Genomic DNA, 115,343 nt, shown 5'->3' on the forward strand with positions numbered 1-115,343 from the left:
GACCCGGAAGAACAGTTGAAGAAGGACGAGCAGATTATAAAAGATTTCGTTGCCGCGAATAATCTGCAGGAAGTTGAGCGCGAAGAAAATGGCATCTACTATATCATAACAGAGCCAGGAACAGGTACAGCAACCTACACGGCAAACACTAAGGTTAAAGTTAAGTATACCGGAAGGCTCTTGAGCGGCACTGTATTTGACTCCGGGACAACAGAATTTACGTTAGGCAGAGTGATTGCCGGATGGCAATTAGGGGTGCCTTTGATCCAGAAGGGTGGAAAAATACGATTACTGGTTCCTTCGGGATATGCATACGGGCCTTATCAGAATGGACCTATTCCTGCAAACTCCGTGCTTGATTTTGACATAGAACTGTTGGACGTAACAAATTAATAAACAGCACGAATGAAAGTAATTACATATAAATTGTCTTTGGTCATGTTTCTTTTAGTCGCTGTAACGGCTGGCTGTAAAAAGGAGTATGATAACATTGAAGTAGAAGACGAAAAGAATATTCAGGAATATATTCAGAAAAACGGTCTTAATATGCAGGTCTATGACACCACAGGTATCTATTACCAGGTGACAAAGATGGGGACCGGCAGTCCGATTGACTACACCCAGCAGCTGCCGGTCGTGTATACTGTAAAGTCGCTTGATGGCGTATACTCATCCCAGGACACGATCCTCAATCATTATGCGAATTACTTTGGATATTATTCTCCAGCCAGTTTGCGCGATCTGATGAAGGACGTGCTGAAGAACCAGGGTGGATCTATACGGATTATACTTCCATCGCGTAAGGCTTACGGAAGAGGAGGGAATACCAGTCTTGGGATTCCGGGGAATGCTTCTCTTGACTTTACCGTGTCTATCCTGGAAAAAAGTAAGCTGCCCGCGTATGAGGATCAAATGATAAAGAAATATCTGGGTACAGATCTTCCGAATTATACTAAATCGGAAGACGGGATCTATTACAAAATAAGCGAAGCGGGGACGGGGAAGGAGATTCGGACGGATTCTACAGTAACTGTGAACTATTCGGGTTCTTTTATGAACGGTACCGTTTTTGATTCTTACGAGGGATATTCGTCGCAGGTCGACGGATTTATCAACGCCTGGAAAAAGATTTTGCCTTTGCTTAAGGAAGGCGGGTCGGTGAAATTCGTGACGCCATCGTCTTCTGCTTATGGTCTGCAAGGCTCAAGCTCCATTCCGGCCTTCTCTCCGCTTGGTTTCGATGTAAAGGTTACGAAGGTAGGTCAATAGAGGATTACGAATATCATTAAAAATCAAAAAGGGCAGCGGATGGGAATATCTCCGATGCCCTTTTTTGGTGTCCTATGAATTAATATAACGGCCTTGTTACAATTTTATTTTATAGATCTGAAATCCTGATTGCTTTCGATGGTAAGCAGCGATTCATAAATCAACCGGATTACATTGTCCACATCCTCTTTATGAACCATTTCTACTGTGGTATGCATATAGCGTAACGGCAGAGAAATTAAAGCCGACACGACACCGCCGTTTGAATAGGCAAAGGCATCTGTATCGGTCCCAGTCCATCTCGAAGAAGCCTGCCGTTGAAAAGGGATACTATGTTTTTCGGCAACCGAAATAAGCAGCTTATTGAAATTCGTTTGAACCGATGGTGCATACGAAAGAACTGGTCCCTTGCCACATGCAAGATCCCCTTGTGTAACCTTATTGATCATCGGGGTTTGCGTATCGTGGGTTACGTCGGTTACAATGGCTAGATTCGGCTTAATTCTGTTTGCTATCATTTCAGCGCCGCGAAGTCCAACTTCTTCCTGGACAGCGTTCACTATATACAACCCAAAGGGAAGATGTTTTTTGTTTTCCTTAAGCAAGCGTGCAACTTCGGCGATCATGAAACCACCCACCCTGTTATCGAGGGCGCGGCCAACATAGTAGCGGTCGTTAAGCACCATGAATTCATCTTCGTACGTAATCACACATCCTACATGTATTCCCAGAGCTTCAACCTCTTCCTGCGAGGTACAGCCGCAATCCAGGAAAATATTCTTTAGTGTGGGAGCCTCTTCTTTTTCTCCATTCCGCGTATGTATTGCGGGCCAGCCGAATACCGCTTTAACGATTCCTTTATCGGTGTGAATATTAACTCTTTTAGAAGGCGCAATCTGGTGATCTGATCCACCGTTGCGGATTACGTAGATAAGCCCATCTTTAGTAATATAGTTTACAAACCAGGAAATCTCATCGGCATGGGCTTCTATTACTACCTTAAATTCAGCTTCGGGGTTGATGATACCAACCGCCGTTCCATAGCTGTCAACCTGATGTGTGTCGACATATGGCTTGATATAGTCGAGCCACAGGCGTTGCCCTTCCCACTCGAAACCGGTAGGCGAAGGATTGTTAATGTAGCTCTGTAAAAATTGAAGTGATTTTTCGGTTACAACAGGAATATGTTTTTGATTTTCTTCGTTGTTGGTGCTCATGTATTATTCTCCTTTAAATGCAAATATAGAAATAGCTATTGGCTATTGGGAGTTTGCGGCAGGCATAAAAAAGTTTATTGCGGTTTTCCTGCAGCACGCAATTAGCAGTCGATGCTTAGTGGGTGAAATAGGGGTATCTTACTTCGGTAAGGTACAAACCGCAAGCGGGCACGGAAGAACCGGCATTCGAACGATTTTTGCTTTCAATGATATCATGAATATCTGCAGGCTTCAGTAGGCCTTTACCCACCATCATAAGTGATCCAACGATTGCCCTGACCATATTTCTCAGAAAGCGGTCGGCAGAAATATGAAAAACAAGGCCATCGGCAGTGTTCACCCATTCGGCCCTCGATATCTTGCAGTTATTCGTAAATACCTGGGTGTTCGACTTGCTGAAACAACTGAAATCAGTATACTCCAGTAAGATTGCCGCTGCTTCATTCATGGGATCTATGTCGGGCATGTCCCTTAACAGCCACGAAAGGTTTTGCTTAAAAGGATCTTTTTGAAAGTGAATATGGTATTCGTAAGAACGGAGGGTCGCATCAAAACGAGCATGCGCGTCGGGAGCCATGTTCAATAGTTGCTTTACAGCGATTTGAGGCGGAAGCAGGGAATTGAGGCGACTAAGAAAAACCGGGTTTCCTGACAGATCAGGCCTTGGATTACTCAGGTCAAAATGAGCGTAAAATTGCTTCGCATGAACTCCGGTGTCTGTCCTGCCGCAACCAACCGTTTCGATCTCCTCCCGCAATATCGTAGAAAGAGCCTTGTCTAACACCTCCTGCACTGTAATGGCGTTTGGTTGTACCTGCCAGCCATGGAAACCGGTGCCGTTGTATGACAGTTCTGCAAAAAGCCTGGTTTTATCACTCACGCTTCAAAATTAGTGATATGAAACAAATTATCGCTCCCTCAAACACTTTTATATATTTGTAGTGTTAAAAAATCACTATGCTACAAAGAATTCAAACCCTCTGGCTGTTTTTATCAACAACAATGATTTTTGCGTTGTTCCTGTTTCCTTTTTTACAAATATTGAGCGCCAATGGCACCGCGAAGGCAATAAAAGTTACCGGCGTGTATGAGAACATAGGGGGACAGGTTGTGCAGAGCGACGGTTTTATTGGCCTGACGATAGCGACGGTATTGCTGGGACTCCTTCCATTTGTAGTGATTTTCTTCTATGCCGACCGAAAGAAACAGATAAAGCTGTGTTATCTTACGATTGTATTGATCATTGGATTTAGCTTCTGGCTTGCTCAAACAGCTAAAGGTATAATAGGGGATATGACTATTGAGCTTCAGAATTACGGTATCGGAGTAATTTTACCGTGCTTAGCGATATTTTTTATTGTTTTGGCACTCAGGGGAATCAGACGCGATGAAAAATTGATCAAGTCTGCGGATCGTTTGAGATAGATACATGCTCCGCTTCATTTAGTTGTTGCAACTGGTATTTTTAAATATAATTTTGTATCTTTGTAAAATACCGGCAATACAGTCGGTTTTTTATTGTTATCATGAACCCATTTAGTACTCTGGGTATCCGTCATGATATTGTTAATGCCATAACTGATCTGGGATTTGAAAATCCCACGCCAATCCAGGAACAATCAATCCCGGTTTTACTTACAGGCAGCAACGATTTTGTCGGATTAGCCCAAACCGGCACAGGGAAGACCGCCGCTTTTGGACTTCCTTTGTTAGAATTAATCGATTTTACAAAAAACTACCCCCAGGCACTTATTTTGTGCCCAACCCGTGAATTATGTTTGCAGATCGCCAGTGATCTGAACAACTACGCAAAGAACCTGAGCGATGTTCATATTGTTGCCGTTTATGGCGGTGCCAGTATCTCTGATCAGCTGAGGCAGATCAAACGCGGAGTGCAGATTGTGGTGGCAACACCAGGCAGGATGCTCGATATTATCAACCGCAAGGCTATTAATTTTTCTGAAGTAAGCTATGTAGTGCTCGATGAAGCAGATGAGATGCTGAACATGGGCTTCCAGGAGGATATTGATACTATCCTTTCTACTACTCCGGATGAAAAAAAGACATGGTTGTTTTCGGCAACTATGCCTTCTGAAGTACGCCGGATAGCTAAAAAATATATGACTGATCCTGTAGAGCTTACCATGGGTAAACAGAATACAGGGAATGTTAATATTGATCACGAGTATTATGTAATACGTGCCCGTGATAAGTATGCCGCATTTAAGCGTATTGTTGATTTCAATCCTGAAATCTTCGGTATTGTTTTTTGCCGTACAAAAATAGAAACGCAGGAAATCGCTGAAGCCCTCATTAAAGATGGTTATAACGCCGATTCATTGCATGGGGATCTTTCTCAGCAGCAGCGCGACAAGGTGATGAAGCGTTACCGCGACAGAAACCTTCAGTTGCTGATTGCAACGGACGTTGCTGCCCGTGGAATTGATGTTAATGACGTTACCCACGTTATCAACTATTCGCTCCCCGACGAGCTTGAGAACTATACCCACAGAAGCGGTCGTACTGCCCGTGCAGGGAAGTCTGGTGTTTCCATTTCCTTAATTAACAGCAAAGAACTGGGTAAGATCAGGCAGATAGAACGTGCTATAGGTAAGAAGTTTACCAAAGTGGAGGTTCCTGGAGGCTTTGATGTATGCGAAAAGCAGTTGTTTGCTTTGGTACACCGGGTTCACCAGGTGGAAGTTAACGAGAGCCAGATGGAGTCGTACATCCCCCGCATTATGGACGAATTCAAGGAGATGGATAAGGAGGAAATAATTAAGCGCTTTGCTTCGCTTGAATTTAACCGTTTCCTTGATTATTATAAAAATGCTCCCGATCTGAATGCGCCGGTTGGTGATGAACGTGGTGAGCGGACAGAACGCTTTAGCCGTACATCTTCGAGAGGCGACTATACCCGTTTGTTCATTAATCTTGGTTCAGTTGACGAATTTACCCGCGGCGATATGCTTGGGTTTATTTGCAACAACGCTAAGATCAACGGAAAATCTATTGGAAAGATCGATCTTAAAGGCGTATATACCTTCTTTGAGGTGGAAAATTCTGTAGCTGAGCAGGTTCAGGATAATTTTAAATCAGTGGATTTTAATGGTCGTAAGGTTAGAATAGAGTTGGCTGGAGAGCGTGATGGCGGAAGTCGTGAGAGATTTAGCGGAAGTGGCAGGCGTGAAGGCGGAAGCCGGGAACGCAGCAGCGGAGGCTATCGTGATTATTCAGGTGCCAGACGTGACGACCGTCGCGGAGGTGGCTCCGGCAGCAGGCCGGGCGGCGACCGCGAAAGGCGTAAACGCTGGTAAGAAAAAGCTTTCAGCTGTCAGAGAGCAGCATTCAGCTTTGTCATAGCATAAAAAAAACGGGTTATCAGATTGATGCCCGTTTTTTTATGACTCTTTATTACCCATATACATTAATCATTGTCCATGTATACCCGTCTTCCCATTTCATCTTCGTAGAACTGCCTGTCGTACATATCCAGAAATACAGGCTCTCCATTTGGGCCTTTAACATGGAAAAGGCGGTCCTTGATCTGATTGCCGTAATCCCTTAAACGATTTCCGACATCTTTAGCAGAATTCATTAATCCATCCGCCAATCTGGTGCCATCTTTTCTTTTATACATAAGAGCTACTATTGTAGCAGCTGCGGCTCCGGCAGTAACGCCCCAAACTATCATTTTCTTCATAGTGTTCTTTTTTAGAAGAACAACGTAAATGACAGGATGTTTTGAAGCGCTTAGGAAAGCTGATCGGCCAGTAATTTCATTTCAATTTGTGGCGAATGCTTTTCGTAAAGAATTGCGTAAACAGCCCTGCATATGGGCATATTTACTTTATAGGTTTTGTTTATCTGATGAAGAGAGTTTGATGCATAATAGCCTTCGGCGATCATGTTCATTTCAAGCTGTGCCGACTTAACCGTGTAGCCTTTACCGATCATATTGCCGAACATCCTGTTTCTGCTGAATTGAGAATAGGCCGTAACAAGCAGGTCTCCCAGATAAGCAGATTCCTTAATGTCGCGATCTATTGGATGTACAGCATCTACAAAGCGGAGGATTTCCCTTATTGCGTTGGATATTAATACTGATTGAAAATTATCTCCATAGCCCACCCCGTTACAGATTCCGCTGGCTACAGCATAAATATTCTTAAGCACAGCGGCGTACTCGGTGCCATATATGTCGTCAGACACGTTTGTTTTAATATAGCGGGTATTTATTAGTCCGGCAAATCGGGCAGCCAGCTGCGGGTCGGCAGAGGCAATTGTCAGGTATGACAGTTTCTCCAGTGCGACTTCTTCAGCATGGCACGGACCACTTAATACAACAATATCACTCAGCGGAATATTATACATTTTATGCATAAACTCGCCGATGATCATGTTGTCTTCTGGAACGAAGCCTTTGATTGCAGAGATGATTTTTTTCCCTTTAAAACTTTCGGCGCTCACTCCTGCAAGTACTTCTTTTAAAAAGGCTGCCGGTACATTCAATAATACCATGTTTGCCTCTGCCAACACAGCATTCAAGTCGCTGCTTATATGCTGCGCCGGAACTTTGATCTCAACAGAGCTGAGGTAGTTTGGATTATGGCGGTATCGCCGGAGGTGCTCAATAGAATCGGTGTTTCGCATCCACCAGAAGATTTCTTTATGCTCCCGGTTGTCAGACAGCATTTTAATGTTTGCCGTAGCCCAGCTGCCTCCTCCAATAACTGCTATTCGTGTGTCCTGATCCATAAATAAAAAAGTCCCGATAGATTTGCCGGGACAAGTTTAAGGAATACTTATGAAATATCAGCTATGAGATATGAGTATCGAGATATGAGATTTTAGATATGAGACTTGAAGCATTAAGAGCCTTGCACTCATATCTCAAATCTCAATACTCACATCTATCTATCACTTTTTATCTCCTTCAAAAAGCTTTTCTTTGCTTACTTTCTCAACTAGGGAACCGTCTTTAAGCGTCTTTGAAATAGCGGTGAACGGCCCGGAAACTATCTCCTCGCCGCCCTTAAGGCCTGACAGAACCTGAATGTAAACGTCGTTTTGAATGCCGGTAGTTACAAAAACCTGTTTTACCGTGCCATCTTTCTGGTAGATGAATACGCATTCTTTTACCACAGGCTTTTCAGTCGTCTTCTTTTCCTCAGAGGGGCCTTTATCGGTTTTTGGTTCGTCTTTTATTTCATCCCGTGTGGTAACCGACTGAATCGGTACCGCAAGGCCAGTCGTCTTCTCCGTTTGAATATCTACGGTGGCAGACAGGCCTGGACGGAAAGGGGATTCATTTTTAGCGCCTGCTTTCAGAAGTGCAGTATATGACTCGGGCAGGATCCTTACCTTCACACTGAAATTGGTTACCTGATCGGCACTTGTCCCCACAACATTCGCAGAGCTTGCTATTTCAGTAACTGTTCCCTGGAACTTCTTTCCCTGGAAGGCATCGACCTCAATTTCTGCCAGGTCACCAAGCGATACTCTGTTAATGTCATTTTCATTTACATCCACATTTACTTCCATGGTATTGAGGTTGGAAATACGCATGATTTCGGTACCAGCCATTTGTGCTGTTCCAACCACTCGCTCACCGAGCTCGACCGACAGTTTTGAAACTACGCCATCAACAGGAGAATATATTGTAGTGCGGGCAAGGTTATCAGATGCTTCTTTCACAACCGCTTGAGATTGTTCTACACCATATCTTGCGCCGATGATATTTTGCCGCAAAGATTCGAGATTAGCCTTGGCGCTTAGGTACTGCGCCTGCGCAGCATCATATTCAGAGGCCGACAAAACCTTCTTTTTGAAGAGTTCGGCGCTTCTTTTATAACTTGCTTCTGTGTTTTTGAAATTGGCTTCCGCTTGTTTTAATTGCTGCTGAGAAGAAGCAAGAGTAGCTCTTTGGGTATTCAGGGAAGCAACAGCACGGTTATAACCTGACTGAAGTATGTCGGGGCGTACCTTACATAACAACTGCCCTTTTTTTACTACGTCTCCTTCCTTTACGTTGAGTACTACGATCTCTCCTGAGACTTCGGAGCTCAGCTTTACTTCGACTTCGGGCTGTACTTTTCCGCTGGCAGATACTGTTTCCGTTATCGCTCTTTTTTGCACTTTTTCGGTAGCAACCTGAATTTTATTGCCTTTGCCAAACCATCCTAATTTACTGCCGGCAATAGCGATAACAAGCAATATAACTGCTCCGATAATCACATATTTAAGGGTGTTTTTTTTCTTTGCCATTTTGAGTGGGTATTCTTTTTAAAAGGTTAAAGGATTGCCAAGATAAAAATCAATGATCTTATTTCTGAATATGAGATTGTAGCGGGCCTGTATCAGGTTGAATTCTTTCTGATTCAGATCTGTTTGTGCCTGGTTAAAGTCGAGTGAGTTTACCAGCCCTACGCCATATCGTTGCTGGATTGCATTAAACGCATCTTTGGACGATTGATAAGCGCTGTTTGCGGAGTTGTAACTACTCTCTGCCGCACGCAGATCGGTTACGGCCTGGTATATAATCTTATTGAAGTTATTACGTGCCAGTTGCTCAGATACTTGTGCGTTCTGATAGCTGATCTTCGCACGACGCAAACCGATTCTTGACGATAGCCCATTAAAAATAGGGATGCTTAAAGTAAAGCCGACACTCTGATATAGGTTCTCATTTAACTGATCTGTGAACTTTGTTTTTTCTATAACGCTGATATATCCAGGAGTTAATACCTTTTGTCCCGTACCATTCACAAAGCCTATGGTGTCATTTCTTCCAGTTAAAACTCTGTCAGTTACTTTAGTCCTGTTGCTCGAGTATCCCGATCCTATATTTCCCTGGAATGTTAGTCTTGGATATAAAGCAGATCTTGCGACATCTACAGCTTTTTGGGAGGCCAAAGTGCGATACTTGGCGAGAACGATGTCTGGGTAATTTTCCACAGCATCTGCATAAATGTCGGAAGCAGTAGTTTTATTAATCTGTCCAAGTTGGTTGACAACTGGCTTTACCACTTCGAAACGGTTTCCTGGATCCCGTTCCATTAGCTGAGCAAGGTTTAAATAAGATATATCCAGCTGATTTTGGGCGTTTGTTACGTTAAGTTCAGCAGTAGCCGCCTGAGCTTTGGCTTGTGAAAGATCAGCGAGCGTTTTACTACCTACATCAAACTGCTTTTGCTCACGGTCAAGTTGTAGCCGCGCCAATTCAAGTTGTTGTTGTGCGGCGGTCAGCAGATCCTGATTGTTGAGTATCTGAAGGTATGTAGTAACTACGGTAAGTGCAAGATCGTTCTGAATCTTTTTTGTATTGCTTTTATCCGCTTCAAGCTGGTACTTATATTGAGAAACCTGATGCCATAACCTGAAGCCTTGAAATATTGGGAGCCCGGCTGTTATACTTCCGTTCGCAGAGGTAGTCTGCTCGTTGACGTATTCGTATGTAAGTGGATCAACATTCTGCCCGAAATTGAAATTCAAATTACTTCCTGCATTTAGTGTAGGGTAAAAGAAAAGCTTCGATTCTTTCAAATTCTCTCCCGACAGCGCTTCATTTAACTTCGACTGCTTTATCTGAAGGTTGTTCTGCAGTGTTAAGTCTACGGCCTGCTGAAGCGTTATTTTTTCCTGTGAGTTTGCTGTGAAGCCTGAAAATACCAGCAGGAAAACTGCCGCTAAAATCATTGACTCGGTCCTTAAGCTCTGTTTAAAGATCATTCTCCTAAAGTAATTATTTGTACTATTGTATGCAGTATTTAATTCCAATTTTATGTATCTCATTAAAACCCCTTTCTGGCTAAGATGTATTTATCCGACCCTTACCTGGAGGAAATTAAATGATACAAAAACCATCTATATAACGTTTGACGACGGTCCGATACCGAATGTTACACCGTTTGTACTTAAAACTTTAAAGGAGTATAATGCCAAAGCCACGTTTTTCTGCATTGGCGATAACGTGAGGAAACATCCCGACATATTCAGGCAGGTTGCAGATGCCGGGCATTCTATCGGGAACCATACTTTTAATCATCTTAGAGGCTGGGATACTGAAGATCAGGCCTACCTCGATAATTTTATTAAATGTAATGAACTGACTCAAACAAAGCTCTTCAGGCCTCCTCACGGAAGAATTAAGTTTTCGCAGATAGCACGGCTCAGATCGGTATTTCCCGACCTCCAGATTATCATGTGGGACGTTTTAAGCGGTGATTTCGACCGCGGCCTCAGTCCGGAGAAGTGCCTGAAAAACGTTCTGTCGACTGTGAAGCCCGGTTCTATAATCGTTTTTCACGATAGCCTTAAAGCATTCGACAGGCTTGAGTATACACTGCCCCGCGCTTTAAAGGCCTGGCAGGAAGAGGGGTACCGCTTTGGCCAGCTATGATGGAACACCATTAAGTATTATTGTTTAGACTTTTTCTAAATAAAAATTGATGAAAGTGATTACCGTCACTTTTTAGCATTTTTTGTAATTTCGCAAGAACTATAACTCTCATGCAGAGTTGACTTATAACTAACATGAATAAAAATCAGAAGTAATGGCATTTGATATAGAAATGATACAAAAGGTTTACAACAACCTTGCCGGTCGGATAGACGCTGCAAAGAGAGTTGTTGGAAAACCGTTAACACTCACTGAAAAGATCCTGTATTCGCACTTATGGAATGGAGATGCTGATGAATCCTACAAGCGTGGCACTTCGTATGTTGATTTCGCTCCGGATCGTGTTGCCATGCAGGACGCTACCGCTCAAATGGCCCTTCTTCAGTTCATGCAGGCGGGGAGGCCGCAGGTCGCCGTACCTTCTACAGTGCATTGTGATCACCTCATACAAGCTAAAATAGGCGCCACCGAGGATTTGGAAACCGCAAACACCACGAATAAAGAGGTGTACGACTTCCTTTCTTCAGTTTGTAATAAATATGGTCTGGGATTCTGGAAACCAGGAGCCGGTATCATCCACCAGGTAGTGCTTGAGAATTATGCATTTCCGGGAGGAATGATGATTGGAACTGACTCGCATACTCCTAATGCAGGTGGTTTGGGGATGATTGCCATAGGGGTCGGCGGTGCCGATGCCTGCGATGTAATGGCCGGTTTTGCATGGGAACTGAAGTTTCCGAAGCTTATCGGTGTAAAGCTCACAGGTAAAATGTCGGGGTGGACTGCCCCTAAAGATGTGATTCTGAAGGTGGCAGGTGTACTGACAGTAAAAGGTGGTACCGGATGTATTGTTGAATATTTTGGGGAAGGCACCCGTTCGATGTCGGCTACTGGTAAGGCTACCATTTGTAACATGGGGGCTGAGATAGGCGCTACTACATCTATCTTTGGGTATGATGAAAAGGCTGAAGCTTATCTGCGTGGTACCGGCCGGGCTGATATTGCCGACCTGGCAAATGAAGTTCGCGAACATCTTACAGGAGACGATGAAGTATATGCTAATCCTGAACAATATTTTGATCAGGTAATTGAAATAAATCTTTCGGAGCTGGAACCGCATGTTAACGGTCCTTTTACTCCCGATCTGGCATGGCCTATATCTAAATTCGCAGAAGCAGTAAGAGAGCATAACTGGCCCGCGAAACTGGAAGTCGGATTAATCGGATCATGTACGAATTCTTCTTACGAGGATATCACCAGAGCGGCCTCTATCGCTCAGCAGGCTGTAGATAAGCATCTTGTAGCAAAGTCAGAATATACTGTAACGCCAGGATCTGAACTGGTACGTTATACTGTAGAGCGCGACGGTTATCTTGATACATTTGATAAGATAGGCGGTGTAGTGCTTGCCAATGCATGTGGCCCATGTATCGGGCAGTGGGCACGTCATACCGACGACCCTACCCGCAAGAATTCTATCATTACATCCTTCAACCGCAACTTTGCAAAACGTAATGATGGTAATCCAAATACTCATGCCTTTGTTGCGTCTCCCGAAATCGTTACGGCCCTGGCTATTGCCGGCGACCTTACCTTCAATCCGCTTACCGATACATTAATCAATGAGAGGGGCGAGCAGGTGAAGCTGGATGAACCAACAGGATTAGAGATGCCTGAAAAAGGATATGCTGTAGAGGATGCAGGATATCAGTCGCCTGCCGAAGATGGAAGCGGTGTTCAGGTTTTGGTAGATGAAAAATCGAGCCGCTTACAGCTTCTTGATCCATTCCCTGCGTGGGAAGGAACAGACCTTCACGGACTTCGTCTTTTAATAAAGGCAAAGGGTAAATGTACTACCGACCATATTTCTATGGCAGGGCCGTGGCTGAAGTTCCGCGGGCACCTGGATAATATTTCAAACAACATGCTGATTGGGGCTATTAATTATTTTAATGACAGCACCGATCACGTTAAGAATCAGCTCACAGGCGAATACGGACCTGTACCTGCTACGCAGCGCGCTTATAAAGCTGCCGGGATAGGTACTGTGGTTGTCGGCGATGAGAACTATGGTGAAGGCTCGTCCCGCGAACATGCAGCCATGGAGCCTCGTCATCTCGGAGTAAGAGTCATACTGGTGAAGTCATTTGCCCGTATTCACGAAACAAACCTGAAAAAGCAGGGTATGCTGGGTATAACATTTGCAGATCCTAACGATTATAACAAGGTTCAGGAGGATGATTCTATTGACATCGTGGGTCTTACCTCGTTCGCTCCCGGCAAGCAGTTAACAGTTGTGCTGAACCATAAGGATGGTAGCGTCGACTCGTTCCCTGTGAACCATACTTATAACGAACAGCAGATCGAGTGGTTCAAAGCAGGCGCTGCCCTCAATCTTATCAGGATGAAACAGCAAGCTTGATAGTACCATTTTAATAATAAAAAAGGCCGGAGTCAATTGATCCCGGCCTTTTTTATTAATTGACACTTAAACTATTAGTGTGTAACGCCTAATTCTTCGGCCATAGCGGCACCAATTTCGGCAGGCGATTCAACTACCCTGATACCGCACTCTCTCATTATACGCATTTTCGCGGCTGCGGTATCATCAGCGCCGCCTACAATAGCACCAGCATGTCCCATGCGGCGACCTGCAGGAGCAGTTTGTCCGGCGATAAAGCCTACCACCGGTTTCGTTCCGTTCTCTTTGATCCACAGTGCAGCTTCTGCTTCCATTCCACCGCCGATTTCGCCGATCATTACAATTCCTTCTGTCTCGGGGTCGTTCATCAGCAATTTAACTGCTTCTACGGTTGGTGTACCAATAATAGGGTCGCCACCAATTCCAATAGCTGTAGTGATGCCTAGTCCCGCTTTTACCACCTGGTCAACAGCTTCATAAGTCAGGGTTCCTGATTTGGAAACAATACCTACAGTTCCCTTTTTGAAGATAAAGCCAGGCATGATACCTATTTTTGCTTCATCTGCTGTAATAATACCAGGGCAGTTAGGGCCGATAAGCCTGCAATCCTTGTCTTTAATGTACTCCTTAACCATGATCATATCTTTGGTAGGAATGCCCTCGGTAATGCAGACGATTACCTTAATACCAGCTTCCGCAGCTTCCATAATGGCGTCTCCGGCGAAGGCAGGAGGAACGAAGATGATGGAAACGTCGGCGCCTGTTTTGTCTACCGCTTCTTTCACAGTATTAAATACAGGTTTTTCAAGATGGGTTTGGCCTCCTTTTCCGGGAGTGACTCCTCCAACAACGTCGGTCCCATACTCAATCATTTGAGTAGCATGATAGGTCCCTTCATTCCCGGTAAAGCCCTGAACAATAACTTTTGAATTTTTATTTACTAATACACTCATTGAACGGAATTTAAGATGTACAAAACTATAAGAATAGGCCTAAACCACAAACCTTTTTATCACCCGAAGGTCGTTTTTTCTATGCCTGATGAATTAAATTGCAGGTCGAACAGACGCTTGTAGTAACCATTATGCTGCAGCAATTGTTGGTGCGATCCCATCTCCTTTATTTCGCCCTGGTCGAGTACAATAATCTTATCTGCGTTTTGAATGGTAGAGAGCCTGTGTGCGATGACGATAGACGTCCTGCCTTTCATCAGCTTTTGGAGTGTTTGCTGGATAAGCAGCTCTGTTTCTGTATCAACAGAAGAGGTTGCTTCATCCAGTACCAGGATCTTTGGATTATATACCAGCGCTCTTATAAATGAGATGAGCTGAGCCTGACCCGCTGACAAGGTAGCGCCCCGTTCCATTACATTATAATCAAAGCCCTCCGGCAAACGGTTTATAAAATCGGCAGCCCCCGCTTCAGTAGCAGCCTTTATCAGCTGATCTCTTGAAATAGCCGGATTGTTCAGCGTAATATTGTTGGCAATAGAATCCGAAAACAGGAAGACATCCTGTATGACGGTTGCAATCTGTGAACGCAGATAGCCCAGCTCATAGTCCCGGATATCGAGTCCGTCTATTTTCACACTTCCCTTTCCGATCTCATAAAACCTGTTCAGTATATTGATGACAGACGATTTACCCGCACCTGTAGCACCAACGAGCGCAAGCGTCTGTCCGGGTTCTACCGTGAAACTTATGTCTTTTAAGACCCAGTTGTTTTCATTGTAAGCAAACCAAACGTTTTCAAAAGAAATGGCGCCGTCCAGTTTGCCGGTTGCGAAGCTGCCTGAGTTTTCTTCTTCGTCATGTGTGTCAAGAATGGTAAAGACCCGGTCGGCACCCACCATTCCCATCTGTAGCGTGTTGAACTTGTCGGCAAGTTCGCGGATCGGCCTGAACATCATGTTAATGTACATAATAAAGGCGATAATTACCCCGGGCGAAGTATCGTGGTCTATGATCGATTTCGAACCATACCACACAAGCAGGCCCAGTGAGAGTGCTGAAATGATTTCGACTACGGGAAAGAAGATAGAGTAATACCAGTTAGACCTGATATTAGCATCACGGTGCTTGGCGTTGATCTGCTTAAATTTATGCATCTCCTGATTTTCCCGTGCAAAATACTGGGTGATGTTCATTCCGGTAATATGCTCCTGGAGGAAGGTATTGAGATGGCCCACCTGTGATCTTACTTCCTGAAAAGCCGATTTGATGGCCTCCTTGAATACATAGCTGGCGAACACCAGCAAGGGCATTGGTAGTAAGACAATTAAAGTCAGTTGCCAGTCGATATACAGCATGACTGCCAGAAGGGTAATCAGCTGTAATATGTCCCCTGCTATTACAATCAGCCCTTCAGAAAATATGTCGGCAATAGTCTCGAGGTCAGATACTGTGCGTGTGATTAATTGCCCGATTGGTGTTTTGTCGAAGAACCGGAGCTTTAAAGTGCTTATGTGATTAAAAACATTGATCCGAAGGTCCCTGATGGTTGATTGACCGAGCTTGTTGGTAAGGAACGTGTGATAATATTGAATAACAGCCTGGAGAACGAGCAGGAAAAGCATTAACAAGGTCATGCTTGTAAGTCCCGGTTTGTCGTCCGTTAGGATATATTTGTCGAGGGTGAACTGGATCAGCAGGGGCCGGAGGGGAGATACTATTGCGAGCGCTATAGTGAGGGTTATCGACCATGCAAAAATCCTTTTGTATGGTTTAATATAAGTAAAGATCCGCTTGAGCAGATTGATATCATAAGCCTTACCTGCGACCTTCGCCATAAATGTCGTATTCCTTTTGAGGCTGCAAAAATAGAAATATTTTAGCAGCAAGGTGTCAGATGGAGGTAACGAGCTTTAGCTAATTGATGAATAAACAATTATTTAACATTAAAAAAGCTTTAATTAAATATGCTAATTTAGCGGCTTTGAATTTGAATGTCATGCGAAGAGTCTTAATAACATTAATAGCAATTGTCTTTACCTCCAAACTTGTTTATGCCCAGGGAGAAGTTGATGAACGTTCAATGATCTTCAGAATGAACGGGTTGGAGATCAATACCAAAGATTCATCCTTTTATGCCAATTTCAGGTTCAGGATGCAAAACAGGATGGGTTTCTATACCAACGGGGGAGACGATCTTGGCATTTCTGAATGGGATGCAAGAGTAAGACGGTTAAGGCTGAGGGCCGACGGATATGTATTAAGCCCCAAGATCGGGTACAGTATCCAGCTATCCTTTTCCAGGGGCGATCAGGACATCGACAATACAGGCATTGCAAATATTGTGCGTGACGCTGTGGTGTTTTATCACTTTACCAATAATTTCTATATAGCTTTCGGACAAAATAAACTCCCTGGTAATCGTCAGCGGGTGAATTCGTCGGGGCAATTACAGTTTGCCGATCGCTCCATTGTGAACAGTACCTTTACCGTCGACCGCGATTTCGGGTTAAAAGCATATTATAACAACACCATAGGGTCGGTGCCTTTCAGAATTAAAGGCGCTATAAGTACCGGAGAAGGCAGGAGTGTTAACACGACTGATAACGGGCTCGCTTATACAGGCAGATTTGAAATACTCCCCTTCGGTGAATTCAAGAACGAAGGAGATTACTCAGAGGGAGACCTCGAACGGGAGGAAACCCCGAAGCTGGCACTTGCCGGAGGCTACAGCTATAACGCAAAGACGAACCGGACGGGCGGGCAATTAGGAAAAGAGATGTATGCATCGAGGGATATGGGTACAGCAATCTTCGATATGATCTTCAAGCTAAGAGGCTGGGCTTATGAGACTGAATATATGAAACGCACAGCAGACAATCCCCTGACTTTTAATGAAGATGGCGATGTAAGATATATCTATGCCGGCTGGGGCAATAATCATCAAATATCTTATCTGTTCAAAAATAACCTCGAAACTGCTTTCAGATACTCGGTAATTCAGCCTGAGGGCAAGACGGCATGGTATGAAAAGAGAAAAGAAGTTCTGGAAGCCGGAGTAACCAAATACCTTAGAAAACACCGGATTAAAGGACAGTTTAACCTAAGTTACAATACGGAAGATGGCCGGTGGGATTTGAAGGACAGTGACAATTACTGGGGAGCGCTTTTTCAAATAGAACTGGGTATTTAATGATAATATGATATTTTAATTATAACAATTTTGTAAAATGAGCGTTTGAACTTCGGTTTTAATCTGTTTTAATTAATTTTGTATCCGGGCAGCATACAATATGAAGAAAGTAATTGCTAAAAAAGTTATAAGCGTTCTTTTTCTCTCCATCTTCGTTAGTAAGATGGTTATTTCTGTTGCACCCCTGATTGTAGCGCACTTTGATTCCAAAACGGTAAATGCTGTAATCATGCAGCTGGAAATTGAGCATTCTAAGCCTGTTGATGGCAAAGAGTCTTGCCTGAAGGAATACCTGGCGCTGGTTTCGTACAGTTATGCAATCTTAAGTCCTGTGTGGACCTTTAATCCTTTAACTGTAAACAGGGGATATGATAAACATCACCAGCCTTTTTATCCTTCTGTACCCACTCCTCCTCCAAACGCCTGATTTCTGCCGCATCATATTGCGGCGGTCTGATCATTCACGTTAATTCTATTTCATACGATATCATACACCGGATCAGATTTCCTTATCCGGTTTCAGATTCTGTATAGTACATCATCTCATATCTAACATATATGGCAGCTAATCATTTGTCTGCATCAACAGGTTTTAAACAATATTTTTCGCCAAGAAATCTTAAGAAGGATTTTCCGGCAAGTGTGGTAGTCTTTTTAGTGGCATTGCCTCTATGTCTTGGTATCGCGCTGGCATCGGGAGCACCATTGTTTTCAGGCTTGCTCACCGGTATTATTGGTGGTATAGTTACGGCTTCTTTCAGCGGATCACAGTTAAGTGTTAGCGGTCCGGCTGCGGGACTTACAGTTATCGTACTTGGGGCAATCACATCACTTGGCGCATTTGAAACTTTTCTGCTCGCCGTGCTGATAGCCGGAGCGCTGCAGATCGTGCTGGGCTTTTTGAGGGCCGGCACCATAGGTAATTATTTCCCCTCAGCTGTAATCGAAGGAATGCTCGCTGCGATAGGGATCATCCTTATTCTTAAACAAATACCCCACGCTGTAGGCTATGACGCCGAATTTGAAGGCAGCGAAGCATTCAATATTAACGACCAAAATACCTTTTCGGCAATCAGCAACGCACTTTCGGCTGTGAGTATGGGAGCGGTTATCATTAGCATTGTTTCTCTTGCTGTTTTGATTTACTGGCCCAGGTTCAAAAAACTCAGCGGCGTTCCTGCGCCTCTTATAGTTGTGGTTTTCGGTATAATCTTTAATAAGGTATTTAGCGGATCGTCACTGGAGATAAAAAGTGAACATCTGGTAAATGTGCCGGTTGTTAATTCCTTTGGCGAGTTTACCGCTCTTTTCGTTTCACCTGATTTTTCCCAGATAACGAATCCCCAGGTATGGACCGTCGCGGCTACGATAGCGATCGTTGCCAGTCTCGAATCTTTATTGAGCCTTGAAGCGGTCGACAAGATCGATCCTATGAAGAGGGTCTCGCCAACCAACCGGGAGCTCGTTGCACAGGGCGTTGGAAATATGGTCAGCGGTTTCCTGGGTGGCCTACCCATGACAGCCGTTATCGTCCGCTCGTCGGCTAATGTAAATGCAGGCGGTAAAACAAAGGCGAGCGCGATCCTGCACGGGTTTTGGCTGATGCTCTCACTCTTGCTCATTCCGGGGCTCATCAATAGTATTCCACTGTCATGCCTTGCAGCTATCCTCCTTGTTACGGGATATAAACTTGCTAAGATTGCCCTTTTCAAGAAAATGTACAAAGAAGGATGGGCACAGTTTATTCCTTTTATCGTTACTGTTCTTGCAGTGGTTTTTACCGACCTGCTGAAAGGTGTAGCGATCGGCATGGTTGTAGGCGTTTTCTACATCCTGCGTAATAATCTCCGTAATCCTTACTTCTATACGATTGGCAGGAATGGAGATAAGAAAGTGATTACTATTAAACTTGCAGAGGAAGTTTCTTTCCTCAACAAAGCAGCGATCTCATATACATTAAATCACCTTCCTCATGAATCTGACGTTGTAATCGACGGAAGTAACTCAAGGTATATTGATCCCGATGTTCTCGAGATTATCCGCAACTTCAAGCATAGCGCCTATTCCAAAGGAATAATTGTTCAGCTGAAGAACATAAAACACAAATATGATATTCCGCAATTAAAAGACCTGATATACACTCCTGAAAAGGACAAAACACCAGTAGTAAACTCAAACAGTATAATTGAAAATTAATATGGCACGCGACAATAATTCAGCCGCTACAACGGCACAAAATACCAACGAAGTTCAAAAAAATACATACGAGCAGCTCCTCAGCGGAAACCGCCTTTTTGTGGAGCAGGAGCTGGAAAAAGATCCCGACTTCTTTAAGAAGCTGGCCTCGGGACAAAGCCCGCAGGTACTGTGGATTGGTTGCTCGGATAGCAGGGTGCCTGCAAATCAGGTTACCAACACGAAGCCGGGGGAAGTTTTCGTTCACCGCAATATTGCAAACGTCTGTGTTCATTCAGACATGAACATGCTTAGCGTGCTCGACTATTCGGTAAATGTTTTAAAGGTTAAGCATGTTATAGTTGCAGGACATTATGGTTGCGGAGGCGTTGCCGCTGCGATGAGCAGAAAGCAATTTGGATTGATTGATAATTGGCTACGGCATATCAAAGACGTTTATCGTTTGCACTCTCATGAACTTGATCTGATTACGGATCCTGCAGTAAGGGCCGACAGACTCGTGGAGTTAAATGTTATCGAACAGGTTTTTAACCTTTGCAAAACAACGATTATCCAGAATGCGTGGAAGGAGAGAACAGACCTGGAGGTGCATGGCTGGGTAGTGGATATCCGTACGGGCTTAGTGAAAGACCTTAAGGTAAGCTGCAGCAATACGGATAACCTAAGCAAGGTGTTTGCTTTGGATGCAGTCACTCCGGCTTCGTAGTGTTTTTTAATATCAAAAGAAAAGGCGGCCAGATAATGGTCGCCTTTTCTTTTGATATTACTTTTTTTTCTATGCTTCAGCATATTCCTCTATAGGAGGACATGAGCATATCAGCGTCCGGTCGCCATGTGTGTCGTTTACACGACCTACTGCAGGCCAGAATTTATGCTCAGACACATAGGGTAGAGGAAATGCTGCCTGCTGCCTGCTGTAAGGACGATCCCAGTCGTCGATCGTGACTACAGCAGCAGTATGAGGAGCTTGTTTTAAAGGATTATTCAACCTGTCAGCACTGCCATTTTCCACTTCGTTGATCTCTTCTCTTATCGAAATAAGGGCATCACAGAACCTGTCTAATTCGTGTTTAGGTTCAGATTCTGTAGGTTCAACCATCAGCGTTCCGGCAACAGGGAAAGAAACTGTCGGAGCATGGAAGCCATAATCCATTAACCGTTTCGCAATGTCAGTCACCTCAATCCCGAAATTCTTGAATGCGCGGCAGTCAAGGATCATTTCATGAGCGCACCTTCCCTGGCTTCCTGAGTAAAGCACGGGGTAATGTTTTTCAAGTCTTGATTTAATATAATTAGCATTCAGAATGGCATATCTTGTTGCATTCGTGAGTCCTTCTGCTCCCATCATTGCAATATAGGCATGAGAGATAAGAAGTATCGAAGCCGAGCCCCATGGCGCTGCTGATACTGCTGAAATCGACTTTTCTTTATGGATGTCGACTACCGCATGGGCCGGCAGATAAGGAACAAGATGTTTTGCTACGCCGATAGGACCAACTCCCGGACCGCCTCCTCCATGAGGAATGCAGAATGTTTTGTGCAGATTAAGATGGCATACATCAGCGCCAATGGTTGCGGGGCTGGTAAGGCCAACCTGTGCATTCATATTAGCACCATCCATGTACACCTGGCCACCGTTCTGGTGGATAATCTCACAGATCTCCATGATCGATTCTTCGAATACGCCATGTGTTGAAGGATAGGTAACCATCAGGCACGATAAGGTATCTTTATGTTCTTCGGCCCGAAGCTTCAGGTCGTTCACATCGATATTGCCATTTACGTCGCATTTAACAACCACGATCTTCATTCCAGCCATAGCTGCCGAAGCCGGGTTGGTGCCGTGAGCCGAGGATGGTATCAACGCTACGTTACGATGTGGTTCACCTCTGCCCGCATGATATGCCCTGATCACCATTAGTCCGGTATATTCACCCTGAGCACCTGCATTCGGCTGGAAGCTCATGGCTGCAAATCCGGTTATCTCACTGAGCCAGTTATTCAGTTCATCTATCAGCTGCATATATCCGCCGACCTGGTCGGTGGGAGCAAAAGGATGAATCTTGCTAAATTCAGGCCAGGTAACTGGTATCATTTCCGTTGTGGCATTCAGCTTCATTGTGCATGAGCCAAGCGGGATCATAGAATGACAGAGCGACAAGTCCTTTGCTTCAAGAGACTTGATATATCGAAGCATTTCGTGCTCTGAATGGTGCAGGTTGAAAACAGGATGGCTAAGGAACGCCGACTGTCTTTCAAGCGCTGCAGGTATCGTTGTGTGCAAAGTGTTCTTAAGCGAATCAATGTCCACTTCATGGATGCTTTTGCCTTTAACCTTTGCGAAAAAGCGGACGATCGTTTTAATATCTTCAATGGATGTTGTTTCATCCACTGTAACCGAAGCAATAGAGCCCTGGTAAAAGAGGTTCATCTCATTATTTAAAGCTTCGGCGTGAATAGGGCCGGCCAGTGCGCCAAGATCAAAGCGAACGGTATCAAAATATGAATCGTTCAGTTGCAGGTATCCAAGCGATTGCAGTGCATCAGAAAGGAGGATTGCAAGCCCATGGGTGCGTTTCGCTATTGCTTTTAGTCCTTCAGGACCGTGATACGCAGCATACATTCCAGCCATAATGGCCAGCAGAGCCTGCGCTGTACATATGTTTGATGTCGCTTTATCGCGCCGGATGTGTTGCTCCCTGGTCTGCAGCGCCATTCTCAGGGCGTAATTTCCTGCAGTATCAATAGTGACGCCTATAATGCGGCCTGGCATAGACCGTTTATATTCTTCTTTGGTGGCAAAGAAAGCAGCATGCGGGCCGCCAAAACCCATCGGAACACCGAACCGCTGTGTCGAACCTACCACTATATCGGCTCCCCATTCTCCCGGAGGCGATAGCAGGCACAGGCTGAGGATGTCGGCGACGACGGTCAGCTTAATTCCCTTTTCATGCGCGCGGGCAGCAAAGTCTGAGTAATTATATACCACTCCGTTTCCAGCCGGGTATTGAACAATGGCACCGAACATTGAATCAGTAAGTTCAATAGTTTCGTGGTTGCCAATTATTAGCTCAATACCGAAGGGTGCAGAGCGGGTCCTCAGGACATCAATAGTCTGAGGGAATAGTTGTTCAGAAACAAAAAAGGTATTTGCATCCTTGTTTTTCCGGAGGCTGAACTGCATGAACATGGCTTCAGCTGCAGCAGTAGCCTCATCAAGAAGAGATGCATTGGCAATCTCCATACCCGTAAGGTCAAGCACCATAGTCTGGAAGTTAAGCAGAGCCTGAAGCCTTCCCTGAGATATTTCGGCCTGGTAAGGAGTATATTGGGTATACCAGCCCGGGTTCTCAAAAATATTGCGCAGTATTACAGAGGGCGTGATCGTGTCATAATAACCCTGGCCGATAAACGACTTGAAAACTTTGTTTTTGGAAGCAAGTTGCTTCAGATTAGTCAGGTACTCAAACTCGCTCTTCGGTGCCGGAAGGTTCAATGGACGCTTGAGGCGAATCTGGGTTGGGATTGTCTGATCAATCAGTTCTTCGAGAGAAGATACCCCGGTTGTTGCAAGCATTTCAGAAGTTTCCAGGCCGTCAGGGGAGATATGTCGTGATTCAAATTTTTCTTTGAAATCAATGTTTAAATCCATGAAATTGAATATATAAAGAGATGCTGCAAAGGTAAGAATTATGTATCAAGATATTAGTATACTAGTATCAAGATGTTAGTATCAAGTATCAAGATAGTAGTATTGAGATGTTAGTGCCAGGATACTAGTGTTATGTTAAGGTAAAATGAATTGTTCTGTTCTTATAAAGAAAAGACTATCAGTTGATTATACATGAAACTTACGACTTGTTACGTATAACTTAAAACGGGTATCAGGCTATACATTATCCGGCCAGCTGGCGCAGATACATCTGTATGGTGTTTTCCAGTCCGAGGTACAACGCGTCGCAAATAAGTGCGTGGCCGATACTTACTTCAAGTAATCCGGGTACTTGCCGGGCAAAATACCTCAGGTTATGAAGATCAAGGTCATGCCCTGCGTTTAGTCCTAACCCTGCCTCCTGAGCAACTTTAGCGGCCTCCACATAAGGGGAAACTGCTGCTTCACGGTTTTTAAGATAAGCTGTGGCGTAACCTTCGGTATACAACTCGATGCGGTCCGTGCCTGTAGTAGCCGCAGCTTCGACCATTCGCGGATCGGGATCTACAAATATTGAAACTCTTATCCCCGCGTCTTTAAACACAGCAATAATATCCTTCAGATACTGCTGGTGCTGAATTGTATTCCAGCCATGATTAGAGGTGATCTGGCCTTCTGCATCGGGGACCAGTGTAACCTGCGCTGGCTTATTCGCCAGTACCAGGTCAATAAACTTCTTCTCCTGGCAATTGCCCTCGATGTTAAATTCTGTGGCAATAACACTCTTCAGATCATACACATCCTGGTAGCGTATATGTCTTTCGTCTGGCCTTGGATGTACAGTAATGCCCTGGGCTCCGAATCGTTCGCAGTCAAGCGCTGTTTTAACAAGGTCAGGATTATTCCCGCCACGTGAATTACGCAATGTGGCGATTTTATTAATATTGACAGAAAGCTTAGTCACGTTTACAAGTTGTAAGTTGTAAGTTGCAGGTTGTGAACTGTTGTTGATATATCCTGCAACACACAACTCACATCCTGCAACACAAAATATTAGTACCTGTACTGTTCCGGTTTATACGGACCTTCAGGAGATACGCCGATATATTCGGCCTGATGAGGATCAAGTACGTCGAGCTCCACGCCAATCTTAGAGAGGTGAAGACGGGCTACTTTTTCGTCAAGGTGCTTTGGAAGCGTATAAACCTTGTTTTCGTATTTGCCGGGGTTAGTCCACAACTCAATCTGTGCCAGTGTCTGGTTAGTGAAGGAGTTAGACATTACAAACGAAGGGTGGCCTGTAGCACAGCCCAGGTTCACAAGGCGACCTTCCGCAAGGATGATCACATCTTTACCTTCGATATTATACTTGTCAACCTGTGGTTTGATTTCAATCTTGGTATGTCCGTAATTTCCATTCAGCCATGCCATGTCGATCTCGTTGTCAAAGTGGCCGATGTTACAAACAATAGCTTTGTCTTTCAGGAGCTTAAAGTGATCGCCGCGAACAATGTCGCAGTTCCCTGTACAGGTAACCACAATGTCGGCTTCTTTAACTGCGTTGATCAGTTTCTTCACTTCAAAGCCTTCCATCGCTGCCTGTAATGCACAGATCGGATCTATTTCAGTTACAATTACACGAACTCCTGCGCTGCGTAATGATTCCGCTGAACCTTTACCCACGTCGCCATACCCGCAAACTACGGCTACTTTACCAGCCATCATTACGTCGGTAGCGCGGCGGATAGCGTCAACAAGCGATTCACGGCAGCCGTACTTATTATCAAATTTTGATTTAGTAACAGAGTCGTTTACATTAATGGCCGGTAAATGGAGTGTTCCGTTTTTCATGCGTTCGTAAAGACGGTGAACTCCTGTAGTTGTTTCTTCAGACAGCCCCTTGATGCCAGTGATCAGCTCGGGATATTTGTCGAACACCATATTGGTAAGGTCTCCGCCGTCATCGAGTATCATGTTCAATGGCTGACGCTCTTCTCCGAAGTACAGGGTCTGCTCAATGCACCAGTCGAACTCTTCGGCATTCATGCCTTTCCATGCATAAACAGAGATGCCGGCAGCAGCAATTGCAGCAGCGGCATGATCCTGTGTTGAGAAAATATTGCACGACGACCAGGTTACTTCTGCTCCAAGTTCTATCAGCGTTTCGATTAGCACGGCAGTCTGAATAGTCATGTGCAGGCAACCTGCAATGCGGGCACCTTTTAATGGTTTAGAAGGTCCGTACTCCGCGCGAAGCGACATTAGTCCAGGCATTTCTGCTTCTGCAAGTTCTATCTCTTTCCGTCCCCATTCTGCCAGGGAAATGTCCTTCACTTTGTAAGGAATGTATTTTGTCTCTACTGATGACATAGTTGTAAATTTAAATGTCTGCAAAAATACCTCATTGGCGGATGAATATCAAACATTTAAAGGGCTCTTCTGTAAGATGACAGAGGGTTGATTGACAAATAATTTACATCTGCATGTTTTAAGTTAAACGCTATAGCCTTACTTTTGCAAGTATTAGCTTTGAAAATTAATAATTATGTATCCGGAATATTTAGTTGCCCCGATGAGGGAAGAACTTACCCAGGTTGGTTTCGAGGAGCTTAAGACTCCAGAGGAAGTAGACTCAGCACTCAAATCAGAAGGAACTGTATTTGTTGTGGTAAATTCAGTTTGTGGTTGCGCGGCAGCAAATGCACGTCCCGCTGCAAAGATAGCTGTACAAGGTGCAAAGCATCCTGATAAACTCGTGACAGTTTTTGCTGGCATGGAAAAAGATGCAGTAGATAAGGCGAGAAGTTACATGCTTCCTTATCCTCCATCGTCACCTTCGATGGCTTTGTTTAAAGATGGTAAATTAGTTCATATGATTGAGCGTAACCAGATTGAAGGCCGCCCTGCACAGATGATTGCAGATAACCTTTCGAGCGCATTTGAGGTTTACTGCTAAGCATTTGGCAGTTTATTGAATTAATGCTTTGCATGATAAAAGATCCGGTACGATGCCGGATTTTTTTATGCCCTTATCTCCTATATGTTAAAGCTGGATCTGCGTCTTTTATTAAGACCGCTTCAATATAACACACTGATACTTAAGTGAGCCCTGCTTTTCTGTAACTTTGTTGTGGATGAAAGGGATAGCCATATTACTGTTTACGGTGTACATTTTTGGCGCCACTGATCTGCACCAGGTCTTACGGCTGCCACTTCTGGTTAGTCACTATCAGAAGCACAGGCACGAACTTCCTTCCCTCAGCATTTCTCAATTTCTGAAGATACACTATGTCGATGCCCAGCCATTCGATAAGGACTATGCCGACGATATGCGCCTTCCTTTTAAAGCGCCTAAAGATCATTGTATTTCTGTTGTTACTATATTAACAGGGCCGGTTCTTCTCCACTTACCATCAACCGAAAAGATCGTAAATACATACACCGTGGTCGAGGAGGATATACCTCCTTATGTGATAATAAGATCCATTTTCCAGCCTCCAAGAGTGTCGCCACTGCGCGCCTGAATGAATACTGAAAGAATAGCGCTGAAGCTTTCTGTAAATGCGCAGTCATAGCGGCGATAGATTTTATTTAACGATTTAGATTTATATATGTCCATTCATGTAAATATTCCCCCTGGTATTAAAGGGCTAAGCGAAGCGCAGGTAAACCGCTCGAGAGAGGAACACGGGAATAATAACCAATTTAATAAAACAAAACACCAGTGGTGGAGCGTGTTGCTCGACATGCTGAAGGAACCTATGCTTGTGCTTTTGATAGCAGTTGCCGTCCTTTATCTGATTACTGGAGAGCTGGGAGAGGCCATGTTCATGCTTGTTGCCATTGTCCTTGTCTCAGGTATTTCATTTTATCAGGATAATCGCAACCGCAAGGCGTTGGAAGCTTTGGAAAAGCTAAATGAGCCATTGAGTAAAGTAATAAGGGAAGGACAACTTGTTGAGATCCCTACTCATGATATTGTTGTTGGTGATATGTTGCTGATAGAAGAGGGCAATATCGTTAACGCAGATGGAGAAATTGTTCATAGTAATGACTTCATGGTGGACGAGTCGGCTCTGACCGGCGAATCGTACTCTGTTTACAAATCAGAAACGGGAAACGACAATAAGGTTTACAGTGGAACTGTGGTGGTATCGGGACTGGCTATATGCAAAGTAAAGAATGTAGGCTTTGGTACACGTCTTGGCAAGTTAGGCGAATCGCTGCATTCAATAAAGGAGGAAGCAACTCCTTTGCAGGTTCAGATCCGCAAGTTTGTGAGGGTTATGGCAATTGCCGGGATAGCGGTATTCCTGCTGGTATGCCTGGTAAATTTCCTTTCGGGCCAAAGTTTTACCGACAGCCTCTTGAAAGGGCTTACCCTGGCAATGTCGGTATTACCCGAAGAAATTCCGGTTGCTTTTACAACATTCATGGCTCTTGGATCCTGGCGTTTGATAAAATCAGGCATTATCGTGAAGAAGATAAGTACGGTGGAAGCTTTGGGAAGTGCCACGGTTATATGCACAGATAAAACAGGCACTATTACAGAAAGCAGTATGCGCCTGCAGGAAGTTTATGCCTTTAGTAGTCGCACCTCTTATTCTCAGGATAATGCATGGAGTAAAGAAGCTCTGGAGGTAATTAAAGTTTCTATGTGGGCCAGTGAGCCGGTGCCTTTTGATCCGATGGAGAAGACTTTACACGAAGTGTATGTACAGAATGCCGACCGGGACGAACGGCCTCAGTTCGGGATGGTTCATGAATATCCTCTGGGCGGAACACCTCCTATGATGACCCACGTTTTTGAGGACGCTGCCGGTAACAGGATCATTGCTGCTAAAGGCGCTCCCGAAGCAATTCTTGATGTGAGCCTTCAGGATAAAGAGAGCAGAAGCTCCATTGAGTCTAAAGTAGCCAGCCTGGCGGCCAGGGGATACCGGGTATTGGGTGTTGCCAGGTCGGAGTTTAAGGGAACAGACTTTCCTGAGGAGCAGCAGGCCCTGCCATTTGTATTTATTGGTCTCATTGCCTTTTACGATCCTCCTAAAGCGAATATAAACTCCGTATTTAAAGGTTTCTACGACGCAGGGATCGCCGTGAAAATGATCACCGGCGATAACGAGCTTACTTCGAAAGCCATAGCCTTACAATCAGGCCTCCGCGGTGCGGAGGAAACTATAGACGGAAAACGGTTAATGCAGCTTGACGCCGCTGAAATGCGGAAACAGGTAGGCCACCTCACTGTTTTTGCCCGCATGTTTCCTGATGCAAAGCTTAAAGCAATTACCGCCCTGAAGGAATCAGGCCACATTGTAGCAATGACCGGCGATGGTGTAAATGATGCACCGGCGTTAAAGGCATCCCATATAGGTATAGCAATGGGCCAAAGGGGAACTGAAATCGCAAAAAGCGCGGCCGCGCTGATTATTGCAGACGACGATCTTTCGAAGATGCTTGATGCTGTTGCTATGGGGAGAAAGATCTACGCGAACCTTAAAAAGGCTATACAATATATTATCTCCATTCATATACCCATTATCGGCGCTGTATCGCTTCCTCTTTTTCTGGGATGGATCTATCCGAATATCCTGACGCCGGTACATGTTATATTTCTTGAGCTTATTATGGGGCCTACCTGTTCGATAGTTTACGAGAACGAACCGATGGAGAAAAATACCATGCAACGCCCGCCCAGGCCTTTCAGTACCACATTCCTCCTGTGGCACGAAATGTCGGTCAGCGTTATCCAGGGCCTTGCAATTACAATGGGAATACTATTCGTCTATCAGCTAAACGTAAGGCTGGGAGGAGACGAAGCGAGCACACGGACCATGGTCTTCACTACGCTGATTATAGCTAATATTTTCCTGTCGCTGGTAAACCGTTCATTTTACTACCCGCTAACCAGTAGCTTTAATAACCGTAATTATTTAATGACAGCCGCATTGTCTGTAACTGTCGTTCTTCTGGTAATTATTCTGTATGTGCCTTTAGTAGCACAGTTTTTCAAAGTTATACCGCTCTCATTTGAAGCCATCTCCATTTGCCTGGCAACGGGTATGGTATCGGTGCTGTGGTTTGAACTGTGGAAATGGCTAAGAAGAATAAAAAGTAAATATTCATCTGATATTCAATTTTAATGATCATGAAAAAGATCTTGTATGTTATAATTGGCCTGTTGCTGGTTATTCAGTTCATAAGGCCGGAAGAAAATAGAGGGGAGTCTGGCGGTCCCCACGCCCTGCAGAACGTTGTCGACGTGCCTGATACAGTTCTTGCAGTTTTAAAAACGTCGTGTTATGATTGTCATAGTAATACAACCGTTTATCCCTGGTATACCAATGTCCAGCCCGTGGGGTGGTGGCTTGCCAACCACGTGAGTGAAGGGAAAAGAGAGCTTAACTTTGATGAATTTAAAACTTACCCTTCTAAGAAAGCTATTCATAAGCTGGAAGAAACTGCAGATGTGATAAAAGAAAATGAAATGCCCCTGAATAGTTATTTGCTTATCCACCGGACAGCGAAGCTTACCGAGGCACAAAAACAGATGGTCATCGACTGGGCGCAGCAGGCTCAAATGCAGGTAAAGTAACCAACGTAGATTAGAGAGGCTTATTCAGATAAAAATGGATGCCTCTCTTTATATATCTCTTGTAAGTAGTTTTTCGAGATCGCGGAAAGTAACATCCATACGGACTCTCCCTTGCTTGGCATATGCAATCTGACCTGTTTCCTCAGAAACGATTACTGCAACAGCGTCGCTCATTTCTGTTATCCCGATACCGGCTCTATGGCGCAGTCCAAACTGCGGAGGGAGCTTAATATTATCACTAACGGGTAATATACAACTGGCGCATTTGATTTTTCCTTCAGAAATCACTACAGCACCGTCGTGAAGAGGGCTGTTCTTCCTGAATATGGTTTCTATAAGACGTTTGGAAACCACAGCATCAATCGGTTCGCCGGTATTCTGATAATACTGGTCGTCAAAGTACTTGGCAAAGACGATCAAAGCGCCTGTCCGGCTGCTTTGCATAGTTTTGCAGGCATCAATTATCGGTTTAACCGAGGTGAAACTGGCCTCTTTCTCCAGCTCCTTTTTTCCTGAAAGAAGCGTTTTCCAAAGTTTATTTCTGTGCAGTGCCGCGTTCTTGCCTATAAGCAACAAAAACCGGCGGATCTCTTGTTGAAAAACAATGATGAGGGCCAGAAACCCCACGCTGACAAATCCCCCGAGTATATTGCTGAGCAGACGCATCTGAAGCTGTTCAGTAATGAGATAAACCAGGTAAATAATAATGAGGCCTAAAACTATGTTTACAGCAATAGTGCCTCTGATAAGATTATAAATGTAGTATATAATGAATGCTACCAGGATGATATCTACGATATCCAGGAAACGAAGATGGAGGAAACTAAGGTCAAACCGGTCCATACTATTTTTTATGCTGATGCTTGAAATGTGAGACAATTACGATCTCGACAAGATAGGAATTTTAGGAAGATGTCACAAAATATGAGCGCGGATCTTTCTATACAGATCCTTTGGTTCAAAAGGCTTAAGTACGAAGTCATTCATCCCCGCCTGCAGGAATCGTCCTTCTTCCGACCTCTGGACGCTTGCAGTAAGCGCGATGATCGGCAGTTTGACGAATTTATCGCCGCCAAGTTCCCTTATTGTTTTAACAGCTTCCAGTCCATTCATCACCGGCATATGTATGTCCATAAGAACAAGATCATAGTCGTTGTCTTTTACCTTTTCAACAGCTTCCTGGCCGTTTTCCGCGTAATCAATTTCTGTGAGCCATTTCCCAAGTACTTTCCCGGCAAGCAGGCGGTTCATTGCATTATCATCCACTACCAGGATACGGCCATCGATAGGTGCATCAAGGTTTATATTTGTTTCTACGGGTACTGTATTTTTATCAGCTCTCAGATATCTGATCACAAAGCTGAATATTGTTCCCTCTCCATGCGTACTCTGGACTTCAATAGTGGAATCGTGTAGCTCGATCAGCTTTTTTGTGATCGCAAGTCCCAATCCTGTACCTCCATATTTTTTTGAGGTATCTCTTTCGGCCTGCGTATACGCATCAAAGATGGCCTTTAACTTATCATCTTTTATACCAATTCCGGTGTCATGAACTTCAAACCGGATTGGAACGGAGTCTTCATCTTCAGCCTCAAGGAACAGCTTTAACATTACGGAACCACATTCGGTAAATTTAATGGCATTTCCGAGCAGATTCATAAAGATCTGGTAAAGCCTGGTAGAGTCTCCGGTTATAACTTTCGGAATGCGCGGATCTATATAGTAGTCAATTCTCAGATCTTTATCACAGGATTTAAATCTAAGGGATTCTATTGTTTGTGATACAAGCTTATAAATCTCCAGCGGCGCCGGATCCAGTGTCATGTTCCCGGTTTCTATCTTGGTGAAATCAAGAACATCATTAATGAGTGAAAGAAGATTTTGTGCGGAGAACTCCAGTATGTTTAAATTTTCTTTCTGACGTTCGAGCGGGTCCTCCTCCTTTAATATTCTGGTCAGTCCGATAACAGCGTTCAGGGGAGTGCGCATTTCGTGGCTCATGACCGACAGAAACTGCTCTTTCGACTTGCTCAGGTCAATTGCGTCCTGCCGGGTTTTAATCAGTTGCTGTTCTGCATGTTTTCTTAATGTGATGTCTACAATTATTCCAATCTGGCTTTCCAGGTGCCCGTCGGGATTGAAAAGCGGGCTATTAGATATGAACACCCAGATTGGGGCGCCGTCTTTTTTATAGACGACGATCTCTATTTCATATGGTTTTCTTTCAACTAAAGCTTGTTTTGCAGATTTAAGAACGGATAGATCGGTCTTTTCCCCGATTAGCAGGTCTCCAAAGATTCTACCCTTTATTCCTCTACCTTATAGCCAATAATTTTCTCAGCTGCTTCATTCATCCAGGATACCTCGTTCTTTGCGTTACGTATCACAACTCCGGCCGGCGATTTTTCTACGGCGATAGAAAGGTTCTGTATCTTTAGTTCTGCTTCTTTCCGGGTGGTGATATCCCTGCCGTTGACGAGCCATCTTCCGTTCATAATCACGTCAGACCATTCAAACCATCTGATGGGGCCGCCTTTCGTAATTACTCTTGTTTCGACCTGAAAGTGAGTCTTACCTAAAGATATAGCCCTGAATACTTCAGGCATTACTCTTTCCCGTTCGCCCGGCACAGAAAAATCCCATATCGTTTTTCCGAGCATCTCATCTACTGAATACCCGATAAGAAGCTGGACGGAAGTATTGATGAATTCAATTTTACCCTCGGAATCAGTGATGCAATGAATTTCATTGGAATTATTAAAGAGGTCCTGAAACTGTCGCGCCTGGTTAAGCATCTGTTGCAACTCCACGTTTTTTTTTCGCACCTCCAGATGCGACATCACTTCGTTCGACAATATCTTCAACGCATCTTTTTCCTGATCACTAAGATACCTGGGTTCATAATCCATCACACACAATGTTCCAATGTGGTAACCGCCAGCTGTGGTTATGGGTGATCCGGCGTAAAACCTGAAATGCGGGTTATTTGTCACAAAAGGATTGTCAGAGAAACGATTGTCCTTAGTGAGGTCGGAAATTTCGAGCAGCGTATCGTTTTGTATGGTATAGTTGCAGAAAGCCGAACTCCGCGAAGTCTCTTTCATGTTAAGACCTGTTTCCGACTTGATCCATTGTCTATCCTCCTCCATAAAGGATATGAAAGCAATTGGAGTTTTACATATATACGATATAAGGCGCGTTATTGAATCAAACTGAGCTTCAGCTTCAGTGTTTAATATGTTGTATTCCTGTAATGTCTTAAGCCTGTTAGCTTCGGTTATATCTGAATGAACCATTACGTTTGCAGTGTTAGAGCGGTTCTCTTTTGTACGAAACAATTAGTATTATGTTCGGGGTAAAAGAAAATAGCTGAAGAGGAGGCTTTATAGGCTGATGTCTTCAGAACTTCGCCTCAAAGATGATACCAGTTTAATGGCTTCTGTTGCTTCTTTTACATCGTGAACACGTAATAAGTCTGCGCCTTTCATCAAGGCTACGGTATTTAAAACGGTAGTGCCGTTCAAAGCCTCGTTGCTGCTGACGCCTAGTGTTTGCCAGATTGTTTTCTTACGGGATAAACCCGCCAAAACGGGCAGTCCGGTTGTTTTGAAAAGCTCCAGATTGTTCAGCAAGCGTAAGTTCTGGTCCGCCGTTTTCGCAAATCCGAAACCCGGGTCGAGAATAATGTCATGAACATTGAGGCTATTAAGAACGGCAAGTTTGCTGGAGAAATACTGCATTATTTCTTTAAACATGTCGTCATATTGAGTTAATGAAGCCATTGTAAGCGGAGTGCCCCTCATGTGCATCAGAATGTACGGAACCTGCAACCGGCCTATTGTTTCAAACATTAACGGGTCGAGCTCTCCTCCCGAAATATCATTTATAATGTCGGCTCCTTCAGCAATTGATGCCTCGGCTACCGATGCACGAAATGTGTCGATGGACAGTACAGCCCCGGGGAATTGCCCTCTTATAGCCCTTATAACAGGAAGCAAACGCGCCTGTTCTTCCCCGGGCGGGATATCAGAAGCCCCCGGGCGAGAAGAATAAGCTCCGATATCGAGAATGGCGGCTCCATCCGAAAGCATTTTTTCTGCCTTCACTAAAGCGGCAGCTACCGTTTGTGTTCTGCTATCCTGATAAAATGAATCAGGAGTGATATTCAGTATTCCCATTACTTTCGGTTCCGAAAAATCTAATAGCCTGCCTCCCGCATTAATCGTTTTCTTTTCCTGAAAAACTGTATTTTTATCGCACATAAAACACAAAATACCGGTTTATTCATCTTTTAATCAAATATTCAAAATATTTTGGGACATAATACTTCAGAGGAATTCGATTCAGTGATCAGAATATGTAAAGATCTTTTTATCAGAAAGACCAAAGACTATGGAACGGCATGGCGCATCCTTCGTTTAAGTTCTATTACCGACCAGATTTTTATTAAGGCGCAGAGGATCCGTACACTTGAAGAAAAGAAAGTATCAAAAGTAGGGGAGGATATCACTTCGGAATATATTGGAATTATCAACTATTGTATCATCGCCATGATGCAGATGGAAATGGACGAGACGCATCCCACTGATATTCCTGCCGATCAGGTCGAAGCCCTCTACGACGGCATTGTGAAGGAGACGAAAGATCTGATGTTTGCTAAAAATCACGATTATGGTGAAGCTTGGCGCGATATGCGTATCAGCTCGCTAACCGATCTGATACTAATGAAACTTTTGCGCGTAAAACAGATTGAAGATAACGAGGGCCAAACTGTGGCTTCCGAAGGTATAAAAGCAAATTATCAGGACATGCTGAATTATTCGGCTTTTGCGCTGATTAAGTTGAGTTGAGGGTTGAGGGTTGTGGGTTCAAGGTTGAAAGTTGAAAGTTTAGGGTTGAAGGTTGAGAGTTGAAGGTTCAAAGTTTAAGGTTCAAGGTTGAGAGTTGAGTGCGGGTTGAAAGTTGAAAGTTTAGGGTTGAAGGTTCAAAGTTTAAGGGTGAGAGTTGAGTATTGAAAGTTCAAAGTTGAGTGTGGGTTGAAAGTATAAAGTACATATTGGGAAAAGCATAGAAACCAGGAATTGCGGGGACGCGACTTCTGATTTTTCAAAATAAATAAAGATCATGACAGCATTACAGCGATTAAATAAAAGACCCGATTATTTGCTTTGGTTTTCGAGGATATTTGTGGGCGTACTGTTCATATTCTCAGGGTTAATTAAAGCGAATGACCCTCTTGGATTTGGCTACAAACTGCAGGAGTATTTTGAGGTGTTTCATACTACCTTTCTTAATGATTACTCTGTAGAGCTTTCTATCTTTATATGTGCTCTCGAGATGATCTTTGGAGCAGCGCTCCTGCTGGGATATAAAGCAAAGCAGATTAGCTGGGGTCTTCTTTTGCTGATTATCTTTTTTACTTTTCTAACGTTCTGGTCGGCTGCGTTTGATGTAGTAAAAACATGCGGTTGCTTTGGCGATGCTATTCCTCTTACTCCATGGCAATCTTTCGGGAAGGATCTCATTCTATTGGTATTCATCCTAGTGGTTTTCGTTAAAAGGAAAAGAATCTATCCTGTTTTCGGGGATCAAGCGATGAATGTGCTGTTGCTTATCGTAGTACTGCTTTCTTTTGGATCAGGAATTTATACCTATAATTTCCTTCCTGTAATCGACTTCCTTCCATATCATAAGGGCGCGAACCTTCCGGCGTATATGCGGGTTCCACCTGGGGCTCCACAGGATGTTTATGAGATCAACTATACGCTTAAAAATAAGAAGACCGGCGAAACGAAAAAGATGACCGATAAGGAATATCTTAAAACGGAGATCTGGAAAGACGCAAACTGGGAGATAACGGGCGAACCGGAGAATAAGCTGATTAAACTGGGATACCAGGCTAAAATCAAGGATCTCAGGATCTCGGACAGCCAGGGAACCGATTACACCAGCGAAATCATTGAGAACCCTTACTATAATCTGGTTATCGTGGCTTACGATCTGAATAAGGCGAATGAGAAAGCAATCGGCGATCTGAATGCTATAACCATTAATGCTGCCGAAAATTATAATATACGCACCGTTCTGCTCACCTCTGCTTCTGCAGAGCTGGCCGGAGAGTTCAGTAAAAAACATAACCTGATTATGGAAACTTTTTATGCGGATGCGGTTCCTCTAAAAAGTATGGTAAGAGCAAACCCGGGTTTGCTCTTGCTTAAGAATGGTGAGGTAATCGATAAATGGCATTTTCATTCGCTGCCATCTTATCAGGAACTTGAAACTCAATATTTCAGACACAACCAATAGGGCGGCAAATTAAGAATCGAATATGCTTAAAGAGTTGATGAAGTACACCGACCTTGCCGACAAAAAAATGATCGGTACTTTCAAAAAAGCAGGCGTCCGCCTGCCCGAAGCGGAAAGACTGTTCAGCCATATTTTAAACAGTCAGTATATTTGGGCTTGCAGGATCAGGGGCGAGAAGACCAATGTCGACCGCTTTGATTTACTCGATGTCAGCGAGTTTGATGATATTCAGCAGCGGAATATGGGGTACTTTTATCAGCTGCTTGAGTATGCAGATCTTTCTGCAACAGTTTCTTATTCAAACTCGCAGGGAGAGGCATTTACAGATGCTATTGAAGATATTCTTTTTCACGTGGTGAACCATTCTACTTATCACCGGGCGCAGGTTGCTACCCAGTTCAGAGTACACGGCATTAAGCCTCCAGTAACAGATTATATACACTTAAAAAGGCAGGGGGAGTTATGAGGATTTTTCTTGTGGGCTTTATGGGCTGCGGTAAAACAACATTAGGACGCAAGCTTGCTTCCAGGTTGTCAGTCCCCTTCACCGACCTCGATAAAGTGTTTGAAGAAGTTACAGGCAAAACCGTTCCTCTCTATTTTAAGGAGTTTGGGGAAGATGCGTTCAGGAAGGCTGAACGGGATGTCCTTCAAACAAGCGATTTTCCGGACGATGTGGTCATTGCAACGGGGGGAGGGGCTCCGTGTTACTACAACAATATGGATTGGATGAATGCCAATGGGTTTACCGTGTACATCTCTTTATCACCCGCGGCGCTAGCCAAAAGGTTGGAGACAGCAGACGAGGAACGCCCTGTCTTAAGAGATCATAAAGGAACAGCATTGGTAGAATTTATTGCTGAGAAGCTAAAGGAGCGCGAGCCGTTCTATAAACAGGCGCATCTTATAGCCGAAGGAATAAGTCTTTCGGCCGAAAAGCTAGCCTCAGCCATAGCCCTTCATCAGCTCAGATAAACAACGTCTTTCTCACGGTTATTGTCGTCCAGAAGAACATCAACATGTTCTTTCGTTATCGTTGCAAGCATAGTGCCAACATAGTCGGGAGATACAGGGAATATTCTGTGGCTCCTTTCAACCAACGCTACAGTTCGTAACTTTTTCAGCGGAATCTCCAGGAAAAGTCCGATACCATATGCAAGCGTTCTGCCTGTGTTGATAACATCGTCAATAACTATGACCACCTTATTTCGGCATTGGTCGATTGGCGAATCAGTAGTGGCTTCCAGGTGCGTACTGTTTTTATCAAGCGAGATCTTTATGAGGGTGATCTTAATATCCGAGATCTTTTCAAGTTCCGCTTTAAGACGACCCGCAATGACGAACCCATATTCTATAATCCCTGCAATAATAATTTCAGGTTCATTGATATTATCTTCCCAAACCTGATACGCGATACGGGTTATCTTCTGTTGGATCTGCGCGGGGGTTAATATGACTAATGGCTGGTTCATTTTATTTATAGGGATAAAATACGAAGTTAGCACCTTCGGGCACTATTACAAAAAGACACATGAAATCTTCGGGTCGTTTGAAGTGTTTGATAAAACGATCTTTCTTTTCGGGGTGAATGATCCCCTTTTCGATAAATTCTTCCAGGGTAGAGGCATGGATGCTCCAGTTGGTATTCAATTCATCTTTATCGAGAATGAGCTCTCCAAGGTCGACTTTATGCTGGTGGGCTATGAAAATCGGCCATGCTGAAAGCCCTTCTACCATAATTTCAGTAGATACTTCCCTAATCGATTCGCTGTAAAGCTCAAGGTCCTTTTCGAGACTTTTAAGAGGACTCTCTTTTTTGCCTTCCTGCCCATCTTCCGGCTGGTTCATTAAATCCTTCAGATCCATTTTGCTGTATTGAAGCCTGTTTTTATAGTTATTAAATGAGTTCCATCAGAACAACATTTTCTACATGCTGAGTGTGAGGAAACATGTCAACGGGGCGTATTCTTGATACCTTGTATTTCTCTTTCAGTATAGCAATATCCCTTGCCTGTGTAGCTGCGTTGCAGCTTACATACACTATTTTCGGCGCTTCTATTTCAAGGAGTCTTTGCACTACATCAGGATGCATCCCTGCGCGGGGAGGGTCGGTAATAATCACATCAGGCTTACCATGCCCGTTCACAAAGTCGGGTAAAAGTACGTCTTTCATATCACCTGCATAGAAGGTGGTATTTTTTATGCCGTTAAGGGACGAATTTATACGCGCATCTTCAATAGCTGAAGGCACGTATTCAATTCCGATCACTTCTTTTACATGCCGGGCAACGAAGTTTGCAATAGTGCCTGCTCCTGTATAGAGGTCGTATACCAGTTCATCCCCTTTAAACTCTGCAAACTGTCTTGTAACACTGTATAGTTCGTATGCTTGTAACGAATTAGTCTGGTAGAAGGATTTAGGTCCTATTTTAAAAGTAAGACCCTCCATTTCTTCGAGAATATAATCCCTCCCTGAAAATACTTTTACATCCTGATCAAATATCGTATCATTCTTTTTTTCATTCAGGATATAAAGAAGGGAAGTGGTTTGCGGAAATCTTTCCTGAACAAAGAGCATCGTTTTCTCCACCTCATCGGGAGTAGCATAGGCGAAAACCACTATGATCATTAGCTCGCCGGTTGTAGAGGTACGGATGATGAGGTTTCTCAGAGCGCCTTCGTGATTTCTGAGGTCATAGAACGAAATGTTATTTCTAAGGGCAAAATCCCTGATACTGTTTCTGATCTCGTTTGAAGGATCTGTTTGAAGATAGCATGTTTCAATATTCAGGATCTTATCGAAACGTAGCGGCACATGGAAGCCGAGGGCATTCATCTCTGCGTCACCATTATTCAGAATATCCTCATTGGTAAGCCAGCGTTTGTTAGAGAATGTGTATTCGAGTTTATTGCGGTAATACCTTGTTTCAAAGGATGGAAGAATAGCTTCTGTATGTGTTGTATCTATTTTTGCTATCCTTGTTAATGCATCCGTCACGCTTTTCTGCTTAAACTGCAGTTGGCCATCGTAGGTCATGTGCTGCCATTTGCATCCTCCGCAGATTCCAAAATGCGGGCAGAAGGGCTCAGTACGATATTCAGAAGGGTCTACAAGCTTGCTTACTTTAGCTTCTGCGAAGCTTTTTTTCTTGCGCAGGAGCTCGATATCTACAACGTCGCCCGGGATTGCTTTTTCAATGAAGATTACCAGGTCATCAAATTTACCTACGCCTTTGCCCTCCTCTGCAATATCTGTGACCTTAACGTTTGCAATATGTTTTATTTCCGCAGGAATCTTCTTCATAGCGGCAAAATTAAGATAATTATTGCAATCAACAGCAGCAGAAAACGCTGAACACCTTTTCCTGACCATGCTCGGACTGGCAACTTCCTGGCTTCTGTCTGAGTATTGCCTGGCTTCGGTCTGGGTACTGGATTTTTTAGAAGAACTGTAGAAGAAATCCCATACCCGCGCCGAACCCGGCCGGGATAAATTCAGAACAGTATCCTAATATATCTCCTTACGAAGGCACAGCATGTAGGCTGGCGATTATAAAAGGCGGGGAAAGACTAGAAATGGTTATTTAAAGCGCATAAGTATATTGACCCCTCCCAGGGAGAGGCGCAGGCGGCAATTGGATTATGTTAGTTAAAAAAGCGCAAAATAAACTCGATCAATCCTGTAAATGGCTTTCCAACAAAATCAAACTGCTCATCAATCCTTTTGGAGAACTCTAGTATCTCGCGACTCATGGCAATTAGGTTGTTTCTTGCTAATATACTAATAAAACAGACTAAAAACTAAAATGGTTTTTATTTTTTTAGTTGCCACGGATCCCTTTAGAGCTTATCCATAAATCTTGCTACCTGATACTTGCTACCTGATACTATTTTATTTCAGCGCAGCCTTTATGAGGTATGGAAGTATTTCTTTTTGAAAACTGACGAAATTTTTTCTTACGTCGGCATCACTCACCGATGTAAAGGCATACGAGAAAACGATGCTTTTGCTCGCCTTTATGAGGAAACGGAGACTATCGGCATAACGCTGATCATTTTTCATTATATTGGTTTCCCTGAAGGACCTGATCAGTAATTTTTCTAAGTCGTCTGAAAGTAGTTTAAGGAAGCCCTGTGAGTTGGCCGACTCGCGGATAAAATCCCAGCCGATGAACTCATTGCAGATGGTATACGTCAGGCGGCAGGTTTTGAAGATCAGCTTACTGAGGTAAGCTTCGGTATTGTTTTCGCCGTCCGAATTCCTGATCATTTCATCCACGCTGGTGCTGATGTATTTCATGAGGATGAAATGGAGAAGGATCTCTTTGCTGTCGAAATATTTATAGATGGTAGCTTTTGCTATTTTCGCCCTTTTTGCTATTTCGTTTACGCTGGTTTTATGATACCCGTATTTCCTGAAAAGTTCCGTTGCCGCCAGTACAATGCTCTCTCTTATTTTGTCGACTTCCATTTTAATTAATTACAGTATAAGAACCCGATATGAAGGATACATCGTATTGTTTTAATGCCCTGGTAGCAGGCGCTTTTGCAGGAGCTCCGTCGAGGATAGAAAACTTACCGCCGCTGCACGGATCTGTAACGGTAAAGGCTGATTCGTCGGAAATAACAGCACACCTCTTTTCAGGATTAACGGTACTGCATCTGTCGAACGCAACGTAGTTCCCGTCAGAGACCTTATAGATCATTAAACCTGCCACGCCGTGTCCCGAAACAAAATAGATTAAGTTTTCGTTTCTCCCGTTTTGATACTCAATATCGGTAAACCGATAATTAACATAAACGTCAGGAATAGCCGAATCCTCCTTGCCGCAGGACACCAGAAGGAAAAGACTGATGATCATTACTATCCTCAACCTCATATTACCTCACTTTGAAACTGTTTTAGAAAACGTACATCATTTTCGGAGAACAATCTCAGGTCTTTTATTTCATATTTTAAGTTCGTAATACGCTCAATGCCCATTCCAAACGCGAAACCTGTATACTTCTGGCTGTCGATACCGCAGTTTTCGAGCACATTAGGGTCTACCATGCCGCAACCCAGGATTTCTACCCAGCCTGAGCCTTTGCACATCGGGCAGCCCGTACCGCCGCAAATAGTACATGAAATATCCATTTCGGCAGAAGGTTCTGTAAAAGGGAAGTAGGAGGGCCTGAAGCGCACTTTTGTGCCTTCGCCATACATCTCCTGCACAAAATAGAAAAGCGTTTGTTTCAGATCTGCAAAGGAAACATTTTCATCAACATACAAACCTTCTACCTGGTGAAAGAAACAGTGAGCCCTGGCAGATATTGCTTCATTGCGGTAAACCCTGCCCGGCATGATGGCTCGGAAAGGAGGTTTGCCGTTTTCCATCATCCTTACCTGTACAGACGAGGTATGGGTACGTAAAGCGATGTCACCGTTTACCGCATCTTTGTTAATGAAGAACGTGTCCTGCATGTCTCTCGCCGGATGTTCTTCGGGGAAGTTAAGGGCCGAGAAATTATGCCAGTCATCTTCAATTTCCGGGCCTTCGGCAACTGTAAATCCAAGCTTCTTGAAAATTTCAACAATCTCTCTTCTCACAAGAGAAAGGGGATGGCGTGAGCCAAGCTCAAATCCTTCGCCCGGTAAAGAAAGGTCAAGATTCTGGTCAGCGCCCGCGTCGCCGGATTCAAACTGCTCCTTAACGATCTGGTATTTCTCTTCTGCGAGTTTTTTAAAGTCATTCAAAACCTTACCCAGTACCCGTTTTTCTTCGGGAGATACTGCTTTAAACTCGTCGAAGAGGTCTTTTATAATACCTTTAGTGCCTAAAAACTTGATCCTGAAAGCTTCTGTTTCTGCTGCCGAACGGGGTTCGAAGGCAGAGATCTCAGCGGTATACTGATTGATTTTATCCTGCATTATTCTTTAGTCCTATTTACATTCTGTCTTTTCAGGTTGGCGCCTTCTTATTTTATACTTATACTGAAGGTCAGAATGCTCTGTTTTGTTGCAAAAATATGAAAAAATGCTTATTAATTCTATTCTCTGCACGCCAGATGAAGTGAATAGCACCGCTTCGGACCCGCTTCAGAAAGGGTTCGGAGTGGTAAGCACTCACTTAGCGACCATGCTGTGTCGTGTTTTGTGCTTCTTCGATAAATACCTGAGAAGCATCGGAGCGAGCGGAAAGGTGCATCGAAGATAGCCTCATTCGGTTGAGATCCGTTTCCAATGTGTATCCGAGCGCTTCAAACGGAGAGGATTTTCGCGGATGAGAGAAAAGCTTAAGAAAAGTAAATTATGAATTTTGAAGGTGATCGGATCTTTCTTCCGTTATGCAGTTGTTAATTTGAGAGACCAGGTCGGAAAGATCAAATGGCTTTGCCATAAATGCATTACACCCATAGTCGCCGAGGGATAAAAGAACACGGGGATAGGCCGAAATGAGGATCACCGGGAGCTGAGCTGTCTTAGAATTAGTTTTGATCTGATGGCAGAGCTCTCCTCCGTTTATGCCACGCAGGAGATAATCAATTAACACTACATCGGGATTAAACTCTTCTATATCCTTAAAAATATCGTTCGATTCACCGGCAGTTTTAACATCGAAGTTTGCATATTCGAGTGCAGCCTCCAGTACTTCCAGCACAGCTTCATCGTCATCAAGAACCAGGACTTTTTTTGCCATTCTTTGAATAGATTTATTATTAATGTTGAATTCTCGAATCAGGGTAAAAAAGTTTAAGCAAATATTTCTTAAGAAGCAGGATATCATCCCGGTCTAAAAGCACACATACATTATTTCCCTCCCACCGGAAGTCAAGTCCTTCCGATTTGCCATTTATGTGGAAGCATGCGTCAAATCCGATGCATGGTTTTAAAATTGCAGGCTTCTCAGCAACGGGAATCAAAACAATATTTCCTGAAGCATGACTTACCTGATCAGGAGCTTTCTTTGAAAGGAAGTACTTGTATCCTTGCTTTTTTAGAAAATCGAGCAAGTAGGGTCTCAATAATGTTTTCATAGTATAGTATCAATAGGGTAGATTCAAATATACAAAAAAAACGCCAGATGTTATAGGTATTAATACCTAATATGTTGGATATTAATACTCTAAATACGAGCAGCTTTAACTTATGATCCCGTTTTTTATCGCAAACCTGATTAAGGCCGCTGTATTCCGGGCTCTGGTTTTTTCAATAAGGTTCTGTCTGTGTCCTTCTACTGTGCGCCTGCTGGTAAAAAGCATGTCGGCGATCTCCGAATTGGTGTAGCCTTCTGCGATTAAGGCCAGGATTTCCTTTTCTCTTTTTGAAAGAGAGCCTGCTGCTCTTATATCTTCTTCTGTGTTTTGCGGATGCTGGGGTATCCTTGCCAGTAATTTTAACGATATTTCTGAGCAGATATAGAGGTTCCCAGCCATTACATGATGAATGGCAAAGATGAGCTCCTGCTGAGATGAACTTTTTAAAAGGTATCCTGCCGCTCCGAAACTCATCGCCTTCAAAACGTAGTTCTCATGCTCGAGCATAGAGAGTATGAGAACTTTAATCGCGGGGGCAATTTCGTGTAGTTTTTCGGTTAGGCCAATTCCGTCGAGTTCAGGCATATTGACATCTGCAAGAACAACATCGGGTTTTAGACCATTTATTACTTTCTGAAGCGCTTCCTTTCCGTTCGGTACCTCATCTATAACTTGTATGTCAGATTGGTTTTCTAACAGTGACCTGAGTCCGTTTCTTACAATATTATGGTCTTCCGCTAATAGTATCTTAATCAAAGGTGTCCGGGTTTTTGTAATTCAAATATCCAAGATTAAATAATTTATAGCACCTAGTATAAATACCTGTTTTAATCAGGTTTTAATACGTGTATTGTAGTAACAAGCCCGCTTAATAGAACCAGAAATGTATGATAAAGTTTATAACCTATTAAATGTTGCCATGCCGCGAAAAGAGCACTATTTTGGAAGTCCGGGTTTTTTCTTTATAAACCGGCCGATAAACTTTTGCAGCATCTGCTTGTAGTAATCGATGTCAAATAAAGCAGAGTCGCTTGTAGCTTTGTACGTTAAAAATGCACCCAGAGGCGCTAATACTACAATAGCGATCCACATTCCAGCTACCGGAGATACAGTACCTTCTTTAGCCGATTTCTCGCCGATAGTAGAGATAATATGATAAATAAGGAAAAAGATAATAGACATAACTACAGGCAGGCCTAAACCGCCTTTGCGTATGATTGCACCGAGAGGCGCTCCAATAGAAAACAGTATCAGGCAGGATACCGATAGCGTAAATTTCCGGTTATACTCGATGATATACCGCCTTATGCTTTTCTGGTATAATTTATACTCTTCACTTCGGCTGCTGAGTGTTTCGGCGATTGAACGGGCCTCGCTTACGGCATAGCTTATTGCCGAAGTCTTGTCTTTCTCGGGAATAATTTCTGATATCCGGTTTTTGTAATTAAGGATTTTCTTCGGCTGCACCTTTGGAGCTCCGGGAACCGCCGGCACGCGGTAGGCATATATTCTGTAGGAGGGAGCCAGGTAATCCATTATTGCTTTGGTTGCACTGTCAGCCTGGGTCATTGCAGAGTCACGATAGTACTTCAACTGACGGAGGTTTAACATGGCATAGTTCGTTTTAAACAGGTTTTCGTCTGTTCTCTGCATTTTAAAGCCTGAGAGATCGAACTTTTGCTCAGTCTGCTTAAACCTGAAGCGGCGGAAACGCTGCCGGGGGTTATATCCTTTGTCACCCTGTGTTTCTTCGTATCGTACCCCATCTTTGAGAAGCAGCACGAGGGTTTGATCGTTATCAATCTTATACATCAGGCCTTCTTTGGCCATGATCGTTGAGATGTTGCCGTTTGAGCTTTGCTGATCATAGATCAAGACGTTGTGAAGCGTCCGTCCGTCGGGATCCTTCTTTTGCACCCTGATGGAGTAGCCCTGAATGCTGTTGTTGAATATGCCTTCCTCAATTAAAAATGCAGCTTTCTGGTTTCTGACGTCATAGAGGAGTGAACCCATTTTGAGGTTAGCAACAGGGAGCATATAATCGGAAAACATAAACGCGCCAACACTTAATATTGATACCAGGATTACCAGGGGCATCATGGCTTTTTGAAGAGAAATCCCTGCCGATTTTATAGCTACCAGCTCATAGTTTTCACCCAGGTTCCCGAATGTCATAATAGAGGAGAGGAGCATTGCTAAAGGCAGAGCCATAGCAACGTTTGTGGCAGAAGCATACCACAGCAGCTGAAGGATGACATACCATTCAAAGCCTTTTCCTATCAGGTCATCAATGTATTTGAATAAAAATAACATCAACAACACAAACATGACGATGAAAAAGGTCACAATGAAAGGCCTGATAAATGCCTGTATGATGAGCAGATGAACTTTCTTCACATCGCAAAAGTAGGGATTTATCTGCTTATACCCCTAATACCCGGATTAAATACTGAATTTGATTGTCCCAGATAAGTCTTCTTTCTTCGAGCGCCTCCTGGGGGGCGAAGTCGGTTATAGAGAGGGCTACGTCATTAGTAAGCTCATCCTGAAGGATCTCCATTTCGAAATAACACTGGGGCTCGTCGTCAATCCACTTAAATCGTACGAGCTTATTGTCTTTGGCAGTCAGAAGTTTCGCTTTATGTTCCTCTCCATCCCAGATAAAGGTGTATATCTGGTCTTTATACCAAACCTCATCTGCGAACCATTGCGATAGTCCGTTTGGTTCGTTTAAAAAACCAAACAAAATTTTAGGAGATGAATTAACTTCGTATTCTAGTGTAAACTTCTTTTTCTCAGACATTCGTGATTGTTATATAACGTATCGCAGTGTTTTTTTAGATTTAATTTCTAAAGAAAAGTATTTTAAACTATATTTGCAACTCAATTTTCAAAGGGGATTAAAAACCTTTAATCCGGCGGGGTAGCTCAGATGGTTAGAGCGTAGGATTCATAACCCTAAGGTCGGCAGTTCGATCCTGCTCCCCGCTACAAAAAGCAATAAAGAAGCCTTGAACCTATTTAGAAAGTTCAAGGCTTTATTGTTTTTATCCTGGTCCTGTTTTCTGTAGGCCAACTGTTCAGAGCCAAAAAGGCGGTGCTTCTTTTTTTATTTTTTAAATACTAAAAGTGGCTTATCTTTCTTTACAATATAAGTTGCAAGCTCTGCAGCTTTAACCTTACCGACGTTTTTTGCTGAATGATTTTTCCCGGCAGGAATAAAGAGTACGTCACCGGCTTTAAGTACAACAGCCTTCTCTCCATCTATCTGGTACTCCAATAGACCTTCCAGCACATAAATAACCTCTTCGCCGGGATGAGAATGCATGCCGACCGCTTTACCAGGCTCAAAGTCTATGCGTGCCTGAATTGTTTCATATCCCGGAGCCTCAATGTAGTGTTTTTGCAGGTCTGTCCGCTTCACACCTGTTTGTTGTGCGAAACCTGCTTCAGGCGAAAAAAAGGACGATAAACAAAAAACAGTAAAGGCGACTGACAGGACTTTCTTATATGCTTTCATGATTGTTTTTTAAAGGATGAATGAAATGAATTAGTTGAGGATAACGCTCCTGGTTATGCATTGATAAACTCCAGAGTGTCCTTGTTGATGGTATCAGCTTCGGTAGTGGGCATGCCGTGCGAAAATCCGGGATATATAATCAGTTTTCTGTTTTTCAAAAGCTCAGCAGCTTTCACCGCCGTAGTTTCATAAGGCACTATCTGATCGTCGTCGCCGTGCAGAACAAGTACAGGGAAATCGACGCTTTTCAGGTCTTCGGTGAAATCAGTTTCTGAGAACACCTTGATGCAATCGTACTGTGCTTTTATTCCGCCCATCATGCCTTGCCTCCACCAGTTGTCCTGAATGCCTTTTTTTACGTCTGCACCTTCACGGTTGTATCCATAAAACGGGAAGGTGATATCATGATAGAATTGTTGTCTGTTATGTTTTGTATTGTGGCGAATGTCATCGAATACAGCCAATGGCACACCCTTAGGATTATTCTCGTCCTGAATCATGTAAGGCGTAATGGCACTTATCAAAACTACTTTGGCAACGCGGCCTCTGCCATATTTAGCAGCATATCTTATGGCCTCGCCTCCACCCGTAGAATGGCCTATATGGATCACATCTTTCAGATCCAGGAATTCAACCAGTTCCGCTACATCAGCTGCATACGTATCCATATCGTTGCCTTTATAAGTTTGAGTAGATCTTCCGTGACCTCTTCTGTCATGAGCAATGACCCGAAATCCTTTATCTAAGAAAAACATCATTTGTGCATCCCAATCGTCGGAGGATAACGGCCATCCGTGATGAAAGAAAATAGGTTGTCCTGCGCCCAGATCTTTAAAATAAATTTCGGTACCATCTTTTACTGTTAACTTGTTCATGATTTTTAGTTTTAAATGTTTGTCGATGATTTGATATTACAAAGGTGCTGGTATTCTGAGTGCCCGGCAATGGATGACTTTCGCTTTGAATTGTACTTTTTGCCTCCTTTTTTAAATGAGGGGTGATCTGTGAAGATCCACGCCGCTTTTTATGCTAGAACTGCTTGCGGAAAGACACTGGAGAAACGCCAGTGTTTTTTGTAAAAAAACGAATGAAATAGGCGTCGTCTTCATAATTCAGACTATGGGCTATCTCCTTTACGGTCATATTTGTATGAGCCAGCAGGCGTTTGCTTTCCAGAATGATTCTGTCTTTGATAATGTCATTTGGAGTGCTTTTACTGAGCAATCCTATTTTCTTACTTAGGTTTTTGGGGGTAACAAACAATAGTTCGGCATAGTCGGCAACGGAATGCAGGGTTTTGTAGTGCTGTTCTACCAATTTGCTGAATCTTCTTAAAAATTGCACATCTGCCTGCTGGTCGTTTTCGGCTAAGTGGTGCTGCTGCTTCCAGATCCTGATTGATTTTAAGATAATCAATTTCAATAAGGTCCGAAGCATTTCCTCTGTACTGGCATCCTCATTCTCCATTTCCGACAGAACTTCTTTAAGTATAGCCTGAATTTCCGTGGACTGACTTTCATTGAGCGCTATAAAAGGCACTTCAAATACATTGTTGTATAGTATTCCGTCGCAGGCCACTTCCTGATCATGAATTTCCACGCAATAAAAGTCTCTGTTGAAATGGATCAATCGACCCTCGACGGTTTCGCAGGGCTTTAATACAACTTTAGGATTTATAAACAAGAGTGCGTCGGTTTCCATTGCGAATTTCTGGAAATCGACCTGGATAACGGCATTCTTCGGTATGAATAAAATTTTGATGTGTTCGTCGATTGTACTTAAGTAATTTTCTGCAAGTGTACGCTCGCTGAATACCAAATTGCCAAATTGCTTATACGAAAAATGTTTTAGCATTTGTTGCTTTCTATAGGTATGGATGGAAATTCCCTGGATGATTTCCAATGTTTTTCCGTATGCTAAAGATACGATTTCATCTTTTCTTGTAAGTAGTAAAATTCGGGGGAATATTAACGCGGTATTTTCAAAGTATTCTTTACGTCCTCATTATAGTATTCTAAGGAGATAAGTGTAATTTTGCTAGCAAATGGAAATTAAACTAAATACTATTGAGGAAGCCATTGACGAGCTGAAGGCTGGAAAGGTTATCATTGTAGTAGATGATGAAGACCGGGAGAATGAAGGTGATTTTGTTACTACAGCGCGAAATGTTACTCCCGAAGTTATCAACTTCATGGCTGCTCATGGAAGAGGGCTTATATGTGCTCCCTTAAGCGAAAGTCGTTGTGATGAACTCAGGCTTAACCTGATGGTAGGTAAAAATACCGCACTTCACGAAACAAACTTTACTGTTTCTGTGGATTTGATTGGCAATGGTTGTACAACCGGTATATCTGCGTCAGACCGTGCTAAAACTATACAAGCTTTAATTAATCCCGCGACCAGGCCTGAAGACCTGGGAAGGCCCGGGCATATATTCCCTCTTCGCGCGAAGGAGGGCGGTGTGCTGCGCCGTTCAGGACATACGGAAGCGGTAGTCGACCTGGCGAGCCTCGCTGGTATGGAGCCTGCAGGGGTGCTTGTGGAGATTATGAAAGAGGATGGCGAAATGGCGCGTCTTCCTGATCTCATGAAAATAGCCGAGAAGTTTAATCTTAAGATCATTTCTATCAAAGATCTTATTACCTATCGCCTGCAAACCGAAACGTTGATTGCTAAGGAGGTTTCTGTAACACTTCCGACAGAATGGGGTGATTTTCAGATGGTGGCTTATACTCAGCTTAATACAGGAGAACATCATCTTGCCCTGATTAAAGGGGAATGGGAGCCTGAAGAACCAGTTCTGGTGAGGGTACACAGCTCTTGTGTAACTGGTGATATTTTTGGATCCTGTCGCTGTGATTGCGGACCGCAATTACACAAGGCCATGGAGATGATAGAGAAAGAGGGGAGAGGTGTGGTTATTTATATGAACCAGGAAGGTCGCGGAATCGGACTGATCAATAAGCTGCATGCTTATAATTTACAAGAACACGGTTTTGATACCGTAGACGCAAATCTTAAGCTCGGTTTTAAAATGGACCAGAGGGATTATGGGATCGGTGCTCAGATATTGAGGAGCCTGGGTGTAACCAAGATGAGGTTAATGTCAAATAATCCTACAAAAAGAGCTGGCTTAATTGGCTACGGTCTTGAGATCGTTGATAATGTTCCGATTGAAATAAAATCTAACGTCCATAATGAAAAGTATTTAAAAACGAAACGTGACAGGATGGGGCACACAATTCAGGGGACGATTGATAATGGACAGTTGACAATTGACAGGGGACAATTGACAGGGGACAATTGAGAATTGACAATGGACAGTTGACAGTTGACAATTGTGATCAGCGTTGTTTTTTGGTGCTTTCGGTGGGTGTGGGCAGGATTGCAGAGGGAGTTCCTGTGGAGTTTGTTGGAGTAGGTGAAGGGGTGGGCAGTTGCCGCCTTCTTTCTTCCCTGCGTTTTTGTCCAATCAGGGCCCTGAGGAATTCCGAGAAGGTTTCAAAATCCTGCCGGTACACCAAACCTACAGCATTTATGTATTCCTGATCGGGATTTAAAAAGTTACGGTTGTTCAGCCTGTTGGATATCCTGGCTGTGAGACTACCATCCTTTTGCAGCAGGTAAAGCATTTCCACGTCACGCGTTACAGTATTGCCAATTATATTATAGTCATTTACATCGGCTCTTCTGTCGGTAACGCCCCCGGTAATAACCAGACGATCTTTGAGGAATCTGAAAGATGCACTTGCTTCGTTAAACGACCGGATATTGAGGTCGACAAAATTGAGGTTAAGCCATTGAGCCAATATGTTATTAAACTGATTAACAAAAAGTTCAGTTCCCGCACTAATTAATGTAGAGTTGACGGCCTGAACGTTTACTCCGCCACTATTTGGGGAGAACGACCTTCTTACGATTAAACTCAAAGCCTGGGTGTTCTTGTTGTTTACATCGTTAAAATAACTTTGAAGTTCGTCTTTTATATATGCATCTGAGGGGAAATTGATGTCGAAAGTAATGTCGGGGCGAGTCAGGTTTCCACTAAGGTTCATAATCGCTTCAGTATGAACCCGTCCCTCGTTAGCGGCCCGCCCTGCAGCCATATATAGAGGCCTGATGTCGGTCCTTAAAGAATAAACGGCCTTAAGATTAATCAGCGCATCGGCGGGGTCACCCGTCCAGCGGATGGAGCCGCCCTGGCTAAGATCGAATATTTTATTGATAAAGTCCTGGGCCGTAAGCTGAAATTTCCCACTGGAGATAAGATAATCGCCATACATTTCAAAATCACCCTGGCTGGTAATCTTAAGATTGATGGCAGCGTTTCCACGGCCATTTAATCTGCCAAGACTGGTAAATATATTTACGATAGAATTCTCATCAACGGCGAGGTCAATGTTGAGCACCAGGCCTGGAAGGAAGAAAGACTGGCTTTTAGGTGTGAACGTCGAATCCTTTGAAACGAAAGTAATGAAATCGTTCGTAGCAACCGTTTCGGAGGAATTAAGGGGGATATTAAACACCGTTCCTTCTTCGGTTTTGGCGTTAATATCAATCCTCATGTTATTGGTTGGACCTTTAAATCTGAAAACTCCGGTTGCATAGGCGGTGCCATAATAAAGAGGGTTGTCTTTAGCAGTGGTGTTCAAGGCCATAAAGTGGTTTGCGCGAATTGCAATATCAATGTTAGGATTCCCGGGATTCCGCATATCGACAGTGCCGTTGGCAGTGGCCTTATTGTTTTTCAGATCTGTTAACTCTAAATCGTTGATTTGTATGATACTGTTGCTTACAGATACTTCGTCGGTTATGCTGTAAGGGGTTTTAAGGTAATTTACTGTTAATTTCGCGTCTTTCAAACTTAGCGTTCCGTCGATCCGGGGGGCCAGTACATTTCCAGTTACATTAAGCCTGGCTGAAGCCAGTCCGCTTACGTTAGATACCAGATGCCGGATAAAAGGCTGAAAAATTACCAGTTGATTGTCCTCCATTAGCAGAGTCAGGTCCAGCGTGTTTTTTTCTGCCCCTGCGTCATAGGTCCCTTTTACATTCATAGTTTGTTCGCCATCCTTGGTAATGTCCATATTGACGTTTACCAGCTTGGTTTCGTTGTCGAGGTCGGCTACCAAGTTGAGGTCGCCGATGCTGGTATTGTTCATCGTTAATGAATCGATTTTAAGCTCCGATTCTATTTTTGGTCTTTTGGCTACCGACGACAGGATGATGTGGCCGTTCATTTCACCTGTCATAGATACACCTGCTCCTCTGGTTACGGGATTGAAAGTAGCAACTTTGAATTGTTTGAAGTCGGCTTTCAGTTTATCAAGAGGGTCGGACGAAATAACACCATCGATAGTTAATAACTGATTATCTCTGCTTAGTTCAAACTCTTGAACAAAGACCTTCCCCTTATCAAATCTGAACTTTACCTGTTCGGGTACCTTCCAGACCTCCTGGTTGATAATTATATCGGATGGGAGAATACTTAAGCGTGCTAAAGTGTCACTACCAAATTCAACCAGTGCGTTCAAGTCAAGCTGGTTTGTGGCATTTTTATCTGAAAGTTTCACGTTCAGCGCCAGGCTGTCGTTATGAAAGATGTTGGCGATGTTTATGTTTTTAATATACAGGCTGTCGGTAATATCGATCCGGTCGGCCGTAAGAAAGATGTTCAGCGCATTCCGGGAAGCAGACTCGTCAAGAATGAAGTTATTGATCCTGAGTTTTTTGTATTGAAGCAAAGGACTTGATCCGTTGAGCGCGGCGACACTATCCGCCGAAATAAAACGGCCATAAAAAACAGCTCCTTCCGGGATCTTCAGATCGGGCATAAACAGCATAGTAAAAGGAGCAAAGTCTTTTACTCTTAAATAGAAATTGAAGTTTTGCGAGCCTATCTTAATAGCGGATGTTTTTAATGACGGGATATAGCGTTTCACGATGGAGACAAAATAGGATGGCAGCGTGTTAAGGTCAATCTCACCCCGTAGGTTAGCCTCCAGTATGTCGGAGTTAACAGCGATTAAACGGTCGTTACCGGCGCCAGAGGCTGTAAGGCTGACAGCATTGACAAGCAAGGAGCTGTCGGGACTGGTAAGCCTGAGTTGGCTTAGTTCAAGGGTGCCCTCAAGATTATTTAAATTATTCCCCTTGAAGTTTGTCCTGAAATTAGCTTCAGCAACGAGTGTGTCTTTGGTGAACCCGAGCTTTCGGAGATTCGCATGACGTATGTCGGCATTGAAGTTGAATTCAGGTAGTTTTGGCCCCAAATTTATCATGCCGTCAAAGCCGAGCTTAAGATTCGGATCGTTTACTCCGATAATTCCTTTGAATATTTTGTTGCCTACGTTACCATCTACTTTGATGTTGGAGTACCTGTATCCTCTGAATTGGATATAGTCCGCCTTGAGATCAAGTTTTTCTTTCAATTGATTCAGGCGAAGGCCCTGACCCTTGATGCTGGCGCTAAGAGTAGCTCTTCCAAGATCTTTTTGTTCGAGCAACTCACCCAGATTGAAATCAATAGCTTTAATAGTCCCAGAGTATGCAGCTGCGCCGTTCAGGTTCACCCTGACATCCGGAATAATTCTGCCTAAACTTGTTTTGATTTCGCCCTTCGCCCTGAAGTTTTTTATAAAGCCTGCAAACCTGCCCTTGAAATTAACATTGCCGAGTTTTCCAGCGATAGGGGGAACAAGGCCAGACTGTCCGGATATTCCTTTTATGATTAAGTCTGCGTCTTTCTTATTCGTGAAAAGCTGCTGAACATTGAGATCCAAATAGGTTTTATTGATGTAAGGAAGTCCTTTAATATCAAAGTTTCCGCGGACGTACGTAGCCTGCCCCGCTTTAACTGAAAAATTACGGGCTTTGATATTATTAACGTAGCCACTTAAATTACCATTGACTCTGACACTGATATCCATATGGCGAAGAGCGTCAGTGAAAAAAGCAATATCTTTTGAATAAACGGTCGTGTTTTTTAAGTTGCCCCTGACGAATACCTTTTTAACAAAGTTATTGAAATCACCAAATCGTGAATACTTCATCAAAAGGTAGTTTCTGATCGTGCTATTGCCAGCCTGCAGTAATAATTTATTGAACTCCATGCTATTGCTGTCGATAACCGCATTGGTGGTTAGATTCTTTAAATAAAAGCCACTCTTTTCCCTGAAGCTCATATTCCGTATCCCTGCCTTGAAAATATGGTTTTTGGTATCGAGGTTCAGAACGGTTGTGTTGAGATTGAACAGAGAGACATCATTGAAGTTTATTCCCTTTATTGTATCGTTGCTGTTGAAGTTGCGGTATCTTAAAGCGGTATTGTTTAAAACGATCCTGTCGAAGGTAATATCGTAAGGCCTTTTAGAAGGTTTCTTTTTTGGCTTGGGTTTACCCGAGTCGAAATAGTTGATGATAAACTGCAGGTTGGTGGTTCCGTCTTTGTACTTTTTAAGGAAGAACTTTCCATTATCGAGCTGAGCCGTATTTACAGATACTTTGCGTAGGCGTATTGACAAAAGATTGAGATCGACACTGAACTTAGGAGCATATAATAAAGTATCTTTGTCGAGGTCCTGAAGGTAAAGGCCTTCCAGTACCACAGATTTAAACGGCTTGATATACAGAGAGCCAATATCTACTACCGTGTTCAGTTCTTTTGAAAGATATTTCGCGGTTCTCTTGGCAATATAGGTTTGTACAGGTTTAAACTGCAATGCAACAAAGAGGGATGCAATCAGCAGAATAATTACCGATAGCGTCCATAATGTTATTTTAAGTAGTTTTTTAATAGTTTTGCAGTTTAATTAATCACAACAATAAATAATATATCCGGTTTGGCTACAATTCTTGCTATTGAATCATCCTGCGACGAAACCTCTGCAGCTATCTGTATAGACGGTATAATGCGGTCTAATATTATCGCGACACAGGCGGTTCATCAAAAATATGGAGGGGTCGTACCGGAACTAGCCTCCAGGGCGCACCAACAAAATATTATTCCTGTCGTTCAGGAGGCTGTTGCGGCAGCAAAAATAAACAAAAAAGATATTGATGCAGTTGCTTTTACACGCGGGCCAGGTCTTTTAGGCTCGCTGCTTGTTGGTACCTCTTTTGCAAAGGCTTTTGCACTTGCAAATGATATACCTTTGGTTGAAGTAAACCACATGCAGGCCCATGTTCTGGCTCATTTTATTGATGATCCGAAACCTGCGTTTCCTTTCCTCTGTCTCACTGTTTCGGGAGGGCATACTCAAATTGTCCTGGTACGTGATTTCTTTAATATGGAAATTGTGGGTGAAACGAATGACGATGCCGCAGGAGAAGCTTTTGATAAAACAGCAAAAATTCTCGGCTTGCCCTATCCTGGCGGGCCGCTGATTGACAAATACGCCCGTGAGGGAAATCCTCTGGCATTCCCTTTTCCGGAACCACAGATTCCTGGTCTCGACTTCAGCTTCAGCGGGTTGAAAACATCTATTCTTTATTTTGTGAGGGACAGGCTAAAAGCAGATCCCGACTTTTTGAAGAATAATATGAACGACGTGTGCGCCTCTGTGCAGTACCGGATCATCACCATTTTAATTAATAAGCTGAGAAAGGCTGCAAAACAATATGGAATTAATGATATTGCCATTGCCGGCGGCGTATCGGCGAATTCAGGGCTTCGTGCTATGATGCAGGAGGCTGCAGAGAAATACAATTGGTCTGTTTTTATTCCTGCTTTTCAATATTGCACTGATAACGCTGCTATGATTGCTATTGCAGGGTATTATAAATATATGAACAAAGACTTTGCTTCACAGGATATTGCCCCTCTCGCACGAATGAACTTTTAACCTGAATTGAAATGCTGGTAACTACATTACTTTTTGTCGTTGTTTTTGCAGTCCCCTTGTTGGGCTTCTACTTTTACATTGCCCTTAAAGATAAGAATAAGCGGAAAATGATGGGGCTGTTAGTGATCATGCTCCTTTTCATTCTGGCGTCGGTGGTTGCCTATTTTGTGAACCGGGGAAAAGGCGTGTAGAACGACACAACCTGTGAGCGTAAAGAGAAAAAAAGCGGTCGTTATTGGTGCGGGTATTGCCGGCATCGCTTCAGCTATTCGTCTGAGGGCAAAAGGTTATGATGTAGACGTTTACGAGGCCAACTCTTATGCAGGTGGTAAATTATCTGAATTCGTGATTGAGGGATTCAGGTTTGATGCAGGTCCGAGTTTGTTCACGATGCCCCAGTATGTCGACGAACTTTTTCTTCTGGCTGGTAAAAAGCCCCCCGCATATTTCTCTTACCGCAAGCTTGATATTGTTTGCCGCTATTTTTATGAAGATGGAACGCGCATATCGGCCTGGGCCGATGAAGATAAATTTGCGTCTGAAATTGAAAATAAAACGGTTGATACAGCAAAGGCTATTAAGGCCTTCTTAAAGAAAAGCAGAAATATCTACGCAATTACACATCATGTTTTTCTCGAAAGATCACTTCATAAACTCGGCACCTATCTGCGCCTGCCGACGCTGATGTCATTTCTCCGGATGCCGGCTATTGATCCGTTCCGGACCATGAATGAAGCAAACAGCTCGTTTTTCAAGGACAGCAAAACTGTTCGTTTTTTTAACCGTTATGCCACATATAACGGGTCAGATCCTTACCGGGCGCCGGCCACTCTTAACATTATTCCTCATCTTGAACAACACTTTGGTGCCTGGTTTCCAGAGGGTGGAATGTACAGTATTACAAAATCTTTAGTAAAGCTTGCAGAAGACCTGGGTGTGAAATTTCATTACAACACACTTGTGCAGGAAATAATTGTTCGGGACGCACAGGCAAGGGGTGTTTTGATAAATGGCATGGTGGCGGAAGCAGATATTGTGATATCCAACATGGATGTGTGGTTTACCTATAAAAAGTTGTTAAAGGACCAGCTTCCTCCAAAACGGATATTAAAACAAGAGAGGAGCAGCTCCGCTTTAATTTTTTACTGGGGTATCCGGCATCGCTTCCCTGAACTTGACCTCCATAATATTTTCTTTAGCGAAAATTACAGGGAGGAGTTCAAAGCAATCTGGCAGGATGGGAAAATATATGAAGACCCGACTGTGTATGTAAACATCAGTTCTAAATATAACCCTGATGACGCTCCGCCGGGATGTGAAAACTGGTTTGTGATGATCAATGTGCCTTCTAATGTGGGGCAGGACTGGGATCGTTTGATTGCGGAGGCCCGAACGAATATTATTGCCAAGCTAAGCCGTAACCTAAAGATTGATGTGGAGGCGGTGATCTGTACTGAGAATATTCTTGATCCGAGAAGTATCGAGTCGCAGACTTTCTCATATTGTGGCTCTCTGTATGGTTCGGGCTCTAATAATCGTTTTTCAGCTTTTTTACGGCATCCTAATTTTACCGGCAAAATAAAGAAACTGTATTTCGCTGGAGGAAGCGTTCACCCTGGAGGCGGAATACCTCTTGCATTGCTTTCTGCTAAAATTGCAGTAAACAGCATCCGCTAAAAGCGCTTTGCCCGGCCCTGTCCAATACGGTAAATTCTCCTAAAATTTCAACACAACCCGGTTGGTAGCTGAATTTTTAATAACTTCGTGAAGTCTTTTTAGAACGATCAGAGATGCCGGAATTTTCTCATTTACACGTACATACCCAGTTTTCATTGCTCGACGGAGCGGCAGATATTTCAAAACTTTATAAGAAGGCCGCCGCAGATGGAATGAAGGCTCTTGCTATTACCGATCATGGTAACATGTTCGGTGTATTTAAGTTTGTAGCTGAAGCTGGAAAGCATAATGTGAAGCCAATTGTTGGCTGCGAATTTTATGTGGTAGACGACAGGCATAAAAAACAGTTTACTAAGGAGAACAGGGACGTTCGTTATCATCAGCTTTTTCTCGCCAAGAATGCGCAGGGATATAAGAACCTTGTGAAACTTTGCTCACTGGGGTATATGGAAGGTCTGTACAGTAAATGGCCGCGGATTGATAAGGAGCTTATACTGAAATATCATGAAGGGCTTATCGCCACCAGTTGCTGTATAGGAGCATCGGTTCCGCAGGCGATTCTGAAGAAGGGAGAAGAGGAAGCTGAGAAAGAATTTAAATGGTGGCTCGATCTGTTTGGCGATGATTACTATATTGAATTGCAGCGTCACAATATTCCTGAACAGCTGACCATTAACGAAACACTGCTGAAGTTTGCAAAAAAGCATAATGTGAAGGTGATCTGTTCAAATGATTCACATTATGTGGATCAGCAGGATGCGAACGCGCATGATATTTTGCTTTGTGTGAATACCGGCGATATGCAAAGCACGCCTATTGCAACCGACGAAGAAGGTGGGAAGGGGTATCGCTTCGGCTTTCCGAATGATCAGTTCTATTTTAAAACCCAGGCGGAAATGGCACAACTGTTTCACGATGTGCCACAATCTTTGGATAATACCAATGAGATTGTGGATAAAGTGGAGCATCTGAAGTTGAAGAGGGATATTCTTCTGCCCAACTTCCCCATACCTTCGGAGTTTAAGATACATGCTGATGATGTGCTGAACCAGTGGGAATATCTGAGACATCTGACCATGACTGGCGCGCGGCAACGATATCAGGATATTACTCCGGAAGTGCAGGAACGACTTGATTTTGAGCTGAACACGATTAAAATCATGGGCTTTGCAGGCTATTTTCTTATCGTATCTGACTTTATTAAGGCCGGCCGTGATCTGGGGGTGTTTATTGGGCCTGGTCGTGGTTCGGCTGCGGGATCTGTTGTTGCATACTGTATCGGGATCACTAATATTGACCCTATTAAATATAATCTCCTGTTTGAGCGTTTCCTTAATCCCGACAGGAAGTCGATGCCCGATATTGATACGGATTTTGATGATGAGGGCCGCCAGAAGGTAATTGACTATGTTGTAGATAAATATGGGAAAAACCAGGTAGCACAGATTGTCACCTATGGCTCTATGGCTGCGCGTACCAGCATACAGGATGTTGCCAGGGTGCTGGATGTTCCCCTGCCGGATGTTAATGCTTTAAAGAAACTGGTGCCCGATACACTCGGGATTACTCTTAAGGAAGCTTTTAACCAGGTTGACGAATTAAAAGAGATCTTAAAGGGCGATGACATCAGGGCCAAAGTATTAAGGGAAGCTGAGAAGCTGGAAGGCTCTATACGAAATACGGGCGTGCATGCTGCGGGAGTTATTATTGCTCCTGAAGACATTACCAATATTATTCCCGTTGCCACTGCAAAAGACTCCAGCTTGCTGATCACTCAGTTTGACGGAAGGGTGATTGAGGATGCAGGGGTTATTAAGATGGACTTTCTTGGTCTGAAAACACTGACCATCATCAAAGATGCCCTGCGTTTAATTAAACAGAATTATGGCGTTGAAATAGAGATAGACAATATTTCGCTCACTGACGAGAAAACGTTTGAGCTTTATCAGCACGGCGATACTAACGGGACTTTTCAGTTTGAAAGTGACGGAATGCAGATGTATCTGCGGGAGCTCAAGCCCGATAAGTTTGAGGACCTGATTGCCATGAACGCCCTTTACCGGCCGGGACCGATAGAGTATATTCCGAATTTTATTGCACGTAAGCATGGCCGGGAGCAGGTTTCATATGACCTGCCCGATATGGAGGAATACCTGGCGGATACTTACGGTATTACAGTATACCAGGAGCAGGTGATGCTTCTTTCTCAGAAGCTTGCTAACTTTACGAAAGGGGATGCCGACGTTTTGCGTAAGGCGATGGGAAAGAAGGACCGTAAAACACTCGATAAGCTAAAACCTCAGTTTATTGAGAATGCGAAAAAGAAGGGACATGATGAGAAAAAGCTGGAAAAAATATGGACCGACTGGGAAGCTTTTGCATCGTACGCATTCAATAAATCACACTCTACCTGTTATGCCTTCGTTGCCTATCAGACTGCTTACCTTAAAGCTCATTATCCTGCCGAATACATGGCAGCGGTGCTTAATAACCAGAATAATATTGAGAAGATCTCCTTTTTTATGGAGGAGAGCCGTAAGATGGGAATTCCGGTTCTTGGTCCGGACATTAACGAATCGGGACTTAGTTTTGGTGTGAACAAAAAGGGGGAGATCCGCTTTGGTATGTCTGGGGTTAAAGGTGTTGGTGAGAAAGCAGTTGAAAGTATTATTGAGGAGCGTGAAGCGAATGGACCATATGAGAATATTAATGACTTTGCACGGAGGGTAAATTCGAGAACGGTAAATAAAAAAGTATACGAGAATCTTGTTTATAGCGGGGCTTTTGATTGTTTCGGTTATCACCGAGCTCAGTTTTTCTTTAAGCCTGATAATTCTCCGTATAATGGCATAGAACGCCTGATTAAGTATAATAACGATTACCAGAACAGCTTGAACAGCTCTCAGGCTTCGCTATTTGGAGGAACCTCAGATGCAAACATACCCGAACCTCAGATGCCGGAATGTCCCGATTGGGGACTGCTTGATAAGCTGAAGTATGAAAAGGACATGATCGGCATTTACCTTACGGGCCATCCCCTGGATAATTACAAGTTTGAGCTTGATCATTTCTGCTCACATCAGATTAAGCATCTATCTCTGATCAATAAAGCGAAAAGCGGCGAGATGGTGGCGGCTGATGCGGAAGAATTTAACAAGATAAAGAATCGCGAGATCGTTATTGGGGGGCTTGTTTCGAATGCACAACACCGGACAACAAAAACAGGCAAGCCTTTTGGTTCGATGATGCTTGAGGATTATAGCGACTCTTTTGAGATCGTGATGTTTGGAGAGGAATACGTGAAACAGAAGTTGTTTTTCGCCGATGGATATTTCCTGCAGGTTAAAGGAATGATCTGTGAACGCTTCAGGCAAAAGGACAATTGGGAGTTCAAAGTTATTCAGATCACCCTGCTTTCTGACCTCAGGGATAAGATGGCACGGTGCCTTACTATTCAGTTGCCACTACATGAACTGTCAGAAAGTTTTATTACCGAAATGGATGGCATAGTGAAGGCGAATGAAGAACAAAATATCAACAGAAACTGTCAGCTTAAATTTGCAGTGTACGATTTGGAAGAAACTATCTCGATAGAGATGCCTTCTAAAAGCCTGAAAATATTTCCCAGTAATGAATTTCTTGAACAGCTGCATCTAAAGAACCTCACTTTCAAGCTCAATTAAAGAGCCCGGTATGATCGGGCAGGCGGCAGTATATTTTTTCATTTAGCTGTCACAATGTCGCAGTTGATTTGTGGTAAGGTTATTGTATATTTAACTTTGATTCTTAACCTGTAAATTATTAAAAAATGGCTATAGAAATAACAGATGCAAACTTTGAAGAAGTGGTGCTGAAATCTGACAAACCTGTATTGGTTGACTTTTGGGCTGAATGGTGCGGACCATGCCGCATGGTAGGACCTGTTGTTGAAGAATTATCTACAGAATATGCGGGTAAGGTAGTTGTGGGAAAAGTAAACGTGGATCATAATCCAGGCGTTTCCATGAAGTTCGGAATCCGAAATATTCCTGCGTTATTATTCTTTAAGAACGGAGAAATTGTAGATAAACAGATTGGTGCTGTTCCAAAATCGGTACTTTCTGATAAATTGAGCAAGCAACTCGCATAAGTTGAGAGACAGCAATTAGTATAGGCCGGCTTTTTTTAAAGCCGGTTTTTTTGTACCTTATGTTTACTACAGGAGAATAAGTTTTATGGTTGAAATGAAAGCTACTTCATTTTTCAGGGGCTTTCCTGACGGGGGATGGGAAGTGAATCTTGAGATACTGGCACGGCAGGTAGTAGAAGGGTTTATCACAGGTCTTCATAAAAGTCCTTTTCATGGTTTCTCTGTAGAATTTGCCGAACATCGTCTTTACAATAGCGGCGAGTCTGTGAAAAATATCGACTGGAAGCTGTATGGCCGCACAGATAAGCTATTTGTTAAACGCTTTGAAGAGGAAACTAATCTTCGGTGTCAGTTGGTAATTGACATCTCATCCTCCATGTATTATCCCAGCAGTGACTATAACAAATTTATCTTCTCTGCTTGTTCTGCTGCAGCATTAATGTACCTTTTTAAGAAGCAGCGCGATGCGTTTGGTTTAAGCTGTTTCTCTGATAAGCTCGAGTTCTCATCACCTGCTAAGTCTACTACAGTTCATCAGAAATATCTTTTTGCCGAACTTGAAAGAATGATGAAGCGGGACAGTCGGGGTACGAAAACAGATGTGGTTTCGGCTTTACATGAGATTGCAGAACTGTTGCACAAAAGGTCGATGGTCATAATATTCAGCGATATGCTTGAATCTGCTGTCTCTGCTGAACGGCAATCAGCCTTATTTGGAGCGCTCCAGCATCTGAAGCATAACAAACACGAAGTGATTGTATTTAACGTTCTTGACTTTAGTCACGAAGTTAAATTCGATTTTAAAAACCGGCCCTATCGTTTTACTGATGTAGAAACGGGGGAAGAAGTTAAGCTTCATCCTTTGGAGGTTAAGGAAAAATATGTCACATCGGTTGAGATTTACCGGAAAGAACTCCAACTTAAGTGTACCCAGTATCATATAGACCTGATAGATGCTGATATTTCAGCCGGCTTCTCACAGGTGTTGCAAGCCTATCTGATTAAAAGGAGCAGGATGCGTGCGTAATAGCAATAGAGATCTCTACTGTAGTTCCTTTATTTATTTCTGAATTTATTGCTACTGATATATTGTGAAAAGCCGCAATGCTTTTTACAATAGCAAGGCCCAGCCCATTGCTTTCATTGTCGGTGGAGTTTAATTTTTCAAAACGGTTGAATGCTTTTTCTATCAGGTAAGGACTCATTCCGGCTCCCTCGTCGGTGATTGAGATATTATAATAGCCATCTGAAATTTCGTCGCTTACGGTAATGCTGCCGTTTTGTTTGTTGTATTTAATCGCGTTGTTGATAATGTTGATAAATAATGTATGAATGAGCGTCTTGTTGCCATGGAAGCTAAAGTTGTGCTGAAGTGTGTTTATAAATTGAATTTCCTTTAAAGTAATTCGATCTTCCAGATCTTCCATAACATCTGCAAGGAGAGTAGGAAGCAGGATATGTTCATTTTTTTCATACTGATTATTCTCAACCTTAGAAATAAGCAGCAGACTGTTTATGATCGACTTCATCCTGTTGAGTGTTTTTAAAGAGGCCATGACTTTTGTTTCGGCAGCCTCTGAGATGTTTTCGTTTGATAAGATGTTTTCGAGCCGGCTTTTGATTACAGATACAGGAGTGAGCAGCTCGTGGGATACATTTGAGGTAAACTGCTTTTGCGTTAGAAATTGTTGTTTAAGTTTGTTCATAAGGGCATTAATGCTCTTATCGAGATGCTGAAAGTCTGTAGTTGTTGTTGGGATGCTTTCATGGTTGAAATGTAAAGGTTCGTTAACTTTATCGATCTTTTGCTCAATAATGCGGTAAAAGGGGGCGAGAAGGTAGCTTGTAAAAGCATAGTCAGTGATCAAAGTGAGTAATGCCATAAAGATCAGCGTTAAAAATGAGAAAAACAGGAACGTAGATTTTAATTGTTTTACGGCAGCCATGGTTTCTCCTATCTCAAGGCGATAGTAATCGGCGCCATATCTTAGCTGGCTTGTAAATATGAGGTAATCGCCTTTGGAACCCTCGATCTCGCGTTGCCCCACGCTGAATTTCCCGACGTGCCCTGCTTTGAAAGTCATAGGCGCGGTTTTAGTTAAAATAATATACTCTTCTTTTAGGATATTATAATCAGTAAACGTTTTTTCTGCTTCAAGCAGATCAGCAATTTCTTCGGACGATAAATTTCTGACAAGTTTTTCGCGCTTGTCAAGTATCCTGTTTTTAAGGTGGCTTAAGGATATTCTATCAAGCACGATAATAATAAGGATAGTAAGTATAGTAATAATTGCTGCTTTGACGAAAAGATTATACAGGATAAGCTTAATGTGAAGTTTCATTCCCCTAGAGATTGATTCGGTATCCTACGCTGCGAACGGTTTCCAGCCATTCTACTGTTGAATATGGTAATAGTTTCTTTCGCAGATTTTTGATATGTACGTTGATGAAGTTTGAATCGGAGTTAATTTCGAGGATATCGCCCCAGACATGTTCGGTTAAGCTTGTACGTGGAATTACTCTGTTTTTATTTAGAGTAAGATAGTATAATATTTCAAACTCCTTATTTGTCAGTGCGATCCGTTGATCGTTGAACGACAAAGTTCTGTTTTCTATGTCGAGAACAAATTCGTGTAAATTGATTTTATTTTTGCCTAACCTGTGTTTTCTTCTGGTAATGGCATGCATGCGGGCTAGAAGCTCTGAAAGGGCAAATGGTTTGGGAAGATAGTCATCTGCTCCCTCCTCCAGCCCATTTACCCGGTCGTTAATTGCATCACGGGCGGTAAGGATAATGACAGCATCGTCGCGGTCAGGCAGGTTTCTCAGCTGTTTAAGTAATTCAAAGCCATTGCCATCGGGAAGGCCCAGATCAAGAAGGATAAAATCGTAGTTGTTGACAAAGATTTTTTCCTCTGCAGATGCTTTTTTCCAGGCATGCTCTGTCAGGTAACCTTCCTTAGCGAGGAACTCAGCTATTTCCAGGGCGAGAGTCCTTTCGTCTTCTATGATCAGCACATTCATTTATTTGGTAAATCTAGACAAAAATTGATGTAATAAAACGATAGTTTAGGACATCTGTTAGAGATTATATTTGAGTAATTATCATACTTTTAGACATAGATGCTAACTTAGCATTGTAATTTTATATTTTATTTATGAGGATTCCTATTGAGAGAGTACCTGTTAAAGTTTATCCGGATTCTAAAAGGGTTATTGCCCGGTTTTTTTTTAATGGAGAAGAGCGGGCGAAAGAGATTATACAGCGGGTAATGGCAATTGATGAAGATGAGATTTTTGGAATCGTATCTCCGATATTACAGGAGTATTCAAAAAGACATCGTAATATCACAAAGCTTCTGCACCGGCACTGCAATAAGCTGAAATATTTATTCGATCAGTTGAATATTGATTATGACGAGGTAAAACCATATCGCCGTCTGTTAATAGGATCGTTCTTCACTCACGAATATTCTATTGAATCTGCAGCCTTCTTTAACCCATCTATTGTAGAAGACCCTGATCAGACCGACCTGGAAGATGGTGAAAAGCGGCTTATAATAAGCTTCAGAGCTGTGGGCGAAGGACATATCTCTTCTATTGTTTTCAGGAGAGCGTTGATAGATAAACAGAACAATATTCATGTAATTCCGGTAGGTAATTATATTGACGAAGCGGAGGTAATCCGCAATGCAAAATATAACAAGCGGCTCTTTTTCGAAAAGGCTGCGGCTTCTTTAATCGATGTAGAAGTGCTGGCTGATGTAGAGAAACGCCTGGACGACTATTTTGAGTACGCCACTCTACGAAAGTTGATCACAGAATTACAGCGTGTGGAAGAGGATGATTATAGAAAGCTGCAATATGAAAAGATGCTGTGGCTGTCGGATTCGTATTATGAAATGGTTTTTTCGCTCGACACAGATATTACAGACCGTGTGATTTTTCCGTTTTCTGAGCTTGAACGAAAAGGAATTGAGGATGCCAGATTTGTAAAGTTTATCGAAGATGATGGACGATCAATCTATTATGCTACTTACACTGCTTTTGACGGCTCTCTTATAATGCCTAAACTGCTCGAGACCAGGAATTTTTATGATTTCAAAATCCGGCCGTTATACGGAAACGGAGCGCAGAACAAAAATCTGGCTCTTTTTCCGAGGAAAATTAAGGGCAATTACGTCATGATGTCGCGTATTGACGGGTGGAATAACTATATTATGTATTCAAAAAATATCACCGTGTGGGAAAAACCTATCCTGCTACAATCACCAAAGTATAGCTGGGAGTTTGTCCAGATTGGCAACTGCGGATCTCCAATTGAAACGGAACATGGGTGGCTGGTAATAACACATGGGGTAGGCCCTATGCGACGTTACTGTCTTGGAGCAAGTTTGTTCGATCTTGAAGATCCGCAGGTGGAAATAGGTCGGCTGAAAGAGCCTTTGCTTGTTCCTAATCCCGATGAACGTGAGGGATATGTTCCGAATGTGGTGTACTCATGCGGTTCTATTATTAATAACGGGAAGCTTATAATTCCTTATGGTTTATCTGACTATTCATCTTCATTTGCGATGGTTGATTTGGAGTCACTTATTGATAAGCTGAAGAGCGATAGCAAATCCTGAATCCTTTAATTTTCCAAAACTTTTTGATAAGCCTTAATATAATCGCTTACCATTTTTTCTTTTGAGAACCGGGATGCTGCCCATTTATGGCAGGCAGACCGGTTGATCTTAGGTATTTCGTGCACCGCCTCTATTGCCTCCTCAGGAGAATTGGCCAGGAAGCCAGTTTCTTCGTGTTTGATGAGTTCTGGCATTGAGCCTTTGTTAAAGGCGATCACCGGCGTGCCGCAAAGCATAGCTTCTGCTACACTCATCCCAAACGGTTCTTTAAAATTTATAGGGTGAAGCAAGGCACTGGCATTGCCCATCAGTATGTTACGCTCTTCGGGGCCTGCTGATCCGATAAATTGGATCTGGTCGCCAAGATAAGGCTTTACATGGGTTTCGTAATAGTTACTGTCCTGAATGATTCCCGCGATAATGAGCCTTCTTTTGGTACTCATTGCTATTTGAATTGCTTCCGCTGTCCCCTTATCATGGTGTATACGTCCGAAATAGAGAAGATAGTCCTCCGGCGTATTATTGAAGGTGAATTCTGCCGTATTGATTCCGTTATATACCGTTGCCAGGTAATCGAGCTCGCGGCTCCTGTCGGCATTGCTGATCGATATATAGTGACTGGTTTTATTATACTTTTTGAATACAGGAACTATTTTATGTGAGGAGAATCCATGAATAGTAGTAATCATGGGAGGCGCTATTAATCGAGACCAGGTAAGGGGAAGGAAGTCAAAATGGTTATGAATAATATCAAAACGAGATGCTTTCTCCATAAGATTACTTATATGAAGACACTCGAGTACCTTTGCATCCTGTTCCTTGTCTTCTTCATACCCGCGCTGAGCTACGAAATCAAGCTTCGCAGTGGTTAATGAGTCTCCTGTAGCAAAAAGAGTAACATCAAAGCCAGAGCTAACCAGTCCTTCGGTAAGATTAGAGGCTATTTGTTCCCATGGGCCATAGTGCCGGGGTGGTGTTCTCCAGGCTACAGGAGCAAGTACTGCAATTCTCATTTGCGATTATTTGGCGGTATATGCGGTTCCGGCATCATTTTCGGCCGGAGGACGCTCACTAACATTTCCAGTTATTTGCTATAAACTGGCTTATGACGTTTTTCTGGTGATTTATATTCCGCAGGCATTTCGTCGAGCGCTTTCAAAACGGTGAGGTGAGAAATGAGGTAAGCAAGGGTGCTTTCCGCGCCCTGGTTCCTGTTAAGCTTACCTTTCTGAAGACCGTCGCAACATCCCCTTGTTTCCGGATCGTACAGTGGTACCCGTAACTTATTATAGCCATGGAACCACATGAAGCAAAGATTCATTTTACGAAGCATCTCGGGGTTTTGGGTTAAGTGATATGCCTGATAGTACAGGAGTACCATGCCCATGGTTTCGATTGCCTGCTGATCGAAAACCGGCACGGGCTTACCCTTATGGAGCCATCCATCATTACCCACAGGGCTAAAGCAGTTGTCTTGAAATGTTACTTTTTCAAGGAAAACCATGGATTCGAATGCGGTATTTTTCACTTCTTCATTTGCAGTGATCTCTGCCGAATGCATAAGCGCAAGCGGCAGGATCGCATTGTCGTAGGTCATTACGTCCTCAAACCACTGCCAGTTATTTTTATTGTCTTTCTTGTAAGCGCTGACAATGTAGGATGTAAGTCTGTCGAGTTCACTCATCATTCTTTCATCTGATGGATGGGCTTTGAGATAAAGTGAAATGCCTATCAAGGTGTTGGCGGCTCCCCGCAGATATTTTAAATCTTTAAAATGAGGGATTGAATGCTTGAATAGCTCCTGTCCGAACTCCCGATAGGAATTATTAGGCGCAGAATTTATAAGAAAGCCGAGTGCCCATATGGTGCGGCCAAACGAATCTTCGGATCCCTTTTCATCCAGATAGTTGCGATTAAAGCTTAAAAAGTTACGGAAGTAACCATCCTCGCGTTGCATGTAATGAATGTAACTAAGATAGACAGGAATAAGCTCAATAGGTTCTTTACTCTGAAACTGCTGATTCGCCATCAGCATCAGGATAAGTGCGCGGGCATTGTCGTCAAGGCAATATCCTTCTTTGAAGTTTGGAATGCCGTATTTTGCATGTTGCATTAGTCCGGTGTAATCAGTCATCCGCCGGATATGCAACAGGCTGAACGCTGGCAGCTCGTCGTTTTCGGGCAGGCCAATTTTCGTTTTTCTATATATCGGCTTGCTGATTGCCTGGGTAAGAAGATTGATATAGTCGCGACCGATGTTAGGCCACTTGAGGTGTTTACCGTAATGAAGAGCGTTACTTCTCAATCTGTTTATCTTCGTTTCGTTGTCAAGAAGTTCTGTAATTATTTCGGCTAACGCGTTAAAGTCTTTAAAGTTAAATAGCCTGCCTCTGTTATCATCCAGTAATTCCTGTGCATGCCAGTAGGGGGTTGAGACTACAGCTGCCCCTGCACCAATAGCATATGAAAGGGTTCCGCTTGTAATTTGCGCTTCGTTCAGATACGGAGTCACATATATATGGCAGGCTGCCAGGAATTGTATAAGCTCTTCTTCTGCTACGAACTTATTGATAAAATGCAGATGATTTCGTACGCCCAATTTTTCTGCGAGTTGCTGGAGCGATTCACGGTATTCTTCTCCTGAGCTTTTTAACACGCCCGGATGGGTGTTCCCGAGGATCACATAATTGACGTCGGGGTGCTTGTCAATAATTATGGGCAGTGCTTTTATCACCGTTTCTATTCCTTTGTTGCGGCTGAGAAGACCAAATGTAAAAAGCGTTCTTTTATCCTTAAAAGGCTCTAAAGCAGTCACAGGATTTTTGGCAGGTAGTGCCATGTCGGGAACCCCATGCTCTATTATTTTAATTTTATCTTCTGATATACCATATATGGAGGTAAGAAATTGAACGGCCCGCTTGCTCATTACGACTATGTGGGCCGAATACTTTGAAATTTCTCTTGTTATAAGCTTTTGAACATAACTGGGTTCCCGAAGTACGGTGTGAAGTACTGTAATGACCGGTATTTCAAGCCCGGCTAGAAGCGATAGTATGTATATCCCGCTTTCTCCTCCGAAGATTCCGAATTCATGTTCAACGATGCATGCGTCCGCTCCGCTCTTATTGATATACTCTGCCGCGGCCGTATAGTCCCGTTGCCTCTCCTGCCTGATGACAAACTTAACTTCAGGAGGATAATCGTATTGCTTTTTATCAGATGATTCATTTATAGCTACGACGAATGTGCTTTCTGCGGCCTTTTGATGAGGGAAGTTTGAATTAATTGCCTGGATCAAATTGTGATTGAATGTGGCAATCCCACATTGTCTGGGCAAATAAGTTGATATATAAGCTATTTTCATCCTTGGTCAAGTGTTAAGGGTAATCTGCTTTTTATTAAACCGTTTATTTCAGAGATTTGTTTTGGTTAACGGTAGGGAGCAGAAGGGTATTTGCAGGAATTGAAATCTTAAAAGGGATTTTGTTGTTAATTAAGAAACGCTTTTAAGATGAACGATAAAACAGAAGTGATTCACGGCCATGTGGTTAATCAAATTATCAATGACGACGGGATATTCCCAAATAACCCGACTTTGCCGGTAATGGTGTATAAGGGTGCTATCCAGCTTCATCCTGATGATGAGCCGGAATGTATCCTTGCATTGTTTGAGAAGAATAACTGGAAAAATGGATGGAAAAATGGTATTTATGATTATCACCATTACCACAGCAACACACATGAGGTACTTGGAATCTTTTGTGGCGTGGCGGATGTTCAATTGGGTGGTCCCGAAGGGATTTGCGTAGAGCTTAACCGGGGGGATGTGGTTGTTCTGCCGGCTGGAGTTGCTCATAAAAGCCTAAGTTCCAGCGACGATTTCCTTTGCGTGGGAGCTTACCCGGCAGGAGCTGAATATGACATTAATTATGGAGAGGAAAATGAAAGAGCAAGGGCTATTGAAAACATCAGTAAGGTAAAGGTACCTCTCTTAGACCCCGTTTATGGAGAAAGTGGCCCATTGCCTGAACATTGGAATTTTCAGCATCAAAAATAAATAAGCCTTATCTTGTAAGTTTTTTAACTGTTATGAAATTTATTATCTTTATTGCATTTTTATAATTATATAGTTGGTGAAGTTTTCGACTTTTTCAGATATTTGGTCAAAAAAAGACAAAAAAAATACCAAAAAAAAGCAAATAATCAGATAAATGAACTTTACTTTTACAAAAAATTAACTTCACCTTAATGCGTAAAAAATTACAAGATAGAGTCCTTTCTTTTACAGAAGCATTAGAAATTAAAAGAAAGGGAATGTATCCATATTTCAGGCCTATTGAGTCAGGGCAGGATACGAAGGTGTTTATAAATGGCAAGGAAGTTTTGATGTTTGGTTCTAATTCGTATCTCGGGTTAACCAGTCACCCGAAGATAAAGGAGGCATCAAAAAGAGCGATTGATAAATATGGAACAGGATGTGCGGGGTCAAGATTTCTTAATGGCACATTGGACATTCATCTTGAGCTGGAGAGACGCCTTGCTCAATATGTAGGTAAAGAGTCGTCGGTAATTTTTAGTACAGGCTTTCAGGTGAATCTGGGAGTGTTGTCGTGTATTACAAACCGGAATGATTATCTCATCCTCGACGAATATAATCATGCTTCAATTATAGATGGAAGCCGCCTGTCTTTTTCCCGTACTATAAAGTATGCGCATAACGATATGAATGACCTTAGGGCGAAGCTAAGCCTTTTGCCCGAAGATGCAGCCAAAGTAATAGCAGTAGACGGGATATTCAGTATGGAGGGTGACATTGTTAAACTTCCGGAGATTGTTGATTTGGCTAATGAATTTGGCGCTAATATATTCGTTGATGATGCTCATAGCCTGGGAGTAATAGGATTAAACGGGGCAGGAACAGCGTCGCACTTTAACCTTACAGATGAGGTGGACCTTATTATGGGAACATTCAGTAAGTCCCTTGCTTCGTTAGGTGGATTCATTGCAAGCGATGAAGCAACTATCGATTACATCAGGCATCGTGCACGTTCTTTACTTTTTAGTGCAAGTATGACGCCAGCATCAGTAGCAAGTGTACTCGCGGCGTTGGATATAATAGAGGAAGAACCATATATCATAGATAAGCTATGGGATAACACGAACTACGCCAAAAAGCTTCTTTTGGAATCTGGTTTTGATCTTGGGGCTACAGAAAGTCCGATATTGCCAATATACATCAGGGATAATGACAAAACCTTCCAGGTAACTAATTTGCTTCAGGAGTACGGTGTGTTTGTCAATCCTGTTGTTTCACCAGCAGTGCCTTCAGACTCGTCGCTGCTTCGGTTCTCACTTATGGCAACCCATACTTTTGAACAAATTGAAGAAGCGGTAGAAAAGCTTTCTATGGCTTTCAGGAAAGTGGAGGTTTTTGCCTTTAAGTAATAAAAATGAAACAGGTAAGACCGATTGATGTACATAAAGAAGTAAAGAGCTTTATAGATTTCCCCCATGATTTATATAAGAGTGATCCGAACTATGTTCCGGAGCTTTATGTAGCACAAAGAGATTTGCTTACCCCTGGTAAACATCCTTTTCATGATCATTCTAAAGTTCAGTTGTTTCTGGCGAGTGATGGAAAGGTTACTACAGGCAGAATAGCTGCGATACTGAACAACAATCATAACGCTTTCAGTAATTCGAGCGACGGCTTTTTCGGCTTTTTCGATTGTATAAACGATCAGGAAACCGCCGACATGCTTTTCGGAGCGGCTGAAAAATGGCTTAAGGAAAATGGTGCGAATACGATCATCGGGCCCGAAAACTTCTCAACTAACGAAACATTAGGGTTACTGATCGAGGGATTTGATAGTCCTCCGGTTGTTATGATGCCTTATAATGCACCTTACTACCGTCAGTTGCTGGAAAAGGCAGGCTTTAAGAAGAAAATTGACCTTCTGGCCTATGATGTACCGTATGATACGCATAATGATCGATCTGTAAAGTTGTTAGACACGCTTGAGGAAAGGTTGAGAAGAAGGAATATCGTGATTCGCAAGATCAGTATGAAGAGTTTTTGGGAGGATGCGAAGAAGGCGAGAGACGTATATAACGAGGCGTGGGGCGATAACCTGGGTTTTGTGCCCATGACGGAGAAAGAATTTCATCACATGGCGAAAGATCTAAAGATGATACTGAATCCGGATTTTTGTCTTATTGCCGAGCAGGAAGGTAAGTTTGTTGGCTTCGCTCTTGGTGTGCCGGATATTAATCAGATCCAGATCAAAATAAAAAGGGGACGACTGCTGCCTTTTGGAATTTTTAAACTTCTTACTGGGATGAAGAAAATCGACCGGTTGCGTGTGATGATTCTGGGCGTAGTTGACGGTTATCGAAAGTCGGGAATTGAGGCCTGTCTCTATGGAACTATTATAAAAAACGCGAGGAAGAACAACATTAAAGGCGCGGAATGTTCCTGGATGCTTGAGGATAACTATTTGATGAATAATGCCATCGAACAAATAAACGGTGTTGTATATAAGAAATACCGGATATTTGAGAAATCCATATGAGCTTGTTATGAGTATTAACGAAAGTTCGCCAGCCGTACTAAGGGGGTACTGATCGTTGCGTTATGGATAAGAAATAATTTATTTGAATGAAAAAGCGGGTGTTAATTACAGGAGCTTCTGGCTTTGTTGGTTTTCATCTTATTGAAAAAGCCCTGCAGCAGGAGATGGAAGTTTTTGCAGCTGTACGGCCTTCAAGTAAGGTAGAACATTTAATGTCCCTTCCGGTAAAGTTTATTACCCTTAATCTATCAGATAAGGCTGTGTTAAAGTCGCAGCTAGAAGAGAATCAGTTTGATTATATCATTCACGGAGCGGGGTTAACGAAGGCTAAAACACAGCAGGAATACGATTATGTAAACGCCTTGCTTAGCCGTAACCTCGCCGAAGCGGCAAGTACAGCAAGTATTCCCCTGAAGAAATTTGTCTTTATCAGCAGTTTGGCAGCACAGGGTCCTTTGAACGAAAGTTCAGGGATCATTGAGTCTGACGGTCCTGCACATCCGGTGACAGCGTATGGCAGAAGTAAACTGCTCGCGGAAGAATATCTGAGCCATGTGGAGTCTCTGCCACTCGTTGTTCTCCGTCCCACTGCGGTTTACGGTCCCAGGGAACAGGACATCTATATATTAATAAGTTCGATTGCCAGGGGGCTGGAGCCCTATATTGGACGGCTAGAGCAGAAGTTGAGCTTTATTTATGTCAAAGATCTTGCTGATGCTGTTGTTCTGGCACTTCAATCTGAGAAAGCAGGACCGGATGCTTATAACGTTTCTGACGGTAGGGTGTATGATAGGTATGCCCTGGCAGATATTGTAAAACGGCATCTCGGAAAGAGCACGCTGAAGTTTCATCTCCCAACTGGCATAGTGGCAGTACTGGCGTCACTTATGGAAGGAATTTACAGCTTTAGCAAGAAGACGCCCGCTCTGAACAAAGAAAAGCTAAATGAACTTAGTGCCGTGAACTGGTCGTGTAGTATCGGGAATATACAAAGAGATCTGAATTTTATTCCGGCTTACGATTTGGAGAGAGGACTAGCAGAAACACTTGACTGGTATAAAACAAATAAATGGATTTAGAAGTATTGCGTTTCAGAATAACTATAGCAGAATAAAAATTAATATTCAACAATTAATATAAACAAAAATGAAAGAATATGTAGAACCAGCTGAAGGTAAGCTGGGAATCCTGATCCCTGGATTAGGAGCTGTTGCAACTACTTTAATAGCCGGTGTTGAGGCTGTACGTAAGGGTCTTGCGCAGCCTATCGGCTCGCTTACCCAAATGGGCAGTATCCGCTTAGGAAAGAGAACAGAGAACAAGTATCCTAAAATTAAAGACTTTGTGCCTCTCGCTGACCTTAACGATATCGTTTTTGGCGGATGGGATGTTTACGAAGATAATGTGTACGATGCGGCGATGAAGGCTAAGGTGCTTGATGCCGGACTTCTGACAGCTATTAAGCCCGAGCTTGAAGCTTTAGTGCCCATGAAGGCTGCTTTCGACAAGCGTTATGTAAAAAATCTGGATGGTACCAACATCAAATCATTTACAACAAAGAAAGATCTTGCTGATCAGGTTCGTGAAGACATCCGTAATTTTAAAGCAAAGACCGGATGTACGAGAGTTGTAATGGTATGGTGTGGTTCGACTGAAATCTATCAGGTAGAAGGACCAGTACATCATTCTATCGCGGCTTTTGAAGCAGGTTTGGAGAATAATGACGATCATATATCACCAAGTATGATCTATGCATATGCCGCCCTTAAGGAAGATGTGCCTTATGTAAATGGTGCTCCTAATCTTACTGTAGACACTCCGGCACTTGTAGAGCTGGCAAAGGAAACAGGAAACCCTATAGCGGGTAAGGACTTTAAAACCGGTCAGACTTTAATGAAGACCATTATTGCTCCCGGTTTAAGTGCAAGGGCGTTAGGTGTTAGAGGGTGGTTTTCAACCAATATACTTGGGAACAGAGACGGATTAGTTTTGGATGATCCTGATAACTTTAAAACAAAAGAAGTTTCAAAGTTAAGTGTGCTGGATGAAATATTCCGTCCGGATGTTAATCCTGAATTGTATAGTGAGCTTTATCATAAAGTGAGAATTAATTACTATCCTCCTCACGGCGATAACAAAGAGAGCTGGGATAACATCGACATCTTCGGATGGCTGGGATATCCGATGCAGATCAAGATCAACTTCCTTTGCCGCGACTCAATTCTTGCTGCTCCGGTTGCGTTGGATCTTGCCCTGTTCACTGATCTGGCGAAACGTGCGGGAATGAGTGGAATTCAGGAATGGCTTTCATTTTATCTTAAATCGCCTCAGACCGCTGAAGGTCTGCGTCCTGAACATGATATCTTCAAACAGTTGATGAAGTTACAAAATACACTTCGTCATATGATGGGGGAAGACCTTATAACTCATCTCGGACTGGATTACTACCAGGATATTGTAGATTCAATGCACTAAATGTATAAATTAATTTCCACTGGTTTTGGTATAGGATATATCCCGAAAGGAGGAGGGACAGTCGCTTCTGTCTTTTGCTGTCTTTGCATGTATCTAACTCAGACCGGTGGAAATTCCTACAATATTTTTACTTCGGCCATCGTTACCGTCGTTTTGATAACGCTCGGTGTTCTAGCTTCCCATAAGATGGAACCAATTTGGGGAAAAGATAATTATCGCGTAGTAATTGACGAAATAGCCGGTATGTGGATAAGTATGCTTTTTATACCTATTGGCATAACTTACTTATTAGTAGGATTAATATTGTTCCGGGTATTTGATATAGGTAAGCCATTTTTCATTCGGAAAATGGAAAAGTTACCGGGGGGGATTGGTGTGATGATGGATGACGTTCTGGCAGGGATATATGCGAATATTAGTCTGCAGATTGTCATTGCATGCAATTTGCTTTAAAAAAATATGCAAAAGTTTCTAAAAGCGCAGGTAGCTTCATTTTCTGGTACGGTTGTTGACTTTTTAACTACTTTAGTCAGTGTTGAAATTTTTAATATATGGTACGTCAATGGCAATCTCACCGGAAATGTTTGTGGGGGAATAACAAACTTCTACCTGGGAAGAAACTGGGTTTTTAATTCCAGGAATAAAAAAGTGTATATCCAGGGAGTTAAATATAGTATGGTATGGGCTGGGAGCATCACACTTAACACTTCGGGCGTATTTGCTTTAACTCATTATTGCGGTATAAATTACATAGTGAGTAAAGTTATAGCTTCCGTAGTCGTCGGGTTTACCTACAACTATCTTTTACAAAATTATTTCGTCTTTAAGCAATCGTGAATATCAACAATATATATATAGGCATCAGATATGGTTTGGTCGGCGTGCTGACTTTTTTATCATTTTTGTCAGTTGCGCAAACTTTAGTAAGAGGAGTAGTGACTGACGCTAAGACGAAGGAAACACTGCCCTATGTCAGTATTACTATTCCTGGTACGTCGCTGGGCATAAGTACCGATGCTGACGGTAAGTATTCCATGAAGATAGGTGGGGGATATAATAAAATCACTTTTACCTATGTAGGCTATAATTCTCTTACGAAAGTTATTATTCCGGGCCGTGAACAAACGTTAAATGTTCAGTTGCAGGTATCGAGTTCGAGAATGCTGAATGAGGTAGTTGTAAAATCGGGCAGGCGAAAGAAGTACCGGAATAAAGGAAACCCGGCTGTAGAGCTAATAGAGCGGGTTATAGCTAATAAATCAAAGAACAGGCTAGAAAGTTACCCTTACATAGAGTATGAAAAATATGAAAAGCTTTCGTTTGCTTTAAGCGATATTACCGATAAGTTTCGTAATAAAAGGATCTTTCGAAACTACCAGTTCCTTTTTAAGAATCAGGATTCAACAGCCATTGGAGGAACAACCATTCTTCCGGTATATATGGAAGAAACGCTGTCAAAAAATTATTACAGGAAGAATCCGGAAGAGAATAAATCAGTTATTCTTGCAAAGAACAAAGTTGACTTTGATCCAAAGTATATTGATCAGCAGGGGGTAAGCGCCTATTTGAATCGGATGTATCAGGATATAAACATATATGACAACAACATAACGGTTATAAGCAACCAGTTTCTAAGTCCGATTGCGAACAGTGCGCCTACTTTTTATTTATACTTTATAACCGATACAGTTACCAGAGGCAACGATAAACTGGTTGAATTAAGTTTTGCGCCTCGCAATAAAGGCGATATGCTTTTCCAAGGGAAACTCTATATCACTATGGATGGCAGTTATGCCGTGGATAATGCCTATTTGACAGTTCACAAGGATATTAATTTAAATTTTGTAAGGCAGTTTGAGAGTCGTCTGGAGTTTGAGAAGAATCAGGAAGATGGACGCTATCATCTTAGCAAAAGTACTCTTAATATAAATTTCGGGATAAGCAAGAATAAGGGAACGGGCGTTTTTGGTGAGCGGACGGTTTCATTCAAAGATTATAAGACAAATGTGCCCGCTCCCGACAGCATCTATAACGGCCCTGCTGTTATTGTTGCCCAGAATGAAGTAAGTAAAAGTAACCTAAGCAAGGAGCAGTTCTGGCAACAAAAGCGCCATGAACAGTTGTCATCGTCGGAAAGGGGTGTTTACAGGAATATAGACAGTCTTCAGAACATGAAGTCATTCAGGCAAACGATGGAACTTGTGACTTTTCTTTTTGCCGGATATAAATCGTTCGGGCCATTTGAAGTGGGGCCTGCAAATACATTTTACAGTTTTAATCCGGTAGAGGGATTCAGGCTACGGCTCGGCGGGCGAACCACACCTGAACTTAGCAAGAGGTACTATTTTGAAACTTATGGGGCTTATGGGTTCAAAGATGAAAAATGGAAGTATTTTGGGAGTGCTACTTATTCTATCAACAATAAATCTATATATGCTTTCCCCCAGCACTATATAAGAACAAGTTTCCAGCGCGACACCAAAATTCCCGGACAGGAGCTTCAGTTTGTTCAGGAAGACAATTTTCTGCTGTCTTTTAAACGGGGGGAAAATGATCGCTGGTTATACAATGACCTTTGGCGGATTGATTATGTTCATGAGTTTGAGAATCATTTCTCTTATAACGTAGGATTCAAAAAATGGAAGCAAACACCGGCAGGGTCTCTACGATATAACAATGTTCAAAATAATGAATTGCATCGTGTTGAGAATATTAATACATCAGAATTAAGTTTGGAACTGCGTTATGCGCCTAATGAGAAGTTTTATCAGGGGAAGATATACCGTATACCAGTGTATGGCCCAGATCCGGTGTTTACACTTCGTTACACACAAGGAATAAAAGGCTTATTTGACGGGGAATACAACTATGGGAATCTTACTGGTAACATCCAGAAACGATTTTATCTTTCACAGCTTGGCTACACTGACATGACGGTTGAAGGTGGGTATATATTCGGACAGGCGCCATTTGCTCTTCTTGCTATTCACAGGGCTAATCAGACGTACGCTTATCAGCTGAATTCCTATAATCTCATGAATTTTCTTGAATTTGTGAGTGATCATTACGCCAGTTTGAATATTGATCACAGTTTCAATGGATTCTTTTTGAATAAGATTCCGCTATTGAAGAAATTGAAGCTGAGAGAAGTGGTGACCTTTAAAGGCCTTTACGGAGGCATAAGAAGCGAAAACGACCCTCTAGTTCATCCTGAACTCCTGACCTTTCCTACCAACGGTGAGGGGGTAAGAACCACTTACACGCTCGAAAAGCAGCCTTATATTGAAGGAAGTGTTGGATTGGCAAACATTTTCAAACTATTTAGAGTAGATTTAGTGAAGCGTTTCAACTATCTTGAAAATCCTGAAGTTTCAGAATGGGGTGTAAGAGCGCGGGTAAAATTCGATTTCTAACATTACCTTTGCATAGAAATAATATAAAGAAATAGTTATGTCGCAAGTGCCTTTACGGACCAGTCTTCAACTGGGCATCTATAAAATCATTAATCCTCTCGTTAGGTTTTTAATCAAGATCGGGCTAACGCCCAATGCAGTAACCACTATAGGATTGATGCTGAATATCGGGGTGGCTGTGATTTTTATTATGGGAGCTGAGAGAGGCAACCGGGGCGACTTAAGTTTTGTGGGGTGGGCAGGAGCACTGGTGCTATTCGCAGGCTTGTTTGATATGCTTGATGGACAGGTAGCACGCATTGGAAATATGAAATCTACTTTTGGGGCATTATTTGATTCTGTGCTTGACCGTTACAGCGAAATGATCATGTTTTTAGGAGTGTGTTTCTATCTTGTATCTCACCATTATTTTCTTAGTTCGCTTTTTGCGTTTATCGCACTTATCGGTTCTATGATGGTAAGCTATACGAGAGCGAGGGCTGAGGGCTTAGGTATTGAATGTAAAGGCGGATTAATGCAGAGGCCTGAAAGAGTAGTACTGATTGGCTTAAGTGCTATGGCTTGTGGTATTAGCTCAATATTTTTAGGTGGCGACTACAAGGTATTCGTTCCCGGTATCCCGTTCCACGTTTTCGAAACGATGTCCATTTTTACAATTCCGATAACGGTGATGGCTGTGTTGACTAATATCACTGCGGTTAATCGTTTAATGGATTCAAAAAAAGCATTAGACCTTAAGGAAAAATCTGATAACGATATGTTTTCTTCTAAAAAGGCCTCTGTACTTATTGGTTTCATATTGATTACAGGACTTAGTGCCGGTAGTGCTTATGCTTTTGGCCGCCCTTTATTGCAGAAGCCGGAAACCGTGTTCCCTACTCCAAAAGGAATCAGCAATCAGCTTTTCTATCTTCAGAGAGATCCAAACGCCAACACAATTATCTGTCAGCTGAATATCGACGCTGAAGGACAGGTCGATAAGGACAATCCGGTAAACGTGTTTTGGATAAGATACGCTGAAAAAGGACAGAAAAGCGAACTAAACTTCATTCAACGGAAATTTGCCTATGGTATAAATAGTAAACCTTTAGGTAATGGCAAGTATGAACTAAAGTTTGTTTCCTATGGAAAGTTGCCGCTCTATCTGATGAAGGATAAGTATAACCGATACAGGGTATATACCACGGTTGCAAAAAGAGAGATCATTCTTGACCGGATCTTTGTCAGGATTGAAGGTGGTACATTTTGGGTACCGAATGTTAAATATGTTGAATTGAAAGGGGTTGATGCCGCGACGGGAGAAGATGTGGCCCAGAGAATAAAGGTTTAATTTTTATACTATGAAAAAGAATTTTGTATCCAACTCAACTGAATCTACCAGAATGTTTAAGAGCAATTTTCTTGAAAGTCTTTCAAAAGTACCTTTTTATATCCCACTTATTGTTTATATCCCAATAATCGGATATATGATTTGGAGGTCGTTTATTAATGAAGATATGACTTTCTTACATTTTACAATGGCTTTTTTTTCAGGATTGGGCGTATGGACCCTGGTTGAGTATGTTCTTCATCGTTTTGTTTTTCATTTTCATCCGCAATCTTCCTGGGGCAAACGCATTCATTTTATTTTTCATGGTGTTCATCACGATTACCCTAATGATGCAAAACGTCTGGTAATGCCCCCTTCGGCTAGCCTCCCCCTGGCTGCTTTATTTTTTTTCCTTTTTAGATCATTTATTTCTGATTATCTGTTATATGCTTCTTTCGCTGGATTCATTTTCGGATACCTTATATATGATATGATGCATTATGCCCTTCATCATTACAATTTTAAAAGCGGGCTAGGGCTGAAGATGAAGAAACATCATATGCTTCATCACTATTCAGATGAAACCAAAGGGTATGGCGTAAGTTCGGCCGTTTGGGATAAAATATTCAAAACTAATTTTTCCAGAAAGTAAAATGCCTGCAAGTACTGAAACTGAGCATATACCATTGATAAATAAAAATTTAATCTCTGTAACAGTAATTTCTGCTGCTTATCTATTGCTTTCATATTTTCTTATTGGCTATAAGCCCGAGCAGTTGGTTCTTGTTATTCTCTTTAATACGCTTTACTATCTTTCAAAAGATACAAGGAGGTTAATTCTTGGATTTTCTATTTTCATAATTTACTGGATTATATTCGACTATATGAAGGCTTTTCCGAATTATAGATACCATGCTGTTGATATAAGCGGGATTTATTTTTTTGAGAAAGGTTTATTTGGAATAGATTATAATGGCTCCGTACTAACTCCGAATGAATTTTTTAAGCTCCGGGCTAATTCTGCATTCGATGTTTTAAGCGGAATATTTTATCTTACCTGGGTTCCCGTACCTCTTCTTTTTGCCGTCTATTTGTTCTTTAAAAAGCGCCTGTATTTCTTTTACTTTTCGTTAACTTTTCTGCTGGTGAACCTTCTTGGATTTGTGATCTATTATGTTCATCCCGCTGCTCCTCCATGGTATGTTCAGAATTATGGGTTTCAGTTTAATGCATTTACTCCAGGGAATACAGCAGGACTTGCCCGTTTCGACAGCTTTTTCGGATTATCTATATTCAAGTCTATTTACGCGAAGAGCTCGAATGTTTTTGCGGCAATGCCATCTCTTCATTCTTCTTATCCCGTTATTGTACTCTTTTATGGCTTGAGGAGTAAACTGAGGTATACGAATATTCTATTTGGAGTTATTATGCTGGGTATATGGTTTGCGGCGGTATATTCAAGTCATCACTATATTGTTGATGTTTTAGCCGGGATATTGTGCGCGATTTGCAGTATCGGGTTGTTTCAATTGCTTCTGAAATATAGATGGATGAATTCTTTCATTAATCATTTAATGAAGATAACGTCTGCCTAACGTGATCTCATTGGCCGTTTAAGCGAAACGAGAGTTTCGCGGTAAAACAGCGAAGCGAGGGTTCTTTTTAGCCGTTTTGAAATAACTGCGATATGGTCTCCTTTGTTAACGGCTTATTAAGGAAGCCTGTGACATTGCTATATTCCAAAGCTCTTTGCCTGTCAATTGGGTTAATTGAGGAAGAAAGGATAACTACTTGAGTGTTAATGTTGTTTTTCTTCATGAAGTCCAGGCAATCCCATCCACTCATGACTGGCATATTGATGTCGAGAAGCAACAATATTCCCGAAGGATTTCTTTTAAGATACTCAATCCCTTTTAACGGATCCGTAAAAGAGGTAAGCGGGATTTTGTGATTTACCGAACCTATAAGGCGGCTATGTATTTTATTAGCCAGCAGCTCGTCGTCTATTAGCACCAGTTCTTCTACCTTGACCAAAACTTTATTTATAAATATGTTATATCCGATTTAATCCCAGCACTTATATGCTTATCATCGCAAAATTACGAGGTACGTCTGACATTCCGTGTGTAACATACATAACATTTTAAGAAGCTTTTTATTGTTTCTGTTAAAAGAAAAGTTCTCTGACCAGCTTAGATGTTTATACGACAGTACTTTATCATGTCAGCCAAGTAGTTAAGATTATATTCCGTTAAATGGGTTTTTCTCAGGTGGCTCTATTCCCGCAAGCCTGTTCATCAAAAGACCGTTGTGTACGGCGAAAGTATTAATGTCGTTATTGAAAAAAATATAAGCATCTGTAGTGTTTGCATTTTTTCTAATCGTCTCGATTAATGCCGATAGCTGTTGCTCCTCATAATTAGACGCATATAGTTGTTCCATACCATGAAGCCGGTAATATAAGAGAGAGGTATTGGAAATGACTTCTGGGGGAAGTATAGGGTGGCTCATCCCGCAGAAACTAATGTTATGGGCTCTAAGTGTGTTGTATACATCTTCCCGCCACCAGGTCTGATGTCTGAATTCAAGTACATTGGGATAAGAATTATCCACGCTTCTGATAATTTTCTCGAGTCGTTCCCGTGAGAATGAAAAACGGGGCGGCATCTGAAACAAGACGCATCCTAGCTTTTCCTTCAGCCCCTCTCTTATAGTATGATAAAAGTCGGATGTCATATCAGCAACCCCTGAAAACTGTTTATAGTGAGTGATCAGGCGGGGAGCTTTCACCGCGAAATGGAATCCAGAAGGGCTTTTCAGATACCAGTTCTGCAAGAATGAAAGTTGGGGAAAACGGTAGAACGTGACGTTCAGCTCGAGTGTATTGAAGAAACGGCAGTAATAGTCAAACCACTTGCTTTGGGCCAGTTTTTCTGGATAAAAGGTACCTTTCCAGTGTTTGTAATGAAATCCAGAGCAGCCGATATGCCAGTTCATAGCAGGGTATTGAGTGGGTTATGCTGGTTTGCAATACGTTTGTTTTTCATAAGAGCAAGTATCTAGTTAGTATAGAACATGCCCTCCTGAAAAATGGTTTGACCCTTGTAAAAATAGCCGCTAGAGCCAGTTTTTCTTTTTGAAATAAATGAGGGTAAGTGCCGAAGACAGGATCATGAGTATAATGGCAAAGGCATAGCCCCATCGCCAATGTAATTCAGGCATTAGTTGGAAGTTCATACCATAGATACTGGCAATTAGAGTAGGGGGCATAAACGCAACGGTAGCCACTGTAAAGATTTTAATAATTCGGTTTTGCTCAATATTTACAAAGCCCATAAACGTATCCTGAAGGTATTCCAAACGTTCAAAAGCAAATTTATTGTGTTCAAGAATCGAGCTGATATCCCTGATCATTATGCGAAGTACCCCTTTGTATTCTTCAGGGAAAATGCCGCTCTTCATCAATGCAGAAATTAGCCGTTGCTTGTCGATAATGTTTTCTCTTAAAGACATTGTTTCATTCTGCAATGAAGATATCTGTATCAGAATCTCTTCGTCAGAACGTTTTTTTCTCAGGATGAGCTGTTGGTTCAGTTCGGCAATATGCCGGGCTAGCCCCTCAATCAAATCCGCGTCATGATCAATAGAGGTTTCGAGCAGTGTTAATAATATCTGATACCCGTTTGTATAAGATACCGGACTTGCTTTTATTTTTTTAACCGATTCGCTAAATGTTTTGAGATCGTCATCCCGGTAGGTAAATAGTATACCTTTCTCAAGTATAACGGAAACTGGGCAGTAAACAAAGCCCTTGCCGCGGATTGATAAGAAGTTGGAGTTGATGATCAGCTCATCTTCCACTTCACTAAAGCGTGAGGAGCTTTCGATTTCCTGTGATTCTTCTTCTGAAGAATACTTAATATCAAAGTATGTCTCAATGGTGATTTTTTCTTCTACCGTTGGGTTTTGAAGATCCACCCAGATCATGCTTTCCATGGGGATCTCTCTAAGCATATCGAGATCTGTCTCCTTAGCTAATCTGCGGTCTTTTTTATAGTAAATTCTTAGCATAATAAGTATTCTGTCAGGGATTCAAAGATATCGCACGAGGCCGCGATTATACCTTGTAATTTTAACCGATCAACGCTACAACATAGCAATAAAGTCTGAAACCCTCAAATCTGTTTTATATTCAGTACCTTTGCGTCAGAATCAGTATACCTATCGTACTGATTTAAAGTATCCCAGCAACTTAAGGTAAATGATAAATGAATATTGATTTCGGGTATAAGGCATATAATAACTACGGGGCATATCTTAAGAAGAAGTATGAGGGCAAGCGAGTGTTTAAAATAATTGTGGATGGAGGGTTTACCTGTCCGAACCGGGATGGTACGAAAGGCTACGGAGGTTGCTCTTATTGTAATGTCGATTCGTTCACGCCTGAGCTTTCACGTAAAATGCCTACAGTCAGAGAACAAATAGAGAAGGGGATGGAGCGGGCGGTAAATGGATATGCCGCGGAGAAGTTCATTATATATTTCCAGCCTAATACAAATACTTACGCACCTGCACATTATCTTAAGATGATGTACGATGAGGCGCTAAGTATATCTCCAAGTGATGTTGTGGGTCTCTCAGTTGGTACACGTCCCGACTGCATAGACGCCGAAAAGGTGGCTTTGCTGGAGAGTTATGTAGAAAGGGGGCTTGATGTGGATTTGGAGATGGGAATGGAATCAATCTATAATGAAACGCTCCAGAGGATAAACAGAGGATGCACTCATGAGGAACTTGAGCAGACTCTGGGCCTGGTTGAAAATTCATCCCTTGATATTTGTGTTCATACTGTTTTTGGTTTCCCATGGGAAACCCGTGAAATGATGCTTCGGTACGCAGATCAAATTAATCGTTTTCCGCAGATCAAGTTTGTGAAGTTGCATCAGTTATATGTGGTGGAGGGCTCTATCATGGGAGTTCAGTATAAAAGGAAGCCATTTAAGTTATTTTCGCTGGAAGAATATGCAGATTTTCTGTCAGAGTTTATTCCCCTGCTCCGACCTGATATTATTATTCAACGTTTATTCGGTATCTCCGATTATGATCTCCTGATTGCTCCAGACTGGGGCTTGAAGAAATCAGGTATCCAAACTTATATCGACAAAGAGCTGGAGCGCAGAGGTGTTATACAGGGTTGTAAATTTGATTCTGTTATAAAAGGCTGACTTGGTTCTGCTTTTTAAATTGTGTCCGAGCCTGCTGAACTATTAAAGATCTCATTAATCTTCTTCTCTCTGGTTTTAAAGATATCAAGAACTTTTTTTTCTACCGCCAGGCTATTTACAATACGGCCTATAAAACCATAGGGAATTGCGTATGTAAGAATATCTTCCATGGTTATTCCTCCTTCGATTTCTTTGAAGTGATGTTGATGGTGCCAGAATGCAAACGGTCCAAATCGTTGTTCGTCAACAAAATATTCTTTCTCACGGATGTGAGTTATTTCTGTTAGCCAATTCATTTTTATACCAGCAAGTGGTGCCACTGTGTAGGATATCAGGATTCCGGGATACATTATTTCATCTGTTTTGATATCGCTGGTAATAGAAAAACCAACTGACGGTGTGATCTTCGCAAGATTAAATGGGGAGGAGAAAAAGGCCCATGCTTCATCCAGTCCCACTGGAATATTCTGAAGGAATCTAAAACTATAAATTTTCATCTATATATAACAGTTATGTGTTGACGAAAGTTTAATCACAAGTTATTGCTGCAGTAGGTAGAATGGCGCGGATCTGTTAAGGTTTTGGCGCTTTTGTGTGTTGTTTTTTGGGTTATATTTCTATTTTTTTCGTGTTTTTATTTAATTTATATTTAAAAAAAGTCATTTATTTTTAATGAAACCATTGTTATTTTAAATAATTGTTATAATTTTATCATTGTATAGCGTGTTTTTGTTTGTTTATTTGAATTTTTTGATGTTTTTTATGCTATATTATCTGATTTTTGTGGTTTTATTCGATATAATATGTAGATAATTGTGAGAATATTGGCATATGGCTGTATTTCTGACTTTTTATGGATTGATTAAAGAGGTTATTGGCTAGAATTGAAATAGATCGTTAGCTAAAGGAGGAGTAACGCGAGGTGTGTGTTTTGTTATTGCAATAGAAAATATAATAAACAAATCTTTTTTAACAACATCAATTTAAATTATGACAACACTTTTAAAGAATTTCTTTACTGCTGCGTTAATCGCATCTGGAGCCGTCAGTGTTAATGCTCAAGACAGTGCTGCTGTATCGCCTCTTCAGATCTCGGGTTCTGTAGATACCTATTACAAGTATGATTTTTCAGGGTATAAGCCCGGTAATATCCCAACCGCATTTGCTAGCGAGAACAATTCTCTTTCGTTGGGAATGATTGATTTAGCGTTAAAGAAATCTTCTGGAAAGGCTTCTTTTGTAGGTGAAGTGTCTTTTGGGCCAAGAGGTCAGTATCAGTCTCTTCCTAATTCTGATAATACCTATGAAGAAGGCAATGGTTATAATAGCTTTCATATACAGAATTTGTATGCAAGTTATCAGTTTACTGAAAAGTTCTCTATGACGGCGGGTTATATGGGGACTTTTGTTGGCTATGAAGTGATTTCACCTGTAGGGAACTTTAATTATTCGACTTCTTATCTCTTTTCTAATGGTCCCTTTCAGAACGCTGGAATAAAAGCGAATTATGCTTTTTCTGATAAGGTGGGGCTGATGGTTGGGTTGTTTAATGATTGGAATGTTTATCAAGATTTTAATGGGGTGTCTGACTTTGGAGCTCAGTTGTTTTTATCTCCGGTAGAGGGATGGAGTGCATATGTTAATTTTATCACGGGTTATCCATCTGGGACTGAAATTGATCTAACTACTTCTTATCAGCTTACGGAATCTTTTAAGCTGGGCTTGAATGTTGCGGATATGAGCAGGCCAAGCGATGCAGGTGGTTTCAGTGGAGGGGCGTTGTATCTGCAAAATGCTTTCTCTCCTACTGTTTCACTGGGTGTAAGGGGGGAGTATTTTAAATCAAAGAAAAATGAGGCGCTAGTCTTTGGTCCGGTTGCCGATGAGTCAGTCTTTGCGTTAACGTTTTCGGGCAATGTAAAGGCCGGGCCTCTTACTGTAATTCCTGAGGTTAGATTTGATAATGGTTCTGTTGATATGTTTTATAAAAAGAACGGGGTAGATATGACCAAGTCTGCAGCGCAATTTTCTATTGCAGCTGTGTACGCTTTTTGATCTAATAGGCGCTCTTTTTTTGAATAAATGAAATACTAAATTAGATTTAGTGTTGTTGAGAGGGTTGTTTTTTACAAACGCCCTCTTTTTTGTTTTTTTTATCTATTATTTTCTGTATTTTATATTTAATTTATGTATTATTTAAGGATAATTTGTTTTATTTTATAGTTAATTGCAAATATTTTGTGTTTTTATTATGATTTTTATAAAAAAACTGTTTAGTTTTGTAATAACGACATTTAAATCTAAAAAAATACTAAGATGAGTAAAAGCGTAGTAAAACAAACGGTTCCATTCCTGCTGCTCCTGTTAGCAGCCTGTGTTTCTATTTTTGTTCCTTCTCTTCCGCATTTCGACGACGGAGGTAAAATTTATAATGGAGCTGATATTGCATGGGTGCTTGTCTCCACTGCTCTTGTGTTTCTGATGACACCCGGCCTTGCTTTCTTTTATGGTGGAATGGTACATCGTAAAAACGTACTTTCTACTATGATTAAAAGTGTTGTGGCGGCTGGGATCGTTACTGTGCTCTGGATCGTAATAGGTTTTAGTCTGGCCTTTGGCGATTCAATTGGTGGTATTATCGGTAATCCATCCACTTATTTGTTCTTTAAAGGAGTTAATTCTGGTGCTCCATGGCCAGGTGCTCCCACTATACCTTTTACTTTGTTTTCCGTTTTTCAGCTGATGTTTGCGATCATCACGCCGGGTTTGGTCGTCGGTGCCGTTGCGGGTAGAATTCGCTTCACCTCTTATATTACTTTTATTGCTCTATTCTGTCTGTTTGTATACGCGCCACTTGCGCATTGGAGTTGGCATCCAGATGGGTTTCTTTTTAAAATGGGCGCATTGGATTTTGCCGGAGGAACTGTCGTTCACATTTCGGCCGGTTGCGCCGCGTTAGCAGGAGCACTCGTGTTGAAGCAACGGAAGGCTCATATCGAGAAGAAGGAGGTTCCGCCTGCAAATATTCCATATGTGCTTATCGGTACTGGCTTACTGTGGTTCGGTTGGTTTGGATTCAACGCTGGTTCGGCTTTGGGTGCTAATGCACTGGCTGTTTCAGCATTTGCGACGACTAATACAGCCGCGGGAGCTGCCGGGTTGGCGTGGATGTTCTTCGATGTGATCCGTGGGAAGAAACCTTCTGTGTTGGGATTTTGTATTGGTGCTGTAGTTGGGTTGGTTGCAATTACGCCGGCTGCCGGTTTTGTTGCGATTCCTCAGAGTATCTTTATCGGCTTTATTGCTGCTATAATCTCTAATGTGGTAGCGCATAAAATCACTAATTCAAAGATCGATGATACACTTGATGTATTTGCTTGTCATGGATTAGGAGGGATGGTTGGTATGTTGTTGACGGGGATTTTTGCCACTAAGTCTGTAAATGGCGCAGGCGCCGACGGCTGGTTTTATGGTAATCCTGAGTTCTTTTTTACTCAATTAAAAGCCATGACCATAGCTGTAGCGTATAGTTTTACTGTTTCCTTTGCGATATTTAAGCTTATTAATCTGATTCAGCCGATCCGTGTGTCGGTAGAAGAAGAGGAGCTTGGGCTGGATGCTACGCAGCATAACGAGAAATACATGCAGGGTACATTGCTGGTAACCAAAAACGGTGTGTTATCTGATGAAGAGGAGTTAAAGGAAGCTGACGAGCTTTAGTGAGTTTCTCCTTATGTAGAGTCCATAATCTCTATTGCTCGCCGACTCCTTAATGTCATTAAATTGCCTGGCTTTAGTATTCTTTAATCATCTAAAGAATACTAAAGCCATTTTGCATCTAAATGTAGTATATTTGCTTCGCAAACGCATTTACGAAACATTTTATCCCGCCGACGGTTAATTGTAGATAGATTTTGCGAATTAATGGAAAAAGCAGCAGTTCAAAGTATTCAGTTCAACACCTTCAAAACGGAGTATTTCATCTTCCAGATCTTATTATGTTCTCATTCTTTTCGCGGAAACCAGTAACAAAGACTCTTGAATGGATGGGGGTAGACATGCATTCGCATCTGGTTCCCGGTATAGACGACGGGTCTCCTGATGCAGCTACATCAGCAGGATATATTAAGAGCTTACATGAGTTAGGTTTAGAGAAATTCATTTGTACACCTCATGTTTTTATGGAAATCTATCCGAATAGTCCAGACTCTATCAATCCTGCTCTGCAGGCTCTGCGTAATGAGCTGAAGCAGCGAAAGATTCAGGTGGAGGTTTCGGCGGCAGCGGAATATATGCTTGATCCCGATTTTGATGCTCTCATGAAAGAAGGAAATCTCCTTTGTCTTTCGGGGAACCTGGTCCTTGTTGAAATGTCTTATCAGGTAGAAACCCGTAATATAGAAAAGTATATTTTTGATCTCAATATAAAAGGATATCAACCTGTTTTGGCTCATCCTGAACGGTATATTTACTATCATAAGAATTACCAACAATATCAGAAACTTCATGAGAGAGGATGTCTTTTTCAGTTAAATATACTCTCTCTTTCAGGTTATTACGGTAAAGCGGTAAGGCAGATAGCGGTCAACCTACTGAATGACGGCTTAATAGACCTTTGCGGTACAGATCTTCATCATCAGCGTCATTTGAATGCGCTCTCTGCTTTTGTGCAAAGCGGATCCGCTGCAAAGGCACTGAATAACTATCCTTTGAAGAATAAAGACCTCCTCCTTTAAATCATCTGCCGCCGGTTCAGTCCCCTTTTAATAACTGTGAATTTATTGTGTACACCTTAAGTGCTTTTTATTATGAGGTAAATAACGCATGTTATTATTTCGAGATCGATCTATATTGTTACACAGGGTGTGTATTGAAAAAATGATTAAAAAATCGATAAATGGCAAAAAGTAGATTTATTGCCCCGATTGGTATATGTAATTCCCCACTTTATTGGCTAATTTGAATTTTTTCACCAAATCAGCTTTATAAATTGTGCAACATTCTGATAAGGGAAAGAATAAATATTATTGTAACCTTGCAAAAATATGAGTCGTAAAAGTTGAACGAGGAGATCGAGGCAAAAGTACCTGTAAGATACTATGTGATTTACGGTTTTTCAATTGGATATTTAACAACTACGATATACTTTTGCGTTTATAATTGCTCATATAGTTGAATGACGAATTAACGCCCTTACTCCCCACGATATAACTAAATAGATGGTAATTGAAACAATCAAGGACGCACAGCATATTATTTCAATAAATGGAGATCCATATATTGTTAATATAAAAGAATTTGAGGCCTTTTTAAAGCAGTGTGAGCAATTTATGTCTGTTGATGATAATGGATTTGAAACAATGGTCCAGATCATTTCAGATAGCTTGATAGACGGTGCGGCTCCTGGCACTACGATAGACGAATTGAGGCCTCAGCTGAAATTTTTGCGTGAAGTAGGGTTTCTGTTAAAGAACTTTGCATCGCCGGTTTTGAATCAGCATTAAAATAGAGACTAAGGTTTAAATCATCTCTTATGAAAGAACCTTCTCTACTACAGCCTTGCCGTTGATAGCTTTAGGGTTATTTTCGATACAGCTTAAGAGCAATTTATTGTACCGCTCTAAAAGGTCTATATATTTGTCTTTCCAGATGCACTGTTCTGACTGTTGTAAAGAGGGCCTTCCCGGGTTCTCGGGCAGCTGTACCGGAGGGACAAAGTCGGTTGTGATTTGCTTTGGAAATAGTTCAGGGAATTCCTGCGAAAAGTCATAGTTGAGCACTATGCCTATTTTATAGACAATTTCAGCTTTTAAATGCTTCTGATTGAACCAGTTATAGACAGATCGTCTGTTAACTTTCGTCAGGCGTGCAAGTTCGCTGATGCTATAACCATTTCGTCTTATTACTCGTTCAATTATTTGTCCATGATGTACATTCATAAGTGTTCAGCATACTTTAACTTTACTCCGGATTCCCGAAGAGGACTTTCAAAAGATATTTTGTTATTTATTGAGCTTGTTAAAAGTATCTGGTCATAATCCAACTTCACTTTCGCTATCAGCGCACAATCAAGTTGTTTTAAAACGATCAGAACAGATTTTCCCTGTATCCCGACAATCTCACCGTGGCAGTCAAAAAGGATGCCATCTTTGACCTTTATTTTGTCGCCAATATTCAGCGCTCTCATACTAACAGACTCAATATCTGTATGATTATTAACTAGTAATCTTACTCTTTCTATGTCGTCAACCGGTACAAATGCCGGCTTTCCGCCATAAAAAATAAAATGGCTTACACCCGGCGTTTTAAGCACCTGTAATTGCTCGCGTGCGTTTGCTCTTACAAAAACATATGAATTAAAAAGAGGAACCTCTACTATTTTCAGCCTGTCTGCCCACTTCCTTTTTGTTTTAATAGTTGGGCAGAAACTCTCAATGTTTTGTAGCCTTAGTAGTTGGTCTACTTTTTTTTCATAGTTCGAGCGTGTGTAGACAACCATCCACTCTGATTTCTTTTCAGGTAACGTAATTTTAGACATAGAGAGCGTAATTATTTGTATATCGAAATTAGAAAATATTATACCAGATTCAATCCTATGTGTGATTATGTATAATACAATGTAAAAAAGTGGGAAATTGGCCGGTGATATGTGAAATTCAGGGATATGTTTCACTTTAAAGAGGGAGTATTCTTCTGATTATATTTTATGAAAGCTCCTGTATTGACAGCGTTCTAGATTGTTTTACTTTCAATCTTTTAGAAACGGGAGTCTTCCCAGTATTTCACACTACTTCACAATTTGCGTCCCAACCATTCCAGACCCTTTTCTATATGTGTTTCTACCAGTACTTTAGCAAAAAATCTCTGCTGAAAGGCATAGCTTTTTTTGGGGGTACTTAAAATACATATAGATCATTCTCCTGATTTTATTTGGAAGATAGCTGCTGTAAGTGGAGTGGCGAAGCTCTTTCCTGTCTCGTAATATTAACTAAAACGGTATGAATACAACCAAGCATTTTTCTCTTCTGGTTTTTGTTGCAGCAATCTTGACATTCAATTCCTGTAGCTCGTATAAAAATATTCCTTACTTTCAGAATGTTAACCGATCTGTCCTTACGAGAGAAGATATTCAGAACTTTTCACCTCTTACTATTCAACCTTCAGATATTCTGGGAATAAGTGTAAGCAGTCTGAATCCTCAGGCCTGGAGTGATTCGAGCTACAGGGCAACCGGATACCTTGTCGATCAGCAAGGCGAAATTAAACTTCCTCTTATAGGAAAAGTAAAAGTGTCAGGGCTTACCACCCCAGTGGTAGGAGAGCAGATCCAGAAGAGGCTTCTCTCTTATTTAAAAGAGCCGTCAGTTAATGTAAGGGTGCTTAATTTCAAAATATCAGTGATTGGGGATGTTGCAAGACCGGATGTATATAAAATCCCAAGTGAGCGTATCACTATAACAGAGGCGCTAAGTATGGCAGGCGACCTCAACATTACCGCCAAAAGGAACAACCTGTTACTAGTGCGTGAAACTGATGGAAAACGCGAATATATTACTCTTGATCTAACCTCTGCCAGTGTTTTCCATTCTCCTTATTATTATCTGAGAAACAACGACATGATTTATGTTGAACCTGATAAATCCAAATATGCTTCAGTCGATGGTAGTTATCGGACTTTAAGTCTGCTTTTATCGGCAGCTTCCATCATCACAGTTATCCTTACTTCTGTTTTGTAAATACATCAGCTATGAACAATAATAATCAACTCATCTTCAGGCCCTTCGTTGATGATAGTAAAGAAAGTCACAAAGATCTAAGGGAAATTTTCAATAAATATCTTTACCATTGGCCTCTTTTTCTTCTCAGCATGTTGTTGTGTTTAACACTTGCCTATTTTTATTTGAAGCAAATAAAGCCTGTATATCACATTAAGGCCAAATTGTCTATAAAAGACGAAAAGAATAAGACTGCTTCTACTAAAGCAGCGGCCCTAGAGGAACTAAATATATCAAGTGCTCCAAAGCTAGTAGAAAGCGAAATGGAGATACTGAAATCAAGGCCGCTGATCAGGCAAGTGGTCACTCAATTGCAGTTATGGGCTACGTATACAGAACCTGCAAACGCAGAGGATCTCTATTCTAAAACTCCCGTACGCTTCAAACTACTCGAAACTGCTGCACCTCTAAAAGAGACGTCGCTTGATATCACGATCAATAGTGCAAACAGATTTTCTTTATCTGGCCCGGATGGCAAAACGCTTGACGCATCATTTAAAAATACGTTAACCAGTAGTTTCGGAAGATGGAAGCTAGAACCAACTTCTGATGTGAAGAACTATATTGGTAAGACTATAAGGATTAGCTTGCAAAATCCTGAGGCCCTTATTACACAATATCAATATAAAATAAATACTGTATTGAACAAAACGGCACCTATTGTGGAACTTAAAATAGATGACTTAGTTCCCGAACGAGGTAAGGATGTTTTAAATAGTTTAATCGCTGCTTATAAAACATTCAATATTGCTGATAAGAATAAAGAAACTGAAAGCACTTTGAAGTTTATCAATGAAAGACTGACGTCGCTTACCGGGGAATTAACTGATGTGGAGAAGGATGTTGAAGGCTATAAAAGTAGTATAGGGCTTACTGATATCTCATCACAATCTCAATTTTACCTTGATAACGTTCAGTCTAACGACGGACGGTTGAATGAAGTGAATGTTCAACTTAATGTTATAGAAGGGGTTGAGAGATATGTTAACTCTGCCGCTAACTCAGGGAATGCACCTGCTACAATTGGTATTACTGATCCGAATCTGATTAGCTTAGTAGAGCAATTAACCAAACTACAGTTACAACGTGATAAATTACTGGCCATCACGCCTGAAAATAATCCCATCTTCATTCCTCTGAACCGGCAAATTAAAAGTACCAAAGAAACTATAAAACAAACAATCGGCGGAATTAAATCGTCCTTGCTTGCCACCCGCCAGCAATTGCAGTTATTTAATTCGCGCTTTGAAAGTTCGATTAAGAATATACCGGGACAAGAGAGGAAATATGTAAGTATAAAGCGTCAACAAGGTATAAAAGAGAACCTTTACGTCTATCTTTTGCAAAAACGTGAAGAAGTAGCACTTAGTTATGCATCGACACTCACTGATGCGCATACCGTCGAAGAAGCATATTATGAAGAGCCCCAAAGCAGGAAAGAATACCCACTCACAGTTGCTTTATTATTAGGGTTTTTGCTCCCGGTTGGACTTATTGCGGGAAGAGATGCTCTAAGAAATCGTATCCTTACCAGAAAAGAGATCGAAACTGCTACTTCAGCACCTATTATATGTGAGTTGGTTCAGGAAGAAAGTAAAACGGCAATCGTGGTTCTAAACCGTGATAATTATGCTATAGGAGAGCAGTTCCGAGCTCTGCGGACAAATCTTCTGCATGTATACAATCGAAAAGAAAAAGGTAAAGTAATATTATTTACATCCAGTATTTCGGGTGAGGGGAAGAGTTTTGTCACCAGTAATATCGGAGCTTCTCTGGCTATTTCAGGCAGAAAAACAGTGGTGCTGGAATTAGATTTACGAAGGCCAAAAATCTCAAAAATTTTTAAAATGGATACCGCGGGTCCTGGGCTTAGCGAGCTATTAAACGGTGATGCCGAAAAGGAAGACGTAATTCAGCCATCAGGTATTCACCCCAATCTCTTTGTAATGGGTTCTGGTAGTATTCCTGATAATCCTGCCGAACTACTCGAAAGTGAAGAAATGGAGTCGCTCATTAACGAACTGCGCTTCGAGTATGATAATATTCTGATTGATTCGCCGCCCTTAAGACTAGTAACAGATGCAATGATTCTGGCTAAAATGAGTGATATCACTCTATATCTGATAAGACAGGGATATACAGGGAAACCGGAGTTGAAATTTATTAAACAAATGCAAGAAGAAAAGAAGCTTCCCAATCTCAACCTTGTTTTCAACGGAATTCAAAGAGGTAAATATGGTTATGGATACAATTATGATTATTCGTATTACAATGAAAAGGATAGGAAGAGTGTGGTAAAGGACTATATAAAGGACTTTTTTAAAAGATTTTAGTGAACGATGTGCATTGCCTGCAGTAATAACAATAAAGTAGACTTTAAGTAATGATTAAAAAAGCGGCTTTAGCTTTAGATTATCCGTACGAACGTTTAATAAAACTATCAGGACTTGTAGGTGCTTTTTTGCTCGGACAGGGAACGTTACAGCTTATACAGGTTATTAGCGGGTTTTTACTTTTCAGGTGGCTATCTATCGAAGAGTATGCAGAATATAGTATGGCTTTTGCATTTCAGTGTACGGCTCACGTATTAGTTGAATTCGGCTTTTCGGGAACCATAGTTGCCCTTGTGGGAAATCGTGTTTATGATAAAAAAGTAATAGGCGATTATATTAAGGCTGGACAATTTTACAGGCACCGGCTCTTTTTAGCCATCAGCGTCTTTTGTGCTATCATTTTTCCCTTACTGACGTTAAAACATCACTTTTCTGTCTTTACAACTATTATGCTTCTGGTATCTATAATTACCAACCTTTATTTTACCGGTTGGTCATCTTATTATACCCCTCCATTGAAAATGCATAAAAAGGTGTCAACGCTATACCAAATTCAAGTTAAAAGCGGTGCACTCCGGCTGGTTGTACTCTATATTATGTATTTAGTATCGGCCCTGAATTCCTGGATCGCAGCGCTCTTAGGAAGCATGCAAACGCTAATGAACGGGTACCTGATCAAAAAGAGTGCATCTGATTATGTACAGGTTCCTAAGACTGTGAATCCCCAGGCTCGTCGTGAAATGATGTCGCTGCTGAAACCAGTGATGCCAGGAATCGTTTTTAATGCTTTTCAGAGCCAGATTATGGTATTTATCCTGTCGGTTTTTGGTGCGACAAATAATATCGCAGAAATGGGAGCTCTAAGTAAAATCGGCCAGTTATACATGGTTTTGAGTATGGCGGGGGGCATTTTAATAGCGCCCCATATCGCACGGGTGCCTGCATCGGGCTTGCTAAGGAAATATCTGTTTATAGCTGGGACAACAATATTCTTATGTTCAGTTATTGTATTTGCAGCATATATCTTTCCGGAGCCTTTGTTGTGGTTGTTAGGCAGTAAATATGACCACCTGAGAAATGAGCTGGTTGCCTTGCTGATTTGCGCCGGGATAGGCGTGGTAAACGGTATTATTTGGGAAATGAACGAAGCCAGGAAATGGATATATGCATGGGATCCTTTGTTGGTAATATTTGGTACAATATCGATCCAGGTGGCTTGTGTATTTCTTTTAGATCTGAGTAGTCTGCATAATGTGATAGTAATGTCTGTGATCTCCAATCTGTTTGTCCTAGCTGTCAAGTTCTCTGCATCATTCCAGGGATTCAGACCCGCTTTAAAAAGGAATAGTTTCAAATAAATCCTACCACTACAGTGACAACTAAAGTATCTATTGTTATCCCTGCTTACAAGCGGCCCAAACAACTTGCAGAAGCAGTTAATTCATGTATTGCTCAAACTCTGTTACCTTATGAGATTATAATAGGTGATGATTCGCCTGACTCTCAGGCGGAGACAGAGGTGGAAAGAATAAGAAGTCATACAGATATTGCTATTAAGTATGTTCGCAATTCCCCATCGCTCGGACAAGCTGGTAATGTAAATATGTTATTTGACTCAGCCTCCGGAGAAAGAGTGCTTCTTCTTCACGATGATGATATGCTCTTGCCTAATGCTCTGGAGGTTCTCTGCAATTGTTTTACAAATAACCCGCAAATAAGTGTGGCTTATGGTAAACAGTTTATTATGACCGGTGATGGAACCGTGTCTATAAAACGCTCTGAAGGTTATAACAAGTCATTTTACCGGACTAAAGAATACGAGGGTTCTAAATTAACATCGTTGGAAGCCGGCATGGTACAGCAATTTCCTAACAACGCCTACCTGATAGAGACTGCTTTAGCGAAAAAGGTTAAATACAGGGATATTGGAGATGCATGTGACTTCGATTTCGGATTGAGAGTAAGTCAGAGCGGCGCGAAAATTCACTTTACCGATACATACACATCTAAATACCGGATTTCTGAAGAGTCGGTATCGATGAGATCCATGAATGATGCTGCACTTAAAGCGTACTTTATGGTAAAAGATATAGCTGTGCATGGTGAATCGTTGAATTTGAGAAATAAATGGCTTCAGGACCGATCGGGAGTTGCAGTTGGCCAGGCGATCGCAAATAGAAAGATTAAAAGTGCGGTCATGATCTTTTTTAGTCGCTATCATTTTCGCAAAGTATTCACACCCGGGGGGATGAAAAGGTTACTGTTGATCATGATTCACCTTTGTTCGATAAAAGTTCTTTATGGTTTTTTACTTCTGTTAAGAACGAAGCCTCCTTTTTATTATCAGCGTCCCCAGGAAAGTGTCGTTGAGAAGAAGATTTAATTCCCTGTGCTAATATAAATTTCGCAATATGATAGTAAGCTGCATAACAGATCGCATGGGAAACCAGCTATTTCAATACGCAGCGGCAAAAGCTCTTGCCGTACGTAATAAGGAGGTTGTTAAAATTGATAGAAGATACTATTCACACAATATACCGACCGGCTTTTCATATGAACTGGATGCCTTTTGTATTCCCCAGTATTTTGTGACCGATGAGGAAATAGCGAGGTATACCTGGCCTAACGATTCATTGTGGTACAGAGCTATAAGAAAAGTATATCCGAAGTATTGTTATTTTGAAAAGTCGTTTGAATATGATAAAGGTTTTAACACGTTAGGTAGTAAGGTGTATTTAAGAGGATTCTGGCAAAGCTATAAGTATTTCGAAGATATTGAAGACCTTATCAGGAATGAATTCAGCTTTAAAGAACAAGTAAATACTTGGGACGACCATTTTGCGAAGCAGATCAAGGAATCTGAATCTGTTTGCATCAGCATAAGACGTGGCGACCATATCACCAATCCTAAAATTGCAAGGATCTTTGGTAAGTGTGATAAAGTTTATTATGATAATGCTCTCCGTATAATTGAGCAAAAACACAAAAATTTAACCCTGTTTGTTTTTTCCGATGATATAGATTGGTGTTCAGAAAATCTGAAGTTCAAACATCCTACAGTTTTTGTAAAGCACTCTTTCGATACACCACGTTACGACTATTACCTGCAATTGATGAGCATGTGCAGGCACTTTGTAATCCCGGTGAGCACTTTTCCGTGGTGGGGAGCATGGTTGAGCACGAATAAGGACAAAATTGTAATAGCCCCTAAAACATGGTTTAATGATCCAGCTATAAATACGCAGGATTTGTGTCCTCCCGACTGGATAAGGATCTGATTGACTCTCTTATTAACTCACATTTAAACTAATTTACTATTATGTCAAGATCGTTTACGGGACAATTAGCCGTTATTATTAACTCCTATAACAGAATGTCTTTATTGAAAGAGGCACTGCCCGCTATTGAGAAGACATTACTAAACACCCCTGTTCAGTCTTATGTAGTAGTTTTTGAGGCTGGCTCGACAGATGGCAGCCGCCAGTTTATAGAAACGTACGCAAAGGGCTCTGCGGTAAAGATCCTTTGCATTTCGCCGCCCCCGCATCTGCCTGGTACATTTAGTGATGGCTGCAATTATGCTATAGAGTATGCAGCTGGCGCTATAAGTAATCTGAAATGGTGCTTCCTTTATGAAACTGATAATTATATTTCTAATCACAGCGCTTTGTCATCTGCGCTTGCGATCATAGATGAGAACGAATCTATGGGAGCAATAGGTTTTACCGTAGAGAAATTGGATGGCAGCAAGGCAGGGTATGGACAAAAATTTCCAAGTGTGATTTCTTTTCTGTTAGGACAGCAACTTACTCAGATGCTGAAATTACAAGAACCCCGCCCGCTATGGGTAAAGGAACAGGATCATAGATGGACCTATTGTGATATTGTATACACAAGTCCTTTATTGGTCCGCTATGATGCATGGAAGAAGGTGAACGGAATGGATAGTATTAATTTCCCTTTTTCTGACTCGGACAACGATTGGTGCTGGAGATTATTAAAAAGCGGATGGAAATGTGCGGTACTTGATGTTCAAGGAGTGGTACACGATAATCGGACCTTAACGTCATCCTGGTCATCAAAAAGAACGCTTGACTTCCATCAGGCACGCTACAGGTTATTGAAAAAGCATAAGGGAGATATTATTTTTCTCATAAAACCATTGCTTGCACTACGTCATCTTTCCGAGCTAGCCATACTGGCTCTGGGTATGATGGCCGGAAGGAAGAAAAAGGAAAACTTAACTGCTCGCCTTTCTTTGATAAAAAGAGTCATGATGAATTACTCCCATATATCATAAGCTAAATATTTATTAGAAAAGCATCGTATCAGCCGAGTAATATCAAAAGGTGGAATGAAAATATTATTCTTGTCGCATAACTTTTATCCCTTCATAGGAGGGATAGAAATTATCTCAGAGATTCTTGCCAGTACATTTGCAAATGCGGGACACGAGGTTCATGTTATTACCTGGACAAAAGATTCCCCGGGTGAAGCCTTTCCTTTTAAAGTATCAAGAAACCCGGGAATATTAAAGATTTTCAAAGCACATGCCTGGGCCGATCTGGTTTTCGAAAACAATCCGTGCCTGAGACTGGCATGGCCTGGAATATTCTTTAGTCGTCCTTCTGTTATTGCTTTGCACACCTGGATATCCAGATCAAACGGGAAGCTGGGCGTTCAGGACAGGATTAAATTTCGTTGGCTAAAGCGTGCGCATAAAGTTATTGCTGTAAGTAATGCACTTCGTAAAAGTTGCTGGCCTAATGCAACGGTATTAGGCAATCCCTACAGGGCGAAAGAATTCAGGATATTATCGAATATTTCCCGAACAAAAGATTTCGTGTTTCTGGGGCGGCTCGTTTCCGATAAAGGAGTTGATCTTGCAATCAAAGCGATATATGAGTTTAAAATGGGCCTCAATAATAGTGCCGCATCGCCTTCTTTAACTATTGTTGGTGATGGTCCTGAACGTACAAATCTCAAGCGACTGGTTGCAGACCTTAACATGGAGGATTCTGTGATTTTTACCGGGCCTCTGAGCGGGAGTGAGCTCGTTAAGTGTTTGAATCAGCATCGGTATCTTTTAGTTCCTTCAATATGGGAGGAGCCGTTTGGCGTTGTTGTGCTTGAAGGAATAGCATGTGGATGCATTCCGATTGTATCAGACGGCGGTGGACTTCCGGATGCAGTAGGCAAGGCAGGCATTACTTTCCGGAGGGGAGATGTTGACGACCTTATTGCTTGTATCAGAAATATATATAATAATACTAAACTCGAAAAAGAACTGCTTGACTTTGCAGCCAGTCATCTCGGAGTTTTTCATCCGGACACTATTGGCCGTCAATATTTAGATGAAATAGAGGGAACGCTAAAAACTAAATAATGTCTATGAAAGTATTGATATCTCACCCTACCAGTAATGAATTCAACCGATCAGCAGCCTACGGGCTGCTGGAAGCCGGTCTTTTATCAGAATTTCATACTGCAATAGCACTATTTCCTGATACTATGCTGGACCGGATCAGTAATATTGGCCCTCTTTCTGAAATAAAGCGACGCAGCTTTAATACGTCGCTTAGGCCTTTAATACATACATGGCCTTGGCTGGAGATCGGAAGACAACTGGCATCGAAAGCTGGTTTGTCAAAGCTTGTAAAGCATGAAACAGGCGCATTTTCTGTAGATGCCGTTTACAGAAGTCTGGATAAAAAAGTGGCATCAAGACTTAGAGCTGCGCAACAAAAAGGATTAACGGCCATTTATGCTTATGAAGATGGAGCTGTTTTTTCCTTTCCAAAAGCCAAGCAACTAGGGCTAGAATGCATTTACGATCTGCCTATAGGATATTGGAGAGCGGCGCGACGGCTACTGGAGCCTGAACGTGAACGCTGGCCGGATTGGATACCAACTCTTTCGGGGCTTACAGATTCGGACGCAAAGCTTGCCCGCAAAGATGAGGAATTAGCACTTGCTGACCGCATTTTTGTAGCCAGTCAATTTACTGCCAATACTTTGAAGGATTTTCCGGGTACTCTAGCACCTATTGAAGTTATTCCTTACGGTTTCCCCCCAGTCTCTGCACGGCGTGAGTATTCTTCCAAAACAGGGAAGTCTCCTTTAAAGCTTCTTTTTGTTGGTGGACTTTCTCAGCGGAAGGGAATCGCAGATCTATTTGCAGCCGTAGAGAACCTTGTTCCGTATGTTGAACTAACGGTGGTAGGACTTAAATCCACTAATAACTGTAAGGCACTGAATGATGCCCTAGAACGGCATCGGTGGATTCCAAGTTTAAGCCATGAAGGTATACTTAAATTAATGCGGGAGCACGACGTTCTTGTCTTTCCTTCACTCTTTGAAGGCTTTGGGCTGGTTATAACCGAAGCGATGTCTCAGGGCACTCCTGTTATAACTACCGAACGTACCGCCGGGCCGGATTTGATAGAGCATGGACGCAACGGGTGGCTAATAGAGGCAGGAAACACTTCTGCACTGCAAGAATCCATCGAAGATCTTATTTCTTCTCGTCATATAATTGCTCAAGCAGGACAGGAGGCGATGGAGGCGGCACGCAAGAGGCCGTGGTCTGTGTATTCACGGGAACTGGCACAAGCAATTTCACGGCATCATGACCAAAAGGAAGGTTTAAGTGACATAAACATGAAGGCGTATTAACAATGAGCTTCTCTCAGAATATATATCCAGAGCGTGACGAACGTTACGATGTCACTTTACAACAGCAAAAGTGGTTGCCGTGCACCGTCGAGATCAGTCGAACCAACCATTTACTTAAGCAGTCTGTTTGGCTATTTTTCTTTCTCTTGCTTTTTGAAGGTGCGTTGCGGAAGTGGTTCCTGCCCAGCTTGGCAACACCATTGCTTGTTGTGAGAGACCCGCTTGCTGTATGGCTGATTGCCGTGGCGTGGAAACGAAATCTCCTTCCCTCAAACGTATACCTAATTGGGATGGCTGTATTTGGATTTACAGGGCTGATTACAGCGGTCTTTCTCGGTCACGGGAATCTGCCGGTGGCCGTATATGGCGCCAGAATTCTGCTGATTCACTTTCCGGTAATGTTTATAATCGGCAGGGTTTTCACTGCCCATGATGTTGTTAAAATAGGGAAGGCTATGTTATGGATATCGATACCGATGATTGTGATTACAGCCCTTCAGTTTTATAGTCCTCAGTCAGCCTGGGTGAATCGGGGAGTGGGAGGGGATATGGAAGGATCTGGTTTTAATGGAGGAGCGATGGGTTATTTCAGGCCGTCAGGGACTTTTTCCTTTACCACTGGCAACACTCTTTTCTTTAGTCTTTTGGCCCCCTTTGTTTTTTACTTCTGGTTACAGCCGAAAGGAACATCCCGCCTACTGCTTATCGCTGCTACCTTGAGCCTTTTTGCTTCTATTCCTATTTCAATCAGCCGCGGTTTATTATTTCAGGTAGGAGTTACTTTAATATTCACTATTCTGGCAACTGCTAAAAATCCTAGGTACATACGGCATATTCTGACAGCTGTTATCGCTAGCTTCCTTGTTTTTGCGATCTTAAGCAACACAGAGTTTTTTCGCACTGCAACGGAAGTGTTTTTTGCCCGGTTTGAAAGTGCCAGCGACGATGAAGGAGGGCTAAAGGGAACTTTAGTCGACCGCTTTCTCGGAGGGTTACTCAGCGCTGTATCAGAATCAGATAATCAGCCCTTCTGGGGGTATGGAATAGGTATGGGAACAAACGTAGGCAGCATGCTCTTGACCGGCGACCGCGAGTTTTTGATTGCAGAAGGTGAATGGGGTAGGTTGATTGGAGAAATGGGGCCTCTGATGGGACTGGGAGTGATCATCATCCGCCTGGGCTTTTGTTCGGAAACAGCTATTTTGAGCTATAGAAAGGTACTGGCAGGAGATATGCTGCCGTGGATACTTCTCAGTGCAGGCGTATTGATCATCCTGCAAGGACAATGGGCACAGCCAACAACACTGGGATTCAGTACCTTCATGGGAGGATTAATACTTGCTTCCCTTCAGGAGCCTTATAAATTAAGATTACGGATAGATAATAACGCCAGTCCTGCGTCTGCCTAATATCTGATATCCATGAAAGAAGTTATATTGATTTTCAGAAAGCCGTTTCCCGGCCAATTCAGTATTGAATATCTTTTCTATTCCGTTTCAAAATACCTCAGTAGCAATAATATCCGTATCTCTAATTTGCAACTGTCTTATTATAGCAAAGGATTAACAAACAGAGTACTCAACGTATTCACTTTGCTGTCGAAAAAAAAGAAGATTGTTCATGTTACTGGGGACGTTCATTATGCGATACTGGGAGCCTTATTCTGCAAGAGAATTCTTACCATTCACGATTTTAATTTCATGCAGGATAAGAGCGTTTTGGCAAGAACAATATATTGGTTGTTTTGGATATACCTGCCCGTGAAGTTCTCACATAAAATAACTGTTATTTCTGAAAGTACAAGGCAGGAATTATTGAAGTATGTTAAAATAAAAAGCAGTAAAATCCATGTTATAGGCGATTTTATTGATGATATATATAAACCTGTAAAGAAGGAGTTCAATAAAACCAATCCCCGGATATTACAAATAGGAATCACATTTAATAAGAATCTGGAGCGATTGGCTGAAGCTTTAAAAGGAATCGATTGTACCTTGGTAATTATTGGCAAACTCCCGGAGGCCATATCAGGTAAGCTTAGGGACTGTAATATAGTTTACGAGAATAGATACGACCTTTCAACCGAAGATCTGTTTGATGAATATGTAAATAGTGATCTGCTTTGTTATGTCTCTACAAGCGAAGGATTTGGGATGCCTATATTGGAAGCGCAGGCAGTTGGAGTCCCTGTAATTACTTCCAATTGTTCTTCAATGCCCGAAGTTGGGGGGGCAGGAGCGGTTTTTGTTGATCCGTTTAGTGTTGTTTCTATAAGGAATGGCGTTATGAACATTCTGGAAGATGAGCGGCTCAGGGAGAATGTTATAAACGCCGGGTTTGAAAATATTAAGCGCTTTTCGAAGGAAACTATAGCCGACCATTACCTAAATCTGTACAAGAGTTTTTAATCTGTCTATTGTTATTTCATTCACCTTCTTGAAAATGAATATGAAAATATTACACGTAATAGGATGTTTTGATAAAAAAAATGGAGGTGTATACTCTGCCATAACTTCAATAACGGATATGGAAAGATCGTTGGGTTTTACCAGTGATATCCTATCAATAAGATCCGATGACCAACAGTACGATTCACGTTTTTTCAATGGCCAGGTCAATCTGTTTAACCGGAGTTTTCCCTACGTGTTCAGCCCATCAAAAGAGGCTGAGCGATGGATGGAGTTAAACATTGAGAGATATGATCTTGTAGTCTTGCATGAAGTCTGGGCAATATTAGCCGTTAGAGTAGCTTCAATCGCCAAAAAACACCAAGTAAAATATGTTATATGGCCTCATGGTTCTCTTGATCCGTTTGATCTCAAAAAGAAGAGTTTTTTGAAGAAGATACTTGGGAATATAGTTATCAAAGGTATAACTGCCAATGCGAGCGCTATTTGCTGTACGTCAAACATCGAAAAAGATGTTCTGGAAACCTATAACGACCAGAAGAATGTTAGTATTAGTGTGCTGCCGCTGCCTATCGAATTTAATGCCGAGGGAAGCAGGGAGAGGTTCAGAGATAAACATAATCTATCAGCCAATACGTTTGTGTTTCTTTTTTTATCAAGAGTTGATTATAAAAAGGGACTTGATCTATTTCTACGTGCTTATAAGCGTTTTTTGGACATCAACAATGATATAGACGTAAAGTTGATAATTGCAGGCAAAGGTAACCGGGCATACGAAACTTATATTAACGGGCTAATTGCCGAAATGCGATTGTCGGCATACATATATTCTGCAGGGTTCCTTTCCGGTACAGACAAAGCCGATGCATTTGCTGCTTCTGATTGTTTCATTCTCCCCTCTATGAACGAGAATTACGGCATTTCAGTGATTGAAGCCCTGCAGTCGAATCTTCCGGTGCTTATCTCCGACAATGTCTATATATGGAAAGATATCATTCCTGCCGGAGGCTGGGTTTGCGAACATAACGTTGATTCAATATTAAGTAGCCTGAATGTCATTCATCGTGAATTTACCAGCAAACAGATAAGAATGAAGCGTCCTGCCAAAGTGGGCGGGAATTTTAAAAAAGACCAGCTGATCAGCTTGTATTCTGATTTCTACGACTTAGTAATAAATAAACAAGAAGTAATATTCAGCTAATCATGACAGAGTACCAAAATTTATCATCGTTTACGGTTCCCGGCGATTTTCGGGGCCGGTCAAAGTTCGTCGTTCAACTGTGGTGGATTGTTCAGGATACGCTATTTGCATGGTCGCCACAGGTGTTTTTTGGCTGGCGCAGGTTCTTGCTTCGCATGTTTGGGGCTAAAATAGGAAAAGGAGTTTCGATAAGGCCTTCCGTAACTATAACCTATCCCTGGAAAGTGTCTATCGGAGACTATTCATGGATAGGCGATGATACAGTTTTGTATAGCCTTGGTGAAATAAATATAGGTTCGAATGTGGCAATTGCGCACAAAGTATATCTGAATACAGGGACACATGATTATAAGGTACCATCTTTTGATATCTGTTCTCATTCAATTACAATCGAAGACGAGTGCTGGATCACCAGCGATGTTTTTATAGCCCCTGGTGTAACAGTGGGTAAAGGTTCTGTAGTAGGGGCAAGAAGTACAGTATTGAAAAGCCTGCCTCCGGGAAAGGTGTGCGTTGGTTATCCTGCAAAACCTGTAAAAGACAGAATACCTCTGGAAAAACCAGCAACGCAAAAAATATCTAACGAGAAGGCGGAATCCGTTTTTCTATAAAATCTTTATCTGATGCTAAAAGTTTTAATAACAGGCGGTTCTGGATTTATTGGGACGAATCTGATAGAAAGTCTGATATCAGATAATGTTCAGATCCTTAACGTTGACAAGGTAAAACCCGTGATTGATAGTCATGTGTCCTATTGGAGGCGAACGGACATTTTAGATCATAAAAATCTTGAGGAGATTATTACTCAATTCAATCCGGAGGTCATTGTTCATCTTGCGGCTGTTACAGATCTCGATGGCAAAACACTCTCTTATTACCGGACTAATTTTGAAGGTACAAAGAATGTCATTGATATTGCTGCGAAACTACCTGCGTTAAGGAAGGTGATTTATACCTCGTCGATGTACGTATGTCGGCCCGGACTAATACCATCTGACTATGATACATATAAACCTCATACCCTCTATGGAGAAAGCAAAGTAAAGGGAGAGTTATTAGTGAAAGCGATCAAAGATGCCACTTACAACTGGATCATCATACGACCTACATCTATCTGGGGACCATGGTTTAAGATTCCATATATCGATTTTTTTGATGTAGTTTATAAAGGCAGATACGTCAATTTTGGAAAAACCTGTACAAAGACCTATGGATATATTGGTAATACTGTTTTTCAACTTAGAAAGTTAATATCTGCGGAAGGTGTGCATAAAAGGACTTTCTATCTCGGCGATCGCCCGGCAATCCCGATAAGCGATTGGGCGAATGAAATTTCTCTAGAAATGGGTAAGGGCAAAATCAAGTCTGTTCCCTTTGCTCTAATAAAGTGTGCGGCGATTGCAGGCGATATACTGGGTGGCTTGAAAATAAAGTTTCCTATGACAAGCTTCAGGCTTGCCAATATGAAAACAAATAATGTTCTGCCGCTAGACGATATATACCAGGTTGTTGATGAACTGCCGTTTACACGACTTGAAGGTGTCCGTAATACATTAAAGTGGTTGAAATCGCACCGCGGCTATAATATCAAAATGAAAGATATGTCTGATCTGCGGGGTGACAATGTCCCATCTGTAAATGGCTTTTCCGGTGAAACGGAAACAACCGTAAGAGCCGTAGTTCAATAAAAATCAAAATACTTAAATACTTAAGCATATGAAAGCAGTTATACTTGCAGGGGGCTACGGTACCCGTATCAGCGAAGAAAGTGGCGTTCGTCCAAAACCAATGGTTGAAATTGGGGGCAAGCCTGTGTTATGGCACATCATGAAAATTTATTCCTGTTATGGGATAAACGATTTTATCATCTGTTGTGGATATAAGGGCTATGTAATTAAAGAATATTTTGCGAATTATTTTCTTAACAATTCGGATGTCACATTTAGTATGTCTGACAATTCGATGGAAGTTCACAGAACTGAAACAGAACCCTGGAACGTCACACTGGTAAATACAGGATATAACACGATGACTGGCGGTCGTTTAAAACGGGTTAAAGACTACATAGGAGATGAAGCCTTTTGTATGACTTATGGCGACGGATTGAGTAATGTAAATATTGCTGAACTAATTGATTTTCACCGGTCAAATGGTAAGTTGGCTACACTCACGGCGGTTCAGCAACCAGGAAGGTTCGGTGCATTCACTTTATCGTCTGAAGAAACTACCATTAATCATTTTCAGGAAAAACCTAATGGATCGGAAATGCCCTGGATAAATGGCGGCTTCTTTGTATTAGAGCCGGAAGTGATCGACTATATAGATGATGACAGTTCTATATGGGAGCAGCAGCCTCTCGAAATGCTCGCCAGGAGCGGGCAGTTATCGGCCTTCCGCCATACCGGGTTTTGGCAGCCAATGGACACTTTGCGTGATAAGAACGTGTTACAGGAATTATGGCAGAACGGAAAAGCGCCCTGGCACGAACAAGCTATTTTAAAACAAAAGCTCCCGGTTGATGTGGCTCATTTAAATCGTCTGACTATCTAGTATTTACCTTCTGCCTGCGATCGATTTATCTCTTTATTAACAGAAACCAAATTATTCTTGTGAAAATTTTAATAACCGGAAACATGGGGTATGTCGGGCCCGGTGTTGTAAGCCAGCTACGTGCTGCATTTCCCGATTCTATATTGATAGGTTACGATATGGCCTATTTCGCGACATGTTTAACAAACGCAGATGTTTTGCCTGAAAGTAAACTGGATGTGCAGTTGATGGGAGACGTAAGAGAAATGCCAGCTGAAGTTTTGGAGGGAGTGGATGTTGTGGTTCATCTGGCGGCCATATCGAATGATCCTATGGGTAATCAATATGAAGATATTACAATGGAGGTTAATTATAAGTCGAGTCTGCGTATAGCGCGTCTAGCAAAAAGAGCAGGAGTCAGAGCTTTCATATTTGCCTCCAGTTGCAGCGTTTACGGAGCTGGACAGGATGATGCGAAAGCAGAAGGAGCTTTGCTTAATCCGCTAACGGCTTATGCTCGTTCTAAGGAATCTACTGAGAAAGCACTGAAGCAGATTGCCGGAGACGGCTTTACTGTGACATGTTTACGGTTCGCCACTGCCTGCGGCATGAGTCCTCGCTTACGTCTCGATCTTGTTTTGAATGACTTTGTAGCGAGTGCCGTAGCGTCTGGTAAGATAACCATATTAAGCGATGGCAGTCCCTGGCGGCCGCTTATACACGTACGCGATATGGCAAGAGCTATCGAGTGGGCGATTGGCCGGCCCTCTATTGAAGAAACGGAGTTTCTGGCTGTAAATGCCGGTAGTAATGAGTGGAACTATCAGATAAAAGACCTCGCTGAAGCCGTAGCTGCCGTTATCCCTGGCATAGCGTTAAGTATCAATAAAGATGCTGCTCCTGATAAACGGTCATACAGAGTTAATTTCGATCTTTTTAAATCATTGGCTCCCAATCATCAGCCGCTTTATTTGTTGCATCAGACTGTTGTAGATCTGTATGAGGCACTTGTCGCAATGGGTTTTAAAAATGCAGATTTCAGAGACTCCCGGTTGATGCGTCTAAAAGTACTAACAGATTTACAGAACAGTAAACTCGTTAACAGCGATCTGCGGTGGAGCGATAGAAGTTCCAAAACAGAGTTTTCTCACTCAGTAATCCACAATATATAATCCAGTAACATGATCTTCACCGAAACCAAACTAAAAGGCTCATTCGTGATTGACATTAAACCAATTGAAGACGATCGTGGATTCTTTGCCAGATCGTTTTGCCATCGAGAATTCGAAGGATACAAATTAAATACGAATGTAGTTCAGACAAATCTAAGTTTCAATAAGGAAAAAGGAACGCTTCGAGGGCTACATACACAATTTGCCCCATTCGAAGAAACAAAACTCGTTCGATGCACGCGTGGAAGTATTTATGATGTTATAGTAGATCTGCGTAATGATTCAGATACTTTCCTGCAATGGGTAGGGGTGGAATTATCTGAAGATAACTATCGGATGTTGTACGTACCTGAAGGATTTGCGCATGGATTTATTACCCTGGCCGACAATACAGATGTAACCTATCAGGTAACCCAGTATTATACACCCGGTGCAGAACGGGGTTATCGTTGGGATGATCCAGCGTTTGATATTGAGTGGCCTATCGAACCGAAGATTATCTCTGACAAAGACAAATCTCACCCTTTTTTTAGACCTATTGTTCATATCTGATTCATCGTACGACAGGTGAAAGTGACATATTCTCTTTATAACTAAAAATAACTCAAATGATTATAATAGATACTGCTTTAAAAAGACGTGCTGAAGAAAGGAATCCTGTAAAAGTGGCTATGGTAGGTTCCGGTTTTATGGGACGAGGTATTGCGTTGCAGATCTGCAACTATGTTTCTGGAATGGAATTAGTTGCTATAGCTAACCGGGACGTAGAAAATGCAAGACATGCATATGCTGAATCAGGGTTGGCCAACGTTCATGAAGTAACTTCAGTTTCGCAACTTGAGGAAAATATACGTGTTGGCAAATACAGCATCACCAGCGATGCTGCGCTGCTATGCGAGGCGGAAGGAATAGACGCCATTATTGAGGTTACAGGTGCTGTTGAATTTGGTGCGGGCATTGCACTTAAAGCCATTCAGAATAAGAAACACATTATTTTAATGAATGCAGAATTGGACGGCACCGTTGGTCCGATATTAAAAGTGTATGCGGATAAAGCGGGGGTGGTGTTCACTAATTCTGACGGCGATCAGCCGGGTGTAACCATGAATCTTTACCGGTTCGTTAAGTCGCTTGGGGTCAGACCTGTTTTATGTGGTAATATTAAAGGTCTTCACGATCCATACCGCAATCCAACTACCCAGGAAGGATTTGCAAAAAAATGGGGACAGAAACCGGCAATGGTGTCGTCATTTGCTGATGGTAGCAAGATTTCCTTTGAGCAGGCTATTGTAGCGAATGGCACAGGAATGAGGGTTGCGAAACAAGGAATGCACGGCATTCCGGTACAGCCAGGCACTCCGTTAAAGGAAGCTATAAAGTTATTTCCCGAAGAAGATCTGCTCGAAGGTCCTGGCATTGTTGATTATCTTGTAGGTGCTGAGCCAGGCCCAGGCGTTTTTGTTATAGGCACTCATGATCATCCTCTGCAAAAGCACTATCTCAATCTATACAAGCTAGGAGAAGGCCCGTTGTACTTGTTTTATACACCGTATCATCTATGTCATTTTGAAGTGCCTCATACTGTGGCCCGCGCTGTAATTTTCCATGATGCCACATTGGCGCCTTTGGGTAGACCTTTCGTTGAAGTAGTTGCAGTTGCTAAGATCGACCTGAAGGCCGGAGAAGAAATTGATCCCATTGGGCATTATATGACTTACGGTCTGTGTGAAAATGCAGAAATAAGGAAACAGGAGAATTTACTGCCTCTGGGAGTAGCGGAGGGTTGCCTGCTGCGCCGTGACGTGGCTAAAGATCAGGTTCTGACCTATGATGATGTTATTCTGCCCGAAGGCCGCCTTATAGATAAACTACGTAAGGAACAAGATGAGTATTTTTTTAAAAGGCCTGCCGAAATACCGGTAGCAATTCCCAAAATACCGGAAAGAGCTTGACTTTGTTAAATAATAATTGTTGTTAAAATGACTGTAAGCCCTGTAATATCAATAATTACCCCTGTATGGAACGGGCTTCCATATATAGCGGAGTGTGTGGCATCAGTATTATCGCAGGAGTTTCAAAACTGGGAGATGCTGATCAGTGATAATGGATCGACAGATGGAACCAGGGACTACCTTGATACATTAACCGACCCAAGGATCCGGATCTATAAACAAAAGCAAAATCTCGGCATTTTCGGAAATCTTAATTTTCTTATGCAGCAGGCAAAAGCGGAAATCAGCCAGATGCTCTGTCATGACGATTATTTTGTAGGATCCAGGGCGCTGAACGACCTGGTAGCTTACTGGCAGTCAGCTCCGCCAGAATTAGGCGTGGCAAGATTTAATCATGAAGATGTAGTACAGTGTTCATTAACTGCATTTCAGAAAAAGTCAATGCCTGCTACTATAAACTCGTCTGAGACAGAACTTATGTTTTATGTGTTTGGGGGGAGTCTTACAGGCAACCTTTCCAATATTTCGCTTAGAACCAACCTTGTATTAAAGTACGGTGCCTTCCGCGAAGATCTGCCTTTTGCCGGCGATTTCGAATTCTGGAGCAGAATGGGCCGGTACGTGTCTATAGGGATACAAAACGAGCCTGTTGTATTCGTTCGACTCCATCCTCAATCTGCATCCTATTACCAAAATCGAAAGGGAGAGCTTGTTGGTCAAAATGCTGAAGTTGTATCGAAATTGTACCAGCGGCTGCTGAGGTACCATCCTAAAATGCAATTTGCCCTTCAACTTCATGGCACAATCAACTATGATTCCCTGCAAAGATACATGGCCATAAAACTATGGCTTATAAAAGGTAACAGAGAATATTTGAGGGAACTCGACAGGGTGTCTGACAACGCGGTATTTCTCCTGCCACGTCGGTGGCGCTGGGTGCTCTTCTTTCTTACCATTGGTGGCAGAATAGGGAGGGTATCTACTGCGCGATATTTAATCAATGCATACTGGCAAACCAAGCAGCAGGTTCAGGAACAACAAATACTTTGTAACCATTAATTTTTGAAAATTTTATTTAAACCATACCCCTATGCATTGCAGATTTTGTCAATCAGAGCTTTCCAATGTTTTTATTGATCTTGTCAGCTCTCCCGCAGCAAATTCTTTTCTTACCAGAGAACAACTGGATGAGCCGGAGCCTTTTTACCCACTACGGGTATACACATGTGATACCTGTTTTTTGGTGCAGATACCAGAATACAAAAAATGTGATACTATATTTGATAATCAATATGTTTACTTTTCGTCCTATTCTAAAAGCTGGCTGAATCACGCAAAAGAATACACGGAAGGAATGGTCCGCCGGTTTGGCTATCATTCGGGTTCTCAAATTATAGAAATTGCCTCAAATGATGGATATCTCCTACAGTATTTTAAAGAAAGGAGCATTCCGGTTTTGGGTATTGAACCTACAGCAAATACAGCGGAAGCCGCTAGGAGCAAAGGAATAGAAAGTATAGTTGAGTTTTTTGGAACCCACCTCGCAACACAACTAGCGGCAGAGGGTAGAAAGGCCGATCTTCTTATAGGAAACAATGTTCTTGCCCATGTTCCGGATATCGTTGACTTTGTGGCAGGAATGAAGCTTGTACTTAAAGAAGACGGTGTGATAACCATGGAATTTCCCCACCTGATGCAATTGATAGAAAACAATCAGTTCGATACTATTTATCATGAGCATTTTTCTTACCTGTCTTTTTTTACGGTAAAACAGATTTTTGAATCGCAGGGACTGGAACTTTTCGATGTAGATGAGCTCGCTACGCACGGAGGATCTCTTCGGATTTATGCTAAACATGCGGAAGATAGCAGCAAAGTGATATCCAATAATGTCTGCCTGTTATTGGAAAAAGAGATTAATAAAGGAATGAACACGTTGGCTTATTACAGTAATTTTCAGCAGAAAGTTCAAAAAGTAAAACTCGAATTCAATGATTTCCTGATACATCAAAAGCTGGAGGGCAAGAAAGTGGCAGCTTACGGCGCTGCAGCGAAGGGGAATACATTATTGAATTTCTGTGGCATCAAAAACGATTCTATTGATTTTGTAGTAGATGCTAATCCCTATAAGCAGCATAAATGGTTGCCTGCAAGTCATATACCGGTAGTTGAAGAAGCTGTTTTAGAAGAGCAAAAGCCAGACTATGTGATCATTTTTCCATGGAATCTAAAAAATGAAATTATAGAGCAATTGAGCTATGCAAGGGCGTGGGGTTGTAAGTTTGTAACAGCAATCCCTATGCTGCAGATTGTCCGTGACGTCGTCAGCTCAATAGCCGAATAAGCATTCTTCTTAGTTAAGCATATGTATGCTACTGGAAATCTGGTAGCCCGGGCTCCTTTTGTTTTCTGTCAAACCTAACTATTATAATATGGACCACATTAACACTCTCAAAAAACGTGTCCTCCTGATGGGGATTAATTTCGCTCCTGAACTCACCGGTATAGGGAAATATACCGGTGAAATGGCCGACTGGCTGGTTGAAAATGGTTACGAATGTACCGTGGTGACATCGTTCCCATATTATCCGAACTGGAAAATACAAGCACCATATTCAGGAAAATTCTATAAGAAGGAGGTTCAGAAAAACGGAAAGCTTCGCGTGTATCGCTGTCCTTTGTATGTTCCATCGGTTCCTTCAGGAGCGAAACGGGTGTTGCAGGAAACCACCTTTATCCTCTCTTCCTTTCTAATGATTTTTTACCTCCTGTTTAAAAAAGGACATCAGCAGATATTCTGTATGGCTCCACCTTTTCATTTGGGCTTTCTTGCTTTATTCTATCGCTTCTTTAAGGGAGGTAAAATAATCTATCATATACATGATCTTCAAATCGAAGCAGCGAGAGATCTGAAAGTACTTAAAGCAGAAAGGGCATTTAATCTTCTTTTTGCTCTTGAAAGGTATATCTTAAACCGAGTAAATTTCGTAAGTACAGTGTCTCCGGGCATGTTAAAACGGATAACTAAAAAGGTGAAGAAAGAGATTCTTTTTTTTCCCAACTGGAGCGATCTTGAGTCATTTTATCCGCTCCCGGAAAAGGCTGGGCTAAAAAAACAATGGGGTTTCCAGCCAGATGATAAAGTGGTTCTTTATTCAGGAAGTATAGGTGAAAAGCAGGGACTTGAGAGTTTATTGTCGATAGCAAAAAAGCTTGAGACACAAGCGTTTATTAAGTTTGTCATTTGCGGGAATGGGCCATATAAAGAGAAGTTAAGTCGAATAGCCGACGAGATGCAGCTGAAGAATATTTCGTTTATGCCTCTTCAGCCTCTATCTCTTTTCAATTCCTTTTTAAATATGGCTGATGTTCACCTTGTAATTCAGCGAAAAGAGGCCTGCGATCTAATGCTACCATCGAAGCTTATTTCCATATTTTCTATTGGCGGGCTCGCTCTTGTTACCGCTGAGCCTGGTTCTTCACTATATACAACAATGAATGAAAACGAAATGGGGGTTGTAATAGAATGTGAAAACGAAATTCTGCTTCAGAATACTATTCTCGATTGCTGTATATCTGACCACACCCAGGCAAACCTAAATGGCCGAATCTACGCAGAAAGATTTCTTGACCGCGAAAATATTCTCCAGCGGATTATGCAGCAAATTCGGGAACCTAAAGCAAGCCCGGTGCCAGTTATAGATTATCAATTTGAAAACGCTTAATAATCCTTATGGTCATGCAGAACCGCTATATTTATATCCTGTGCCTGATACTTGCTTTTACAGATGTTGTCCTAATTAATTCAGCTTTTTTTGCTGCTTTTAATTTAGTAGGGCCAGGGAGAGAACATCTTTCATTGTATCGTGATTTTATCATTATATTTAATCTCTTGTGGTTCATCTGCGCGCGGGCTTTCGACCTCTATAACAAAAAAACGCTCCATGATAAACTTCTTCATACGTCGACCCTCGAGTGTATAAGTCTTCACTATGTTATTCTACTGCTATATGTGATTTTTATAGAAGCGACCAATGTATCGCTGATATTATTACTTGTTTTTTTCTTGTTGTTAAGCTTCATTCTCTTTGCTGGTCGTCTTGCCGCAATGCTTGCAGGATCCTGGATAAGGAGGAGATTTAAAGTAGCCCGGCCGGTCGTCCTGCTTGGAATTAATCCTACCAGTATACAACTGGCCGACTATTTTAAAAATCACGACCGCCAGTACAGCTTCGAGGAATACCTCAATACGGATAAGTCGGCGATGGATGATTTTAAGGAGAATATAT

General features: G+C 42.1%; 103 protein-coding genes and 1 tRNA gene (2 of these 104 only partly in view). 64 read left to right on the top strand and 40 right to left on the bottom strand.

Annotated elements, in window-relative coordinates; genetic code table 11:
• Together BDE36_RS04580 and BDE36_RS04585 are read left to right on the top strand one after the other, a co-directional pair.
• Nucleotides 1-393: the 3' portion of an FKBP-type peptidyl-prolyl cis-trans isomerase gene (locus BDE36_RS04580; RefSeq protein WP_141813911.1), read on the top strand. The gene continues 78 nt to the left of window position 1, outside the view; only the last 393 of its 471 coding nucleotides appear in the window; its start codon lies off the left edge, out of view; it ends in the stop codon at nt 391-393.
• 12 nt (nt 394-405) lie between these two features.
• Entirely contained in the window at nt 406-1,269 is an 864-nt protein-coding gene (locus tag BDE36_RS04585) for an FKBP-type peptidyl-prolyl cis-trans isomerase (RefSeq protein ID WP_141813912.1), read from the top strand.
• 104 nt (nt 1,270-1,373) lie between these two features.
• Here BDE36_RS04585 and BDE36_RS04590 read toward each other — a convergent pair whose 3' ends face one another.
• Nucleotides 1,374-2,486: a M42 family metallopeptidase gene (locus BDE36_RS04590; protein ID WP_141813913.1), complete on the bottom strand. Its 1,113-nt coding sequence runs from the start codon at nt 2,484-2,486 to the stop codon at nt 1,374-1,376.
• Nucleotides 2,487-2,601: 115 nt separating this feature from the next.
• Nucleotides 2,602-3,366, bottom strand: coding sequence for a tRNA pseudouridine(38-40) synthase TruA (gene truA, locus BDE36_RS04595; RefSeq protein ID WP_141813914.1), 765 nt, complete (start codon nt 3,364-3,366; stop codon nt 2,602-2,604).
• Nucleotides 3,367-3,443: 77 nt separating this feature from the next.
• Between truA and BDE36_RS04600 the strand changes: the two genes are divergently transcribed.
• Both BDE36_RS04600 and BDE36_RS04605 read left to right on the top strand, forming a co-directional pair.
• Complete coding sequence (locus BDE36_RS04600; RefSeq protein WP_141813915.1) at nt 3,444-3,911, top strand: DUF4293 domain-containing protein; 468 nt, start codon at nt 3,444-3,446, stop codon at nt 3,909-3,911.
• 101 nt (nt 3,912-4,012) lie between these two features.
• Entirely contained in the window at nt 4,013-5,803 is a 1,791-nt protein-coding gene (locus BDE36_RS04605) for a DEAD/DEAH box helicase (protein ID WP_141813916.1), read from the top strand.
• A 110-nt stretch (nt 5,804-5,913) separates the two neighbouring features.
• On the opposite strand, the gene BDE36_RS04610 is transcribed toward BDE36_RS04605, so the two are convergent.
• The 4 genes from BDE36_RS04610 to BDE36_RS04625 form a co-directional block, all read right to left on the bottom strand.
• On the bottom strand, nt 5,914-6,189 hold the full coding sequence (locus BDE36_RS04610) for a hypothetical protein (protein ID WP_128769786.1): 276 nt from the start codon (nt 6,187-6,189) through the stop codon (nt 5,914-5,916).
• A 50-nt stretch (nt 6,190-6,239) separates the two neighbouring features.
• Nucleotides 6,240-7,244, bottom strand: coding sequence for an NAD(P)H-dependent glycerol-3-phosphate dehydrogenase (locus BDE36_RS04615; protein WP_141813917.1), 1,005 nt, complete (start codon nt 7,242-7,244; stop codon nt 6,240-6,242).
• A gap of 162 nt (nt 7,245-7,406) precedes the next feature.
• The gene (locus tag BDE36_RS04620; RefSeq protein WP_141813918.1) at nt 7,407-8,753 is read right to left on the bottom strand and encodes an efflux RND transporter periplasmic adaptor subunit; all 1,347 of its coding nucleotides are present in this window, start codon (nt 8,751-8,753) and stop codon (nt 7,407-7,409) included.
• A gap of 18 nt (nt 8,754-8,771) precedes the next feature.
• Nucleotides 8,772-10,184, bottom strand: a complete 1,413-nt coding sequence (locus tag BDE36_RS04625) for a TolC family protein (protein ID WP_235833114.1) — start codon at nt 10,182-10,184, stop codon at nt 8,772-8,774.
• Nucleotides 10,185-10,269: 85 nt separating this feature from the next.
• On the opposite strand from BDE36_RS04625, the gene BDE36_RS04630 reads away from it, so the two are divergent.
• Together BDE36_RS04630 and BDE36_RS04635 are read left to right on the top strand one after the other, a co-directional pair.
• Nucleotides 10,270-10,887, top strand: coding sequence for a polysaccharide deacetylase family protein (locus tag BDE36_RS04630; protein WP_128769783.1), 618 nt, complete (start codon nt 10,270-10,272; stop codon nt 10,885-10,887).
• A 154-nt stretch (nt 10,888-11,041) separates the two neighbouring features.
• The gene (locus BDE36_RS04635) at nt 11,042-13,309 is read left to right on the top strand and encodes an aconitate hydratase (protein WP_141813919.1); all 2,268 of its coding nucleotides are present in this window, start codon (nt 11,042-11,044) and stop codon (nt 13,307-13,309) included.
• A gap of 74 nt (nt 13,310-13,383) precedes the next feature.
• Here BDE36_RS04635 and sucD read toward each other — a convergent pair whose 3' ends face one another.
• The gene (gene sucD / locus BDE36_RS04640) at nt 13,384-14,262 is read right to left on the bottom strand and encodes a succinate--CoA ligase subunit alpha (RefSeq protein WP_141813920.1); all 879 of its coding nucleotides are present in this window, start codon (nt 14,260-14,262) and stop codon (nt 13,384-13,386) included.
• A gap of 59 nt (nt 14,263-14,321) precedes the next feature.
• Nucleotides 14,322-16,097, bottom strand: a complete 1,776-nt coding sequence (locus tag BDE36_RS04645; RefSeq protein ID WP_141813921.1) for an ABC transporter ATP-binding protein — start codon at nt 16,095-16,097, stop codon at nt 14,322-14,324.
• A 161-nt stretch (nt 16,098-16,258) separates the two neighbouring features.
• Here BDE36_RS04645 and BDE36_RS04650 point away from each other — a divergent pair, with 161 nt between their 5' ends.
• The 4 genes from BDE36_RS04650 to BDE36_RS04665 all read left to right on the top strand — a co-directional run bounded on the left by BDE36_RS04650 (nt 16,259) and on the right by BDE36_RS04665 (nt 20,354).
• A complete protein-coding gene (locus BDE36_RS04650; protein ID WP_141813922.1) occupies nt 16,259-17,452 on the top strand; it encodes a porin in 1,194 nt (397 codons plus the stop codon).
• Nucleotides 17,453-17,552: 100 nt separating this feature from the next.
• On the top strand, nt 17,553-17,879 hold the full coding sequence (locus tag BDE36_RS04655) for a hypothetical protein (protein ID WP_128769778.1): 327 nt from the start codon (nt 17,553-17,555) through the stop codon (nt 17,877-17,879).
• A gap of 131 nt (nt 17,880-18,010) precedes the next feature.
• Nucleotides 18,011-19,648, top strand: a complete 1,638-nt coding sequence (locus tag BDE36_RS04660) for a SulP family inorganic anion transporter (protein WP_141813923.1) — start codon at nt 18,011-18,013, stop codon at nt 19,646-19,648.
• Between the two features lies 1 nt (nt 19,649).
• A complete protein-coding gene (locus BDE36_RS04665) occupies nt 19,650-20,354 on the top strand; it encodes a carbonic anhydrase (protein WP_128769776.1) in 705 nt (234 codons plus the stop codon).
• A gap of 69 nt (nt 20,355-20,423) precedes the next feature.
• Here BDE36_RS04665 and gcvP read toward each other — a convergent pair whose 3' ends face one another.
• The 3 genes from gcvP to ahcY form a co-directional block, all read right to left on the bottom strand.
• A complete protein-coding gene (gene gcvP, locus BDE36_RS04670; RefSeq protein ID WP_141813924.1) occupies nt 20,424-23,300 on the bottom strand; it encodes an aminomethyl-transferring glycine dehydrogenase in 2,877 nt (958 codons plus the stop codon).
• Nucleotides 23,301-23,544: 244 nt separating this feature from the next.
• Nucleotides 23,545-24,264 carry a pyridoxine 5'-phosphate synthase gene (locus BDE36_RS04675; protein ID WP_141813925.1) on the bottom strand — a complete coding sequence of 240 codons (720 nt, stop codon included), beginning with the start codon at nt 24,262-24,264 and terminating at the stop codon, nt 23,545-23,547.
• 89 nt (nt 24,265-24,353) lie between these two features.
• The gene (gene ahcY, locus BDE36_RS04680; protein ID WP_141813926.1) at nt 24,354-25,670 is read right to left on the bottom strand and encodes an adenosylhomocysteinase; all 1,317 of its coding nucleotides are present in this window, start codon (nt 25,668-25,670) and stop codon (nt 24,354-24,356) included.
• Between the two features lie 175 nt (nt 25,671-25,845).
• Here ahcY and BDE36_RS04685 point away from each other — a divergent pair, with 175 nt between their 5' ends.
• The 4 genes from BDE36_RS04685 (at nt 25,846) to BDE36_RS04700 (ending at nt 29,895) form a co-directional block, all read left to right on the top strand.
• Complete coding sequence (locus tag BDE36_RS04685) at nt 25,846-26,256, top strand: BrxA/BrxB family bacilliredoxin (RefSeq protein ID WP_141813927.1); 411 nt, start codon at nt 25,846-25,848, stop codon at nt 26,254-26,256.
• 178 nt (nt 26,257-26,434) lie between these two features.
• Nucleotides 26,435-26,824, top strand: coding sequence for a hypothetical protein (locus BDE36_RS04690; RefSeq protein WP_141813928.1), 390 nt, complete (start codon nt 26,435-26,437; stop codon nt 26,822-26,824).
• An 87-nt stretch (nt 26,825-26,911) separates the two neighbouring features.
• Entirely contained in the window at nt 26,912-29,443 is a 2,532-nt protein-coding gene (locus BDE36_RS04695; protein ID WP_141813929.1) for a cation-translocating P-type ATPase, read from the top strand.
• Nucleotides 29,444-29,448: 5 nt separating this feature from the next.
• Nucleotides 29,449-29,895 (top strand): heme-binding domain-containing protein, encoded by a 447-nt coding sequence (locus tag BDE36_RS04700; RefSeq protein WP_235904174.1) that lies wholly within the window; start codon nt 29,449-29,451, stop codon nt 29,893-29,895.
• A 48-nt stretch (nt 29,896-29,943) separates the two neighbouring features.
• On the opposite strand, the gene cdaA is transcribed toward BDE36_RS04700, so the two are convergent.
• The 4 genes from cdaA to folP all read right to left on the bottom strand — a co-directional run bounded on the left by cdaA (nt 29,944) and on the right by folP (nt 34,157).
• Nucleotides 29,944-30,738 carry a diadenylate cyclase CdaA gene (gene cdaA, locus BDE36_RS04705; RefSeq protein ID WP_141813930.1) on the bottom strand — a complete coding sequence of 265 codons (795 nt, stop codon included), beginning with the start codon at nt 30,736-30,738 and terminating at the stop codon, nt 29,944-29,946.
• A 72-nt stretch (nt 30,739-30,810) separates the two neighbouring features.
• The gene (locus BDE36_RS04710; RefSeq protein ID WP_317132915.1) at nt 30,811-32,205 is read right to left on the bottom strand and encodes a response regulator; all 1,395 of its coding nucleotides are present in this window, start codon (nt 32,203-32,205) and stop codon (nt 30,811-30,813) included.
• The gene (locus BDE36_RS04715; RefSeq protein WP_141813932.1) at nt 32,202-33,191 is read right to left on the bottom strand and encodes a PAS domain S-box protein; all 990 of its coding nucleotides are present in this window, start codon (nt 33,189-33,191) and stop codon (nt 32,202-32,204) included. The genes BDE36_RS04710 and BDE36_RS04715 overlap by 4 nt, the downstream gene beginning before the upstream one ends.
• An 87-nt stretch (nt 33,192-33,278) precedes the next feature.
• Entirely contained in the window at nt 33,279-34,157 is an 879-nt protein-coding gene (gene folP / locus BDE36_RS04720) for a dihydropteroate synthase (RefSeq protein WP_141813933.1), read from the bottom strand.
• Between the two features lie 51 nt (nt 34,158-34,208).
• Here folP and BDE36_RS04725 point away from each other — a divergent pair, with 51 nt between their 5' ends.
• From BDE36_RS04725 to BDE36_RS04740, 4 genes are all read left to right on the top strand, one after another.
• On the top strand, nt 34,209-34,745 hold the full coding sequence (locus BDE36_RS04725) for a DUF1599 domain-containing protein (RefSeq protein WP_141813934.1): 537 nt from the start codon (nt 34,209-34,211) through the stop codon (nt 34,743-34,745).
• Between the two features lie 274 nt (nt 34,746-35,019).
• Nucleotides 35,020-36,201 (top strand): BT_3928 family protein, encoded by a 1,182-nt coding sequence (locus tag BDE36_RS04730; RefSeq protein WP_141813935.1) that lies wholly within the window; start codon nt 35,020-35,022, stop codon nt 36,199-36,201.
• A 22-nt stretch (nt 36,202-36,223) separates the two neighbouring features.
• Nucleotides 36,224-36,667 carry a DinB family protein gene (locus BDE36_RS04735; protein ID WP_141813936.1) on the top strand — a complete coding sequence of 148 codons (444 nt, stop codon included), beginning with the start codon at nt 36,224-36,226 and terminating at the stop codon, nt 36,665-36,667.
• Nucleotides 36,664-37,176: a shikimate kinase gene (locus BDE36_RS04740; protein WP_141813937.1), complete on the top strand. Its 513-nt coding sequence runs from the start codon at nt 36,664-36,666 to the stop codon at nt 37,174-37,176. The genes BDE36_RS04735 and BDE36_RS04740 overlap by 4 nt, the downstream gene beginning before the upstream one ends.
• Here BDE36_RS04740 and BDE36_RS04745 read toward each other — a convergent pair.
• From BDE36_RS04745 to BDE36_RS04790, 11 genes are all read right to left on the bottom strand, one after another.
• Nucleotides 37,164-37,673 carry a phosphoribosyltransferase family protein gene (locus BDE36_RS04745; protein WP_141813938.1) on the bottom strand — a complete coding sequence of 170 codons (510 nt, stop codon included), beginning with the start codon at nt 37,671-37,673 and terminating at the stop codon, nt 37,164-37,166. The genes BDE36_RS04740 and BDE36_RS04745 overlap by 13 nt on opposite strands.
• Nucleotide 37,674: 1 nt before the next feature.
• Nucleotides 37,675-38,067, bottom strand: a complete 393-nt coding sequence (locus BDE36_RS04750) for a hypothetical protein (RefSeq protein WP_141813939.1) — start codon at nt 38,065-38,067, stop codon at nt 37,675-37,677.
• A 31-nt stretch (nt 38,068-38,098) separates the two neighbouring features.
• Nucleotides 38,099-39,505 (bottom strand): 23S rRNA (uracil(1939)-C(5))-methyltransferase RlmD, encoded by a 1,407-nt coding sequence (gene rlmD, locus BDE36_RS04755; protein WP_141813940.1) that lies wholly within the window; start codon nt 39,503-39,505, stop codon nt 38,099-38,101.
• A 588-nt stretch (nt 39,506-40,093) separates the two neighbouring features.
• A complete protein-coding gene (locus BDE36_RS04760) occupies nt 40,094-40,672 on the bottom strand; it encodes a TetR/AcrR family transcriptional regulator (protein WP_141813941.1) in 579 nt (192 codons plus the stop codon).
• Between the two features lies 1 nt (nt 40,673).
• Nucleotides 40,674-41,081: a Rieske (2Fe-2S) protein gene (locus tag BDE36_RS04765; RefSeq protein WP_141813942.1), complete on the bottom strand. Its 408-nt coding sequence runs from the start codon at nt 41,079-41,081 to the stop codon at nt 40,674-40,676.
• Nucleotides 41,078-42,112 (bottom strand): phenylalanine--tRNA ligase subunit alpha, encoded by a 1,035-nt coding sequence (gene pheS / locus BDE36_RS04770; RefSeq protein WP_202618083.1) that lies wholly within the window; start codon nt 42,110-42,112, stop codon nt 41,078-41,080. The genes BDE36_RS04765 and pheS overlap by 4 nt, the downstream gene beginning before the upstream one ends.
• 379 nt (nt 42,113-42,491) lie before the next feature.
• Nucleotides 42,492-42,881 (bottom strand): response regulator, encoded by a 390-nt coding sequence (locus BDE36_RS04775; RefSeq protein ID WP_161987537.1) that lies wholly within the window; start codon nt 42,879-42,881, stop codon nt 42,492-42,494.
• A gap of 19 nt (nt 42,882-42,900) precedes the next feature.
• Nucleotides 42,901-43,218: a hypothetical protein gene (locus tag BDE36_RS23555; protein ID WP_161987538.1), complete on the bottom strand. Its 318-nt coding sequence runs from the start codon at nt 43,216-43,218 to the stop codon at nt 42,901-42,903.
• 105 nt (nt 43,219-43,323) lie between these two features.
• The gene (locus BDE36_RS04780) at nt 43,324-43,974 is read right to left on the bottom strand and encodes a response regulator (protein WP_141813945.1); all 651 of its coding nucleotides are present in this window, start codon (nt 43,972-43,974) and stop codon (nt 43,324-43,326) included.
• Between the two features lie 180 nt (nt 43,975-44,154).
• The gene (locus BDE36_RS04785; protein WP_141813946.1) at nt 44,155-45,615 is read right to left on the bottom strand and encodes an LptF/LptG family permease; all 1,461 of its coding nucleotides are present in this window, start codon (nt 45,613-45,615) and stop codon (nt 44,155-44,157) included.
• 25 nt (nt 45,616-45,640) lie between these two features.
• Nucleotides 45,641-46,021: an START-like domain-containing protein gene (locus BDE36_RS04790; RefSeq protein ID WP_128769752.1), complete on the bottom strand. Its 381-nt coding sequence runs from the start codon at nt 46,019-46,021 to the stop codon at nt 45,641-45,643.
• A 114-nt stretch (nt 46,022-46,135) separates the two neighbouring features.
• Between BDE36_RS04790 and BDE36_RS04795 the strand changes: the two genes are divergently transcribed.
• Nucleotides 46,136-46,209: transfer RNA gene (locus tag BDE36_RS04795), tRNA-Met, on the top strand.
• Nucleotides 46,210-46,327: 118 nt separating this feature from the next.
• Here the strand turns inward: BDE36_RS04795 and BDE36_RS04800 are convergent.
• The 3 genes from BDE36_RS04800 to BDE36_RS04810 all read right to left on the bottom strand — a co-directional run bounded on the left by BDE36_RS04800 (nt 46,328) and on the right by BDE36_RS04810 (nt 48,592).
• Nucleotides 46,328-46,738, bottom strand: coding sequence for a cupin domain-containing protein (locus tag BDE36_RS04800; protein ID WP_141813947.1), 411 nt, complete (start codon nt 46,736-46,738; stop codon nt 46,328-46,330).
• Nucleotides 46,739-46,791: 53 nt separating this feature from the next.
• Nucleotides 46,792-47,613 (bottom strand): alpha/beta fold hydrolase, encoded by an 822-nt coding sequence (locus BDE36_RS04805; protein ID WP_141813948.1) that lies wholly within the window; start codon nt 47,611-47,613, stop codon nt 46,792-46,794.
• A gap of 154 nt (nt 47,614-47,767) precedes the next feature.
• Complete coding sequence (locus tag BDE36_RS04810; protein ID WP_141813949.1) at nt 47,768-48,592, bottom strand: helix-turn-helix domain-containing protein; 825 nt, start codon at nt 48,590-48,592, stop codon at nt 47,768-47,770.
• A gap of 190 nt (nt 48,593-48,782) precedes the next feature.
• Between BDE36_RS04810 and BDE36_RS04815 the strand changes: the two genes are divergently transcribed.
• Nucleotides 48,783-50,045: a bifunctional 3,4-dihydroxy-2-butanone-4-phosphate synthase/GTP cyclohydrolase II gene (locus tag BDE36_RS04815; RefSeq protein ID WP_141813950.1), complete on the top strand. Its 1,263-nt coding sequence runs from the start codon at nt 48,783-48,785 to the stop codon at nt 50,043-50,045.
• Nucleotides 50,046-50,082: 37 nt separating this feature from the next.
• On the opposite strand, the gene BDE36_RS04820 is transcribed toward BDE36_RS04815, so the two are convergent.
• Entirely contained in the window at nt 50,083-54,459 is a 4,377-nt protein-coding gene (locus tag BDE36_RS04820) for a translocation/assembly module TamB domain-containing protein (protein ID WP_141813951.1), read from the bottom strand.
• Between the two features lie 120 nt (nt 54,460-54,579).
• On the opposite strand from BDE36_RS04820, the gene tsaD reads away from it, so the two are divergent.
• The 6 genes from tsaD to BDE36_RS04850 all read left to right on the top strand — a co-directional run bounded on the left by tsaD (nt 54,580) and on the right by BDE36_RS04850 (nt 62,414).
• The gene (gene tsaD, locus BDE36_RS04825; protein ID WP_128769746.1) at nt 54,580-55,581 is read left to right on the top strand and encodes a tRNA (adenosine(37)-N6)-threonylcarbamoyltransferase complex transferase subunit TsaD; all 1,002 of its coding nucleotides are present in this window, start codon (nt 54,580-54,582) and stop codon (nt 55,579-55,581) included.
• 11 nt (nt 55,582-55,592) lie between these two features.
• Complete coding sequence (locus BDE36_RS04830; RefSeq protein WP_128769745.1) at nt 55,593-55,772, top strand: hypothetical protein; 180 nt, start codon at nt 55,593-55,595, stop codon at nt 55,770-55,772.
• Between the two features lie 13 nt (nt 55,773-55,785).
• Nucleotides 55,786-57,258, top strand: a complete 1,473-nt coding sequence (gene crtD, locus BDE36_RS04835) for a 1-hydroxycarotenoid 3,4-desaturase CrtD (RefSeq protein WP_128769744.1) — start codon at nt 55,786-55,788, stop codon at nt 57,256-57,258.
• A gap of 113 nt (nt 57,259-57,371) precedes the next feature.
• Complete coding sequence (dnaE, locus tag BDE36_RS04840) at nt 57,372-60,941, top strand: DNA polymerase III subunit alpha (protein ID WP_128769743.1); 3,570 nt, start codon at nt 57,372-57,374, stop codon at nt 60,939-60,941.
• Between the two features lie 125 nt (nt 60,942-61,066).
• On the top strand, nt 61,067-61,387 hold the full coding sequence (trxA, locus tag BDE36_RS04845) for a thioredoxin (RefSeq protein ID WP_128769742.1): 321 nt from the start codon (nt 61,067-61,069) through the stop codon (nt 61,385-61,387).
• Between the two features lie 94 nt (nt 61,388-61,481).
• The gene (locus BDE36_RS04850) at nt 61,482-62,414 is read left to right on the top strand and encodes a DUF58 domain-containing protein (protein WP_128769815.1); all 933 of its coding nucleotides are present in this window, start codon (nt 61,482-61,484) and stop codon (nt 62,412-62,414) included.
• Here the strand turns inward: BDE36_RS04850 and BDE36_RS04855 are convergent.
• Both BDE36_RS04855 and BDE36_RS04860 read right to left on the bottom strand, forming a co-directional pair.
• Complete coding sequence (locus tag BDE36_RS04855) at nt 62,389-63,729, bottom strand: sensor histidine kinase (protein ID WP_128769741.1); 1,341 nt, start codon at nt 63,727-63,729, stop codon at nt 62,389-62,391. The genes BDE36_RS04850 and BDE36_RS04855 overlap by 26 nt on opposite strands.
• 4 nt (nt 63,730-63,733) lie before the next feature.
• On the bottom strand, nt 63,734-64,411 hold the full coding sequence (locus BDE36_RS04860) for a response regulator transcription factor (protein ID WP_128769740.1): 678 nt from the start codon (nt 64,409-64,411) through the stop codon (nt 63,734-63,736).
• Between the two features lie 134 nt (nt 64,412-64,545).
• On the opposite strand from BDE36_RS04860, the gene BDE36_RS04865 reads away from it, so the two are divergent.
• Nucleotides 64,546-66,015, top strand: coding sequence for a glycoside hydrolase family 130 protein (locus tag BDE36_RS04865; RefSeq protein WP_128769739.1), 1,470 nt, complete (start codon nt 64,546-64,548; stop codon nt 66,013-66,015).
• Nucleotides 66,016-66,020: 5 nt separating this feature from the next.
• On the opposite strand, the gene BDE36_RS04870 is transcribed toward BDE36_RS04865, so the two are convergent.
• On the bottom strand, nt 66,021-67,028 hold the full coding sequence (locus BDE36_RS04870; protein WP_128769738.1) for a glycosyltransferase family 4 protein: 1,008 nt from the start codon (nt 67,026-67,028) through the stop codon (nt 66,021-66,023).
• A 71-nt stretch (nt 67,029-67,099) separates the two neighbouring features.
• Nucleotides 67,100-69,379: a glycosyltransferase family 4 protein gene (locus tag BDE36_RS04875; protein ID WP_128769737.1), complete on the bottom strand. Its 2,280-nt coding sequence runs from the start codon at nt 69,377-69,379 to the stop codon at nt 67,100-67,102.
• 147 nt (nt 69,380-69,526) lie between these two features.
• Here BDE36_RS04875 and BDE36_RS04880 point away from each other — a divergent pair, with 147 nt between their 5' ends.
• The 11 genes from BDE36_RS04880 to BDE36_RS04930 all read left to right on the top strand — a co-directional run bounded on the left by BDE36_RS04880 (nt 69,527) and on the right by BDE36_RS04930 (nt 81,379).
• On the top strand, nt 69,527-70,072 hold the full coding sequence (locus tag BDE36_RS04880) for a cupin domain-containing protein (RefSeq protein ID WP_202616912.1): 546 nt from the start codon (nt 69,527-69,529) through the stop codon (nt 70,070-70,072).
• A 191-nt stretch (nt 70,073-70,263) separates the two neighbouring features.
• Nucleotides 70,264-71,460, top strand: coding sequence for a serine palmitoyltransferase (gene spt, locus BDE36_RS04885; RefSeq protein ID WP_128769736.1), 1,197 nt, complete (start codon nt 70,264-70,266; stop codon nt 71,458-71,460).
• 5 nt (nt 71,461-71,465) lie between these two features.
• Nucleotides 71,466-72,587 (top strand): hypothetical protein, encoded by a 1,122-nt coding sequence (locus BDE36_RS04890; protein WP_128769735.1) that lies wholly within the window; start codon nt 71,466-71,468, stop codon nt 72,585-72,587.
• An 86-nt stretch (nt 72,588-72,673) separates the two neighbouring features.
• Nucleotides 72,674-73,666 carry an NAD-dependent epimerase/dehydratase family protein gene (locus BDE36_RS04895; protein ID WP_128769734.1) on the top strand — a complete coding sequence of 331 codons (993 nt, stop codon included), beginning with the start codon at nt 72,674-72,676 and terminating at the stop codon, nt 73,664-73,666.
• Between the two features lie 67 nt (nt 73,667-73,733).
• Entirely contained in the window at nt 73,734-75,062 is a 1,329-nt protein-coding gene (locus BDE36_RS04900; protein WP_128769733.1) for an inositol-3-phosphate synthase, read from the top strand.
• Entirely contained in the window at nt 75,063-75,515 is a 453-nt protein-coding gene (locus tag BDE36_RS04905; protein WP_128769732.1) for a phosphatidylglycerophosphatase A family protein, read from the top strand.
• 6 nt (nt 75,516-75,521) lie between these two features.
• Complete coding sequence (locus BDE36_RS04910) at nt 75,522-75,899, top strand: GtrA family protein (RefSeq protein WP_128769731.1); 378 nt, start codon at nt 75,522-75,524, stop codon at nt 75,897-75,899.
• Entirely contained in the window at nt 75,896-78,475 is a 2,580-nt protein-coding gene (locus BDE36_RS04915) for a DUF5686 and carboxypeptidase-like regulatory domain-containing protein (RefSeq protein WP_128769730.1), read from the top strand. Before BDE36_RS04910 ends, BDE36_RS04915 begins: the two co-directional genes overlap by 4 nt.
• 37 nt (nt 78,476-78,512) lie before the next feature.
• Entirely contained in the window at nt 78,513-79,805 is a 1,293-nt protein-coding gene (locus BDE36_RS04920) for a DUF4833 domain-containing protein (protein WP_141813952.1), read from the top strand.
• 10 nt (nt 79,806-79,815) lie between these two features.
• Complete coding sequence (locus BDE36_RS04925; RefSeq protein WP_141813953.1) at nt 79,816-80,436, top strand: sterol desaturase family protein; 621 nt, start codon at nt 79,816-79,818, stop codon at nt 80,434-80,436.
• 1 nt (nt 80,437) lies between these two features.
• Entirely contained in the window at nt 80,438-81,379 is a 942-nt protein-coding gene (locus BDE36_RS04930; protein WP_141813954.1) for a phosphatase PAP2 family protein, read from the top strand.
• Between the two features lie 67 nt (nt 81,380-81,446).
• On the opposite strand, the gene BDE36_RS04935 is transcribed toward BDE36_RS04930, so the two are convergent.
• The 3 genes from BDE36_RS04935 to corA form a co-directional block, all read right to left on the bottom strand.
• Nucleotides 81,447-81,818, bottom strand: a complete 372-nt coding sequence (locus BDE36_RS04935) for a response regulator (RefSeq protein ID WP_161973420.1) — start codon at nt 81,816-81,818, stop codon at nt 81,447-81,449.
• A 207-nt stretch (nt 81,819-82,025) separates the two neighbouring features.
• Nucleotides 82,026-82,781 (bottom strand): DUF72 domain-containing protein, encoded by a 756-nt coding sequence (locus BDE36_RS04940; RefSeq protein WP_141813956.1) that lies wholly within the window; start codon nt 82,779-82,781, stop codon nt 82,026-82,028.
• Between the two features lie 120 nt (nt 82,782-82,901).
• Nucleotides 82,902-83,855 carry a magnesium/cobalt transporter CorA gene (gene corA / locus BDE36_RS04945; protein WP_128769724.1) on the bottom strand — a complete coding sequence of 318 codons (954 nt, stop codon included), beginning with the start codon at nt 83,853-83,855 and terminating at the stop codon, nt 82,902-82,904.
• Nucleotides 83,856-84,052: 197 nt separating this feature from the next.
• Between corA and mnmL the strand changes: the two genes are divergently transcribed.
• The gene (mnmL, locus tag BDE36_RS04950; RefSeq protein ID WP_128769723.1) at nt 84,053-85,009 is read left to right on the top strand and encodes a tRNA modification radical SAM protein MnmL/YtqA; all 957 of its coding nucleotides are present in this window, start codon (nt 84,053-84,055) and stop codon (nt 85,007-85,009) included.
• Between the two features lie 14 nt (nt 85,010-85,023).
• On the opposite strand, the gene BDE36_RS04955 is transcribed toward mnmL, so the two are convergent.
• Nucleotides 85,024-85,506, bottom strand: a complete 483-nt coding sequence (locus tag BDE36_RS04955) for an SRPBCC family protein (RefSeq protein ID WP_141813957.1) — start codon at nt 85,504-85,506, stop codon at nt 85,024-85,026.
• A gap of 493 nt (nt 85,507-85,999) precedes the next feature.
• On the opposite strand from BDE36_RS04955, the gene BDE36_RS04960 reads away from it, so the two are divergent.
• The 4 genes from BDE36_RS04960 (at nt 86,000) to BDE36_RS04975 (ending at nt 90,513) form a co-directional block, all read left to right on the top strand.
• The gene (locus tag BDE36_RS04960; protein WP_141813958.1) at nt 86,000-87,064 is read left to right on the top strand and encodes a porin; all 1,065 of its coding nucleotides are present in this window, start codon (nt 86,000-86,002) and stop codon (nt 87,062-87,064) included.
• 261 nt (nt 87,065-87,325) lie between these two features.
• Nucleotides 87,326-88,729 (top strand): ammonium transporter, encoded by a 1,404-nt coding sequence (locus BDE36_RS04965; RefSeq protein WP_141813959.1) that lies wholly within the window; start codon nt 87,326-87,328, stop codon nt 88,727-88,729.
• Nucleotides 88,730-89,007: 278 nt separating this feature from the next.
• Complete coding sequence (locus BDE36_RS04970) at nt 89,008-89,745, top strand: tyrosine-protein phosphatase (protein ID WP_141813960.1); 738 nt, start codon at nt 89,008-89,010, stop codon at nt 89,743-89,745.
• Between the two features lie 483 nt (nt 89,746-90,228).
• Entirely contained in the window at nt 90,229-90,513 is a 285-nt protein-coding gene (locus tag BDE36_RS04975; protein WP_128769718.1) for a hypothetical protein, read from the top strand.
• 27 nt (nt 90,514-90,540) lie between these two features.
• On the opposite strand, the gene BDE36_RS04980 is transcribed toward BDE36_RS04975, so the two are convergent.
• Together BDE36_RS04980 and BDE36_RS04985 are read right to left on the bottom strand one after the other, a co-directional pair.
• On the bottom strand, nt 90,541-90,948 hold the full coding sequence (locus tag BDE36_RS04980) for a helix-turn-helix domain-containing protein (RefSeq protein WP_141813961.1): 408 nt from the start codon (nt 90,946-90,948) through the stop codon (nt 90,541-90,543).
• Nucleotides 90,945-91,547, bottom strand: a complete 603-nt coding sequence (locus BDE36_RS04985) for a UpxY family transcription antiterminator (protein ID WP_141813962.1) — start codon at nt 91,545-91,547, stop codon at nt 90,945-90,947. The genes BDE36_RS04980 and BDE36_RS04985 overlap by 4 nt, the downstream gene beginning before the upstream one ends.
• Nucleotides 91,548-92,007: 460 nt before the next feature.
• On the opposite strand from BDE36_RS04985, the gene BDE36_RS04990 reads away from it, so the two are divergent.
• The 21 genes from BDE36_RS04990 to BDE36_RS05090 form a co-directional block, all read left to right on the top strand.
• Nucleotides 92,008-92,745 carry a polysaccharide biosynthesis/export family protein gene (locus BDE36_RS04990; RefSeq protein WP_141813963.1) on the top strand — a complete coding sequence of 246 codons (738 nt, stop codon included), beginning with the start codon at nt 92,008-92,010 and terminating at the stop codon, nt 92,743-92,745.
• Between the two features lie 11 nt (nt 92,746-92,756).
• Complete coding sequence (locus BDE36_RS04995) at nt 92,757-95,117, top strand: GumC family protein (RefSeq protein ID WP_141813964.1); 2,361 nt, start codon at nt 92,757-92,759, stop codon at nt 95,115-95,117.
• Nucleotides 95,118-95,167: 50 nt separating this feature from the next.
• Nucleotides 95,168-96,475, top strand: a complete 1,308-nt coding sequence (locus BDE36_RS05000; protein WP_141813965.1) for a lipopolysaccharide biosynthesis protein — start codon at nt 95,168-95,170, stop codon at nt 96,473-96,475.
• 14 nt (nt 96,476-96,489) lie between these two features.
• The gene (locus tag BDE36_RS05005; RefSeq protein WP_161987539.1) at nt 96,490-97,500 is read left to right on the top strand and encodes a glycosyltransferase family 2 protein; all 1,011 of its coding nucleotides are present in this window, start codon (nt 96,490-96,492) and stop codon (nt 97,498-97,500) included.
• Between the two features lie 28 nt (nt 97,501-97,528).
• Nucleotides 97,529-98,395 carry an alpha-1,2-fucosyltransferase gene (locus tag BDE36_RS05010; protein WP_141813967.1) on the top strand — a complete coding sequence of 289 codons (867 nt, stop codon included), beginning with the start codon at nt 97,529-97,531 and terminating at the stop codon, nt 98,393-98,395.
• A gap of 41 nt (nt 98,396-98,436) precedes the next feature.
• Entirely contained in the window at nt 98,437-99,417 is a 981-nt protein-coding gene (locus BDE36_RS05015) for a glycosyltransferase family 2 protein (protein ID WP_141813968.1), read from the top strand.
• Nucleotides 99,418-99,471: 54 nt separating this feature from the next.
• Nucleotides 99,472-100,503: a glycosyltransferase family 4 protein gene (locus BDE36_RS05020; RefSeq protein ID WP_141813969.1), complete on the top strand. Its 1,032-nt coding sequence runs from the start codon at nt 99,472-99,474 to the stop codon at nt 100,501-100,503.
• Nucleotides 100,504-100,508: 5 nt separating this feature from the next.
• A complete protein-coding gene (locus BDE36_RS05025) occupies nt 100,509-101,792 on the top strand; it encodes a glycosyltransferase family 4 protein (protein WP_141813970.1) in 1,284 nt (427 codons plus the stop codon).
• 2 nt (nt 101,793-101,794) lie between these two features.
• Entirely contained in the window at nt 101,795-103,201 is a 1,407-nt protein-coding gene (locus BDE36_RS05030; protein WP_202618084.1) for a hypothetical protein, read from the top strand.
• Nucleotides 103,202-103,213: 12 nt separating this feature from the next.
• On the top strand, nt 103,214-104,200 hold the full coding sequence (locus BDE36_RS05035; protein ID WP_141813971.1) for a glycosyltransferase family 4 protein: 987 nt from the start codon (nt 103,214-103,216) through the stop codon (nt 104,198-104,200).
• A 40-nt stretch (nt 104,201-104,240) separates the two neighbouring features.
• Entirely contained in the window at nt 104,241-105,401 is a 1,161-nt protein-coding gene (locus BDE36_RS05040; protein ID WP_161993399.1) for a glycosyltransferase, read from the top strand.
• Nucleotides 105,402-105,403: 2 nt separating this feature from the next.
• Nucleotides 105,404-106,012 (top strand): putative colanic acid biosynthesis acetyltransferase, encoded by a 609-nt coding sequence (locus BDE36_RS05045; RefSeq protein ID WP_141813973.1) that lies wholly within the window; start codon nt 105,404-105,406, stop codon nt 106,010-106,012.
• A 12-nt stretch (nt 106,013-106,024) separates the two neighbouring features.
• Nucleotides 106,025-107,089: an NAD-dependent epimerase/dehydratase family protein gene (locus tag BDE36_RS05050; RefSeq protein ID WP_141813974.1), complete on the top strand. Its 1,065-nt coding sequence runs from the start codon at nt 106,025-106,027 to the stop codon at nt 107,087-107,089.
• Between the two features lie 28 nt (nt 107,090-107,117).
• Nucleotides 107,118-107,951: a glucose-1-phosphate cytidylyltransferase gene (gene rfbF / locus BDE36_RS05055; RefSeq protein ID WP_141813975.1), complete on the top strand. Its 834-nt coding sequence runs from the start codon at nt 107,118-107,120 to the stop codon at nt 107,949-107,951.
• 59 nt (nt 107,952-108,010) lie between these two features.
• Complete coding sequence (locus BDE36_RS05060; RefSeq protein ID WP_141813976.1) at nt 108,011-109,102, top strand: NAD-dependent epimerase/dehydratase family protein; 1,092 nt, start codon at nt 108,011-108,013, stop codon at nt 109,100-109,102.
• 9 nt (nt 109,103-109,111) lie between these two features.
• Entirely contained in the window at nt 109,112-109,654 is a 543-nt protein-coding gene (gene rfbC, locus BDE36_RS05065; RefSeq protein WP_141813977.1) for a dTDP-4-dehydrorhamnose 3,5-epimerase, read from the top strand.
• 56 nt (nt 109,655-109,710) lie between these two features.
• The gene (locus BDE36_RS05070) at nt 109,711-111,054 is read left to right on the top strand and encodes an NAD(P)H-dependent oxidoreductase (protein ID WP_141813978.1); all 1,344 of its coding nucleotides are present in this window, start codon (nt 109,711-109,713) and stop codon (nt 111,052-111,054) included.
• 27 nt (nt 111,055-111,081) lie between these two features.
• Complete coding sequence (locus tag BDE36_RS05075) at nt 111,082-112,113, top strand: glycosyltransferase family 2 protein (protein WP_141813979.1); 1,032 nt, start codon at nt 111,082-111,084, stop codon at nt 112,111-112,113.
• A 31-nt stretch (nt 112,114-112,144) separates the two neighbouring features.
• Nucleotides 112,145-113,398, top strand: a complete 1,254-nt coding sequence (locus BDE36_RS05080) for a class I SAM-dependent methyltransferase (protein ID WP_141813980.1) — start codon at nt 112,145-112,147, stop codon at nt 113,396-113,398.
• 88 nt (nt 113,399-113,486) lie between these two features.
• Entirely contained in the window at nt 113,487-114,779 is a 1,293-nt protein-coding gene (locus tag BDE36_RS05085) for a WcaI family glycosyltransferase (protein WP_141813981.1), read from the top strand.
• Between the two features lie 14 nt (nt 114,780-114,793).
• Nucleotides 114,794-115,343, top strand: the 5' portion of a protein-coding gene (locus tag BDE36_RS05090) for an undecaprenyl-phosphate glucose phosphotransferase (RefSeq protein ID WP_161987541.1). Its footprint extends 833 nt past the window's final position; 550 of the gene's 1,383 nt are visible here — the first part of the coding sequence; the start codon lies at nt 114,794-114,796; its stop codon lies off the right edge, out of view.

The sequence above is a fragment of the Arcticibacter tournemirensis genome (assembly GCF_006716645.1).
Classification (GTDB): Bacteria; Bacteroidota; Bacteroidia; order Sphingobacteriales; family Sphingobacteriaceae; genus Arcticibacter; species Arcticibacter tournemirensis.

Coding starts and splice junctions, on each gene's coding strand:
- BDE36_RS04635 (WP_141813919.1), top strand. CDS start 11,042: ATGGCATTTGATATAGAAATGATACAAAAGGTTTACAACAACCTTGCC.
- BDE36_RS04940 (WP_141813956.1), bottom strand. CDS start 82,781: ATGAACTGGCATATCGGCTGCTCTGGATTTCATTACAAACACTGGAAA.
- BDE36_RS04870 (WP_128769738.1), bottom strand. CDS start 67,028: ATGAGAATTGCAGTACTTGCTCCTGTAGCCTGGAGAACACCACCCCGG.
- BDE36_RS04850 (WP_128769815.1), top strand. CDS start 61,482: ATGAAAGCTACTTCATTTTTCAGGGGCTTTCCTGACGGGGGATGGGAA.
- BDE36_RS04590 (WP_141813913.1), bottom strand. CDS start 2,486: ATGAGCACCAACAACGAAGAAAATCAAAAACATATTCCTGTTGTAACC.
- rlmD (WP_141813940.1), bottom strand. CDS start 39,505: ATGAAGAAGATTCCTGCGGAAATAAAACATATTGCAAACGTTAAGGTC.
- mnmL (WP_128769723.1), top strand. CDS start 84,053: ATGAATATTGATTTCGGGTATAAGGCATATAATAACTACGGGGCATAT.
- BDE36_RS04895 (WP_128769734.1), top strand. CDS start 72,674: ATGAAAAAGCGGGTGTTAATTACAGGAGCTTCTGGCTTTGTTGGTTTT.
- folP (WP_141813933.1), bottom strand. CDS start 34,157: ATGTGCGATAAAAATACAGTTTTTCAGGAAAAGAAAACGATTAATGCG.
- BDE36_RS04790 (WP_128769752.1), bottom strand. CDS start 46,021: ATGTCTGAGAAAAAGAAGTTTACACTAGAATACGAAGTTAATTCATCT.
- BDE36_RS04800 (WP_141813947.1), bottom strand. CDS start 46,738: ATGAAAGCATATAAGAAAGTCCTGTCAGTCGCCTTTACTGTTTTTTGT.
- BDE36_RS04765 (WP_141813942.1), bottom strand. CDS start 41,081: ATGAGGTTGAGGATAGTAATGATCATCAGTCTTTTCCTTCTGGTGTCC.
- BDE36_RS04620 (WP_141813918.1), bottom strand. CDS start 8,753: ATGGCAAAGAAAAAAAACACCCTTAAATATGTGATTATCGGAGCAGTT.
- BDE36_RS04735 (WP_141813936.1), top strand. CDS start 36,224: ATGCTTAAAGAGTTGATGAAGTACACCGACCTTGCCGACAAAAAAATG.
- BDE36_RS05045 (WP_141813973.1), top strand. CDS start 105,404: ATGACAGAGTACCAAAATTTATCATCGTTTACGGTTCCCGGCGATTTT.
- BDE36_RS04805 (WP_141813948.1), bottom strand. CDS start 47,613: ATGAACAAGTTAACAGTAAAAGATGGTACCGAAATTTATTTTAAAGAT.
- BDE36_RS04890 (WP_128769735.1), top strand. CDS start 71,466: ATGAAACAGGTAAGACCGATTGATGTACATAAAGAAGTAAAGAGCTTT.
- BDE36_RS04900 (WP_128769733.1), top strand. CDS start 73,734: ATGAAAGAATATGTAGAACCAGCTGAAGGTAAGCTGGGAATCCTGATC.
- BDE36_RS04980 (WP_141813961.1), bottom strand. CDS start 90,948: ATGAATGTACATCATGGACAAATAATTGAACGAGTAATAAGACGAAAT.
- BDE36_RS05070 (WP_141813978.1), top strand. CDS start 109,711: ATGATTATAATAGATACTGCTTTAAAAAGACGTGCTGAAGAAAGGAAT.
- BDE36_RS04930 (WP_141813954.1), top strand. CDS start 80,438: ATGCCTGCAAGTACTGAAACTGAGCATATACCATTGATAAATAAAAAT.
- BDE36_RS05040 (WP_161993399.1), top strand. CDS start 104,241: ATGAAAATATTACACGTAATAGGATGTTTTGATAAAAAAAATGGAGGT.
- rfbF (WP_141813975.1), top strand. CDS start 107,118: ATGAAAGCAGTTATACTTGCAGGGGGCTACGGTACCCGTATCAGCGAA.
- BDE36_RS04630 (WP_128769783.1), top strand. CDS start 10,270: ATGTATCTCATTAAAACCCCTTTCTGGCTAAGATGTATTTATCCGACC.
- BDE36_RS04600 (WP_141813915.1), top strand. CDS start 3,444: ATGCTACAAAGAATTCAAACCCTCTGGCTGTTTTTATCAACAACAATG.
- gcvP (WP_141813924.1), bottom strand. CDS start 23,300: ATGGATTTAAACATTGATTTCAAAGAAAAATTTGAATCACGACATATC.
- BDE36_RS04985 (WP_141813962.1), bottom strand. CDS start 91,547: ATGTCTAAAATTACGTTACCTGAAAAGAAATCAGAGTGGATGGTTGTC.
- BDE36_RS04740 (WP_141813937.1), top strand. CDS start 36,664: ATGAGGATTTTTCTTGTGGGCTTTATGGGCTGCGGTAAAACAACATTA.
- BDE36_RS04830 (WP_128769745.1), top strand. CDS start 55,593: ATGCTGGTAACTACATTACTTTTTGTCGTTGTTTTTGCAGTCCCCTTG.
- BDE36_RS05025 (WP_141813970.1), top strand. CDS start 100,509: ATGAAAGTATTGATATCTCACCCTACCAGTAATGAATTCAACCGATCA.
- BDE36_RS04750 (WP_141813939.1), bottom strand. CDS start 38,067: ATGGATCTGAAGGATTTAATGAACCAGCCGGAAGATGGGCAGGAAGGC.
- BDE36_RS04690 (WP_141813928.1), top strand. CDS start 26,435: ATGAAAGGGATAGCCATATTACTGTTTACGGTGTACATTTTTGGCGCC.
- BDE36_RS05000 (WP_141813965.1), top strand. CDS start 95,168: ATGATTAAAAAAGCGGCTTTAGCTTTAGATTATCCGTACGAACGTTTA.
- BDE36_RS04685 (WP_141813927.1), top strand. CDS start 25,846: ATGTATCCGGAATATTTAGTTGCCCCGATGAGGGAAGAACTTACCCAG.
- pheS (WP_202618083.1), bottom strand. CDS start 42,112: ATGCAGGATAAAATCAATCAGTATACCGCTGAGATCTCTGCCTTCGAA.
- rfbC (WP_141813977.1), top strand. CDS start 109,112: ATGATCTTCACCGAAACCAAACTAAAAGGCTCATTCGTGATTGACATT.
- cdaA (WP_141813930.1), bottom strand. CDS start 30,738: ATGGACCGGTTTGACCTTAGTTTCCTCCATCTTCGTTTCCTGGATATC.
- BDE36_RS04975 (WP_128769718.1), top strand. CDS start 90,229: ATGGTAATTGAAACAATCAAGGACGCACAGCATATTATTTCAATAAAT.
- BDE36_RS04695 (WP_141813929.1), top strand. CDS start 26,912: ATGTCCATTCATGTAAATATTCCCCCTGGTATTAAAGGGCTAAGCGAA.
- BDE36_RS04775 (WP_161987537.1), bottom strand. CDS start 42,881: ATGGCAAAAAAAGTCCTGGTTCTTGATGACGATGAAGCTGTGCTGGAA.
- BDE36_RS04965 (WP_141813959.1), top strand. CDS start 87,326: ATGAGTAAAAGCGTAGTAAAACAAACGGTTCCATTCCTGCTGCTCCTG.
- ahcY (WP_141813926.1), bottom strand. CDS start 25,670: ATGTCATCAGTAGAGACAAAATACATTCCTTACAAAGTGAAGGACATT.
- BDE36_RS04645 (WP_141813921.1), bottom strand. CDS start 16,097: ATGGCGAAGGTCGCAGGTAAGGCTTATGATATCAATCTGCTCAAGCGG.
- BDE36_RS04875 (WP_128769737.1), bottom strand. CDS start 69,379: ATGAAAATAGCTTATATATCAACTTATTTGCCCAGACAATGTGGGATT.
- BDE36_RS05030 (WP_202618084.1), top strand. CDS start 101,795: ATGAGCTTCTCTCAGAATATATATCCAGAGCGTGACGAACGTTACGAT.
- BDE36_RS04700 (WP_235904174.1), top strand. CDS start 29,449: ATGAAAAAGATCTTGTATGTTATAATTGGCCTGTTGCTGGTTATTCAG.
- BDE36_RS04880 (WP_202616912.1), top strand. CDS start 69,527: ATGAACGATAAAACAGAAGTGATTCACGGCCATGTGGTTAATCAAATT.
- BDE36_RS04995 (WP_141813964.1), top strand. CDS start 92,757: ATGAACAATAATAATCAACTCATCTTCAGGCCCTTCGTTGATGATAGT.
- trxA (WP_128769742.1), top strand. CDS start 61,067: ATGGCTATAGAAATAACAGATGCAAACTTTGAAGAAGTGGTGCTGAAA.
- BDE36_RS05085 (WP_141813981.1), top strand. CDS start 113,487: ATGGACCACATTAACACTCTCAAAAAACGTGTCCTCCTGATGGGGATT.
- BDE36_RS04925 (WP_141813953.1), top strand. CDS start 79,816: ATGAAAAAGAATTTTGTATCCAACTCAACTGAATCTACCAGAATGTTT.
- BDE36_RS04810 (WP_141813949.1), bottom strand. CDS start 48,592: ATGCTAAAACATTTTTCGTATAAGCAATTTGGCAATTTGGTATTCAGC.
- BDE36_RS04610 (WP_128769786.1), bottom strand. CDS start 6,189: ATGAAGAAAATGATAGTTTGGGGCGTTACTGCCGGAGCCGCAGCTGCT.
- BDE36_RS05010 (WP_141813967.1), top strand. CDS start 97,529: ATGATAGTAAGCTGCATAACAGATCGCATGGGAAACCAGCTATTTCAA.
- BDE36_RS04605 (WP_141813916.1), top strand. CDS start 4,013: ATGAACCCATTTAGTACTCTGGGTATCCGTCATGATATTGTTAATGCC.
- BDE36_RS04910 (WP_128769731.1), top strand. CDS start 75,522: ATGCAAAAGTTTCTAAAAGCGCAGGTAGCTTCATTTTCTGGTACGGTT.
- BDE36_RS04960 (WP_141813958.1), top strand. CDS start 86,000: ATGACAACACTTTTAAAGAATTTCTTTACTGCTGCGTTAATCGCATCT.
- BDE36_RS04905 (WP_128769732.1), top strand. CDS start 75,063: ATGTATAAATTAATTTCCACTGGTTTTGGTATAGGATATATCCCGAAA.
- BDE36_RS04760 (WP_141813941.1), bottom strand. CDS start 40,672: ATGGAAGTCGACAAAATAAGAGAGAGCATTGTACTGGCGGCAACGGAA.
- BDE36_RS04660 (WP_141813923.1), top strand. CDS start 18,011: ATGGCAGCTAATCATTTGTCTGCATCAACAGGTTTTAAACAATATTTT.
- BDE36_RS05050 (WP_141813974.1), top strand. CDS start 106,025: ATGCTAAAAGTTTTAATAACAGGCGGTTCTGGATTTATTGGGACGAAT.
- BDE36_RS04970 (WP_141813960.1), top strand. CDS start 89,008: ATGTTCTCATTCTTTTCGCGGAAACCAGTAACAAAGACTCTTGAATGG.
- spt (WP_128769736.1), top strand. CDS start 70,264: ATGCGTAAAAAATTACAAGATAGAGTCCTTTCTTTTACAGAAGCATTA.
- BDE36_RS04665 (WP_128769776.1), top strand. CDS start 19,650: ATGGCACGCGACAATAATTCAGCCGCTACAACGGCACAAAATACCAAC.
- BDE36_RS04860 (WP_128769740.1), bottom strand. CDS start 64,411: ATGAATGTGCTGATCATAGAAGACGAAAGGACTCTCGCCCTGGAAATA.
- BDE36_RS04745 (WP_141813938.1), bottom strand. CDS start 37,673: ATGAACCAGCCATTAGTCATATTAACCCCCGCGCAGATCCAACAGAAG.
- BDE36_RS04865 (WP_128769739.1), top strand. CDS start 64,546: ATGAGGATTCCTATTGAGAGAGTACCTGTTAAAGTTTATCCGGATTCT.
- BDE36_RS23555 (WP_161987538.1), bottom strand. CDS start 43,218: ATGAAAACATTATTGAGACCCTACTTGCTCGATTTTCTAAAAAAGCAA.
- BDE36_RS04655 (WP_128769778.1), top strand. CDS start 17,553: ATGAAGAAAGTAATTGCTAAAAAAGTTATAAGCGTTCTTTTTCTCTCC.
- BDE36_RS04625 (WP_235833114.1), bottom strand. CDS start 10,184: ATGATTTTAGCGGCAGTTTTCCTGCTGGTATTTTCAGGCTTCACAGCA.
- BDE36_RS04855 (WP_128769741.1), bottom strand. CDS start 63,729: ATGAAACTTCACATTAAGCTTATCCTGTATAATCTTTTCGTCAAAGCA.
- BDE36_RS04920 (WP_141813952.1), top strand. CDS start 78,513: ATGTCGCAAGTGCCTTTACGGACCAGTCTTCAACTGGGCATCTATAAA.
- BDE36_RS04730 (WP_141813935.1), top strand. CDS start 35,020: ATGACAGCATTACAGCGATTAAATAAAAGACCCGATTATTTGCTTTGG.
- BDE36_RS04715 (WP_141813932.1), bottom strand. CDS start 33,191: ATGGTTCATTCAGATATAACCGAAGCTAACAGGCTTAAGACATTACAG.
- BDE36_RS04955 (WP_141813957.1), bottom strand. CDS start 85,506: ATGAAAATTTATAGTTTTAGATTCCTTCAGAATATTCCAGTGGGACTG.
- sucD (WP_141813920.1), bottom strand. CDS start 14,262: ATGAGTGTATTAGTAAATAAAAATTCAAAAGTTATTGTTCAGGGCTTT.
- BDE36_RS05080 (WP_141813980.1), top strand. CDS start 112,145: ATGCATTGCAGATTTTGTCAATCAGAGCTTTCCAATGTTTTTATTGAT.
- BDE36_RS05075 (WP_141813979.1), top strand. CDS start 111,082: ATGACTGTAAGCCCTGTAATATCAATAATTACCCCTGTATGGAACGGG.
- corA (WP_128769724.1), bottom strand. CDS start 83,855: ATGCTAAGAATTTACTATAAAAAAGACCGCAGATTAGCTAAGGAGACA.
- dnaE (WP_128769743.1), top strand. CDS start 57,372: ATGCCGGAATTTTCTCATTTACACGTACATACCCAGTTTTCATTGCTC.
- BDE36_RS04585 (WP_141813912.1), top strand. CDS start 406: ATGAAAGTAATTACATATAAATTGTCTTTGGTCATGTTTCTTTTAGTC.
- BDE36_RS04815 (WP_141813950.1), top strand. CDS start 48,783: ATGGAAATTAAACTAAATACTATTGAGGAAGCCATTGACGAGCTGAAG.
- BDE36_RS05035 (WP_141813971.1), top strand. CDS start 103,214: ATGAAAGAAGTTATATTGATTTTCAGAAAGCCGTTTCCCGGCCAATTC.
- BDE36_RS05020 (WP_141813969.1), top strand. CDS start 99,472: ATGAAAATATTATTCTTGTCGCATAACTTTTATCCCTTCATAGGAGGG.
- BDE36_RS04990 (WP_141813963.1), top strand. CDS start 92,008: ATGAATACAACCAAGCATTTTTCTCTTCTGGTTTTTGTTGCAGCAATC.
- BDE36_RS04615 (WP_141813917.1), bottom strand. CDS start 7,244: ATGGATCAGGACACACGAATAGCAGTTATTGGAGGAGGCAGCTGGGCT.
- BDE36_RS05015 (WP_141813968.1), top strand. CDS start 98,437: ATGTCAAGATCGTTTACGGGACAATTAGCCGTTATTATTAACTCCTAT.
- BDE36_RS04650 (WP_141813922.1), top strand. CDS start 16,259: ATGCGAAGAGTCTTAATAACATTAATAGCAATTGTCTTTACCTCCAAA.